The following is a 115,343-nucleotide window of genomic DNA, read 5'->3' as shown; positions in this document are numbered from 1 at the left end:
GGGGCTTATAATCCTGACATTCGATAAATAGGTAATCTGTGCTTATTAATTGCGGAACAAAGTGTTATCTTTGCATCCGCAATTAATTTTTTATAGGAAATGATACAAATAGGTGACGTAGTGGTCAGTTTTGATGTGCTGCGTGAAAAGTTTATATGCAATCTGGATGCCTGCAAGGGTGCTTGTTGTGTTGAGGGAGATGCCGGGGCTCCGGTGGAACTGGATGAAATAGAAAAGCTGGAAGAAGTACTGCCTGTGATTTGGGAAGAACTTGCTCCCGAGGCACGTGCCGTTATAGAGAAACAAGGGGTAGTGTATACTGATTGTGAGGGTGATCTGGTGACCTCCATTGTCAACAACAAGGATTGTGTTTTTACTTGTTATGATGAGAAAGGTTGTTGTTATTGCGCTATTGAAAAGGCATATCGGGACGGAAAGACAGATTTCTACAAGCCTGTTTCCTGTCATTTGTATCCGATCAGGGTAGGAAATTACGGAGTTTATAAGGCAGTGAATTATAACCGTTGGGATGTGTGTAAAGCCGCCGTATTGCTGGGGCGGAAAGAGAATCTGCCGGTATACAGGTTTCTGAAAGAACCGTTGATACGTAAGTTCGGTGAGGATTGGTATGCTGAGCTGGAATTGGTGGCAGAAGAGATGAAGAAACAGAATCTGTTGTAAAGATAGTACGGAACCATCTCACGGAGTGTCTTTTTCTATTTCGTGAGCTGAAAAGAAAAACGCCGGATAACAGGATTTTCCTGTCCATCCGGCGTTTCTTCGTTGTAAGATGTGAGGTTGGTTAATAAAAACGTGTTATTCAGTGACTAATCACTAATCGTAAATCATTAATCACTGTTTTTCTTACGCATCAATATTTGCATACGTTGCATTCTTTTCAATGAAATCGCGGCGTGGTCCAACGTCTTCACCCATCAGCATGGAAAAGATATAATCCACTTCGGCGGCATTTTCAATGCTTATCTGTTTCAACATACGGTTTTCAGGGTTCATGGTTGTACTCCACAACTGTTCCGGGTTCATTTCACCCAAACCTTTGTAGCGTTGTGTATGTACGGCATTTTCTGAACCACCACCATAAGTGTCGATAAATTTCTGGCGTTGTTGGTCTGTCCAGCAATATTCCTCCACTTTACCTTTTTTGCAGAGATAGAGGGGCGGAGTAGCGATATACAGGTATCCGTTGCGGATTACCTGCGGGAAGTAGCGGAAAAAGAGCGTCATGATCAGCGTGTCGATGTGAGAACCATCGACGTCGGCATCGGTCATGATAATCACTTTCTTATATCTCAACTTATCAATATTTGCTTCCTTGCTGTCTTCGCCATCCACACCGAAGCGGATGCCGAGAGCTTGGATGATATTGTTGACTTCATCACTCTCGAACGCTTTATGCCACATGGCCTTTTCCACATTCAGGATTTTACCGCGAAGCGGCAGAATAGCCTGGAATCTACGGTCGCGGCCTTGCTTGGCAGAACCACCTGCCGAGTCACCCTCGACCAGGAACAATTCGCATTCCTCAGGATCCTTGCTTGAACAGTCGGCCAACTTACCCGGCATACCACCACCGGACATCGGTGACTTACGTTGCACGGATTCACGCGCCTTACGTGCGGCAACACGTGCCTGTGCGGCCAGAATCACTTTGTCTACCACCATCTTGGCTTCCTTCGGATGCTCTTCCAGATAATAGTTCAGTGCTTCACCTACAGCTTGGTCTACGGCTCCCATAACTTCGCTGTTTCCGAGCTTCGTCTTGGTCTGGCCTTCAAACTGTGGTTCTGCCACTTTGATAGAGATTACAGCCGTCAGACCTTCACGGAAGTCATCGCCTGCGATTTCTACTTTAGCTTTTTCCAGCATCTTGTTGTCTTCGGCATATTTCTTCAGCGTACGGGTCAGTGCGCGGCGGAAACCTGCAAGGTGCGTACCACCTTCGATGGTATTGATATTGTTTACGTAAGAGTGGATATTTTCGTTATAAGACGTATTGTACATGATAGCCACTTCCACCGGTGTGCCTTGTTTCTCTGTGTTGATGTAGATTACATCATTTACCAGATGTTCGCGGGAAGAGTCGATATAGCGGACGAATTCCTTCAAACCTTCTTCCGAGTAGAAAACTTCCATCTTGGCGTTGTTTTCTTCATCTTTTACACGAAGGTCGGTCAGAGTGATCTTGATGCCTGCATTCAGATAGGCCAACTCGCGCATACGGGTAGCAAGGATCTCGTAGTTGTAAACGGTTTCCGTGAAGATCGTGTTATCCGGCCAGAATTGCTGACGTGTACCTGTAATATCGCTTGTTCCGATTTCCTTTACCGGATACAGCGGATGTCCGCATTCATATTCCTGCTGATAGATTTTTCCGTTACGGAAAACCTGCGTAGTCATGTGTGTGGACAGGGCGTTCACACAAGATACACCTACACCGTGCAAACCTCCGGATACTTTGTAAGATCCCTTATCGAACTTACCGCCGGCATGCAATACGGTCATGACAACTTCCAGGGCTGACTTCTTCTCTTTTTCGTGAAAATCAACCGGAATACCACGTCCGTTATCCTGTACAGTGATGGAATTATCTTCGTTGATGGTTACTTCAATGTGGTCGCAATAGCCGGCGAGCGCTTCGTCGATAGAGTTATCCACAACTTCATAAACCAGGTGGTGAAGTCCTTTCGTACTAATGTCACCAATATACATCGCGGGACGCTTTCTAACAGCTTCCAAACCTTCCAGAACCTGGATGTTCTCGGCTGAATAGCTCCCGTTATTGGAGTTAATCTGTTCTTCAGTCATAATCTAATTTCCTTATTCAAATAACAGAGCAAATATAGTGAAAATTCGTGAGATACGAAACTAAACTGAGTGATAAATTACATTCGTTTACAGCTTTTTAGCTTCTTGCGGAAGGTGTCAGGAACGGGGTGGGGCGATAGGTGCAGATGCAGAAAAAGTCGGACTAAAAAGTCCGACTTTCCTTGTATATCTTTTGTGTAATATTAATTAGCTTATCCTAGCTTATTAATGTAGAGAGCCAACTTTGACTTCAAGTTGTTAGCTTTGTTCTTATGGATTACATTGGTCTTAGCCAATTTGTCCAATATCTTAGTTACGCCCGGATACATTGCAGCAGCTTCTGCTTTGTCGGTTGTAGAACGAAGCTTTCTAACAGCGTTTCTCATGGTTTTGCCATAATATCTGTTGTGAAGTCTTCTAGTCTCTTCTTGTCTGATTCTTTTCAGTGATGATTTGTGATTTGCCATCTCGACTAATCTTTTTTAATTCGTTTATTTTTTTAATTGTAGCCCGTGGGGGAATCGAACCCCCCTTTCAAGAATGAAAATCTTGCGTCCTAACCGATAGACGAACGGGCCATCCTTTGGTGAGCATTTCTGCTCTTGCAGAGAGATTATCTCTCGTTTGCGGTTGCAAATGTAGGGACTATTTTTGAATTGGCAAAATAATCTCAAGAAAAAAATAAAGGGATTTGTAGCGTTTATTCTCTGATTCTGTGCTTATAGTCTGAATATCAGTAGAATAATATCTTTCATTTTTTTACTTCCCTACCTGCATTTTTTTATTTATCCTTGTTTTATTCCTGTTATTTCCGGCTTTTTTCGTAGTTTTGTTACCGGATTGAAACCAAAACTTGAAGCGCGGATGTTACAGAAAACGCTGGGGATTGTGCTGCATACCCTGAAATATAACGATACCTCTCTTATTGCGGACATCTATACGGAGACGGCCGGACGTGCTTCGTTCGTTGTAAAGATACCCCGTTCGCGGAAGGCTGCGGTGAAATCGGTGCTGTTTCAGCCACTCGCCTTGGTGGAGCTGGAGGCGGATTTCCGTTCGAACGCCAGTATGTATAAGATAACGGAGGCGAAGTCTTACTATCCGTTTTCTTCCATTCCCTACGATCCGTACAAATCTTCCATAGCGCTTTTCTTGGCGGAGTTCCTGTATCGTGCGGTGCGCGAAGAGGCTGAGAACCGTCCGTTGTTTGCTTATCTGCAACATTCTATTATCTGGCTGGACGAGTGTCGCGATAGTTTTGCCAATTTCCATCTGGTGTTCCTGATGCGCTTATCCCGTTTCCTGGGATTGTACCCTAATCTGGAGGATTATGAGAATGGTGATTACTTTGATCTGTTGAATGCCTGTTTCACTCCTTTGCGCCCACAGCTTCATTCATTTTATATACTTCCTGCGGAGGCTTCACGGCTGACGATGCTGATGCGCATGAATTATGAAACAATGCACCTCTTTGCCATGAACCGTGCTGAACGTACCCGCTGCCTTACAATAATGAATGAATATTATCGCCTTCACTTGCCTGACTTTCCCGTATTAAAGTCTCTTGAGGTGCTGAAGGAGCTCTTTGATATGGATTAATAAGTCCTTTGACGTAGAACAATAAACCCTTTCCTGTATATCTCACTGACCTTTGGTGCAAAAGATGCCATCTTTCGCTGTAAAAGATGCCATCTTTTGTAGCATAACATACCACCTTTTGATGTAAAAGATGCCATCTTTTGCATGAAATTAAATAGGGATGTGATAGAGATGTATGAGGGATATGAGGAAGAACTCCCGGACCGGATGCGTTGCATCAGCGGTGGAAAGTCGGATACTTGTTATTGAAACGGAAGCCGATACCCAGCATCAGATAGTTCGGATCACTGAAATTCTTCAGATTGTAGCCTACATGCAGGTAGGAGCTGCGGGTAAGTTCCGCTTTCAGCGTCAACACTTGGTAGATACCTTTGTGGTCGCCGCCACCATGCAGAACGTTGGCACCGATACCGACACCGACTGTGAAGTAGGGCATCACGTACTCCGCACGTCCTGAAATACCCAGGGCTAACTGCTTGTGAAGAGACGGCTTGTAGCACTCGTTTCCATTTCCGGGGATTGTATAAACATTGGAGCTGGCATCGTATACACCGTCCAGCGAAACACCGGTACGGAATTTATATCCGATGTTGTACATGGGGGCGAAGTTGAAACCAAGCACCGTATAAGCATCCGGTGAAGCGATCTGTCCGCTACCTACCCACACGCCTTTCCGTCTCCATGAGCCGAACAGGGTCAGGTCATAACTGACGTGGCGCGGAAATTTCGGTACAGGTGCATAGTACGTGGGTTTGGTAAGCGCATCTTCCGGTCTGTTGAAGTTATAGACGACGCCTACTTTCAATCCCATGGTGTTCAGGCCCGCATTGGGAAATTTGGTATTACCATTAGAGAAGTGGGTACCGGTTACTCCGGCAATCAGGTCGATCTGCCGTGAAACCATCCAGTTCAGTTGCACACCGGCATTGATATAGGCATTGGCTTTCGAGCCGATTACACTGTTGTGCGGGTTGTAGCGTTCGTCATAAGGTTTCCAGCCGAAGGACACACCGAAGTTCCATTCGTAATTGAGTGACAACCGTTGGGTGATACGCGCAATGCGTGCGCCTTGATAGACGTAAACGGCAATCGGGTTTCCCAGTTCTTCTTTGCTTCCGAGGTCGTAGTAGCCTACGCCTATACCTTGGTAGGCGCTGCCGTAAATCCGGTCGGCACATGTATTGGGCTTGAACTGGAATGAATATTTCAGGTGGGCGGAATAGCCCCATTCGAAAGGTTTCCATTGAGAATTGTCCCCCGCCAGGAATGAGCTGGTAGGGAATATATACCCCGGGCGGTATTCTACGCCCAGTCTGTGAATAAAACGTTTGGCGAAATATCCCGTATCCGGTTTATATCCCGGTACGCTGTCTTGTGTCCGGCTTTTGGCGTAAGCTATGTCAGACAAGAAAAGCATTGCCCCCGCAAGGACCATTAATTTCCACATCTTTATATTGCTTTTCATATGCTGTGCCAGAATTCTAGTTTTATTATTATGCGGGGATATTCCCTTGAAAATGCGTGGCAAATATAATGATAGTATTTGAAATAAAAATTATGATACTCAATAAAATGCGAAAAGAAGCCGTGTTTTCGGGCGATAGAAGTTAAATTACTTTCTTCTATCTTCCGGAAACACGGCTTATAACAGAAATGAGGCGGGAGTTTATCCCAGCAATTCTTTCACTTTGGCGGAGATGGCACGACCTTCGGCAAGTCCGGCAAGCTTCTTGGAAGCAACGCCCATTACTTTCCCCATATCTTTACCACTGGTAGCACCTGTTTCGGCAATGATTTCCTTCAGGGCAGCTTCCAGTTCTTCGGCGGACATCTGCTTCGGCAAGTAAACTTCAATCACCTTCACTTGTGCCAGTTCAGCATCTGCCAGGTCCTGACGACCCTGCTGGATGTATATTTCAGCGGCATCTTTGCCTTGTTTCATCAACTTCTGCATGATCTTTAATGCAGCGTCGTCGGTCAGAGTATCGTTGGCACCCGGAGCTGTCTTTGCTTCCAGGAATACTTTCTTGATGTTTCTTAATGTTTCGAGTGCCACTTTGTCTTTGGCCTTCATTGCGGTTTTAATGTCTTCGCTGACTCTTTCAAATAAATCCATAAGTTTACTCTATTTTTGTTTATTACGCTATAGTGTGTACTAATCTTTCATCCGCAGATTACGCGGATGAAAGATGTCTTAAGGCAGGTTTAGAAGGTAATCACTCCTCCCATATCTTCGCCGCCCTGTGCCTCTTCCGTAGCAAGCTGCCCTTCGGTAGCCGCTTTGGTTTTAATGGTGCTCAGGGTGCTCTTATCGCGCAGGTATGTCGGTGAACTTTCTACCATGCTGATAATATCGGCATTATCCAGATCCTCGGGGTTGAAGATATAGATATGTCGGCGTTTACGAATGTTCTTGCTGCCGATGCCGCTGGCACTTTCGCCATAAGCCTTGCGGATACGCTCTTTGTTCTTTTCTTTTTCTTCTTCGAGCTGAAGCTGGCGTTCTTCCTCTTCCTGGCTGCGCTTTTCGAGCACACTGTCCATACCGGGGACATCTTCCATGCCGAAACCGGTGGCGAGTACGGTAATCTTTACTTTACCTTCCAGTGTGTTGTCCATAGCCACACCCCAGATTACCTCTACGCCTTCGCGGAACTTGCTCATGAATTCGTGGATCTCGTTCATTTCCTCCATCATCAGTTCCGAACTTTCGCAGAAGGATACGTTCAGCATCACCTTCTTGGCATTGAAGATATCGTTGTTGTTCAGCAACGGAGAGTGCAGGGCATCGTCGATGGCTTTCGTCACACGGCTTTCACCTTCGCCGAAGCCGGTACTCATGATGGCAACGCCACCGTCTTTGAGGATGGTCTTTACATCTGCAAAGTCCAGGTTCACCGTTCCACGCATGGTGATGATTTCTGCAATACTCTTGGCGGCGATGGACAACGTATCATCTGCCTTGCCGAAAGCATTCATAAACGTAAGGTCGGAATATATTTCGCGCAGACGCTCATTGTTGATAACCAGTAGGGCATCTACATGCTGGGCGATACGTTCCACGCCATCCAGCGCCTGGATAATTTTCTTTTCACCTTCGAAGATAAAAGGTATGGTGACGATACCGACGGTGAGGATGTCCATCTCCTTGGCTATGCGGGCAATGACGGGAGCAGCTCCCGTACCTGTTCCGCCACCCATTCCGGCGGTGATAAATACCATTTTGGTACCGTCGTTCAGCAGCGATTTGATTTCTTCGCTACTCTCTTCGGCGGCTTCTCGGGCACGTTCGGGACGGTTTCCGGCACCCAGTCCCTCGGTAATAGAACGCCCCAGTTGCAGTTTTACGGGGACGGGAGACTCTTTCAACGCTTGGTTGTCCGTGTTACACAGAACGAACGTTACGTCGTGTATGCCTTCCCGGTACATGTGGTTCACGGCATTACCACCACCACCACCTACACCAATCACTTTAATGATCTTCGGTGAATCTGTCGGGAAATCGAATTGTACTATATCGTCCATGATAATGGGATTTATGATTTATAATTTATGATTTATACGTTATGAGATCATTTCAGATCGTCATCCGAGAAAATCTCATTGGAAATCTTGTTGAAAGTCTTTTCAAACCAGCTGGGACCTTCTTTCTTCTTTTTCTTTTTCTCTTCTTTTTCTTTACGTTCTTTCTCCTTGCGTTCCCGTTCGCGACGTTCTTTCTCTTCCTTCTCGCGCTGTGCTTTGGCGGCACGGGCGGCGGCTTCCTGTTCTTTCAGGGCTTCGTCGTCGCCAAACATATCGACGGGTTTCGGTGGAGTAACGGTGGAAGCGGCAGGTGCAGGCTTCACCTCTTGCAGGCAGCAGTTTTCGTTGCCGGCAGCAAGCAGGCCGAGCAGTGTATTCTGCATGCCGTCTTTCTTCAGTACATCGCTGAAGCCATGGATGGTGTTGTGTACAAACCGGGTGGTCTTTACCTTATCGACCTTGCTGCGTTTGCGGAATGCGTCTTCCATGTTTTTCAGGTTGGCGCCCCCACCGGTGAAGATGATGCCGGACAGCAATCTGTCTTCGTATCCGGAAAGTTGCAGTTGGTTCCATACATTGGCAAGGATTTCTTCGGCACGGGCGTCGATGATGTCGTTCAACACGTTCAACTCGATGCTACGACCGTCCTCCAGTGTGCAGACTGCCGGTGTTTCAGTCTCTTCTTCCTCGTAAAGCATATCTCCGTATTTCAGCTTTAGTTGCTCGGCTTCGGCCTCTTCCATTTGCAGGGCGGTAATGTCACGGGTGATATTGTTTCCACCCAGCGGCAGTACGCTAAGGAAGCGGAGAATGTTATTTTTATATACTGATACGGTAGTCGTATCTGCCCCGAAGTCTACCAAGGCACATCCCGAACGCATTTCGCTTTCCGTCAGCACGGCATTGGCCAGGGCTATCGGGGCGATGAGCAAGTCGGCAATTTCTACTTTGGCCTGCTCGAAGCTGTGCTCCAGATTCTTCTTGAGGGAAGCACGTGCCACGATATTCAGGAAGTTTCCTGTGATACGTTTGCCTGCCACACCCACCGGATCGGCCTGAAGATTGTTGTCTATCTTATATTCCTGCGGGGCTACATCCAGCACGCTCATGTCCATCAGGGGAACTTCGAGGTTTTCATCGCTGATTGCATCTACCAACTCTTGCGAAATAATCCCTTCCTCTTCCAGCACACGGCTTACCGCATTCTTTACCGTGCGCAATGACTGTCCGCCGATGCCTACATATACTTTGGCAATGGAGTTGTTCAACTGGCTTTCCAGCTTGTTGATGATGGAAGTCAGAGCCTGTGCGGTCTTATCAATGTTGTAGATGACTCCTTTGTGGATAAAAGAAGAGGCATCCTCACGCGCGTAGGCCAGCACTTGTATGTTTCCGTCGCTGTTCTTCTTGCCGGCGATACCGGAAATCTTGGAAGAACTCAACTCGATAGCGGCGATAAATTCTGTTGTTGCCATATCTTTTCTATTAATTACGTTTTCATTTACAATTTACAATTTACCATTTACAATTTACAATCGAGATTGCACCACTACCCTGCATAGCAAATTGTACATTGTAAATGGTAAATTGTACATTACTTCTCTCGTTTCGTACAGATAATCTGATTACTAAATTCAACGTTAATACGGGAATATTTGTTCCATCCTACCTGATTTAAACCTCTTTCATAGAAAGCTTTCACCCGTTCGAGCTTGCGCTCAAAGCCGTCCAGCTTACCGAGATAGATGATGTGGTCGCCCACACGGGGCACTAATTCCACATTCTTGTCCGACAGCACATGTATCTGTTCGATCTGTGCGTCCCAGAACTTATTATTCTGCAAAAATACACCAAACTTATATAAATCCCTCATGGCAAACGACTTTTCTACTCTTCCGGTCACTATGGCAAGGTGAGCAACGCATTTTGCGTCGGGTGGCATCACGGTGCCTTTGTTGTCCAGATAGTAGTTTTCACCGTTTGCACTCATCACTCGCAGGATGGGGATGCGCTGGCTGACTTCCACACAGAGTATTCCACTGGGAGTCTTATAGCACTCCACTTCGTCGATCAGCGGATGTTTGGCGAGTTCCCGTTCCAATGTTTTGCTACGAATGCGATCCATAGGTTTGCCAACGGGATAAATACCTTTCTTTTCCAGCATACCCGAAACTTCTTTCTTGGTGATGAAGCCGGCATAAACTGTATCTTTGATAACCAATTCCATGTCACGACACACCTGTCCGGCAGGCTTCCGGTTGAAAGCCGTGATAGCTACCACCAGATAGGCGATGACGAGCAGCAGGACGATAGACAATAGAATTCTTTTCAGCATGTATGATTTATCAATTATGATTTATGATTTCTCAACTGTCAGTTACTCTGCCAATTGTTTTGCAATGGCAGGGACGTAGTTATCTATGTCTCCTGCACCTAAAGTAATCAGAACCTCGATCTTTTTCTGCGATAGCAGGTTCAGAATGTCTTCTTTCCTGCACATACATTTTTCAATGCCCGGACGCAGGTTGTCATATATCAGCTGGCTGGTGACACCGGGAATCGGTTGTTCACGTGCCGGATAGATATCCACGAGGATCACTTCATCGAGCAGGGACAAGCTGTCGGCAAATTCCTTGTAGAAGTCACGGGTACGTGTGTAAAGGTGCGGCTGAAAGATAGCTGTTATTTTCTTGTCCTGATATAGATCGCGGATAGATTTTACGCTTTGTGCGATTTCGGCAGGATGATGGGCATAGTCGCTCAGAAATACCACTTTGTCATTCTTGATTTTGAAGTCGAAACGGCGGTCTACTCCGCGGAAACTTGCCATGCCGCGTTTGATTTCCTCATCCGTAGCACCGTTGAGGTGGGCGAGTGCCATGGCTGCCACACCATTCTCTATATTGATGCTGACGGGAACACCTAATTGGATATCATTGATACGTGTATCAGGTGCCACGAAGTCGATAAATATCTCACCGTTCCCGATGCGGATATTTTCAGCATGGAAATCACCTTCGGTGCGAGCATAGGTATAAACTTTTACGCCGGATTGTACATCAGGCTTCAAAGCAATGTCTTTGTGAATGATCAATGCGCCGCCCGGTTGAATCAGGGTTGTATAATGACGGAAGCTTTCCAGATAGGCTTCTTCCGTACCGTAGATGTCCAGATGATCGGGGTCAGTAGCTGTAATGACACTCATGTACGGTGATAACCAATGGAAAGAACGGTCGAACTCATCTGCTTCGATCACTGTGTACGGACTGGACTGAGACAGTAGCAGGTTAGTTCCATAATTCTTGGAGATGCCTCCGAGGAATGCGGTGCAGCCTACATGTGACTGATAAAGCAAATGTGCGGCCATTGTGCTGGTAGTGGTTTTACCATGCGTTCCGGCTACGCACAGACCTTTGCTGCTGTGGGTGATTGTTCCCAGAACCTGGGCGCGTTTTTGTATTTCGAAACCGTTATTGCGGAAGTACACTAACTCGGCATGATCTTGCGGAACGGCCGGGGTGTATACGACTAAAGTTGTTTCCTTGTCCTTGCAATCTTCGGGGATCAGGCTTACATTTTCTTCATAATGTATATGTGCACCTTCTGCGATAAGGTGTTCGGTCAGTTCGCTCGGAGTGCGGTCGTAACCAGCTACAAGTTTGCCCTTTGATAAGAAATAACGTATCAGGGCACTCATACCGATGCCGCCGGCACCGACGAAATATACGGATTTGATGTTTTCTATATTCATTTTCTTATATTTTAATACTATCTCAATTCTCCTCCTCCCAGGAGGAGGGGAATTGGGATACTGCTGTTTATTCATTGAGATACTATAGTTTGTTTATCAGTTTCAATACTTCTTTTGCAATTATAGTTGCTGAGTCCGGCAGCGCCAACTTGGCAATGTTCTCGCTCAACGTTTTTAGTTTTTGTGCATCGGCAACCGTTTCGAGTGCTACCGGAATAAGATGCTTCATAGCATCTGCATCCTTCACGTAAATGGCGGCTTCCTTATCTACGAGGGCCAGTGCATTTTTAGTCTGGTGATCTTCTGCCACATTGGGTGAAGGTACCAGAATAACCGGTTTATTCAGCAGGCAGAACTCAGAGATAGATCCTGCTCCTGCACGCGAAATGACCAGATCAGCAGCCGCATACGCGCTTGCCATATCTTTAATGAAATCCGTCACATAGAGGTTCGGGATAGCTGAGATGCGTGGATTACGTACCGCTTCTCCGGTGGTGGTAGTGATGGCATCTTTCACTTGCTGAATGTATATCTTCCCGGTCTGCCAGATGAACTGAATGTCACCGTATGCTTTGATTGTATCCAGTGCGGCAATCAGCGTCTGGTTTATAGTACGCGCTCCAAGACTGCCACCCAGTATCAATATTGTTTTCTTCTCCGGATTGAAACCGAAAGAGGTCACGGCAGCTTCGCGACTCTGCTTATTTGCTAACAGATTCTGTCGAACCGGATTTCCTGTCATAATAATCTTATCCGCAGGAAAGAACTTTTCCATTCCATCATACGCAACACAAATCTTGCAGGCTTTTTGTGCCAGCAGCTTGTTTGTTACGCCTGCATAAGAGTTCTGTTCCTGTATCAAAGTAGGCACTCCCATCATACCTGCTACTTTTAACGTAGGGCCACTGGCATAACCACCTACACCTACCGCTACCTGAGGATGAAACTCTTTCAGTATGCGGCGTGCCTTCAACTGGCTGCGGAGTAACTTTATAATCACTGCAAAGTTTTTCCATAAACGTTTACGGTCGAAGCCTGCCACGGGTAAACCGATGATTTTGTATCCTGCATCGGGCACACGTTGCATTTCCATCCGTCCTTCTGCACCTACAAAGAGGATTTCTGCATCGGGGCGTAGTTCCTTGATGGCATTGGCAATGGATACTGCGGGGAATATATGTCCCCCTGTACCTCCACCGCTTATGATAATGCGGGGAGCCTCTCCGTTATGACTTTTATTCATATCTTTCATACTTAATTTTATTGCAGGAGTTAAAGGAGTTGTCACTCCGTTGTCTCCTACTCGAATTCTGCATCACTGTTCAGCACCTTTGCTGTTGGTTCGGCCGCTGTTTGTATCTCGCTATTTCCTTCTTCAACTGCAGCTTCCACTTGCATCGGTATCTGTGCGTCATGTTCTTTAATCTCTTCCAATTTGGCAGTATAGCGACTCACACTCAATATCATGCCGATATAGGCGCAGTTGATAAGTGTGGAGGTACCACCTTTACTGATAAGCGGCAGCGGTTGCCCGGTGACCGGTGCCAATCCTACTGCTACCATCATGTTAAATACGGCTTGCGATACAAGCAACAGCGCAATTCCTATGATGAGGAAAGCCGGAAACGTTCGGTCGCACTTCTTCGCTATACGCCCGACTCGTATCAGCAGGCAGACGTAGAGGAATACGACGAAAGCCCCGCCTATCAATCCCAATTCTTCCACAATAATGGCAAAGATAAAGTCAGAGAATGCCTGGCTCAGGAAGTCGCGCTGTACTGAGTTACCCGGTCCTCTACCTACAACATTGCTTGTGGCTACAGCGATACGGGCGTGGGCTATCTGGGCATCTTTGTCAATATCGAATTTGGCGGCAGGCACTTCTGTGTCATCCGTGAATTTCTCTATACGGGCACGCCATGTGTCAAAACGGTGCAGGAACGGTAAATCGCTATTCTTGGTCAGTACTAGGAATGCTACACCTATGATTGCTACTCCTGCCAAAGCACCGGCCAATATCAACAGTTTCTTTATTGCCACCCGTCCGATGAACATCATCAGAAAAACCACTCCGAAAAGCAAAGCCGCCGTCGAAAGGTTCTCCGGTGCAATCAGCAGGCAGACAACACCTGTGATAATCATGATACGCTTGAAGGCTTTCGGACTGGCCCCGTCTTCATCCTGTCCCTTGGAGAGGATAAAGGCAGTGACGATGATCACGGCCATTTTTGCCACCTCCGAAGGCTGGAACTGGATACCCATGAAGGTCATCCAGCGTGCAGCACCGTTGATGCGTTCCATCATCATAACAAGACCCAGTAATACTACGGACAAAGGCAGCAGGAACACAGGGAACACCTGAAACCACTTATAAGGAATATTGTGCATAAACACCACTACTACAGCGCCCACCATCAGGATGATGCTGTGCTGTGTAATAGGCCCCCAGTGGTCACCGCTCTTGTACGTCAGTGTAGACGCGGCGCTGAACACTTCTACGATAGAAATGAGGCAAAGGAAAAGGAATATGATCCAGATTACCTTGTCACCTTTGAATATGCTTCTGAGTAAGTCCAATGCTTCGCAAATTAATAGTTAATAATTAAGGAATGAAAGCGCTCATATACGCTTGCTTTTCTCACGATGTGCGACCGTCTTTTTATCCCGGGCACGGTCATAATGCTCTTACGTATTCCTTGAACTGGTCTCCGCGATCTTCATAACTGTTGAAGAGGTCGAAGCTTGCACAACAAGGACTCAGCAATACCGTTTCGCCTTTTTTCGCTAAACGGAAAGCGGCATCTACGGCATCTTTCATACCGGTTTGCACATCGGCAACGGGCAATCCCATGCGATCGAAGAAATCGTGCAACTTTTCGTTATGCAATCCCAGGTAAACCAGGGCAGAGCATTTTTCGCGCACCAGGTCTTCAATTTCTGTATAGTCGTTGCCTTTATCTTTTCCGCCCAGTATCAGGACCGTTTTCGTTTTCATGCTCTGCAAAGCATACCAGCAGGAATTTACGTTGGTAGCTTTAGAGTCGTTGATAAACTCTACACCGCGCACAGTGGCTACTTTTTCAAGGCGGTGTTCTACACCTTTGAAGTCGGACAAAGCACGGCGAATATATTCTTTCTCTATTCCGGCAAGATTGGCAGAGATGCCTGCGGCGAGAGAATTGTATAAGTTGTGTGTGCCTTGTAAAGCCAATTTCTCCTGCTCCATGTTGAAGGCGATGGGTTCGTTGATTTCCACTTCACCGTCTTCTACGTAGGCTATGGCTCCATCTTTTTTCATTGCGGAGAATGGATAAAGGTGGGCGCATAACCCGTGTTTGTCCAGTTCGCGTTTGATGATGGGGTCGTCATTCCAGAAGATGAAGGCATCTTCCGGTGTCTGGTTTTGCGTGATACGGAACTTTGCGTCCACATAGTTCTGCATGCAGTGGTTGTAGCGGTCCAGGTGGTCGGGCGTAATATTCATCAGCACGGCAATGTTGGCGCGGAACTTATACATGTTATCCAACTGGAAAGAACTAAGCTCAATCACGTAGTAATCATGTTGATCCGTGGCCACCTGCAAAGCAAGACTCTTGCCAATGTTGCCTGCCAATCCTACATTCAGACCTGCACTCTTGAAAATGTGATAAATGAGTGAGGTGGTAGTGGTCTTACCGTTTGAACCGGTAATACATATCATTTTAGCATTGGTATAGCGCCCTGCAAACTCTATCTCAGAGATGATAGGCGTACCTTGCTTTTTCAGTTTCAATATAATCGGAGCATCATTGGGGATGCCGGGGCTTTTCACCACTTCTTCGGCATTTAAAATCAGCTCTTCTGTATGCTGTCCTTCTTCCCAGGAGATGTCGTACCTGTCCAGCATTTCTTTATATTTGCTTTTAATGGCGGACATGTCGGATACGAATGTGTCGAATCCCTTTACTTTGGCGAGTACGGCAGCACCTGCACCACTCTCTCCGGCTCCTAATACTACAATTCTACTCATGTTTTCTTTAGTTACGGGCTACCAGCTACGAGCTACAAGCAGTGGCTGGAGTTGGTAGTTGCTACAAGTTTGTTTCTTATTGGTTACCGGTAGCGAGCACTTGTAGCTTGTAGCTCGTCACTGGCAACTCTGTTATCTTATCTTTAATGTAATAATCGTTATCGCGGCCAGTACAATCGTCACAATCCAGAAACGAACCGTGATTTTTGACTCATGGAACAACTTGGTCGGCGTTGTAAACTTCACTGTACAGCCCGGTTCTATCAGGCTCATGGAGGTACGGAAGTGGTCGTGGATAGGTGTTCGTTTGAATAGCCTTTGTTTTACTCCTTTCCGTTTTCCGGCTTTGTAATAGAACCGTTGTAAAATGACGGATAGGTTTTCCAGCAGGAATACACCGCAAAGAATGGGTATCAGCAACTCTTTGTGTATGATGATGGCAAATACGGCGATAATACCGCCAATGGTTAAACTACCCGTATCACCCATGAATACCTGTGCCGGATACGCATTGTACCACAGAAAACCAATCAAGGCACCAATGAAGGCGCAGATGAAGATTACCAGTTCTTCCGATCCGGGAATATACATGATATTCAGATAACCGGCATATTCGATGTGGCTGGATACATAAGCTAAAATTCCCAGTGCCAAACCTATAATAGCCGAGTTCCCTGCCGCCATACCGTCCATTCCATCATTCAGATTGGCGCCATTGCTGACGGCTGTCACTACGAATATAGTGATAATCACAAACAGTACCCAACCTGCCGTTTGCGCATGTTTACCCATGAAACTTACGAAATCAGCATAATCCAGGTTATTGCTTTTAAAGAAGGGGATGGTAGTCTGCGTCGACTTAATGTCTTGTCCCGCATGAATAACTTCCACTTCCTGCCCGGGTTTCTGCACTTCAATGTTTTCGCGGATGACGGCTTGCGGACTCAGGTATAAAGTAAGTCCTACGATTAATCCCAAACCTACCTGTCCGATAATCTTGAACTTTCCGTGCAGGCCTTCTTTGTCTTTCTTGAAAATCTTGATATAATCATCGGCAAATCCTAATGACCCCAGCCATACCGTGGTAATCAGCATCAATATCATATAGATATTACTCAACTTACCCAGTAGCAGACACGGAATGAGAATTGCTACAATGATAATGACGCCCCCCATACTCGGTACACCTACCTTGTTCACCCCGAACGGATCGATGCTGGCATCACGTTGTGTTTCCGTAATCTGTTTCCGTTTCAGCAGGTTGATAAAACGATCTCCCCAGATGCTTGAAATGAGCAATGCAAGGATGATTGCCATCAAAGCCCGGAATGATGTATATCCAAACATACCCGCACCGGGAATGTCATACTTGTCTAACCATTGAAATAAATAATACAACATGTTCTTAGTGATTAGTGATTGGTGATAAGTGATTAGTGTCTTGCATGGTGATAATGCAGTTGCTAATCACTTATCACTAACCGTTAAAAACTTTATTTAGCTCTTCTTTATCATCGAAATGATGTTTCACTCCCTTAATCTCTTGATAGTTTTCATGGCCTTTTCCGGCAACGAGAATTACATCACCCGGCTGTGCCAGTAGGCAAGCGGTCTTGATGGCCTCGCGACGGTCGGCTATGCTGATGGTTTTCTGCATGTCCTCCTTGTCTAATCCGGCAAGCATATCGTTGATGATATCCTGGGGCTCTTCAAAACGCGGGTTGTCCGAGGTGATGATGACACGATCGCTGGCTTTGGCTGCTTCCTTGGCCATGATGGGGCGTTTGCCTTTATCGCGATTACCGCCTGCACCTACTACGGTGATCACCTTGCCTTTACCTTCAAGTACTCCGTGAATAGCGTTCAATACGTTGATGAGGGCATCCGGAGTGTGTGCATAATCTACAATGGCGGTGATGCCTTTGGGAGAACGTACCGCATCAAAGCGCCCGGCTACCGGCTGCAAAGTGCTGAGGGCAACCAATACATCTTCCTCTTTTTTGCCGAGCAGTACAGCTGCACCAAATACCGCCAACAGGTTTGAAGCATTAAAACGGCCGATGAAATGCACGGCTAGTTCGTGGTTATTGAAGTCGAGTAACATACCTTCGAAATGAGACTCCAATATCTTGCCTTTGAAATCGCTGAGGCTGCGCAATGAGTAGGTATATACCTTTGAACGCGTGTTTTGCGTCATTACAAGTCCGTTCTTATCATCCAGGTTGGTCAGACTGAAGGCGTTCTTCGGCATGTCGTCGAAGAATTTCTTCTTAGCTTTGAGATAATTCTCCACTGTCTTGTGATAGTCCAGATGGTCGCGCGTCAGGTTGGTGAAAATACCACCTGCAAAACGGAGCCCGCTGATACGTTTCTGGTCGATAGAGTGCGAACTCACTTCCATGAAGACATACTTGCACCCGGAGTCTGCCATCTGTCCTAATAACTGGTTCAGAGTGATGGGGTCGGGGGTCGTATGCTCAGTGGGTATGGGCTGATCGTCTATGTAGTTGCAAACAGTAGAAATCAGTCCTACCTTATAACCGAAATAACGGAATGTATTATATAATAAGGTGGCGATGGTCGTTTTCCCATTCGTTCCGGTTACGCCTACCAGTTCCATCTTGGAAGTAGGATCGTCGTAGAATGTAGTGGCTACTTTGCCTACAGCGTCTTCGCTGTCTTTCACCTGAATGTAGGTGATGTCCTCCTGTTTAGCTTCGGGTACATCTTCGCAGAGCACGGCGACAGCACCTTTCTCTATGGCTGCGGGAATATAAACATGTCCGTCAGTTTGGGTACCGCGCATAGCCATAAACAGATGTCCGGCTTGTACCAAGCGGGAGTCGATGTTTACCCCCGTTATCTCCGTCTCCGTACTTCCGATAATCTGTATCGGTTGTATTGCTTTCAGTAATTCACTTAATACCATACCTTATATATAATATATATTCTAAATTAATAAATCTTTCGTCCACACCTCTAATGAAGTGCTAACGTCACCGTCTGTCCTTTTACCACACGGTTGCCTCCCGGTATCGATTGATTTCTCACTTTTCCAATACCGTTTAGTCTAACTTTCAAACCTTTACTCTCCAATAGGTACACAGCATCCTTCGCTCCCATTCCAATAACACTGGGGACGAGATCCGGGTTGGCCCCGTCTTTACCTTGCAGAACAACTGCATTGGGAGCAGCTTGTGTATGTCCCCAAACCTCTTGTCCTTTCTTGGACGTGAATTGTTTCTGTACCGGTACTTTCAAACTATTCAGTACTTGGAAGGCTTCATTCATTTCTCCGGCTTTTACTGGTGGAATGACATTGCTTGTACTATCTATTGCACTGCGGATATCAAATCTCAGATTCTTTGCATATACTCTTTCTGCAATTTTTCCGAATACACTACCTGCCATCAGACCGCCTGATGCCGGAAGTCCCGGTTTCTGTATGGAAACGATACAGCTATACTTGGGAACATCAGCCGGGAAATAGCCACAAAAGCTTACCAGATAATTTACTCGTCCGTTTTTATAGCCTGCTGTACCTTGTGATACCTGTGCTGTACCCGTCTTGCCGGCTACGGAAAATTGTTTGCTTCCGGCCGGTTTGGCTAATCCTTGTGATACCACTTTTTCCAGAATATCACGTATCTGAGTCAATGTCCGGTCAGAGCATATCTTCGGGTTAATCACTTCCGTAGGATATTCTTCTATAACTTCACCGTCTTTTACCGCAGCCTTTACGAATTTGGGTCGTATCATTACACCATTGTTGGCAATGGCATTATAGAAAGTCAGAATATTGAGTGGCGGAACCTGTGTTTCGTATCCGATACTCATCCAGGGCAGGGTGGTTTTTGCGAAGTATCTTTCCTTCGGCCCTTTGATGTTGGGCTTCCCTTCACCGGAAATTTGTAGATGTAGCGGTTGGTCGATGCTCATGCGCTTTAAACCATCCACATATTTCTGCGGATTATCTTTGTAATGTTTATCAATGAGATAGGAGACACCTACATTGGATGAGACTTCCAGAATGCGTGTTACATTGATTTTTCCATATCCTCCGCGATGCCAGTTATGATCTCTCATTTTGCTGCCATACATCATCATAATACCATTCCCGGTGTCTACTTCTGTTTCCGGTGTGATCTTTCCATCTTCAAGGGCCACCATGATGGAAGCTGTCTTGAAAGTAGAGCCCGGTTCCATCATGTCACTGATGGCATTGTTGCGCATTTCGTAATAGTTGCCATCGTTGGCTTTCATCATGTTGACGATGGCTTTCACTTCACCGGTCTGTACTTCCATGAGTACTGCAACACCTACAGTGGCATTAATTTCTTTCAACTTGTCTACCAATGCTTTCTCGCAGATATCCTGCATGCCTACATCGAGGGTTGAGATAATATCACAACCATCTATGGGGGCTATATCTACAATATTCAGGTACTTGTTCATCACCTTCTGGCGATGAGTGATGCCATCGCGACCTTTTAATAAGGTGTCGAATGACAACTCGATACCATTTTTTGCACCTTGTGCAGTATCGGCATAAAGATCGCCTAATGTGCGGGCTGCCAATGATCCGAATGGTTTCTTACGTTGATTATAAACCTGCTCGTGGAAACCGCCTTTGTACTTGTTCAGATTGAATACAGGCAGACGTTTAGCTTCTTTATACTGGATATACGAGATACGTTTCGGATAAATCAGATAATTACGGCTACCCTTCTTACGCCCTTTTTGCAAGTGTGACTTAAATTCGGCGGCACTTTTATCGGGGAATATCTTATGCAGTCCTTCGCAAATTTCGTTCATGTGGTTCACCAGCATGGTATCTTTGGTTACACCACCTGCTTTAAAGTCCATATAGATGCGATATTCCGGCAAGGAACTTGCCATCAGTTTGCCATCGGATGAAAGAATATTACCACGATTAGGCTTTACCGTCACGTTCTCTTTTATGAAACGGTCGGCTACATCCTGCCAGTATTGTCGCTCTGCAAACATGATAATTGCGGCTTTTACGACAATAGCTATTCCCAGCAGCCCCATTACGAGGACTACAAAGAAGTAGCGGGTCATGATATTTTTCTTATTTACTGCCAAGTCTGTTTTCTGTTTAACGATTCTACTGGTTACTTAATTAAATACGGTGGATTGGTTGAGGTCTGTAAGTCACTCTCCTTGGTTGCAATGTATTCCTCAATGCGTGACTGGCGACTTTTTTCCATCAACTCCGAGCTACGGGTGAGGGCATCATATTTAATGTCAATCAGTTCTTTTTTCAGTTTATCAATCTCTATCATTTGTTGCTGACAAGCATAACGGTTGTGTATGTAAAACAGTATCAGCACCATTATCAGCACAAGCAATTTGGTCTGACGACGGAAGAAATCCGTTGCCAGAATATCACCACCAATGATGTTTTTCAGAGACGTGCGATTTTTAGCTCTCTTCGCTTTCTCTGTTTTCTCATTAATCTGTTTCTCTTCTACTTCACTCATTGCCTATCGCTAATTACTAATCACTTAACACTAACCACTATTCCTCCCCTTTTTTCTCCGCTATTCTCAGTTTTGCACTTCTCGATCTCGGGTTTCGTTCTATCTCCGTTTCGTCCGGTACAATCACCTTATTGTTTACCAGTCGGAAAGGCGTCTGTACATTTCCAAAAAAATCCTTTTCCATCTTGCCTTCCACGTTCCCGGTTTTCATCATATTCTTCACCATTCTGTCTTCCAGCGAGTGATACGTGATTACTACTAGGCGTCCGCCCGGTTTCAGCGCTTCGGTTGCTGCATATAACATCTCTTTCAGCGCTTCCATTTCCTGATTTACTTCGATACGCAATGCCTGGAAAACTTTTGCCAACTCTTTTTTCTCGCGTTCCCGACCGAAAAGTGGCTTGATGACTTCCAGAAACTCACCGATAGTTGTAATCTTTTGTCCGGCGCGTGCCTTTACGAGTACGGATGCCAATTTGCGGCTGTTTTTCAGTTCTCCGTACAGATAAAAGATATCTGCCAGGCGCTCTTCATCATAAGTATTGATAATGTCCGCCGCAGTGTCTCCTGCACGTTTGTTCATACGCATATCCAGTGCACCATCAAAACGGAATGAGAATCCCCGCTCGCTATCATCGAAGTGATGTGAGGACACACCCAGATCGGCAAGTATCGCATCTACTTCTTCTATATCATGGTAGCGCAGGAAGTTATGCAGGTAGCGGAAATTGCTGCGTACAAAAATAAAATGCGGATTATCCACGATATTCTGTTCGGCATCTTCGTCTTGGTCAAATCCCAGTAACCGTCCGCCGTCTCCCAATCGTGACAGTATTTCGCGTGAATGTCCTCCTCCACCGAAAGTGACGTCTACATACGTCCCATCCGGGCGGATATTCATTCCGTCCACACTCGGCTTCAACAACACCGGTACATGATATGTCAATTCTTCATTCATCACTAATAACTAATCACTTGTTACTCATCTTCTTCTTCCTCCCAATCATCCTCATCTCCCAAAATGTCCTGCAAAGCTTCGCTGAACTCTTCCGGACTTACGAATGGCTGTTCGGTTTTCTCTTTTGCCCAGATCTCTATTGTATTATCTACACCAATAAAACGTACATCGCTCTGTATGCCGGCCATTTGCAGGTAACGTTTGGGCAGAAGGATGCGTCCGTTCCCATCAGGAATCATGATTTCCGCATCGCTCACAAATTGCCGGAAAATGTCTTGGTGTTTTGCGTTCCATTTGTTCAATCGCCTCCTTAATTGGTTTTGCGTCTTGAACCAAACGCTTTCTGGATAGAGTACCAGGCAATCTTGGAATACGTCTTTGCGCAGCACGAGCCTTTCTTCGGAAGCGGATTGCAGTTGCCTCCGAAAACCGGCGGGGATAAATACACGTCCCTTAGCGTCGGTCTTCGCTTCTATATTGCCCAAAAAACGTATCATTGTTACCTTATTATAATAAGCGACGGTAAAAGTACACATTTCCCCACAATTCCCCACAAGATTTAACTAAAAACTTTCTGAGAAGTTTTCAACACCCTGTTCATTGTTTATTTCGTTGATAATGAACATAGTGCCGAAAGCCCTTTTGGGTGGGGAACTAACATGGTTTTATAGTCTCAGTTTTGTATCCGGACCATACTTGGGACATACTTGCTCCGTACCAACTCCGTATTTTCTCCGTGTAGAGGTACCTCTGAGTGGAGAATGTACGGAGCAAGTAGGGTGCAGATACGGTCCGGGTATGAAGCAGATGTAGCTTGTTTGTTATCTATCAGCTTATTTATCAGTAACTTCCTGCTGGGAGGAAGTGTAATAGCCCGTTGGCTTGTTCCCGAAGTCTTTGGGAAGTACTCCGAATTGTTTTTGGAAGCATTTGGCAAAATAGGAAGAGGAGTTAAATCCGACGATATAACATACCTCATTGATTTTGTACTCTTGCGATTGGATGAGCTGGGCTGCCATTTTCAGACGTTCCAGTTGAATGAATTCGTTAGGGGTAATTTGGGCAATGCCTTTTATTTTACGGTGCAGACTGGACCGGCTCATATTCATTTTCTTAGCCAGTATATCTACGTTGAATTCGGGTTCGGAGATATTACTTTTAATGACCTCAGTCAATTTCTCCAAAAAGGCTTCATCTGCTTTGGTCAATGCGATGGTTTGGGCATTGACAAAGGGAGATGAAGTAAAGGCCTGGCGCAATTTCTCCTGGTTACTTAGGAGGTTGGCAATACGTGCTAACAGGTACTCCGTAGAAAACGGTTTTTCGATATAGTCATCGGCTCCCAGTTCAATGCCTTCTATCTTGGATTGAATGGTAGCTTTGGCTGTCAATAGGATAATAGGAATATGACTGTATTCGATATTCGTTTTTAATGTATGGCATAGTTCAAATCCATTCATTTTCGGCATCATGACATCACTCACCACCAGGCTGATTGTATTCTCTGACAATATTTTCAGTGCTTCCTTGCCATTTGAGGCATTCATTACAGAATAGGCATCTCCCAGTTGAGAGCTAATGAAACTTTGCATTTCAGGATCATCTTCAACTACCAGTATGCATATATCTGTTTGGTGCTGGCGGATGGCGGTAGGGGTATTGACAGGTTTTTCTATTTCTGCTTTCTGCAATAGAATGGTTTTTTCCTGTTTGGTGGGAAGTTCGATGCAGAAACAGATGTCATTACTGTCTTTTAGATATAGTTTTCCTCTGTGCAGTTCCGTCAGTGAACGGGCTAATGGAAGTCCGATACCGGTTCCGGTTTTGGTTTGTCCGTTGGATACATTTTTGATCTGGACGAAAGGTTCGAATATTTTTTCTTTCATTTCCACAAGAATAGGTAACCCGTCGTTGCTGACTGTGATCGAGAAGAAATCACTTTGCTCATCTGTAGGTGCATGTAAGGATACATGAATGTATGACTTCGCATACTTCACGGCATTGTTGAATAAGTTGCTCAGTATTTTAGTCAGTGCTTCCTTATCAACGGCAGCATTGAAATTCTGTTCGGGCAGTTCAATCTTGAAAGTCAGATCATTTTGTTTTGCAGCAGGGTCGAAACGTATGTAGGTATCTTTTATGAGTTGAGATATGTCGCAAATCATGAAATTGAGTTGGAATCCTTGCGCTTCTGTTTTGCGGAAGTCAAGAAGTTGATTTGTCAAATCAAGCAGGCGCATGGTATTTCTCTCCATGATGCTTAAATTATCTTTGAGCGAGTGTGTATTTATTTCTTCTTTTTTCAGGATGTTTTCCAACGGTCCTTTTATTAGAGTCAGAGGAGTTCGTATCTCATGGGCAATGTTGGTGAAGAAATCTATCTTGGCATGATAAATCTCTTTCTCCTTTTCCGATTCCAGTACTTCTAATTGCCTTTTATGTTTATCAGTTATTTGTTTCCGGAACCGATAGAGAGTATAACTTGTAATGATGATGGCTAATATCACATAGATAATATAAGCCCAAACTGTTTTCCAGAAAGGGGGTGCAATATGTATTTGGATTTCTCTGTATTCGTCATTCCATTCCCCTTTGCCGTTTGCTGCTTTTACGCAGAATGTATATGTACCGGGCTTGAGATTGGTGTAAGTAGCTGTGGCGCTTTTTGATGTATAATACCATTCTTTATCGAATCCCTTCAATGTGTAACTTAGGCAGTTTTCTTCAGGAGATGCATATCCTAAGGCAGCAAAGCGGAATGAGAATGAATTTTGATTGTATTTCAACTCTATGTTTTGAGTATATGTCACACTTTGGGCTAAAGGAGAATCGGTGCTTCCAATGTCGGCACTTTTGTTGAAGAGCAGAAAGTCTGTGATTGCAACAGGCGGGAAGCCGGTATTCTCGGTGAATAGATCGGGTTTAAAAGCAATGAAGCCATTTATGCATCCGAAATAGATAGTTCCATCTTTACTTTTTATTCCGGAGCAATAGTTGAATTGATTGGTTAATAAACCGTTACTGTCAGTATAGATGGTTGATTTCTTCGTACTTAAGTCGAATCGTATCAGACCTTTGTTGGAAGTCAACCATAGAATATCATCCTTTTCCTCAATTATTTTGTAGATGACGTCATTGGCCAATCCTTGGGAAGAGTCATAAGAAATAAAGGTCTCCGTATCTTCGTTTAGTGAACAGAAGCCATGTCCCAATATGGAGAACCATAACCGTTGTTTGCTGTCTTCGTATATGCTTATCACTTTGTTATAGGGCAGGCCATGTGGATTGTCAGGGCTGGAGACATAGTTCTTCCAACTTTTATCTCTGGGGTTGTACTTGAATATTCCGGAATTATAAGTGGCGAACCAGATATTTCCTTTACTATCTTCCAATATACTGAAAATAAAAATGCCGTCCATCTTGTGAATGCGGGTAAAATTATCACTTTGGTAGTTGTATTGATTTAATCCGGTAGTTGTTCCTATATATAGTTCTCCTGATGAGGTGCGGTACATGGAATAGATATTATTATCATTCAATTCATTCTCTGCATCTCCCATAGTGTAATGTCTGGAGTGGTTAGTCCTTAAATCCAGTGCATATAGTCCTTTGGAATACGTTCCTATCCATAGAGTGTTATGGTCTAAACTTAAGGCATGTATATTATAGTGTAATCCGCTTAAATTGAGTGGAGTGAACTGTTTAGTCTTAGTATTGAATTTATTAAGTCCGCCATCTTCCGTACCAATCCATAAGTTACCTTCTTCATCCTCACAGAACTCGCGTACGACTTTGCCGCTAAGGCTGTTTTTACCTGTTATGGGGTAATACTTTTCGAATGTGGCGTATTGGTTCGGATAATAATCAATGCCACAAAAATAGTTTCCTATCCAGATGCCTCCTTCCTTATCTTTGCAGATGGAGTAAATGGCATTATCCGATAATGAATAGTCGTCACTGGGATCGTGAGTAAAATGCCTGCTTTCTTTCGTGTTTTTATCATAAGTATAGACCCCCCTTTCCGTTCCAATCCATAGTACATCCTTATTGATGGGATAGATGGTCCTGACAAAGATACTTTCAGTCTGAGGATCGGCTAACAGGTCTGTAACAGTCTGGTTGACGATATTTATACTCTTTAGTCCTCCTTTGGCGGAACCTGTATATAATGTGTTATGCTGCTCGGGAAGAATCTTGAAAATGTGATCAGTAGCAAAGAGGTTCTTTCCATCTTTAGTAGTGAATAATTGTAATGTTCTGAATGTATCATTTGTATAATAAAGACCTTTTCCTTTATAACCCAACCAAACCGTGTTCTGTTGATCGACACAAATGGAACTAAGAGCATGGGCATCGGGAACCGGGTAATGGAATAATGCTTGCTTATCATTGTCGAAGTAGAAGACGCCTTGTGATTCTACTATGAGCCATATGTTTTCGTGCGAGTCAGCAGTGATTTGTACAATGGGTTGGGTAATGCAAACACTGTCCTGGCTCTTCTTTTCGAGTTTGGAGAATGATTCCATGATGGGGTTATACAGATAAATGCCATTATCTGTCCCTATCCATAAGTTTCCATCTTTGTTCTCATGGAGGGAATTGATTGCATTATTGCCTAATGACTGGGGATTCTTATGGTCGTACTTGAATGTGCGGAAGTTAGAGCCGTCGTAACGGTTTAGTCCGTCCTTTGTGCCGAACCACATAAAACCACTCTTGTCTTGCTGTATACAAAGGACAGAGCTTTGAGACAATTTATTCTTTAGTCCTAAATGTTGGAAGTAGTATCTTTCAGCATTTACATGATTTGCAAACAAACTAACGAAAGTTAGCATCAGGAAAAAAAGCTTCTTATGCATAGTTTTATTGATAAGGTTGTTCACAAATGTAGATATTTAATTGTGAATGGCAAGAAGGGAATCAGGCATAAAAAGTATGGGATATTAACTTTGACCGGATAGTAATGTAAACTGGAAGAATATTTTTGTTTTTTTGTAGTTAATAGGCCTACATTTGCCCACAGAACCAACTTCTCATCGAAAATAACACCTATAAAATGATTCGTATTATGAAAAATGTTCTTGCTCTCTTTTATTGTTCTTTGGTCTTTTCCGGTGTTTGTGCGCAGGAAAACAAAACGAAAGCATCTCCTGAAAATGGAGATAAAATATCCTTGTTTTCATTGCAAGATGTCCGTTTGTTAGATAGCGATTTTAAGCATATTATGGACTTAAACCATGAGTACTTACTCTCCTTGGAACCGGATAAGTTACTTTCGTGGTTCCGGCGTGAGGCGGGACTGACTCCTAAGGCCCAGCCTTATCCGTTTGGGGAATCGGAATGGATGGGTGGCCATGGACCTCTGCCGGGGCATATCATGGGCTTTTATCTGTCTGGAATTTCTATGATGTATGATTCTACGGGAGATGCTGCCATACTGGAAAGATTGAATTATATATTAAAGGAACTGGCTATTTGCCAACAGGCGGGAGGCGATGGATATCTCTTACCGACTATCAATGGTAGAGCTGTCTTTGAGAACGTTGTACATGGTAATTTCGAAACTTCAAATCCCTTTATAAATACACCTCATGATAAGACATGGGAGCCGGTATATGTGATGAATAAAATCATGCTTGGGCTTTATCAGGTCTATATGCGTTGTAATTTACCACAGGCTAAGGATATTTTGGTGAAGATGGCTGATTGGTTTGGTTATTCCATTCTGGATAAGTTGTCGCATGAAGATATTCAAAAACTGCTGGTTTGTGAGCATGGCTCTATCAATGAGTCTTTTGTGGATGTGTATGAGATAACAGGAGAAAAGAGATATCTGAAATGGGCGCAGATGCTGAATGATGAAGATATGTGGGTACCGATGTCTGAAGGAAGGGATATTTTGCAGGGTTGGCATGCAAATACTCAGATTCCTAAGTTTACTGGTTTTGAGTCGGTTTATCGTTATGATGGAAATGAGAAGTTTACCAAGGCGGCCCGCTTCTTTTGGAAAACCGTAGTAGATAAACACACTTGGGTAATGGGAGGAAATAGTACAGGTGAACATTTCTTTGCTCCCGAAGAATTTGAACGGAGAATTGAACATAACGGTGGACCGGAATCCTGTAATTCTGTGAATATGTTGCGTCTGACGGAACGGTTGTTCTGTGATTATGGTGAGGTTGAAAAAGTAGATTATTATGAGAATGTACTGTTTAATCATATTCTCGCCAACTATGATCCGGATCAGGGAATGTGCGTTTATTATACTTCTATGAAGCCGGGCCACTATAAGGTGTATGGCACTCCGTATGATTCTTTCTGGTGCTGCACAGGTACAGGGTTTGAACAGACATCCAAGTTTGGACAGATGATCTATGCACATACGGATGAGGCTCTTTATGTCAATATGTTTATTCCTTCAGTGGTTTCATGGAAAGAGAATATTCAGGTTCGGCAGGAGACTTCATTCCCGGATGAAAGTTCTACTCATCTGACTATTTCGGGAGACTCTGAATTTGATCTGAAGGTACGCTGTCCTTATTGGGTGGGAACATCCTCACTAACTGTAATGATTAATGGTAAGCGTCAGAAAGTGAAAGCAGGAGCCGATGGCTATATTTCTATCAATAGACATTGGAAGGATGGAGACCGGGTGGATATTGATTTACCGATGAAAGTGGAGGTGGTTCCACTGAATCAGGCTAGCCATTATATAGCTTTGAAATATGGTCCTATCGTATTGGGTGTCCGGATTCCTGACGCTCAGTTACAAAAAGCAGATTTCAGATCAGCACGGAGCACAATCGCATCGAAAAATTATCCTGTAATCAAGGTACCGGCTTTCTTTGGTAATGTTCAGAAGATCGCATCTGCTATAACCCGTATGAAAGGGGATAAACTTGCATTTTTATGTACTGATAAAGTGGTTTCCCAACCCGTGGAACTGGTTCCGTTTAATACGATTCACTGGAGTCGGTATGCAGTTTATTTCCGTCATTATGATCGGAAAGACGATTATTTAAAGGCACATAAAGAAATGAATGAATTGGAGAACCAACAAAAGCAAGAAGAGGCTGAACTGCAGGCCAAGACTGTCGACCGGGTGATCGTGGCTAATCAAGAGTCGGAAAAGGCACACAAAATGGAGGCGGTATTTTCTTCTAACGGATACGACTGGAGAGATGCAAATAAGGGAGGCTATTTTATGTATGAATTGAAAGCCCTGCCCGGTGTGAAACAGTCTTTATGTTTACAGCTTTTTGGGAGTGATGGAGGAAACCGGGTATTTGATGTACTGATTGATGGGAAACCGATACAGACTCTTGATCTTTCTACTCCTAATCCAGACTGTTCTGGACTGTATAGACGCTATATCGAGATACCCGATAGTTGTATTGCTTCCAAAAATGCTGTGACGGTTAAATTCCAGGCTAAGAATGGAAGTACGGCAGGTGGTATTTTTGATGTACGGATTATAAAAAGAGATAATAACTAATAGTACTTTATTAAAACACAGTATGATGAATAGATTGATTTCTTCTTTCCTATTGATATTTGGACTCATTTTCTCCGTATGTTCTCAGGAGTGGAAACCTGCTAGAGTTGCAGTCATGACTACCTGGGGAGAAAAGATAGATCCTGCACATGTTTTGGAAGAATACCCTCGTCCGCAGATGCAGCGGAACGATTGGGTTAATCTGAATGGAATATGGGAGTTTACTCGTGGTACATATGGGGATACGTATAATGAGAAACGGGTCTTTGATAAAAGTATCCTGGTTCCTTTTCCTGTAGAGTCTGCTCTTTCGGGAATAATGGAAGTTGATGCGAAGAATGATGATAAGAATTACTGGTACAGAAGAACGTTTACTGTACCAAAGAATTATAAGGGAAAAGAATTACTGCTGCATTTGGGTGCTGTGGATTGGTTGTGCGAAGTTTATGTCAATGGGAAGAGTGTAGGTACACACGAAGGCGGATACGATGCCTTTTCCTTTAATATCACCCCCTACCTGCAAAAGACTGCCCAACAAGAACTGGTGATAAAGGTCTTTGATTCCCAGTGGGCTGGTGGCCAGCCTCATGGTAAGCAGTCGCTAAATCCGAATGGAATTTGGTATACTCCCGTAACAGGTATTTGGCAGACTGTGTGGTTGGAGCCTGTAGCAAAGACCCATTTGTCCGACTTCCTGATCGTACCTGATATTGACAATGAACAGATGAAAATCACGCTCATGCCTAATGCGTTATCGGATGACATGAGTGCTGTGATTCGTGTATTGGCTGATAAGAAGGAAGTTACTAAGATGAAAGTTTCCTCCTTTGGCGAAGAATTGCAAATACCGGTGAAGAATCCTCGCCTGTGGAGTCCTGAGTCCCCATTCTTATATGATGTTGAGATTGAATTGCAGAAGGACGGTAAAACTGTAGATATCGTGAAAAGTTATGCAGGTATGCGTAAAATCGCATTGGAGAGAAAAGACGGCAAACCATGTATTTATCTAAATAATAAGCCATTGTTCCAGTACGGTGTATTGGATCAGGGCTGGTGGCCTGATGGATTGTATACAGCTCCTTCGGATGAGGCATTGGAATATGATGTAAAGATGGTGAAAGAAATGGGATTTAACATGATACGTAAACATGTGAAAGTAGAGCCTGCACGCTGGTACTATCATTGTGATAAACTGGGAATGCTGGTTTGGCAGGATATTCCGAATGCGACTACTAATACACAAAGAAACGACTGGGTGGAAACCAACTTTGTACGTGAAGCCCATAATATCATGAACTGTTTGAAGAATACTCCTTCTATTATCACTTGGGTGGCGTTTAATGAAGGCTGGGGGCAATATGACCGGAAAGATATTGAAGATAAGCGTGAGGCTTATACACGTATGGCTGTCAGAAAAGTACAGGAAAAGAGTAACGGTCGCCTGGTGAATGCTGCCAGCGGTTGGTTTGATTATGAAATCGGAGATATGATTGATAAACATCACTATCCGCTACCGGCTGTCTATGATAATCCGGTGAATCAGCGGGCGGTGGTTTGTGGAGAATATGGTGGTATTAATTTGAAAATAGATAATCATATCTGGGCAGGAAGTGAAGTGAATTATACAACGGTGAATAGTGCGGAAGATCTTAAAAGACTGTTTATTGAGTATGCCGGCAAAGTGGAAGAACTAAAAAAACAGGAAGGATTGTGTGCTGCTGTTTATACCCAGATCACGGATGTGGAAAGTGAAATCAACGGATTAATCACATATGACAGAAAGGTGGTGAAATGGAGTCCGGATCAATTAATGGAGGTAAGAAAAGTTTTGGAGGCCATTAAGAACATAAAATAAGGTCGAATAACAGAATCGTTGCATTTTCAGATTGGATTTTATCCTGTAAAGTTTCTGTATTGCTGTATTTTTGCTGTCACAGAAATAATTTAAAAGATAACGATATGCTTAATAGAAAAAGAAAAATGAAGAACTTATTGCTTGGCTCTTTTTTAGCTACGGCTGTGCTTATGTCCTGTACGGAAAAGAATGCCTCGACAGAAGTGAATATTTTATCCCGTCCGTATACGGCCTCTGCTAATGTGAGCTATACGGGAAACAGATTACCACTGAAGCCTCTGCACTTTATTAAGCTGCCGGTAGGAAATATTAAACCGGAAGGCTGGTTGAAAAAGTACTTATTATTGCAGAAGGAAGGCCTGACAGGTAAACTGGGCGAGATCAGTGCATGGTTGGATAAGGAAGACAATGCATGGTTACTCTCCGGTGGCGATCATGGTTGGGAGGAAGTTCCTTACTGGTTGAAGGGATATGGCAATATGGCATATATTCTGAATGATTCTACAATGATAGCTGAAACTCAAACTTGGATTGAAGCGGCTATCCGAAGTCAGCAACCGGATGGATATTTTGGTCCGGTCAATGAACGAAGGGGGAACCGGGAACTTTGGGCAAATATGATCATGCTCTGGTGTCTGCAATCCTATTATGAATATTCCGGTGATGAGAGGGTTATCAGTCTTATGACTAACTATTTCAAATGGCAAATGACGGTACCTGATGAGAATTTCCTGAAGGATTATTGGGAAAACAGTCGTGGAGGAGATAATCTGTACAGTGTTTATTGGCTTTACAACCGGACGGGTGATAAATTCCTGCTGGAGCTTGCAGAGAAGATACACCGTAATACTGCCGACTGGACTAATGATTCGGCATTGCCTAACTGGCATAATGTAAATATCGCTCAATCTTTCCGTGAGCCGGCTACTTATTATATGCTTAGTGGTGATTCGGCAGATTTGAAAGCTTCTTATAGAGTACACCATCTGGTGCGCCGCATATTTGGGCAAGTACCGGGAGGTATGTTTGGAGCTGACGAGAATGCCCGTCTGGCTTATATAGATCCGCGACAGGGAACAGAAACCTGTGGCTTTGTAGAGCAGATGGCTTCGGATGAAATCATGCTTTGTATGACTGGTGATCCTTTCTGGGCAGAACATTGCGAGGATGTGGCATTTAATTCTTATCCGGCAGCAGTGATGCCTGATTTTAAGGCATTGAGATACATTACCTGTCCCAATCAGGTAGTGAGTGATTCTCAGAATCATAGGCCCGGTATCGATAATGGAGGCCCTTTCCTGGCAATGAATCCTTTCAGTAGTCGTTGCTGCCAGCATAATCATGCGCAGGGATGGCCTTATTATATTGAGAACCTGATGTATGCAACTCCCGATAATGGTTTGGCTGCCGTTATTTACGGTCCTTGTACCACGCAGGCCAAGGTGGGTGAAAACGGTACAGTCGTTACCCTGAAAGAAGAGACGAACTATCCTTTCGAGGAGTCTATACGTTTTGTCTTGCAAGCTTCTGAGAGTGTGGATTTCCCTTTGTATCTACGTATTCCTTCCTGGTGTAAGAGTGCCAAAGTACTTGTCAATGGGAATGTGGTGAATGCTGATATGGAGTCGGGTAAATACATCCGTTTGTGCAGAACATGGAGCGAAGGTGATGTGGTTACTTTACAATTGCCGATGGTATTATCCGTCAAGCGTTGGGAAACAAACCAGAATAGTGCGAGTGTGAATTATGGTCCGTTGACTTTCTCTCTGTTGATAGAAGAAGAATATAGGAAAGTGAACAGTGCGGAAACAGCCATCTGGGATTCCAAATGGCAGAAGGATGCGGACGTGAACGCATGGCCTACTTACGAGATTTATCCGCAGAGTGCATGGAATTATGCTTTGAAGCTGGACGATAAAACTTTGACACAGTGCCTGAAAGTAGAAAGAAAAGAATGGCCTTCTGATGATTATCCTTTTACCACTCAGAGTGTGCCCCTTATGATAAAGGCAAAAGGGCGGAAAGTACCTTCCTGGGGAATTGACAAGTATGGACTGTGCGGAGTATTGCCGGAAGAAGATGCTCCCAAAAGTGAAGTACTGGAAGAGATTACGCTTATACCGATGGGAGCCGCCCGTTTGCGTATTTCGGCTTTCCCCGTAACCCAATAAAATAAATGAGATAACATCGGGATACTATGAAGAACTGTAGATTGATATTGATTATAGGTATACTGGTTTTAGGGATAACAAAGTTGCCGGCATCGGAATATGAGAAGGTGCGTAAAGCGCCTCGCGTGCATGTTCCGGTGTGGCAAGCCTTTGCCCTGTCGGATGTGGAGTTGACTGACAGCTATTTCAAGAAAGCAATGGAGCTGAATAAAGAATACTTGCTTTCGCTGGAAGTAGACAGGCTGATTCCGCATGTACGCCGTGGTGTGGGGCTACAAGGAAAAGGCTCTAATTATGGAGGTTGGGAAACACATGGAGGATGTAGCTACGGACATTATATGTCGGCTTGTGCCATGATGTATGCTTCTACAGGCGAGAAAGCGTTCCTGGATAAACTCAATTATATGCTGAGCGAATTGCAGGAATGCCAGAATCAGACAAAAGACGGATGGTTCATTTCCGGTGCGGGAGCGAAGGAAGGATATCGGCAATTACTGCAAGGTAACGTTATCCTGAACCGGCCCGATGAGACCAGACAACCCTGGAATTATAACCAGAATGGCAATTCCTGGTATTGCATTCATAAGATTCTGGCAGGTTTGAAGGATGCCTATGTCTATGCAGGCTGCAAGCAGGCGAAAGATATCCTGCTTCCTTTGGCCGATTTCATTGCTGATATCGCTTTGAACAGTAACAGCGATTTATTTCAGAGTACACTGAGTGTGGAGCAAGGCGGAATGAATGAAGTGTTTGCCGATATCTATAGCATAACCGGAGATGATAAGTATTTGCAGACAGCCAAGAGGTTTAACCACATTAATGTGATATATCCGGTAGCCAATGGAGAAGATGTATTATTCGGCCGCCATGCCAATGATCAGATACCTAAATTTATGGGAGTAGCCCGGGAATATGAATTTTCCTCTAATGAAGTTTATTATAAAGCTGCCCGTAACTTCTGGGATATGATTATAAATAATCACACGTTGGCTATCGGAGGAAATAGTTGCTATGAACGTTTCGGCATACCGGGTGAGGAGAGTAAGCGCCTGGATTATACTTCGGCTGAGACTTGTAATACCTATAATATGCTGAAATTGTCCAGACAAATGTTTATGCTGGATGGAGATTTTAAATATCTGAATTACTATGAGCATGCTTTATATAATCATATATTAGCTTCTCAGGACCCGGATATGCCCGGATGTGTAACCTATTATACGTCTCTGTTGCCCGGTTCTTTCAAACAATACAGTACTCCGTTCGATTCTTTCTGGTGCTGTGTCGGTACAGGTATGGAAAATCATTCCAAGTATGCTGAGTCCATCTATTTTAAATCAGAACAGGATTTACTGGTCAATCTGTATATTCCCTCACGCCTAAATTGGAGAGAAAAGGGGATGGCGTTGACAATGAATACCCGTTTCCCGGAATCGGATACGATTTCTGTCAGTATAGATAAAAAAGGGGATTATACCGGTTCATTCCTGTTTCGTTATCCTGCCTGGGTAGATGGCGAAGCGGTGGTTCTGATCAATGGAAAAGAAGCGAAGACGGAAGCCCATAAAGGAAACTATATACGTCTGTTATCTCCGGTGCAGACAGGAGACATCATCACTTTGGTATTCGCCCGGAAGTTATATATCGACTATGCAAAGGATGAACCTCACTTTGGTTCTGTCATGTATGGCCCGTTGTTGCTGGCCGGTGGATTGGGTAAGGAGAATATGCCGGCAGACCGTGTTTCCGATAATCGGGCATGCCGTGAATCGGTACCTGCCGGAAATATCCCGATGCTGGTTGGCTCATTGGCTGACCTGGAGAGTTGGATTGTATGTTCTTCACAAAGTCCGCTGCACTTTACAGTTAAGAATGGGGGTAAGCAACAGGATGTGGAACTGATTCCTTATTTCCGGATGCATCATCAACGGCATACGGTCTACTGGAAAATATACAGTCCCGATGAATTTACCTATCGTACTCGTTCTCTGACGGATGAAGTGAAGATAGGAGACGAAAAAAATGAAAAGAAACATCTGCTCCGGGGAGAGAATGACTCCATCTACTGGCACGATTTCTTCTGGGCAAAGAACAGGCAATATCGTATGGCAGACGGCGGCTGGTTTTCTTACGTTCTGCATATAGATAAAAAAGAAACGAAGCCCTATAACCTGATTTGCCGTTTCTGGGGGGATGAATCGGAAGCCGGTCAATTTGATATCCTAGTAGATGATAACCTGCTATGTACGGTCCGTTTGGACAGAAGACTTTATTTGACTTATGTGGACGATGTATTCCCTATTCCGGTGGAATGGACACAAGGCAAAGATAAAGTGAAAGTGACATTCCGGGCCGGTAAGGATAAGCGGGCGGGCGGATTGTATGAATTGAAAATAACTTCTGATACGAATTATAGATAAATCATAAAATATAGAATAACCATGAAGAAAACACTGATCGTCCTTTTGGCTTCCTGTGCTCTCCTTTCCTGTGAGTCTATGCAGGAAAAGTCTGATTACTTTTATAAGGATGTGCCTTTTACCAATGTGCATTTCAATGATAACTTTTGGGCGCCACGTATCGAAACCATTCGTAGTGTAACCGTTCCTTTTGCTTTCCAGAAATGTGAAGATACGCATCGCATCGATAATTTTGCCGTAGCAGGCAAATTGATGGAGGGTGAGTTCAATTCACCTTATCCGTTTGATGATTCGGATGTCTATAAAATTATGGAAGGAGCTTCTTATCTGATGGCGGTCAAGCAGGATAAGGCGTTGGACGCTTATGTGGATAGTCTTATCACCCTGATTGCTGCCGCGCAGGAACCGGACGGATACTTGTATACAGTCCGTACAAGTGGCGGAAACCATCCGTGGATCGGTAAGGAAAGATGGGAGAATGAACGGGATAATAGTCATGAGCTCTATAATGTAGGACATATGTACGAAGCCGCGGTGGCTCATTATCTGGCAACAGGGAAACGTTCGTTCCTGGATATAGCGATAAAGAGTGCGAATCTGCTATGCGAGACTTTTGGACCGGAAGAAGGGAAAATCACGGTAGCACCCGGACATCAGGAAGTTGAAATCGGTTTGGTTAAACTCTACCGGGTAACGGGAGATAAACGTTATCTCGATCTGTCCCAGTTCTTCTTGGATGCACGTGGAAAGTATGATAAGTACGACCGTAGTAGTGAAGACCAGTTCCGCAACGGCGCTTACTGGCAGGATCATAAACCGGTGCTGGAACAGGATGAGGCGGTAGGCCATGCCGTGAGAGCTACTTACATGTACTCTGCAATGACAGATGTTGCCGCACTTAAGAACGAAGAACCTTATAAGAATGCTATAGATAAGCTTTGGGAAAATGTAGTTGGAAAGAAAATGTATATCACCGGTGGTATCGGTTCCACCCGTCACGGCGAAGCTTTCGGCAAGAACTATGAATTACCCAATAGTACCGCCTACTGTGAGACTTGCGCCGCTATAGCCAACTGTATGTGGAATCTGCGCATGTTTATGTTGCATGGAGATTCCAAATATATTGATGTTCTGGAGCGTTCCTTGTATAATGGTGTGCTGAGTGGCATCAGTCTGGATGGCAAGAAATTCTTTTATCCGAATGTGTTGACTTGTGATGAGAATGGTGCCGAACGTAGCGAATGGTTTGATTGCTCTTGCTGTCCTTCCAATTTATCCCGTTTCATTCCTTCAGTTCCCGGATATGTGTATGCGGTTTCTGCCAAAGGAATGTATGTCAACTTATACGGAGCCAATGAGGCCGAAGTTGTTTTAAACAGTGGAGAGCATATTAAGCTGACACAACAAACTGATTACCCTTGGGATGGTAAAGTCATACTGACATTGACACCCGAAAGCAAGAAGCACTTCGACGTAATGCTGCGTATTCCCGGATGGGTGAATGATCAGCCGGTTCCTTCTGATTTGTATAACTATACGGCAACCCATAAACCAGCGGTGGAGATAACCGTAAATGGACGCGCCAAAGAGTACAGAATGGAAAAAGGCTATGCTGTTCTGTCGGAAGATTGGAAACCGGGTGATGTCATTGAAATGAATTTACCCATGGAGGTACATACATGTAAGGCAAATGATCTGGTGGAAGCTGATGTCAATCATATAGCTGTGGAACGCGGCCCGATTGTTTATTGCGCTGAATTTGCCGATAATAAGAATGTAGTTCTTAACTATGTACTGAAACCGGAAACAGCTTTTGCGCCCGTTTTTGAAAATGCCATGTTCGGTGGAGTAAATGTATTGAAGGGCAAGGCTGAACGGATTGTTGCTGAGGATAACTTTAAAGTCATCAAGTCTGTAATTGATTCCCTTACTTTGATTCCTTATTATGCACGTTCCCATAGGGGAAATGGTGAGATGACCGTATGGTTTCCTTCGGATGAAACAATTCTGAAGAATCAACTGATAGAGCGTGGGCGTATGACGGATAAAGTTATTATCGGGCATACTGACTCGGAGGTAGCCCATAACCTGAAAGGTAAGAATACGCATACCGGAGGACCCAATACTTGGCGGGATGCATCGGATGGCGGTTGGTTCTCCTATACAATGAAGGTGGATGCGGAACGACCGATGGAATTGGTGTTGACTTATCTCAGTACGGATGGTGGTAACCGGGAGTTTGAGATTCTGGTAAATGACCGGAAGATTGGTGAGCAAAAACTGCGGGCGGAAACTTATAGTGCCTGGATTGACAGGGCTTATCCCATACCTGCTAATTTGACGAAAGGCAGAAAAAGTGTGACGGTGAAGATTCAGGCTTTGCCCGGAATGATTGCCGGAGGAGTATTCGGTTGCCGGACACAAAAACAAAAGGAATAGGAGAGTGTAGGAATGAAGTAGCAAAATGGCAAAATGATAATTTGGCTCTTTCAGAATCCTTTCGTCCGTCCCATTTATAAAGAAGTGAAAAGAAACGCAAGGATTTTGCGTTTCAAAGATTTGAAGAGATACTAAGACTGGGAATAATGTGATAAAATGCTATATAATTTCTAATATCTTGCACGTTTGGATTTGAATCTGTCTGAACTGTATTGAAAAGGAAAGTTTTCTTTGCTTCAAGTGCTTCCGCCAACCAGAACTTATTTGTTCTGGTTGGCGGAATGGTTATACCCTTTATGATACATGGCTACACCTAATGGGGTAAAAGGTTACACCTTTTGAGCAAAATGGTGTAGCCTTGGAAAAAGGATTATCTGTTTTATAGAAACAGATTGTGTGTTTTGACTGATTAGATTGTATGTTTGGGGTAAATAGACCGTTTGTTTTGGAGTAAATAGGCAGGTTCTTTCCCGCAAAATATGATTTCTTTTTTCCAGATAGCTCGTTTTATTCAAACCTTGAGTTCGTAGAATTTCAAGAAGCTGATAGTATAGAAAGGAAAATGCTTGTTTCTATTTCTATTTGATAGTTAGTATAGTGCCTCTTAAAACTGATATGATTGCATTTTCTGCCATATACAAATATGGCAATTACAATTCATAAGACAGCCTGCCCCCTTTGACAGTTCTGTGTTGAAAGAATCTTTGCAAAGCTTGCCAAGAACCTTTTGTACCCCCTATTAATGACAGGATTTTATTGTCTTTTGCCAAAATTATGATGTAAATCTTCTCTTCTAATCCCTACATTTGTGTTAATCAAACTGCGGATTTCTGGAAAATGAGACAGATTTGATACTATGAGTTCTTATAATACACTATTGTTATACTTATTAATTGATCTAATTTATGGAAAAGAAAAGAGTATTTGATGTTGGAATGCTCCCTGACAAATGGCATTCCTGCTGGGGGATTTGTTTGATTATGACATTGTTGTTTGTCAATTCACCCCTTGCTTTGTTTGCCGATGTTGCTGCTGTAGCTTCTACGACACAAGCTACAAAAACAATAAAGGGAACAGTGACAGGCGTCGACAAAGAACCCTTAATAGGTGTACTTATCACAGTGAAAGGAACTGCCCAGGGAGTGATTACCGGTGCTGACGGGCAGTACGAAATCACGAATGTTTCGAGCAATGCTATATTGGTATTCTCTTATATAGGATATCAGAAACAGGAAATCCAGTTGAAAAATCAGTCTGTATTGAATGTTGTGATGCAGGAATCCAATGAAATGTTGGATGAAGTTGTAGTAGTTGGTTATGGTACTCAGAAAAAAGTGACGGTAACGGGTGCTGTATCTGCTGTCAGTACCAAAGAACTAACTCAATCTCCTGTTGCCAATATATCTAATTCATTGGCAGGTAAGTTGACCGGTGTTACTGCTATTCAGTACTCTGGAGAACCGGGTTATGACGGTGCTACCATCTGGGTACGTGGTCAAGGAACCTATCAGACTGCTTCCAATCCGTTAGTTATTGTAGATGGCATTGAACGCGCTTTTGGTGATATCGACCCGAATGAAATAGAAAGTATTTCTATCCTGAAAGATGCTTCTTCCACAGCCGTATATGGAGTGCGTGGTGCGAATGGAGTTGTGATTGTTACTACGAAAAGAGGATCTGAGGGTAAGCCTCGCATTAATGTTAATGTGCAGCAAGCAGTGCTGAATCCTACCCGATTGCCGGAATATCTGGAATCATATGATGCTTTGCAACTTTACAGAGAAGGTCTGAAGAATGATGGTCTTAATTATGCAACATATACGGATGAGTATATTGAGAAGTTCCGTGATCGCAGTAACCCTACTTACCAGTATTTGTATCCTAATGTAAACTGGCAAGAAGAGTTGTTGCGGAAAGCCTCATTCAAAACTCAGGCCAATGTCAATGTATCGGGTGGTAGCGGTGCCGTTCGTTACTATATATCCGTATCCTATCTGAATCAAAGTGGAATGTACAAGCATACGGACTTGAATGATTACGATACTCAGGTACGTTCCGAACGCTATAATTTCCGTTCCAATCTGGATGTGGATTTCTCTAAGAGACTGAAGATGGAACTGAATCTTGGAGGAATTATCCAAGATAACAACTTCCCCGGTCAGGCGGCAGGAACTATCTTCAAAGCTATACAACAAACTCCTTCCTGGTGGTATCCTATGCTTAATCCGGATGGATCCATCGGTGAAATTGCAGGTAAAAATGCTAATCCGTATGCTCTTCTTACGCAGACCGGTTATGGGGCACACCATACCACAACGTTGAATGCTACGGTGGGATTATCTTGGGATATGTCGGGACTGGTGAAAGGTTTGACTGCCAAAGGACGTATAAGTTTTGATAATAGTAATTGGCGAAATGTGAACAGACATCGTTCTTATAAGTCTTATACATTCTCAATTGATGAAAATGAAACGGATCTATCCAAAGGAACTTATTCTTCCGTAGGAGATGGTAATACGACATTAGGTTATGATGTGATTGCCAATGGTTGGAGAACAGCCGTAGTAGAAGCCTCTTTGAATTATGACAGACAATTTGGACGGCATCAGGTAGGTTTACTGGCATTGTATAACCAACAACAAAATACACCGAGTGTGGGTGGAGGTACTCAGAATGCGGTGGCTGGTTTGCCTTATCGCCGACAAGGTCTGGTGGGGCGTGTTACATATAATTTGGACAAGAAGTATTATTTTGAATTTAATGCGGGATATAACGGTTCCGAGAACTTCCCGAAAGGTAAGCGTTTTGGTTTCTTCCCTGCCGTGTCCGGTAGCTGGTTAATTTCAGAAGAGAACTTTATAAAGAATAATGTATCCTGGCTCGATATGTTAAAGTTAAGGGCTTCTTTCGGTGAAGTGGGAAATGACCAGATTGGTGGTAGCCGCTTTATGTATATGACGACTTGGAACCCGAATATGTATGGTTATAACTTTGGTTATGTGCGCGATGGTTGGTATCTGGGAGGTGCCCAGGAAGCCACTACCGGAAATCCGAATGTAACGTGGGAACGTGCCCGGAAGATAGATGTCGGTTTGGATATAGCTTTGTTCAATAATCAGTTGCGTTTCACCGGTGACATCTTCTTCGAACACCGTACGAATATTCTCACTACTCCTTTGACTATTCCCGACCTCTCGGGTGTGGAGTCCCTTCCGCTTATCAATGCAGGTATTGTAGATAATAAAGGTTTTGAATTAGAATTGGAATATCGTAAGGCTTTCCGTAATGCCAGCATCTTTGCTGTAGCCAATTTCTCTTATGCACGCAATAAGATCATTGATATGACCGAACCTGACTATGTGGGCCGTGAGTGGCGTGAAAACGAAGGACGTCGGATTGGTGAGATGTGGGGACTGACAGCTATCGGTTTGTTTGAATCGGAAGAAGATATTGCTAACAGTCCGAAACAAATGTATGGTAATGTGCAGCCCGGTGATATCAAATATAAGGACTTGAATAATGACAATGTGATTGATGCGGAAGATGAGGGCTTTTTGGGACGTATCGATAAACCTGATAAGATATTCGGTCTTTCATTGGGCGGTAGTTATAAAGGCTTTGACCTGAGTGTACTGTTCCAGGGAGCTGCCGGAGCATATATCTGGTATTCCGGTGATCTGGTTTGGCCCTTTGCTCGCTTCTCCAATGTCCTTGCCGATGTGAAAGGTAATTACTGGTCGAAGGACAATATTCCGGCGCAGAATGCAAAGGTAGACTATCCTCGTATGACATCTGACTCTAATCCAAACAATTATCAGGCAAGTTCCTACTGGACGCGTTCCTCCGACTACCTCCGTCTGAAGAATCTTGAGATCGGTTATTCGTTGCCAGAAGCTGTTTGCAAACGGATGGGAATGGCAGGCTGCCGCTTCTATCTGACAGGAGAAAATCTGATCACTTGGGATAAGATTAAAGTCTTCGATCCGGAAATGCCTCATAACTCGGGTAACTACCCTCAACAGAAAATATATAATATCGGAGTAAACTTGACCTTTTAAAGAAATACAGATATGAAAAAGATAAAATTTATACTATTATTTATATGTTCTGTCATGCTGACAACGTCTTGTGACTATCTGGATATTGCACCGACAGAAGTTTCCTCTGAAGAAGAAATCTTCAGTGATATCAAAACTGCGGAACTGGCCTTGGGACGTATTTACTGGAGCTTATATTGGGACCATGGGAGCTTGAGGCGTGACGGATTCAAGAGTGAGCTGGGTGCTTGTACCGATGAGATGTATGATCATTGGGAAACTCCGGCTTCCAGACTGTTGTATAACAGCGGGGCATGGGGCGCTTCGAATAACCCGCTGGGTGAATGGAAGTTTATGTACAATTTCGTTCGTCGTGCCACTGTTTTCATTGACAATATAGATAAAGTAGAATTGAAAGCTACACAAATAGCATATTATTCGGATCGTGTGAAGCAGTATAAGGAGGAAGCCCGTTTCTTCAGAGCCTATTTCTTTTTCGATCTTTTCCGTCAGTACGGTGCTATTCCTTTGCCAAAGGAGTTGGTGGACATTTCTAATGTGGAGAATACGATGTTGCCGAGAGCTTCTGTGACTGAAGTAGTCGATTATATCTGTTCTGAATTGGATATTGCTGCAGCCGGATTGCCTGATTCCTATTCTACCCAAGAATTGGGACGAATTACTAAGGGGGCCTGTCTGGCACTGAAAGCCCGTACCTTGCTGTATATGGCAAGTCCTTTGTACAATGGTAACAAGATGTATGCTGACCAGATAAATCCTGATGGTACGCAGTTATTCCCTCAGGGATACGATAAAGAGTTATGGAAAAGAGCGGCGGAAGCAGCACAAGCTGTAATAGATTGGAGTGCTCGTGCAGGTATCATTCTTGAACAGCCCAATCCTTCCAATCCGGTGGATAATTATGCGAAACTCTTCTATGATAACACGCATTCCAAGGAAATCATTCTTCCGGGATTGCTGGGTACGGATATGACGATTGATCAGGAATGTACCTCCAATGCCGGTGATTACGGTGGTTATGGTAAGTTCTCTGTTTTGCAGGAGATGGTGGATGCATATGAAACCAAAGACGGTTATTTCCCTTTCAAGATGGATGACGATGGTTGTGTGATTTATGATGCAAATGGTAATCCTCAGATAAATCCGGAGTCCGGATATACGGAAACAGGTTTCTGGTCAGGTGAATTGCATGACGGAAAAACGATGAAACATGTTGAGAATATATCTAATATGTATAAGGATCGTGATCCGCGTTTTTATGCCTCCATATTATTCCAGGGAACTTATTGGAAGTCGGAATTTGTCAATCGTCCGCTATACTATGCTTATTGGCTGAATAATAGTGATGACTTCTTTGAGGGGAATAAGAAGCTGGTAGGAAAGAGTTGTGAAACAGGATATGGTATTCGTAAATGGATGGATCCTAATATTAATTTGAAAATGTCATGGCGTACAAGCCATCATTATCCATTGTTCCGTTTGGCTGAACAATATTTGAATTGTGCCGAAGCTTGGAATGAATACTTGGATAGACCGGATGACAAAGTATATAGTGCTATCAATGCAGTGAGAAACAGGGTAGGTATGCCTTCACTTCCCATCACTGAAGAGGATAAAACCCAGGTGGGAATGCGTAAGAGAATCAGAAACGAACGTCGGGTAGAGTTATTCTATGAGAACCATCGTTTCTATGATGTACGTCGCTGGATGATAGCTAAAAAGGTGGATGGTGCGAATGTTACGGGCATGAATTCACTTCCTGTTATACAAGAATTGGAAAAGGCTGCACAGCAATCAGGATTGAATCTGAATGTTCCTTCCGAGTCGAAGCAAGTGGGTTTATCCGTATTTTACAAACGCTCGAAACTGATGAAACGTGTATTTGAGGATAAGCATTACCTGTTCCCGATTCCACAGACTGAGATCGATAAGAATAAGAACCTGATTCAGAATCATGGTTGGTAAATTTTATACATAAAACAGAACGGATGAAATATATAACTTGTTTGCTGGTAGGTACTTTGCTAAGTGCCTACACAACTGCCGAAGCTGCAGATACTAAAATAGTGGTGAACCCTGTGCAACCCACACAACGGACTTTGTTTCCGCTTACGGACGTGAGACTTGGCGATAGTCAGTTTAAAGATATTCAGGAACTGGATCATGCTTATCTACTATCATTGGAGCCGGAACGTCTGTTATCCTGGTTCCGGCGGGAGGCAGGTCTTGCTCCTGATGCACCTGCTTATCCTTTCTGGGAGTCCGAAGATGTCTGGGGTGGTGGCCCTCTGGCCGGGCATATTATGGGCTTCTCGTTGTCTTCCATGTCAATGATGTATGAAGCTACGGGAGATGAGGCACTGAAGAGAAAGATTGAAAAGATGGTTCGCGGACTGAAAGAGTGTCAGGATGCCCAGGGAGATGGCTATCTGTTGGCAACTATCAACGGGCGACGCATCTTTGAAGAAGTAGTGAGTGGAAAGTTCACTACCAACAATCCGACAATCAACGGGGTATGGGAACCTGTATACATCATGAATAAAATCATGTTAGGGTTGTATAATGCCTATCTGAGTTGTGATCTCCCTCAAGCAAAAGATGTACTGGTGAAGATGGCTGACTGGTTTGGATATCAGGTTCTGGATAAACTGAGTTATGAACAGATTCAGGAGTTACTGGTATGTGAACATGGTTCTATCAATGAGTCGTATATCACTGTATACGAGATTACAGGCGATGAGAAGTATCTGAAATGGGCTAAACTTCTGAATGATGAAGACATGCTTATTCCCGCAGCCGAGGAACGGGATGTATTGAACGGTTGGCATGCCAATACGCAAATTCCCAAGTTCACGGGTTTCGAGAAGGTATACAACTATACCCAGGAAGATAAGTATACCCGGGCGGCACAGTTTTTCTGGGAAACTGTGGTAGACAAGCATACCTGGGTGATTGGTGGAAACAGTACGGGAGAGCACTTCTTCCCGGTAGATCAGTTTGAAAAGAGAGTGCCAAGTGACGGAGGACCGGAGTCTTGTAATTCCGTGAATATGATGAGGCTGACGGAAACCTTGTATCAGGATTACGGAAGAATGAAGATGGTGGATTATTACGAACGGGTATTGTATAATCATATCCTGGCTAATTATGATCCTCATGAAGGAATGTGTACTTACTATACTTCTATGCGTCCGGCACATTACCGGATATATGGAACCCAGCATCATAGTTTCTGGTGCTGTACCGGTACAGGTATGGAGGCTCCTGCAAAGTTTGGAAAGATGATATATGCGCATCAAGGTTCCGAGTTGTATGTCAACCTCTTTATGCCTTCCGAGCTGAACTGGAAAGATAAAGGTGTGAAACTGGTACAGAACACGGACTTCCCTGATAATAATAAGGTGGGTTTTGTAATCAATACGGCTGCTGGCGTTCATTTCACTTTGAATATCCGCAAGCCTCATTGGTCGATTGCGAAGAAGATGACCGTATGGGTGAATGGCAAGAAGATGCAGTTAGCTCCGAATACTGAAGGTTATGTACAGTTGGACCGCTCGTGGAGCAATGGAGACAAAGTAGAGGTGGAATTAACTCCCCAGGTTACAGTAGAATATCTGAAAGGCAGTGATAAATATGCTGCATTTCTCTATGGTCCCATAGTCCTGGCAGCAAAAGTCGACAATAATGGACTGGAAGAAGCCTATAGTTTCAGATTCCCGAAAAGAACGGTTGCCACTTTAGAAATTCCAATGCTGACAGCTCCTGCGTTAATAGGTTCTTTAGATAAAATAAAGAAAGCAGTTTCCAGAAAATCGGATAAGGAATTAGTGTTTGAATGTTCATCGGAGGTAGCTTCCACTACTTTTGAGTTGATTCCTTTCAATAGAATTCATTTCAACCGCTATGCCATCTATTTCCCGCTTTATAAACAGATGAAAGATTATCAGGCTGTTTATGAACAGGAAAAGAAGACTATTCAGGAAAATGAGATGTTGCAAGCGAATACGGTAGACCATGTACTGATTCAGTCGCCACTTTCGGAGAGCGATCATAAACTGGCGGGTGTGAATATGGATTGGGGTGAAGCATATGGTCGTTCATGGAGGCATGCTTCCAATGGCGGTTACTTTATGTACCAGATGGCGGTGTTGCCGGATGTACCTCAAAGTCTCTACATGCAGTTCATCAATACGGATGAAGGTGCAAGGGTATTTGATGTATTGGTAGATGGAAAGCAGATTGCTACAATAGATCGTTGCCAACCTAAAGACATTCCGGATTTATTCTATTATGAAGTAGTATCGCTTCCCAAAGAATTGCTTTCCGGAAAGAAAACCGTGACGGTGAAGTTACATGCAAAGAAAAATAATACGGTAGGAGGACTATTTGATATTCGGATAGTAAAGGTAGAATAATTTAAGGTAATCAGTCGTTTCTAAATTGGGATGGATGAGAATGTATCAACACGAATACATTCTCATCCTTATATTATACTCTTTCGTCTTGTTGAAGGTAAAAAAGAATGGGTGGTTAGACAAAATTGGATTAAAAAATAGTGATTATTGTGATACGTATCTTCTGTTTTGCCCTATTTTTGTATCGGATGTTGTAAACAGTTGTTGTTGCATCAAATCGTGTACACCTAAAATAATACTATCTTCATGAGAAAAATCATTCATTTAATTCTAATTGTTTTATTGTTAGTTCCCTGCAGCGCATTGCAGGCGTTTCACCAACCAGAGTTTTCCACTGCCGGTTTCTTCGAATTACCCAATTCCGGACGTGAAGTGTTTTCCATGAATCCGGCCTGGCGTTTTTATAAAGGAAGCGTTGCCGGTGCTGAGGCTATGAGTTTTGATGATACGGAATGGGCTGTAGTCTCCCTGCCTAATGGGATTGAATATCTGCCTACAGAAGCCAGCGGTTGTATCAATTACCAAGGTGAAGTTTGGTATCGTAAGCACTTCACTCCCGCAGATGCATTGAAAGGAAAGAAGTTATTCCTGCATTTTGAAGCCATCATGGGGAAGAGCAAGGTGTTTGTGAATGGCCGGTTGATAAAAGAGCATTTTGGTGGTTACTTGCCGGTGGTCGTAGATGTAACCGATGCCTTGAAATGGGGAGAGGATAATGTGATTGCCGTATGGGCGGACAATAGTGATGATCCGTCTTATCCTCCCGGAAAGGCACAGGATGTTCTTGATTTTACCTACTTCGGTGGTATCTACCGTGATTGCTGGCTGGTAGCTCATAATCCTGTCTTTATCACTGACCCTAACTTTGAGGACGAAGTCGCAGGTGGCGGTCTGTTTGTGGCTTATGATAAAGTATCGGATGCTTCGGCTGAAGTATTGTTGAAAGCTCATCTACGTAATGATAGCCGTAAAACTTTTACAGGAGTTGTGGAATATGAATTGCAGCAACCGGATGGTACTCAGGTGGCGTTCCTGAATGATAAAATACAGGTACATCCGGGTAAGGCTGTTACTTCAAAAGATAAAATCACGGTAAAGAATCCATTGTTGTGGAGTCCGGAGACTCCTACTTTATATAATCTGATTGTACGTATCCGCAATCACGAAGGAAAAGTGGTGGATGGTTACCGTCGCCGTATTGGTATCCGCAGTGTGGAATTTAAAGGTAAGGATGGTTTCTGGCTGAACGGCAGACCTTATAAAGAACCGTTGATCGGTGCCAATCGCCACCAGGACTTTGCTGTAGTAGGTAATGCAGTACCCAACAGCATTCACTGGCGTGACGCAAAGAAACTGCGGGATGCGGGAATGAAGGTGATCCGCAATGCCCATTGTCCGCAAGACCCGGCTTTCATGGATGCATGCGATGAACTCGGTTTGTTTGTAATAGTCAATACTCCGGGCTGGCAGTTCTGGAATGATGCCCCTGAATTTGCACGACGTGTATATAGTGATATACGTAATCTGGTACGCCGTGACCGTAATCATGCTTGTGTCTGGTTGTGGGAACCTATCCTGAATGAAACTTGGTATCCGGATGATTTTGCCAAGAAGACCCGTGAACTGGTCGATCAGGAATATCCTTACCCTTATTGTTATTCGGGTTGCGACAGCGGAGCGCGTGGCAAAGAATATTTCCCGGTACTTTTCACCCATCCGTCTTTTGATGGGAAGGCCTGGGGTGATCCGAATGCTGATCCTAAAATTACCTATTTTACCCGCGAGTGGGGTGACAATGTGGATGATTGGAGTTCGCATAACTCACCCAGTCGTGTAGCACGCAACTGGGGAGAGCAACCCATGCTCATCCAGGCCCGGCATTATGCCAATCCTACCTATACTTATACTTGCTATGATGCTCTTTATCGCACTCCCCGGCAACACGTGGGTGGATGTCTCTGGCACTCGTTCGATCATCAACGTGGTTACCATCCCGATCCGTTTTATGGTGGATTGATGGATGTATTCCGTCAGCCCAAGTATTCGTATTATATGTTCAAGGCACAGCGTTCGCCCGAGAAACAGGAACGCCTTTTCGAGACTGGCCCGATGGTTTATATAGCCCATGAAATGACTCCATTCTCAAGTAAGGATGTCACTGTTTATTCGAATTGCGAGGAAGTCCGGCTTACTTTCATGAGAGACGGGAAAGTGTCTACTTACAGCAAGCCACTGACAGAAGCCGGTATGCCTTCACCTGTTATCACTTTCCCGGATGTCTATGATTTTCAGATGGACAAAGCCATGTCCCGGAAGAAAAAACAAGAAGATGTACTTTTGCTGGCCGAAGGGCTGATAGATGGCAAAGTGGTTGCCACCCATGAGGTGCATCCGGCACGTCGTCCGGAGAAGCTACTGCTTTGGGTAGATAATGAAGGGGTTAACTTGAAAGCTGATGGCTCCGACTTTGTAACAGTGGTGGCTGCCGTTGCTGATAAAAATGGAAATATAAAGCGCTTGAATAATTATTATGTGAAGTTCCATGTAGAAGGCGAAGGACGCCTTCTGGGAGATGCTTCTATATTGGCAAATCCCGCACCTGTAAAGTGGGGCACTGCTCCGGTACTGATACAGTCGACCTTGAAACCGGGCAAGATAAAGGTGATAGCCAGTGTGTTGTTTGAAGGTTCGCAGATGCCCACCAGTGCTGTTTTGGAGTTGGAAAGTGTGCTGACAGAGCATCCATTACTATATTCAGAAAAAGAGGCGGTGCTTATTTCAAGCGCTTCTGCTACCGGGTTGGGAGGAACAACAGTAAAATCGGCTGCTGAGTTAGAACAGGAACGGTTGCAGAAAGAACAGAATATGCAGAAACTGAAAGAAGTGGAGCAACAACAGGAGGATTTCGGAGAGAAGAAATGAATGAACCGTCCCGGTAAAATAGAAAAAACAATGATATGAAATCTATAAAAGTAACTTTGGGGACAGGATTGTTGACCGCTATTTCTTTATACAGCAATGCGGCAAATAATTCATCCAAGCCTAATATCATTTTCATTCTCTGCGATGATATGGGCTATGGCGACTTGGGGTGTTACGGACAGAAATATATCCAAACGCCCAACCTCGACCGTATGGCGCAGGAAGGTATGTTGTTTACCCAAGCTTATGCCGGTAGTCCGGTTAGTGCACCTTCCCGTGCTTCTTTGATGACCGGGCAGCACACTGGGCATACTCATGTGCGTGGTAATAAAGAATATTGGAAAAATGTTCCTGCCGTGACATACGGCATCAATAAAGATTTCTCTGTCGTAGGGCAGGAACCGTATGATGAAGACCACATTATTCTGCCCGAAATCATGAAGAAGAACGGCTATACTACAGGAGTTTTCGGTAAATGGGCGGGCGGCTATGAAGGTTCCTGCTCCACACCGGATAAGCGGGGTGTAGATGAATTTTACGGTTATATATGTCAGTTTCAGGCACATTTGTACTATCCCAATTTCCTGAACAGATACAGTAAAGAGGAAGGAGATACTGGAGTCGTACGTATTGTAATGGAAGACAACATCAATTATCCCATGTTTGGTGATGATTACAAAAAGCGTTCGCAATATTCTGCCGATTTGATTCATCAGAAAGCCATGGAGTGGATTGATAAGCAGGATGGCAAACAACCTTTTTATGGCTTCTTCACTTATACGCTTCCACATGCGGAATTGGCACAGCCCAATGACTCCATTCTTAAAGGATACAAAAAGCAATTTTTCAGAGATAAAACCTGGGGAGGTTCCGAAGGTTCGCGTTATAATGCCGTGGAACATACCCATGCTGAGTTTGCCGGTATGATTACCCGTCTCGACAGTTATGTAGGCGAAGTCTTGAGGAAGCTGAAAGAGAAAGGTCTTGATGATAATACGATCGTTATCTTTAGCAGTGATAACGGCCCTCACGAAGAGGGTGGAGCGGATCCCGAATTTTTCGGACGGGATGGTAAGCTGCGTGGTCTGAAACGGCAATGCCATGAGGGTGGTATACGAATCCCCTTTATTGTGCGTTGGCCAGGGCGTGTATCAGCAGGCATGGTCAATGATCACCAATTGGCTTTCTACGATGTGATGCCTACATTTTGTGAGTTGATGGGGGATAAAGCATTTCCGAAGAAGTACATAAATAAGAAGATAAAGAATGACTGCTTCGACGGTATTTCTTTTGCTTCGACCTTGTTGGGGGATGATGGCAAGCAGCAAAAACATGATTTTCTTTATTGGGAGTTCCATGAAACAGATCAGATTGGTGTCCGCATGGGAGACTGGAAATTATTGGTAAAGAAAGGGACACCTTATCTGTATGATCTCTCAAATGATGTGCATGAAGATCATAATATTGCAGCTGCCCATCCTGATATTGTGAAGCAGATGAAAGAGATTATTAAGCGGGAACACAGAGATAGTGATATATTCCCTGTTACATTGCCTGAATAGCATCATTCTTGTGATATATCTCTGGGCAATACTTTGAACTTCTTTTTGAAGCAACTGCTAAAATATTTGGGATCATTATATCCTACAGTATAAGCCAAGTCGGAAATACGCATACTGGGGTTATCAGAAAGAATCTTATAAGCTGTTTGTAAGCGTATATCAGAAATGAAAACAGAGGGACCTTCATTCGACAGGCTCTTTAACTTTCTGTATAAAGTTGATTTGCTCACTCGCATAGCATCTGCAAATGCTTGTTGATCGAATTTGATGTCATCCAAGTGCTCATATACACAATTGATAGCTTGTTGTAAGAACTCCTTGTCCGCGGAGTCTATATTAGGCTTTTGCATTTCAAAAGCAATGATATTGGAATAATTTTTGAGTAGGTTTTCTTTGTTTTTAAGCAGGCTCTTTATCTTAACCAGTAGCAATGTCAGTTGAAACGGTTTGGTTATGTAATCGTCTGCCCCGGCTTCATATCCTTCAATGATATCTGACTCACTGCTTTTAGCCGTCAGCAGGATGATTGGAATATGTAGCCATTCATCTTGCTTCTTCATATAATGACAAAGTTCGATACCATTCATGACAGGCATCATCACATCCGATATGACTACTACGATATCTTTTGTTTTTTCTAATTGTTCAATGGCTTCTTTACCGTTGGTGGCTTTGATGATGTGGTATTCACGGGACAATGAATCGGCCATGACTTTTAATAAGTCTTCATTGTCTTCTACTAATAGCAGCTTTTTCTTATCAATTTTTTCTGTGATTTCTATGGTTTCTTCTTTGTTCAGAGAAGATATCACAGAGAGGGAATCTGATACCGTTTCGGGTAAGGGAAGAATACTTCTGTCTATTTCTTCTTCAGTAAACTCCTCTTCAATAATGGGCAGGGTGACACGAAATGTCGTTCCCTCATTGATCTGGCTTTCAACTTCAATTTTACCATGATGTAACACTGCAAGTTCTTTGGTTAAAGACAGACCTATTCCATGTCCTGTAGTATGATACTTGCGATAATCTCCTTCATAAAAGCGATTAAACAGTTTAGAAAGATTCTCTTTGGAGATCCCTTCTCCGTTGTCGCTAACAGATATAATAATTTCTCTTTTTGAAGAGCCATAAGACACATTGACGCGTATTGTTTTCCCTTCTCTGTTATATTTGAAAGCATTGGATAAAAGATTATAGAGAATCTTGTCGACTTTGTCAGGGTCGAAGTATCCGATGATTTCTTCTTGTTCGATTGACATGTCGAGTTGCATTTTCTTATTCCTGAGCAGAGGCAGAAAACTATCGACGCTTTTTCGGATGAAGGAAGCAATATTGCCTTGAGATACTTTAAGTTTCAGGTTGCCCGATTCTGCTTTTCTGAATTCCAGAATTTGTTGCAGCAATCGTTTTAAGCGATTGATATTATTGTCCATAATAGAATAATAATCGCTTATTTGAGGAGCGATACTTTTTATCTCATTCAATGTGACTGAAATAATAGTCAGCGGAGTAAGAAGCTCGTGCGTGATATTGGTAAAGAATTGTAGTTTGGCGCGGTTCAGTTCTTCTTGTTTCCTTTGCTCTACTTCTTTTATGCGGAGTGTATTTTTTAGTCTTATTCTTTTCCTGATAAAATGTATGGTATAGGCAATAACTGCTATTAAGAAGATAGCATAGGCTATATAAGCCCACATACTATTCCACCAGGGAGGGGTAATGATGATGGTTAATGCTTTTTCTACTTTACTCCATTTTCCATTCCCATTCGTCCCTTTTATATATAGCGTATAGGTTCCGCTTTCCAGATTGCTATAAGAGATAATGTTGCTTCTGTCAGTGGTGTATTGCCATGTATGGTCTAAACCATCCAATCTATAAGCATATTCATTTTTCTCCGGATTGTAAAAATTCAAAACAGATAGTTTACAGGTAAAATCATTTTGTTTGTAATTTAAGTGAAGGGTCTGAGCATATCCGGGTGCCAGATCAGACATTATGTTTAATTTATCTTTAGCTGGGAGGTCTTTCACTGATTTGTTTTGTACCTGTATATCAGTTATGAATATGTCTGGCTGTAACTCATCAGCCGTTAACTTTTCCGGATAAAAAGAATTGTATCCCTGGGGACCTCCAAAGAACATTTCTCCATCTTCTGCTTGGCATGCTGCTCCCCGTGCAAATTTATTGTCTTGTAAACCGTCTGAAGTGGTATAGAGACGGCATTTGCTTTCGGCAATAGAATCTTTCAGATTTAATTTAATTAATCCGACATTACTTCCCATCCATAGATTTTGTTGCTTGTCTTCCAGGATGCTGCATATCATGTCTCCCGGAATATTATATTGGGTATGGATTGAAATAAAAGAATCCAGATGAGGATCATATAAATTCAATCCTCCTCCATCTGTTCCTGCGAGGATATTTCCTTCTTTATTCACAAATATGCATTGTATTTCATTGGAATTTATTTTGTTATTATTGATAGAGTAAGAACTGAATGTGCAATTACTGAGGTCTTGAGTTGGATTTATGCGAAATATACCGCTATGATCTGTTCCTATCCAGATATTGTTGAGACTGTCTTGGGCGATGGAATATACGCTATGTGAGTATTGCCCTTGAGGAGAAAGTAAATTGTTGTAGTGATAGAATTTCCCTTCTTTCGTCAGGATACTTAATCCTGTGGTGGAGCCTAAATATACATTTTGCCGATTGTCCTCAAACATACAATATATAAAGTTTGGAAAATGAGGAATTTCAGGTGAACGCATATTTGATAGCGGCTTGCCACTCTCTTCAGGGTGATATATGTAGACCCCATTACCATAACTACCCAACCATAGTTCATCTTTGTGTCGAGGTTTTAAAAAGGAATAATAAGTATATTCTGATTGAAGTATGGAAGGATTAAATGCTTTTTCTCTTTTACTATTAGAGTTTGTGGTGCGGTCGTGAATAATGAAACTATGTTTCTCTAATCCAATCCACAGATCGTTTTTGTATACTGTCAGGCCTTGGATATTGCTACAGGCTGTTCCGACAGATGCATGGGAAAGTTGGTGAAGGTTGAATTGCAAATTTTGTGGTCGTACCCAGTAAACTCTTCCGCCAAGAAATCCTAGCCACATTGTTCCGGTTCGGTCTCTGAAAATACTAATAATTTCATTGTATGGCAACCCATTGGAAGGAATATTTGGTGTGTAGTTGAGAAAATCCTTTCCGTTAAAGCAACTTAAACCTTCCAGGGTTCCTATCCATAGGTTCCCGGTACTCGAATCTTCGGAGATGGAGTAAATTAAATTATGTATTAAACTATTGCTGTTGCCTTCTTCATGTGCGAACTTCTCAAAATAAGCTTTTTCCTGATCATATGGATGATGAAGCTTGTATAAGCCATATCCCCAAGTCCCGATCCAGATTTGTTCTTTGCTATCCTGGAATAGAAAGTAAGCGGAATTCAAAGGATTAATAGCAGGGTAGGATACTAAGCTGTCTGTAGCGGTAATATAGCGATATAGCCCATCACTCCAGGTTCCTATCCATATTTGGTTATTGGGGGCTTCTACAAGAGATTTCACATCCATGGATCTGACTTTGGTGAAACTTATAGATGTATTGGACTGCTCGGGATCATTGTTGCTTTTATATAGAGAACTACCGGTGCCTAACCAAATTGTATTATCTTTAGTTATCAGTATAGACTGGACTCGCTCGTTGTTCAGAGCCCCAAATTCTTTTTGAATCTTTCCGCTTTTCTTGTCAAGCATGTTTAAACCATAGCTGGTACCTATCCATAATCGGTGTTGGTAGTCTTCTTGTATGGCAAGAATGTCATTGCTGGATAAGGCTCCGGGAGTATAGAGGTTCGACTTGATGATTTCAAGTTCGTAACCATCGAAGCGGCATACCCCGTTGCGGGTTGCAAACCAGATAAAACCATCCCTGTCCTGATAGATCTGTTGAACATCGGTAGGGATATTAATATAAGGAGGGAGACTTTTGAATTCAATCTTATGTTCCTTTCCCTGTATGTTCTGGAAGGACGATATTAGCAGGGAGAGTATAAATAGCAAAGATACTTTCTGAATGTTTTCCATATATTCATAATATTGTGTGGTATTCGCAAAAATACCAAATTAAACTAAATATCATATATAAAAAATGAGTAATTATGCCGGTTTTTAAGGGTAGAAACAAATATAAAATAAACAGGTAGAAAAATCAGTCAATAAAGTCTAAGAGATCGTTCAATCGTTGCATAAAGTGTATGGTGAAGGAATTTTCGACTTGAATGAATGAATTCACGACAGTAGTCACTTATTTTTTATTCACTTTTGTGCTGTTGCAACAAATGTAAATAGTAACCTTTTTAATTTTAATTTAATAGTAAGAGTATGGGACATGAAAAGCATTTAGAAAAGATGAATCAGACTGTTACATTCTGGTTGGTCCGGAAACTAATAGTAGGATTATTATGTATTTGTTCGACTGCTGCTACTTTCGCCCAAACTGCAACAGTTTCGGGGGTGGTGAAAGATGATACAGGTGAGCCGGTGATTGGAGCAGGAGTCCTTGTTAAGGGAACTACATTAGGAACTATTACGGATATTGACGGGCATTTTTCTTTTCGGGCTGATGATTTGAATGGAGTGTTAGTGGTGTCTTTTGTAGGCATGGAAACTCAGGAAATCCCGATGAAAGGTAAAGGAACTTTTGATATTGTATTGAAATCTTCTAATACATTATTAGAGGAAGTTCAAGTAGTGGCCTATGGCGCTCAGAAGAAAGTAACTTTGACCGGTTCTATTAGTTCTGTGAATACAGATGAATTGTTGAAAGTACCTACGGCGAGTATTGGTAATATGTTGTCAGGTGTACTTTCGGGAGTTTCTTCCATACAGTCATCAGGACAGCCCGGTGGCGATGACCCGGATGTTTTTATTCGCGGTATCAGTACGTTGAACACAATGAATGCTAAGCCTCTATATCTGGTTGATGGGGTAGAGCGCAGTTTTTTCCAGATTGATCCTAATGAAGTGGAAAATATTACGATTTTGAAAGATGCTTCTTCAACGGCTGTATTCGGTGTACGTGGCGCTAATGGTGTAATCATTGTTACTACTAAACGAGGAAAAGAGGGTAAAGCTAAGATTAACGCTTCTTTTTCTTATGGTATCCAGACTCCGACGCGGATGCCGGAATTTGTGAATAGCTATGATTATGCCACATTTTTGAATGAAGCTTATACGAATGATGGCAAAGATCCCAAGTTTACTCCTGAAGCAGTAGAGGCTTTTCGTACACATTCTAATCCTATCATATATCCGGATACGGACTGGATGGAGCTGTTGTTTAAGTCGTCGGCGCCTCAGACTCAGGGAAATGTGAATATATCGGGAGGTACGGAAAGGGTTCGATACTTCATTTCGATGGGTATGCTGGATCAGAAAGGTTTCTTTAAAAACCATGATACCCGTTACGATGCTAACTTCAATTTCAACCGTTATAACTACCGTGCAAATCTGGATATTGATTTTACAAAAACAACACTTGTGGCTATCAATATGGGAGGTCGCGTGGAGAAAAGAAACTTTCCCCGTTCGGGTGATGATATAAATCAGTTGTTCCGCAGAATTTATTGGGCTACACCTTTCTCCGGTCCTGGCATTGTTGATGGGAAATGGATCAAGGGTAATAGCCAATATCTGCCGGTAGGATTGTCTGACGGTTTGGGGAATATTTATGGACGTGGCTACGGTTCTAAGACGACCAATGTTGTCAATCTGGACTTGGCTCTAACACAAAAACTGGATTTCATCACCAAAGGATTGCAGTTTAAGATAAAGGTAGCCTACAATAGCGGATATGATCACACCAAAGAGCGTGCTACTTCTATAGAGAGTTATCAGCCGTGGTATAGAAAAGATGTAACATGGATGGAGCATCCGGCAGGTTCCGATCCCAATGAAGTTGTGTATATTCAGGACGGTGAAGCCGGTCTGATCAGCTATGCCGAAAGTTTTGGTAAGTCGCGTGACTGGTATGCTGAGGCCAGTTTTGACTGGAAACGTGATTTTGATCTGCATCATCTTTCTGCATTGGCCCTTTATAACCAAAGCAAAACCTATTATCCTGACAGTGATTACCCCGGTATTCCAAGAGGGTATGTTGGTTTGGTAGGTCGTGTCACGTATGATTATGATAATAAATACCTGATTGAAGGCAATGTGGGTTATAATGGTTCTGAAAACTTTGCTCCAGGCAATCGTTATGGTTTCTTTCCGGCAGTTTCCGGGGGATGGGTACTTACTCAGGAAGAATTTCTGAAAGATAATCCAGTAGTTAATTTCTTGAAGATACGTGCTTCTTATGGTATTGTAGGTAATGATAGATACCATCCGTATGGAACCGGTTTTATGGATAGGTTCTTGTATTTGCCTAACAGTTACTTTATAGGAAGCGGTTATCAATTTGGTACGGGTACAAGTTGGTCTCCGGGTGCTTACGAAAAGAGCTTCGGTAACTCCGGATTGAGTTGGGAGAAATCTGCCAAGCAGAATTATGGTATTGACTTTTCTTTGTTTAATCAGAAGCTGAGTGGTAGTATCGATTACTTTTATGAAAAACGCACGGATATTTTGGCGAAGGCATCTACCGATCCGATTATTCATGCAATGAGCTTACCTGTTTTGAATTTGGGTATTGTTTCCAACAAAGGTGTTGAGTTGAACTTAAAATGGAATCATAAAATCAATAGTTTTCGTTATTGGACCAACTTGAATGTTTCTTATGCGAAGAACAAGATCGTTTATCAGGATGAAGTTCCTTCTGAATATACATATACTTTGAAAACAGGTCATCCTGTGGGGCAACCTTTTGGGTTAAAAGTCCGGGGATTCTACTACGAAGGTATGGAAGATGTGGCGGATCATAGCTATGTCCTGAAAGAAGGAGATGTAGTGTATGAGGATCTAAATCATGATGGTAAGATTGATGATAATGATAAAACGGCTATAGGATATCCCAGTTATCCATTACTGAACGCCGGTCTTACTTTAGGTTTTGAATATAAAGGTTTTGACTTCAGTATGCTGTGGGTAGGAGCTACAAAAACATCCCGTGTTCTGGAAGAAACTTTCCGTAAACCTCTTGGAGAAACTTACGACAGATCTCTGATGAGTCATCAATTTACTGATCGTTGGACTCCGGAAACGGCAGCTACGGCTAAATTGCCACGTGCCACGATTGACGGTGTGAAGAATAACTATCGGGATTCCGAGTTGTGGGTGAAGGATGCAAGTTACCTGCGTTTGAAGAACATTGAAATCGGTTATAACTTCCGCCTCCCGTTTATGCCAAAGATAGGGATGGAAAAGATGCGTGTATTTATGACCGGTTATAATCTGCTGACATTTGATAAGCTGAAAATATCAGATCCGGAATCTATGTCCAGTGGCGTACCGCAATATCCGGTAATGCGTGTGATTAATTTTGGTTTAAATGTAAGCTTCTAAAACTATGACTGACATGAAAAAGATATTTAATGGATTAATCCTTATATTATTCGCTGCACTGGTATCTTGTGCGGATGAATTCAAGGTAGGAGATGCTTTTCTGGAAAAGGCGCCGAGCGTGGATGTGGATAAAGATGTGGTGTTTAATGATGCTAATTATGCCCGTGCATTCTTATGGAACGCCTATACTTCACTTTATTATGGACGTCCTTTGAACTGGAGTGCGAAGGGAAATAGAATGAATATGGGGGCTGTGGATGCCTTGACAGATTGTTTCACCAGTGGTTTGAGTTGGGACGGCGTAAGTAGCCTGTACTATTCAGGTCAGTTCAATGCTACCTCTGATTATTCGGCTGCCGTTTATTCTTATTCTAACGGTGAGGAACAGTGGACCGGGATTCGTAAAGCCTGGTTATTTATTGAGAATATCGGTCAGACTCCTAATATTGACGATAGTGAGAAAGAACGTTTAAAAGGAGAGGCAAAAATGATTATCGCTTGCCATTATGCTGATATGTTCCGCAATTATGGAGGCCTTCCGTTAGTAACCAAGGCTTTCGATCCGAATGACGATTTTAAATTACCACGTGCTACCGCTCGTGAAACGATGAACTTTATAACAGATTTGTGTGACCAAGCCTATGCAGTATTGCCTTGGGCCTTACAATCCGGTGAACAAGAACAATGGGCCGGACGCTTTACAGCAGCTGCTGCCCTTGGTCTGAAGATTAGGATCTTGTTGTTTGGTGCAAGTCCTTTGTTCAATGATAGCGAACCTTATCATCCGGAAGCATCCTCTGCTCCGTCAGTTGCTGAACAGCATGTCTGGTTCGGTGGTAAAGATATGTCTTTGTGGGATGATGTGGTAGATGCCTGTGACCTGTTTATGACACGTAATCAGCAGGAAGGAAATCCTTGGGATTTAGTTCAGAATCCATCTAATCCCCGCCAGGCTTATCAGGATGCATATTATAGAAGGGCGAATGGTGAGCTGCTGATCGATACGCGTGCCCGTGCTACGGTTTCTTGGTACTGGGATGCGGATTGTTACTATTTGCAGTCTTACGGTTCGTATGGCGCAATGACCCCTACACTGGAGTATGTGAATCTCTTTCCATATGCAGATGGTACTCCATTCGATGCTTCTTTCTGGGATAGACAAAGTAAAGACCATTACATAGCAGAAGACCCGTTTGCGAACAGAGATCCCCGGTTGTACGAAAACTGCCTGGTGAATAATGCGGAATTCGGTATGGACCATGTGGCAGAGTTATGGATTGGTGGACGTGAGGGTCCTGCCAATGACCTTGCCAGTGATGGTGCGGCATTTACAGGCTTTGCCGTTTACAAATACATTTTGGATAAAGAACACATGGCGGGTAAACAAGACCAATGGCCCTATTTGCGTTTACCTGAAATCTATCTGAGCTATGCGGAAGCCCTGAATGAAGTGGGACGTACGAGCGATGCCTATCAGTACGTAAACTATGTACGCGCACGTGTCAGACTGCCGGGGTTGAAGTCGGGGCTTACTCAGGATGAGATGCGTAAAGAAATTCTGGACGAGCGTGCCAGAGAGTTTGGTGTTGAGGAAGTGCGCTACTATGATATGATCAGATGGAAACAGGCAAAAGACTTTCGTAAGATATTGCACGGAATCCGTATACGCCGTGGAGATAATAGTACTTATTCTTATGAGAAATTTTCTATTAAGAAGAGATTTATTCAGGATGGTGAGGATGGAACCATTTTCTTCACTCCGAAATGGTATTTGTCTCCCTTCCCATTTGTAGAGATGAACAAGGGATATTTAACTCAGAATCCCGGATGGTAATATGCTACTTGTAAATCACAATTAAAGAAGTAAAAGATTATGAGAAATATATATAAATTATCGTGTGCATTGATGTTCTCTTGTCTAAGCGCATATGCACAACAAGATAGCGCTATTGTTGCTAAAGGGGAAAGACTTCTGAATTTGGGCTATGGCGTAACGGTGAAGGCAAAAGAGTCTTCTGCTGCAATATCGGAAGTTACGGGAGAAGAGATCATGAAAAGTGCGGCGACCAATCCTCTGAACGCATTGTATGGTAAGGGATTGGGACTTACTGTATTGCAAAATGGAGGTACTGTATGGGAAAGTGTACCGACTACGATGATTCGCGGTTTGAATTCCACACGTGATAATTCTATTCTGGTGCTGATAGATGGCTTTGAAAGAGATTTGAGCATGATTACAAAAGAAGAAATAGAGAGCGTCCAGATATTAAAGGATGCGGCGGCTACGGCTTTATATGGTTTGCGTGGTGCTAATGGAGTCATGTTGGTTACGACCAAGACCGGTTCTAAGAAGAAGATTGATGTCAGTGTGAATTATGAACATCATTTTAATATGCTGAATCGCTTGCCGAAGTTTGCAGATGGTTATACCTATGCATTGGCAATGAATGAAGCGATGAAGAATGACGGTTTGAGTCCGATGTACGATCAGACACAATTGGATGGAATTAAGAATAATGATCCTCACTATGGTAATGTGAACTGGATGGATGAAGTTTTGAGCAAATCAGGTTCTACGGATAATGTTTTCGTAACATTGAGTGGTGGCGGAAAAATTGTCAGATACTTCTCTTCTGTGGATTATCTCTCCTACAAAGGTTTCATTAAGCCGGAGAATATTGTTGATGAGTATTCCTCCCAACTTAAGTATTCGAAGTTGAGCATAAGAACCAATGTAGATGTAGATCTGACTAAATCCACCTTGTTATCATTCAAGATGAGTGGTATGTTGTCCGAACATAACAGGCCGAACCCTTTGACCGGAGATCTGATGTCAATGCTGTATAATACTCCGGCGGCGGCTTTTCCCGTTAAGACTCCTTATGGTGACTGGGGTGGAAGCAACGTGTGGACCCGGAACCCGGTAGCTGAAGTAGCAGCCAAAGGATATGCGAGGAGTCATCAACGGCTTTTGTTTGCTGATATGGCCATCAGGCAAGACCTTGGTATGTTCTTAAAAGGACTTTCGGTTGATGCGCGTATTGCCTATGATAACTTTTGTGAGTATTGGGATAACTATGGTATGAACTATGCCTATGCAGTGCCTAATGTTTCCAATCCCTCATCTTCCGAAGATTATACATTGAAGGGAGAGAGTACTGCCGCTTCGTTCAGTTCTTCTTTAGGTAACCAGTGGAGCCGCTTTAACTTATGGGGAAGAGTAAATTATGCTAATACCTGGGACGACCATAAACTGAATGTGACTCTTGCGGCTTCAAGAGAGCAGACTATCTTGAACGGACAGCACAATACCCGTAACCGTATCAATATGCTGGGACATGTACATTATGTGTATGCTGATAAATACGTAGCCGACTTGGCCTTTTCGCGTGATGGCTCTAATTTACTGGCTCCTTCTCAGCGTTTCGGAAATTTTCCGGCTGTCTCGGCTGCCTGGATCGTTTCTAATGAAAACTTCCTGAAAGATGTTGCTTTCCTGGATCTTTTAAAGGTGCGCGCTTCCTGGGGGCTTACCGGTACGGATATTATGCCTGAGGCTTTGATGTGGAATCGTAAGTATGGTTGGGCTAATGGCTATATTCTGGGCGGTGAATACAATGGTGCCAGTGGATTGGGAGAAGGTAGATTGCCAACGACGGATATGCTGTATGAGAAAGTTGCTAAGGCAAATCTGGGTTTAGATATGTCTTTTGTAAAGTCAGTTGATTTAACAGTAGAACTGTTCAAGGAAAAGAGAACGGATATGCTGGTAACCCCTGGTGATATCTCTGCTGTGCTGGGCGCTACTAATGCCTATCAGAATATCGGAAAGGTAGAGAATAAAGGGATTGAAATCGGAGCGAATTATCATAAGGAATTAAAAGCTTTCCGTTTCAACGCAGGTGCTAATTTTACTTTCAACCGTAACAAGATCATAGAAATGGGTGAAGAATATGCCCCTTACGAATGGATGAAAGCTACGGGAAGACCTGTTGGACAGATTTTCGGTTATGAGGCAATCGGTTTCTTTAAGGATGAACAGGACATAGCCAACAGTCCGAAACAGAATATGTCCACGGTGAAGCCGGGAGATATCAAGTTCAAAGACTTGAACGGTGATAAAATTATTGATGAGTTCGACAAGAAAGCTATCGGTTATAGTAGCCAGATACCTGAGATCTATTACTCTGTTAATCTTGGAGTGGAATATAAAGGAATTGGTATCGATGCTTTGATACAGGGAACCGGGAACTATTCCGCTATTGCATCTACGGCAAGTTTGTTCCGTCCCTTGACGGGCAATACTTCTATCTCTGAATATTATTACAATAACCGTTGGACACCTGAGACACCGAACGCCAAGTTTCCGAGACTGTCACAAGGAACGAATGCCAATAACTTTAATGACAATACATTGTGGCTGACCAATAAATCTTTCTTGAAATTGCGTCATGCCGAGCTTTACTATAAGTTCTCTAAAAAGACATTGGCCTCAACACCTTTGCAATCGGCAAAGCTTTATGTCAGGGCTTCCGACTTCATTCTGTTCGATCACGTAGATGTGTGCGATCCTGAAGCAATGGGTATTTCTCATCCTATTCCGGCATCTATTCAGGTTGGTTTCTCAGTTGGTTTTTAATGTAACTAAAAAGATATAGATTATGAAAAAGCATATATTTTTAGCAGGAATTCTGGTGATGTTGCTCTCCTCATGCAGCGACTTTCTGGATTACAATGAGAATTCAGATTACGATCAGAATAAACTCTTCAATACCACTTGGTCCAATACAGACTTTGTGACCGGCATCTATGCCTATCTTCCGGGTGCCTTAAATGATGTAGACGGTGCTTTGCGTTCGGCAGCTTGTGATGAAGCGGAGTATGTATGGCCTACTTCAACTATTCACCGCTTTTATGACGGAAGCTGGAGTGCAATACGTACTGTAGATGATAAATGGGGGCATTACTATAAAGCCATCCGGGCTTGCAATGACTACTTGGAAAATGGTACGGGCAAGGACTGGAAAGAGTTTGAGTTTAAGAAAGACTATGCCAAGATGATGCGTAAATACCGAAATCTGGAATGGGAAGTTAAGGCTCTGCGTGCATATTACTATTTTGAGTTAGTAAAGCGCTATAACCGGATTCCGTTGATAACGAAAGTCCTGACAGAGGAAGAAGCAAACAATCAGGTTCCGGTTGATTACCAAACTATTGTTGATTTTATCGTGAGAGAGTGTGACGAGGTTACCGAGGATGGAAGGTTGCCGGCAGTCTACAATGCAGACTATGATAATGAAACCGGACGTGTATCTAAAATCTTTGCATTGGCATTGAAAGCGAGAACTTTATTATATGCTGCAAGCCCGTTGAATAATCCGGATGCCGAGACTAACCCTGCAAAATGGATAGAAACAGCTAAAGCTGCCAAGAAGATTATAGATGCCGCCGGAAGTTGGAATTTGTCTTTAGTGTCATTTGACAGACTGCTGGGTGCCGATAATTATAAAGAACCGGAAATGATTCTGATTAAAAGAATTGGTGATACCAACGAACTGGAGAAATTGAATTTCCCAATCGGCCTGGAGGGTGGAAAGAGTGGCAATTGTCCTACTCAGAATCTGGTTGATGCATACGATATGAAGGAAGGGCAGGAGATGAATGAATCGGAACCTTATGCCAACAGAGACCCCCGATTGGCATATACCGTACTCTATCATGGCGGGAAAACGGCTTATGGCAAACAAGTTGACGTACTTCCGAACGGCCTTAACGGCCTTCCGCAGGAAGGTGCAACCAAAACGGGATACTATCTGAGTAAGTTCGTGAATATCAGTGTAAGCCTGACTGCCAATAGCATTACTACAGCTAAGCATTCCATGCCTTTGTTCAGATATGCTGAGATACTGCTGATTTATGCGGAAGCTATGAATGAAGCTTATGGTCCGGAAGGGGTTACGGATGAGTTAAATCTTTCAGCCCGTGACGCGATCAACATGGTACGTGGCAGAAGTGGTTTGGGGATTGCTGCACTGACTTCTGAGGATGTATCTTCGAAAAAGGAGTTCCGCCAGGCTTTGCGTAAAGAAAGGATGGCTGAATTAGCTTTTGAGGATCATCGCTTCTGGGATATCCGCAGATGGAAGATAGGGGAGGAGACAACGAAAATCAAGCGTGTTTCTATCAGTAAGGCTGGTGACAAGTATTCTTTCGAATATAGTGTGACTGCGGATCGTATTTGGGATGACAAGATGTATTTCTATCCGATTCCACAGTCGGAGATCTATAAAAATCCCAAACTTGTTCAGAATCCCGGTTGGAAATAGTGGTATTCGAAGAGGCTTTTAGTATGGAGTGAATCAGGAGTAAGAGTCTCACTCAGTTTCAACAGGGAAGAACTTTAGTTTCACCAAGGAGAAACAAAGGTTTCATCATGAAGAAACTATAGTTCCACCTTGTTGAAACAAAAGTTTCTCCTTGTTGGAACAACGAAGCGTCTCAGTATGGGATTTGTATAAGTCGGGAAGTACAGTCAATGAACTAAGGTAAAAGGATGTGCCTCTTCGAATACTTCTTTTAAAGATAAGATAGGTAAAATAAATAAAAATAGAATTATGGTATACAAACGTGTAAGCTCAGCTTTATTCTTTTCCATCGTGTGGATGTTACTGGTCTGCCCGAAGGCGTACAGCCAAAGCAATTCTATGCGCGTAGCTCGTATCTTCTCAGATAATATGGTGCTTCAGCAGGGGATATATGCACCGGTCTGGGGGTGGGCCGATTCCGGAGCAACAGTCCGAATCAGCATGAGTGAAAAAGAGTATGAAACTGTTGCTGATGATACAGGTAAATGGTTGGTTAAGATGGAACCACTGCCGGCAGGAGGTCCTTATACATTGAGTGTGAGTTGCGGTGGACAGAAGGAGGTGTTCAAGAATGTAATGATTGGCGAGGTATGGCTGGCATCGGGGCAGTCGAATATGAATTACAGGGTTGGTGCTGTCTTGTCTGCCGATGAAGTGATTAAGGATGCCAATTATGCGGATATCCGTGAGTTCTGTACTCCCGAAGTTGTAAGCAGAACTCCTCATGCTGATTTGACGGGTGGAGAGTGGAAGGTATGTACCCCGGAGACGGTGAAGGGATTTTCGGCAGTAGCCTATTTCTTTGCACGTGCTCTGCATTTGGATAAGAAAGTACCGGTAGGGATCATTCATACCTCCTGGAGCGGTACTATCTGCGAAGCATGGATTAGTGCGGAAATGCTTTATACGATCCCCGCTTTTAAGAACCGGGTGATTGAAGAGATTTATAAGAGTGATGAAGATTGGGCAGCTCTCCACCAGTTGGGAGTTGAGAAGGATAGAGAGCGTGAGAAGATTGTTCAGACTACACAAGTGGGGCTGAAACAAGGTGCTCATAAACTTTCTTTTAATGACAAGGCATGGAAAGAGGAGGCTTATCCGGTATATCCTCCGCGTGTAGGTTTGGGCGGTTATCAACTGCTTTGGCTAAGAAAAGAAGTCACACTTTCGAAGGAGGCACTGGGTGAAGACTTGATTCTGCATTTAGGGAAAGTTATGACGGGAGACGTCACTTACTTCAACGGGGTGGAAGTAGGGCGTGAAAGATGGGATGGTGTGAGAAGTTACCGTGTTCCTGCCAAACTGCTCAGAAAGGGTAAGAATGTGATTGCCGTACGGCTGTTGTCCGAATGGGGAAATGGACGTTTGGGTGATGAGGCCAGTGATCCGTATTTACATTCTGCTGATAACCAGGTACGTATTTCTTTGAAAGGACAATGGAAGTACAATGGTGAGATAGAGCCGAAGCTTCCGGTGGGAAGGGGTTATTCCAATAATATCACTTGTATGTATAATACAAAGATTGCCCCTCTGCTGCCTTATGGTATTCGTGGTTTTCTGTGGTATCAGGGTGAAGGGAATTCCGGTCAGCCGGAGTTGTATAAACAGTTGCAACCAACTATGATTACCGATTGGCGCATACGTTTCGAACAAGGCTATCTTCCGTTCCTGCTTGTACAATTGCCTAATATCAGCGGAGGCAGTTGCCAGTATTTCCGGGAGGCGCAGGCAGAATCTTTGCAATTGCCTAATGTCGGGATGGCTGTTTCCATAGATGTAGGCGATCCTTATGATATCCATCCGAATAACAAGAAACCTGTAGGCGAGCGCCTTTATCTGCGTGCCAAAGAGATGGTTTACAAAGATAGTGTGGGTGTCTTCCAAGGTCCGGTTTATGATTCATTCCGGATAGAAGGAAACAAGATACGCTTGAAGTTTAAAAGTACGGGAAGCGGTCTGATGAGTAAAGACGGCAAAGATTTACGCACATTTGAAGTTGCGGGTGAGGATGGTAAGTATGTTCCGGCAAAGGCGGTTATCGAGGGTAATGATGTGCTGGTTTGGAGCGATGCAGTGAAGAAGCCTTTATCAGCGCGGCATGCGTGGGACTCCAATCCGGCAGTTAATCTCTATAATAAAGAGGGATTGCCCGCAACCTCTTTCAGAACCAATAAGGAATTATAAAAACGCTATATAGATGAAACGATTATTGTTACTACTCATAGTAGTAGGTGGTTTGATATTGGGGACTGATATGGATCTGAAAGCTCAATCAGCGGCTAAAGAAGAGATGAGAGTCGCTAAAGCCCCTTTGTTCAGAGATCCCATTCATGACGGGGCAGCAGATCCGATGGTGATATATAACGAACAGGAGAAGGCATGGTATATGTTCTACACCAACCGGCGGGCTAATATCCCTACGCAAGGAACCAATTGGTGTTATGGAACCAGGATCGGCGTGGCAGTCAGCACGGATCACGGAAAGAACTGGAATTATGTAGGTGCATTGGATCTTGAATTCGAGCGCGGAAGAAATACGTTTTGGGCTCCTCATGTAGTGTATGATAAAGGAGTATACCATTTGTTTGTCACCTATATCCGGGGAGTGCACGAGTCATGGTCGGGGATAGGCAAGATAGCTCATTATTCAAGTCGTAATTTGTGGAACTGGGACTTCTGCGGATTGATACCTTTGGCCGATGCAGACCCGTTACTGGATGCCACGGTTTATAAGAAACCGGATGGGAAATGGGGGATGTGGTATAAGAATTCGCGTATAGGCTATACGGTGGAAGCTGTGAGCGACGATTTGTATCATTGGACGAACGTACCGGGCATTACGATTGGTGATGTTCCTCACGAAGCGCCTTTTGTGTTCTATTATAAAGAATATTACTGGATGCTGATAGACCAGTGGAATGGCTTTGGAGTGTACCGCTCAAAGGATGCTGAGAAGTGGGAGAAGCAAAGCGTTATATTGGGAAGCAGAGGGGAGCGCAAAGATGACAATGTCCGTGCCAGTCATCCGGGAGTGGTAGTGACCGGAGATAAGGCGTATGTCTTTTATTTCACTCATCCGGGATGGGGGAAAGAGGGAGGCTGGGGCGACGAGACCGGAAAGTTGGATGAAGCCGGTGTGTTGCCTTATATCTATCGTCGTTCGTCGATACAAGTAGCTGAATTGAAGGTAGACAGAAACGGAATAATGGGAAGCGATAGAAATGCCCCTTTTGATTTCTACTTACCTGATGGGTTGAACTAAACTTGATTAAAAACAGAATATTGAAAGAATAACCATGAAAACATTCTTATTATCAATTGTAATAGTATTCACCTGCTCTGTATGGGCAGTAGGACAGAATAACAGAAAACTACTTCCCGAATTATTAAAAGAAGGTAGTATTGATACGTATGGACTTGAAAAAGTTTCCGGAGGCAAGACGTTGCATTGGACGGCAACCCGGCAAGGGGCGAGCGTGACTTTTTCTTCGGGAGAAACGGCCTGGGACTTCTCCCCTTTTGTACATTTAGTTTGTGAAGTCCAGAACCTGGCAGATCATGAGTTATTCGTGGAGTGCCATTTGGATGGCGATTATTGGAGTACAGGTGCGGGGTATGTACCTGCACGGAGTACGAAAAAGATTGAAACTCTGATTTTACGCAAAGAATATTCAAAGCAGCAATTGGAATTGTTTCCCAAAATGAATGGGTTACCCGGTGGTGCTACAAGATTGTGGTGTGGTTATCGTCCGGAATCTATCCATCGTTTTTCCTTGGACTTTCCCCGTATTCAGTCGGGAGATGAGGTCGTGGTGAAGAATGTGATGCTGACCATTCCTTATAAAGAATACTCAGGCAAGGAATATGAAGATTTACTTCCATTTGTGGATGAATTCGGGCAATATGTTCATAGTCGTTATCCTGGTAAGATATCTGGTGTCGGAGAAATAGTGAAAGCGGATAAAAGAGAGGAACAGGATATGAAAAATTATCCGGGCAATAAAAGCTGGGATATTTATGGGGGTTGGGCAAAGGGACCTCAATTGGCTGCTACCGGACATTTTCGCGTAGAGAAATATCAGGGTAAATGGTGGTTGGTTGACCCGCAGGGATATCTGTTTTGGTCGCATGGCATCACTTGCGTAGGTGGAGGAGACGAGACGAATGTCAAAGGGCGTGAGAAGTTTTATCGTCCCTTGAATCTCCCGGCTTCGGTGGATTCATCTTTGTTTGTTTCTGAGCGTAACGACAGGAAAGAGCTTTCTTATTGGAAACTGAATATGTATCGGAAATGGGGTGCTGATTATAAAACCAAAATGATTGATAAGGCAAACCGACGGTTAAAGAGTTGGAATATTAATACCATTGCAAACTGGTCTAATGAAGAAGTGATCCGTACAAGAAAGATTCCTTATACGGCAGTAATCCATACGCAATATGGGCATTTCATACAAGATCCGTTCTCACCGGAATTTCGGAAAGGTCTTGAACGGACCATTGCCGGCTCATCAGCTGCCAATGATGAATGGTGTATCGGATACTTTGTTGATAATGAACTGGGTTGGGGTAATAATACTTATCTGGCTACTTTGGCTTTACAAGGGAGATATCCTTATGCGAAGGAAGTGTTCAAGAATCGTTTGATTGAGAAATATGCATCCTTGGCTGAACTGAATACTATTTGGGGAAGTGAGTTCGCTACTTGGGAAGATTGGATGAAAAATGATTCAGTCTATGCCGGGGCTACAAATGATTTGATTGACTTCACAAGTCATATGGCGAATGCTTATTTTCGTTCTGTCAAAGAAGCATTAAAAGCAAAAGCGCCTCACAAACTGTATTTGGGTTGCCGGTTTAATTATGGAGACTTTGCCGGGAATGCCGTGCAACAATGGATTGTAGATATCGCAGCCAAATATTGTGATGTTGTAAGTTTCAACAGGTATACTTATTCGGCATATTCGCTTCGGCCTTCCAAGGATCGTGATTTTCCGATGATAATCGGTGAGTTCCATTTCGGAGGGTTGGATCGTGGTCTGCTGCATGGCGGGTTACGTTATGGAGGCAGTCAGGAGAACCGGGCTGACTTGTATAAACATTATGTGCAGGATGCCGTGATGAATCCTTATCTGGTTGGTACACACTGGTTCCAATACAATGACCAAGCTGTAACCGGGCGCGGAGATGGAGAGAACTATCAGATTGGTTTTATTAATGTATATGATGCTCCCAACTGGGAACTGATACGTGCTGCACGTTCGGTTGGTGAGACGATGTATGAACTTCGTAGTAAATAAAATATAATATCATGAAAATAGAGAAATACTTTTATGGCGTGTGTGCCTTGTGCTTATTACTGTCCTGCCAGCAAGCGGCAAAACAAGTAGATACTCCGGTTTTACCGACAAAACCTTTTGAAATGGGGGAGGTCGTTATAACTAAGGGACCTTTTAAACATGCGGAGGAAAAGGAGACTGCTTATCTGCTGGAATTGGAACCGGACCGTTTTCTTAGTGGATTCCGCTCAGAAGCCGGATTGGTTCCTAAAGCTCCTAAATATGAAGGATGGGAAAGTCTGGGAGTAGCCGGACAGACATTGGGGCATTATTTATCAGCTTGTGCCATGTACTATGCAACTTCGGGAGATGAACGTTTCCTGCAAAGATTAGAATACACTATTAATGAACTGGATAGTTGCCAACAGGCAAATGGTGATGGTTATCTGGCGGCTACACCGGATGGTAAAAGGATTTTTAAGGAGGTTTCGGCTGGAAAGATATATTCACAGGGATTCGACCTGAATGGAGGCTGGGTACCTCTGTATGTAATGCATAAAGTTCTGGCCGGACTGATTGATACTTATCAATACGCTCATAATGAGCGGGCATTGGCTGTTGCCGAAAAATTGGCCAATTGGATGTATGGTACCTTTCAGCATCTTACAGAAGAACAAATGCAGAAAGTGTTGGCATGTGAGTTTGGTGGCATGAATGAGGCATTGGCTAATTTATATGCTTGTACAAAGAATGAAAAGTTCCTGGCTTTGGCTCAACGGTTCGATAATCATAAAGCTATCATGGATTCCTTAGCGGTGGGAGTGGATGATTTGGAAGGAAAGCATGCTAATACGCAGGTACCTAAGATTATAGGAGCCGCACGCCTGTATGAATTGACTGGTAGTAAGCGTGATTCTGCGATTGCTTCTTTCTTTTGGCATACGGTGGTACAGAATCATTCTTATGTGAACGGAGGTAATAGTGATGGAGAACATTTTGGAACCCCCGGACAATTGAATGAACGCTTAAGCACTTCCAATACAGAAACGTGCAACACTTATAATATGCTGAAACTGACGCGGCATTTATTTTCCTGGCAGTCGCTTCCTGAGTATAGTGCTTATTATGAGAGAGCCGTGTTCAATCATATTCTGGCTTCTCAGAATCCGGATGATGGAATGTGTACTTACTATACGCCTTTGATTTCTGGTGGTAAGAAAGGTTATTTGTCTCCTTTTCAATCATTTTGCTGTTGCAGCGGATCCGGTATGGAAAATCACGTGAAGTATGGTGACTTTATTTATTCTGAAGGCAGTGATTCCAGCCTTTGGGTGAATCTGTTCATCCCTTCGCAATTGAATTGGACGGACCGGAAGATGATTGTTACCCAGGATACGGATATCCCTTCTTCTGATAAAACTGTGCTGACAGTTAAAACAGAAAAACCACAGTCTGTTATATTCCGTCTACGTTATCCGGAATGGGCAGAGTCCATGCGTATCAAAGTGAATGGAAGTTCTGTTTCATTTGAGGCTTCTAATAATAGCTATGTTTCTATTGAGCGGGAATGGAAAGATAATGATAAAATAGAAATTACCTTTAAAATAAAGTTTTATACCGTATCTATGCCTGATAATGAAAAACGGGTGGGTATTTTCTATGGACCGGTTTTGCTGGCTGGTGAGTTGGGAGCGGAGGAACCTGATATGGAAAAAGATATTCCGGTGTTAGTAACCAATAATCAGCCAGTGGACAAATGGTTGGAGAAGGTATCTGATAGCCCTTTGCGATTTAAGACAAAAGGGGTTGGAGAACCGAAAGATATGTCTTTAATTCCTTTCTATGGGATGCATCATCAACATTATATGGTCTACTGGGATTTGTTTACTACTGAAGAATGGAAGGATATGCAGGAAGCCTATAAAAATGAATTAAAGCGGTTGCAGGATCTGGATAAGATAACGGTTGACTACGTTACTTTAGGTGAAATGCAACCGGAGAGAGATCATAATTTCCGTGGGGAGGGTATTGGTAATGGTGTTTCGCACCGGAAAAAGTGGAGAGCGGCCTGGATTGGTGGTTGGTTTGAATTTGATATGAAGGTTTTGCCCGATGTTCCTCAAGATTTACATGTCACCTATTGGGGAGGCGAAACGGCTCATTTGGAATTTGATATTTATGTAGACGGTAAGGTACTGGCCAGGCAACATCTTTATCAGAATAAACCGAATCAGTTCTTTGAAGGAGTATATTCGTTGCCGGAGCATTTCTGGAAAGGTAAGGAAAAGATAACAATCCGTTTTAAAGGCGTACCGGGTAACTGGACAGGAGCAATCTATAATGCGCGTATAGCAAAACATGAGTAGGTATGAAAGTGAAAAGAACATTAAAGATGATAGTCGGCTGCCTGCTGATTACAAACCTGTGTTGGGCAGGAATCACCCAGGAAGGTGACACACTTCCTCCCGGAGTTGTAATACATAATGCACCGGCGATATCTCATGAATATATAGGATCACCCAGCATTGTTATCATGCCGGATGGTACTTATATTGCTTCACACGATTATTTTGGCAAAAAGCTTTCGGATACTTATATCTATAGGTCCGGGGATCGTGGTAATTCCTGGACTCCGATCGCCAAACTGGAATCTCTGACTTGGGCTACACTATTTAACCGTGGTAAAGAGTTGTATCTGATAGGTATATCACCTAAGGTTACAATGGGGTATGGAGATTTTGTAGTTCGTAGGTCATTGGACTTTGGGCGCTCCTGGACAGAACCTAAAGATGAAAAGTCCGGGCTTATCCGATGTGGCTTTTATCACTGTGCTCCGGTCCCGGTAGTTCGTCATAAAGGAAAATACTGGCGTGCTATGGAAAATATGGGACAAGAATGGGGCTGGGGACCTTTCTCCGCTTTGATGACTTCAATTTCCTGTGAAGCCGATTTGCTGGACGCCGGACAGTGGAATTTTAGTAACGAGATACGATATGATTCGTCGTGGAAAGAAGGAGCTACCGCATGGTTGGAAGGCAATGCGGTAGTAACCCGAGAGGGAGAAGTCAAAGATATCCTGCGTGTGGCCTATGGACCGGATGACGTGGCTGCAATGACTTCTGTTTCAGAGGATGGTAAGATTATGACTTTTAATCCGGAGAAAGATTTCATTAAACTTCCGGGAGCGGGCAAGAAGTTCACCATTCGCTATGATAAAAAAAGTAAGAAGTATTGGACGTTATCCAATTTTATATTGGAAAAAGACCGGCACAATATGGATGGTGGTGCTATACGTAACACACAGGTTTTGATGTGCTCGGATAATTTGACGGAGTGGTGTATCAAAGATACGGTGCTGACATGCGATCAACCGGAATTGTATGGCTTTCAATATGTCGACTGGCAATTTGATGGAAAAGACATTGTTTTTGTCTCCCGTACGGCTTGGAGAGATAAAACCGGAAATCCACCCCGGCAACATGATGCTAATTATATGACTTTTCATCGTATTCGGAACTTTCGTGCTTTCAGTAAGAAATAAGGAAATAATAATTAAAGAATAAAAGTATGATAAAGAATCTGTTTTGTTTTTTGATCTGTATATGGCAATGCTTGCATGTTCCGGCGCAATTCCCCGAAACCGATTTTCAGTTATCGGTTGAAAATCCTTTCTTCTCTGATAAGAAGTGGGGAGGTGCTGCTGATCCGGTGATGGTGTGGAACGAACATTATAAGGAATGGTTCGTATATTATACACAAAGGAGAGCCTACTATGACGGTCAGGGAGTAGAGTGGATGCATGGAAGTTCTATTGGTATAGCTTCTTCTAAAGATGGTAAAGAGTGGAAGTATAGGGGTACTTGTGTAGGAGATGAAAATTTAACCAATAAAAAACATACGCAGACTTGGTGGGCACCGGAAGTTATTGTACAGGATGGCTTAATGCATATGTTTGTTACTTTTGTTCCCGGGGTATACCAGGATTGGAATGCAAAGCGGTTTATCAAACATTTTACGAGTAAAGAGGGGATGAGATGGAAATATCAGTCAACTCTTTCATTATCCACGGAACATTGCATTGATGCGGGAGTATGTAAGGTGAGGGATAAGTGGTTATTATGGTACAAGGATGAGGCCAATGATAATCATACTTGGTTTGCAGAGAGTACCGATCTCTATCATTGGGACGTGGTTGGACCAGCTATTACAGACTGCGGACATGAAGCACCGTTTGTGTGGGAATATGATAATAAATATTGGATGATAGTGGATGCTTGGGATAAGGGGCTTCGTATTTACTCTTCGGAAAATGGTCGTGATACTTGGACATATTCTTCAACAATAATCGGTTCTCATCCTGCTATTTATTTAATAAACGGCAAATTTATTTTCTTGTGTCACGGGTCGGCTGGGAAAGCTCGTTTGAACAGTGATAGGGAAACGGCATTATACATAGGAGAATTATTGTATGAAAAAGGGCGTTTTATCCATTCGAATTAATTTCAATATGCCTGTTTATACTGAACCTATTCCTGATAATTCCATAAGATGACTACAAAATATAATTCTTGGAAAAACGTTAGGATGACTTGTGTTTTTCTTTATATTGAGTAGGTGAACACCCCATGTATTGCTTAAACACCGTACTGAAATAGCGGGAAGTTGAGAACCCTGTCTGGTCTGCAACTTCAACGATGCTGAGCGCGGTATGAGTAAGCAGCCAGGCACTCCGTTCTATTCGTAGTTTGGTGATATAATCATTGGCCCCCATCCCTGACAATGCTTTCAGCTTGTTGTAAAGGCCTGCACGGCTGATACCCAATTCCGTACAAAGGAACGGTATCCCCATTTGCTGGTTATCCAGATTTTCGGAGATCAGTTTATTCAGGCGATTGAGGAATTTCTCATCGGCCGAGCTGAATGTACTTTCCTGTGGCAGGGGGAGTGGTCCGGCTTCAGCATAACGTGTCCGTATCCGTTCGCGATTCTTCAGTTGGCTTTGGATAACGGTATAAAGTATGTCTACTTCGAAAGGCTTGGTCAGGTATGCATCCGCTCCGTTCTTGTAACCGAATAACTGACTTTCCTCATCATTGCGGGCTGTAAGCAGGATAACGGGGATATGGCTGATTTCCAAGTCCTCTTTGATATGCTTACATAATTCATAGCCATTCATGCGTGGCATCTGAATATCGCTGACTACAATTTCCGGTGAAGATTCACGGCAGATACGCAAGGCTTCTTCACCGTCATAAGCTATCCGGATTTCTTTGAACTTACTTTTAAGGGCGGAGAATAGATAATCTGTCAGATCTTTGTTATCATCCACGATAAGCAACGTACAGTTTTGGGTATCCTCTTTGTTTTGCATATCGCTTGGGATGCTTTCGACTTCCTGGGTGGGAGCCAGTAACTCATTCAAATAGGCTTGGGGTTGCAGAGTAACCTTTCCCGGTTGTATGTCTCGCGGCAGTTCGAACCAGAAGGTAGAACCGGACATATCTCCATGGTCATAGGCACCTATACTTCCGCCATGTTGCTCTGCAAGAATTTTAGAGTAGGAGAGGCCGATGCCTGTTCCGGGGCGGCTATTGTTGCCTTGATAGAAACGGATGAATAAGTTGTTTATATCCACATCTTTCAATCCGGGGCCTTCATCGGAAACAGAGATGCGTACACGGCTCTTATCGTCTGACAGGCTGGTAGAGACACGGATCAGACTGTTCTCAGGGCTGTACTTCAACGCATTGATCAGCAGATTTATTAATATAGTAGTACATTTCTCTTTATCAAAGCAAAGAGTATCTACTTCCGGTCCGGGACTATATAAGATGGAGATGTCTTTTAATTGGGCTTCCGGTCTGAAATCTGTTATGAGTTGTTCTATCCATGGAGTTAATTCCACAGTTCCTACATTCAGGGTACTTTGTCCTACCTCCATTTTGCGTACATCCAGCACCATATTCAGAAGGTTCTTCATGCGTCCGGACTGTTTGCTGATGCTTTGGATAACCGGATACTTGTCGTCTTCAGGCGATAATGATTCCAGCAATTGCTTTAATGGGGCGTGTATCAGGGTGAGTGGGGTGCGCAATTCATGATTGATATTGATAAGGAAACGTACTTTCTCTTCATAAACCTGTTGCTCATGTTCCTTCATGGCCCATTTCAATTTGTTTTCCTTGCGATGCAATAGGGAGAAGAATGCCAGTATCACTCCTGAAACTATCAATATGAAACAAATACTGATAAACCAGTTGGATTTGTACCACGGTGGTAAGACTACGAGTTCCAGAATCTGATAATCCTTAGTCCATCCGCCGGTACGAGTACTGCAGGAAGCCATCACTTGGTAAGTTCTTGCAGGCAGTCCGCTTAATGTCAGTTCCGGTTGATAGGAGTAAATCACTTGCCCTTCCATACCGAGTAAAGTATAACGATACATCGGTTTGCGGAAGATATCTTTGTCGTGGGCAATGATTTTAATAGTGATGGGCTTACTTTGTTCTTCTACTTTTAGTCTTCGTCCGGTGCTCATCAGGGCATTCATACGTTCTCCGCCTACCAAAACGTCTGCCAGTTCAAGAATTGGAGGGGTGTTTGGTTCGTTAGGGAGTTGCTTGTTGATACAAAGCAGTCCGTTGACACCTCCCATATAGATATCGCCTTGCGCGGAAAGTAAACGGGGCTTCTCCAGATACTCGTTCAGAATGATTCCATCTGACTCCCCGTAAAGAATGAACTCTCCTTCTTGAATTAGGTGAGCGAATAGTTTACTGTCTGCTCCTATCCATACACGTCCCCGCTGATCGCAAATTAGTGAATTAATTTCATTGATCAGACTATTGGGAATATTGATGCATTGCTTTTTTTCCATGGAATAATAACTAAGCCCATAATTGCTTCCTATCCAGAAAATCCCGTTTTCATCGGCAGATACAGAATTGAATATGGTATCACCTTTGCAACTGTATAAGGTTTCTAACCGATTCTTTCGGGAATCGATCCGGTAAATCCGTTTGAAATCATGCAGATAGGAGACGAAACCGTTCTGGCATATAGGCAGGAGCGTGCCGACGACATCTTGGGCAGGTTTGTCCAGAGGAATAGGTGTGAAGTCTTTCCGGGTTAGGTGGTAGCTATAAGGCATTTCGGATAGCAATAATATCGTTTCCGGTGTGTTCCGGAATACATTAACCGTTTTTCCCCGTTTGCATAAGAGGGTATTTATACTATCGTTGATGATAATAAGTGGTTGGTAGTTTTCAGTTTGTTTATCAAAAAAGAATAACCCTTTGCTGAATAAAGAAACCAGAAGATATCTCTGATCTACCCCTGTGATGGAAGATACTTTATCTCCCCAGGTAGAGAGTACATGGTGGAATTTCTTAGTGACAGGATCAAGGCGGTTGATTCCGCCACCATCTGTTCCAATCCATATGTCTTCTTTTTCATCCTGGTAGATGCTGAGTGTCGACTTTTCACTGAGTGCGTATTCAAATCCGGGCAATGCATCCGAATATATCTTCATTCCCGCTTCTTTGATGTGTATTAAGCCGGCACGCACACTGCCTGCCCACATATTATTATTGGAGTCAGTATATAAGTAAAGGATTGAATTCGCAGGTAGTGAGTATGGATCTCCGGGAACTCGCACAAGAACAGACATCGTATCATCCTTGGGGTTCAGAATATAGATACCGGACCCATCCGTACCCACCCATATCTGTCCGTCACGTTCGGCTAAAGAAAGTATGACATTGGTCTGCAATCGGGAGTTTGTGGTATCATAAGAGTGAAGAAGCTTACCGTTCCGGTCGTAGCACTTCACACCCTGATGGTAAGGAGCCACCCATATATTCCCGTTTTTGTCGATAAGAGTGGCTATCAGTTCGTTACTTTCGAAAGGTACGGGATGGGTCTGACCTGTCGGGAGATCAATGAGTAGTGCACGACTCCATCGGTTGGTGCACATCAGGGTATGATCGTCCCATTTCTGGAGGCTGGTAATATTATACTTATTATTAGTGAGGGCACACAGGAATCTGATTTGGTGATTGGCATAGTCATACTTATATAATTTGCCGCTTCCACCGAATAATACACCATCTTCCCAAGGACAAATGGAGGTAGCTATTACCGGATTATTATCCTCATCGCGTGCCTGCCGGAATTCATCTTCCTGATAATTGTAGTAGAAAAGCCCTTTGGGAGTAATGGCCCAAATGGTATTTTCTTTGTCTTCAATGATGTGAGTGATATTATCGTGGAGGTATTTCCTGAGTTCGTAGCCATCGAAGCGTCCGATACCTGATCTTGTTCCAATCCAGACATACCCTTTTTCATGGCTTACTACCAGACAGCGAACCGAAGAAGACAGGCCATTTTGGGTACTTATCTGTTGGAAAGCATATTGAGTATTTCCTGCCATCTTGTATGAAAAGGATAGTAGCAGGGATAATAGTAATGTGGTTAACAGGGTTTTTCTCATGGGTATTGTGGATAGGTTGGAGCAAAAATACTCTTTTGTTGCGAACCGCACAATACAATTTGCAGGAAATTACTTGGAAATAAGCTCCAAATTTGTCTACTTCGCCTCCAGTTTTGACTATTATTTGTTTTTGCTGTCCGGATAGTCAATTTTGGACCTTGAAATAGTGAATCTTGTACAGACGCTCCTTTACTATCGTTTTACATTTGCATCACAAATCAATGTTAACGATAGTTTATAACTAATTTAAATTTAATTCTATGAGACAGAAATTATTGAATGTATTTCTGGTATGCCTGCTCTGTTTGACATCTACTGCCGCTGCTTTGGCACAGCAAACGATTAAGGTGACAGGTAAAGTGATTGACAGCACCAATGAAGGTGTACCCGGTGTCAATGTACAAGTAAAAGGAGGGGCTTTAGGAACCATTACCGATGTAAATGGTAACTATAAGATCGATGTTCCCAACTCTAAATCCGTATTAGTATTTTCTTTTATCGGTTATGAAACGCAGGAACTCCCTGTGGGAAACAAGACCGTAATAAATGTATCATTGAAAGATGATACGCAAGTGTTGGATGAAGTAGTGGTAGTGGCCTACGGTACAGCGCGTAAAGGTGATGTAACCGGTGCGTTAACCAGCCTGCGTCCTGATCCGAACGATGCGGCTAAGGCTACTTCTCTTGATAACTTATTGTCCGGTAAAGTGGCAGGTCTGGTCGTTAACTCAACTTCTTCGGCTGTTGGTTCCGCTTCTTCGGTTACGATTCGTGGTGCCAGTTCACTCCGTGGTGACAACCAGCCGTTGTATGTTATTGATAATGTGCCGCAAGCTTCTACCGGTGAGTTTTCTTCTTCCGGTATCAGTGGCGATTTCCAGATCAATCAAGATCCGTTGTCATCTTTGAACCCTGGCGATATTGAAGATATTACCGTTTTGAAAGATGCTTCTTCAACCGCCATTTACGGTTCGCGTGGTGCCAATGGTGTAATTCTGATTACCACTAAGAAAGGTAAGGCTGGAAAAGCTAAAGTTAACGCTTCGGCTACGTTCACAATTGCCAATACTACGAATCTGTTGGATATGATTAACTTGGAAGAGTATGCTAATTATGCAAATAGCAGAATTCAGGATGGCCTTGTACCATTTCATCTTGTAGGTGACCAGGTAAGATATGTATTCAATGGTTCTTACGACAAATATGATGCTAATAATCCCGAAACTTACAACGTTGTAACCTACCGCAACTGGCAGAAGGAAATCTATACTTCGGCATTCTCACAGAATTATTCTCTATCTTTGAATGGTGGATCGGATAAGATTACCTATTATATATCTGCCAATTTCAAGGACATCAACGGTACGGTAAAGCAAACTTCTTTGAAACAGGGTGACTTACGTGCCAATCTGAGCGCGGAAGTATCAAAAGCTGTAAAGATTGACCTGTCTTTGAGTGGTGCTCTTCGTCAAAATGATATGATGGCGGGCGGTAATACATTGGGAGGAGCTACTGGTGCTATCTCACGTACGGCATTGGACTATGCTCCATTTGAAATGCCGGAAGGTGATCCCAGTTTTAATAATGAGAATAAGACAACTGTTTTCAGTTGGTTGAATGATTATGTAGACGTAACAGATGATAAAACTTTCAAAGCCAGTCTGGACCTGACCTGGAAGATTAACAAGTTCTTCCGTTATAACCTTCGTACCGGTGGTAACCTGAATATTAACGAGCGCAAGCGTTGGTACGGTCTGCAACTTTACCAAGGTATGAACAACCAAGGTTTGCTGGCATTGTCAGACTTGAATAAGAATAATGTTTCCGTTGAGAATATCTTGAATTACAGTACGAAGCTCAAGTCCTTTGCAACTTTGGATGCTACGGCCGGTGTTACTTACGAAGATTATAACTTCCTGAACAAAAATACTACCGCCAATCAATTCACTTTCTTTGAAATGCGTGAGAATGGTCTTCACATGGCAGGTAATGTAAACAATGCCCAGCCTATCCAGAAAGACTACCAGTTGGTTTCCTATCTGGGACGTGCTAATCTTTCCATTCTCGACAAGTACTTGATTACTGCTTCTTTCCGTGCTGACGGTTCCAGTAAATTTGCTAAAGGCAATCGTTGGGGATACTTCCCGTCTGCATCGTTGGCATGGCGTATGGAACAGGAAGAGTTTATGAAAAATATCTCTTGGTTGAGCCAGTTGAAGATTCGTGTGAGCTATGGTGTTACCGGTAATCAAAGTATTGATCCGTATTCTACCTTCTCTATGTATGGTTCTAACTCCAATCTTTATTATGCTGATGGTTCCGGTAATGCCCAGACAGCCTTTACGGTAACCAATCTGTCAAATAATAGCTTGAAATGGGAAAAGACAGCTTCATGGAATGCCGGTTTAGACTTCGGTTTGTTTAACTCACGCCTGAGTGGTACTCTCGATGTGTATCAGAAGAAGACTACTGACTTACTTATTTCCAGAACTCTGCCGGGTTCTGCCGGATTTGCTTCCACCTATTATAATCAGGGAGCAATGAAGAATAATGGTGTTGAACTCTCTCTGAATGCACAGATTATTGATAAGAAAGATTGGAAATGGAGCGTAAGCGGTAACATCGGTTTCAACAAGAGTGAGATTGCCGAGTTGGGACTTCTGCCATCTGACTTTGGTTTTCTAGGTGAGAAAGTAGGATATTATGGTAACTCGATAGGTGACCACTTCGGTGTAGGCCATGTCTTCCTGGAAGGTGAAGCTCCGGGCTTGTTCTTCGGATATGTTACACAGGGTATCGTACAGCCGGAAGATATAACAGAACAAGGTGTGAAATATACCAAAAAAGACGGTACAATTGGTTATTACCAGACATTCAACAAAGTAGCTCCGGTAGCCGGTGATATCAAATTTGTAGATAGCGATGGAGACGGTGATGTAAATGTAAACGACCGTGATGTTATCGGTGATCCGAATCCTGATTTTACCTACGGTTTCTCTACAAATATTTCCTGGAAAAACCTGAGTCTGTCGGCTTCGTTTGCCGGTGTACAAGGGAAAGATATTCTGAATACCAACAACCGCTATGTTAATACTCCGGGAACCAGATCTAATAATCTCACCCGTAAAGCTTATCAGAATATGTGGACAGAAAGTAATCATTCCAATCTGTATCCGAGTTCCACATTCGTTATACAGAACTATGTTATGGACCGTTATGTAGAAGATGCCAGTTATCTGCGTTGTGCCGACATTACTCTGAACTATATATTACCGAAAACATGGATGAGCAAGATTGGTTTCCAGAATGCTTCGGTTTATGCTTCCGTTAAGAACGCATTTATTATCACCAACTATAGTGGCTACGACCCTGATGTAAACTTTTTCGGTTTCGACGGTCTTCGTCCGGGTGTAGATATGGGGGCTTATCCGACTCCGCGTTCGTTTATATTCGGCTTAAACTTGACTTTCTAATATTAAAAACATGAAGAATATGAAAAGATATAAATATTATATACTGTCTTTGGCTGTACTGTGCAGCTTTTCAGCTTGTGACTCTTTACTGAATGAAGATCCCTTATACTCTCAGAACAGCAATATTGTTTTCCAGACCGAAGATAATGCAGAATTAGCTCTGTTAGGATGCTATGGTTATATGTCGGCCCCTAATGCCTACGGACAGATGTGGCAGGAAGCTCCTATTGTAGCTTCGGGTCTTGCATGGGCACAACGTCCTGAGGATTTGAACTCGTTGAATACATTGGCTGCCAATAGTTTGGTATCCTTGGCTTGGGGAGGTATGTACAAGGCGATAGCCGAAATCAATGCTTTCCTGGAAAGTATTGATAAGAGCGGGCTGAGTGCAGCAGTCAAGACTCAGAAGGGTGGCGAAGCTAAATTTTTGAGAGCACTGGCTTACTATAATTTGGTTTCCACTTTTGGTGATGTTCCTTTGAAAACGGTTGCTTCCTCTTCCGAAGGTATTTCTATTGCCCGTTCACCCCGTGAAGAGGTATTCTCACAAATCACACAGGACCTGGTGGATGCTTTGTCTATTTCTGAAAAATCAGCAGTGGGCCGTGCTAATTCCTGGGCTGTAAAAGCTTTCCTGGGTAAAGTATATTATAAGATGGCTGCTCTGGGTATAGATGCTGCCGCCAATTGGCAGAATGCAAAAAACATGTTTGATGCAGTATACACAAGTCATGTTTATTCGTTGGAACCTAAGTTTGCCAATTTATTTGGTGAATATGTGTCAACCTCCAAGGAGTCTATCTTCCAGATGAACTATTCAACAGGAAATGCGAACGGGTGCTACAATCGTGGCAGTAACCGCTTTGCTCCTCAGGCTTCTACTAGTGGCATCAATTGGAGTACGTATCGTGTAGCTAAGTTCGCTTATGATATGCATGAAGGTACTTACCCGGGAGATCCTCGTATTGATGTTAATTTCTTGACAAAGTGGAGAGCTCGCAATGGTAATAATCAAGCTAATCCGAAACCTCAGGTTGGTACTGCACTTTGTGCTAACGACTCTGTATGTACGTACCCTTACTGGAAAATCAAATATACTGATATGACAGTACCCGGATCGAACAATGTGAATATGGAGGTTATAGCCAAGATGCCTTATGCAGAATTTCCTAATCCGAAGAACCCGAGCCTTAGCGTTTGTGATAATTACGAGGCTACACACGGGGTATCTCCGTATAACTCTTCAGTAGCAAAAGCTGTAAATGACTTTGCAAAAACAGGTAATGCAGAAAAGTGGCCGTACTTTGGTAAGTTGTACGACCAGACACAAACTGGTACGATGGCCCACAAGAACTTAATGGTTTATCGTTACGCTGAAATGCTGTTACTGATGGCTGACGTTTACAATGAACTGGGTGATACTCCGAAAGCTATCAGCCTGGCCAATGAAGTACTGGCCCGTGCCCGTAAATCCGGAGCCGTTTCTTCTGCACAACCTGCAGACTGGTCGGCATCACTTACCAAAGAACAGGTTACGGAAAAATTGTATTTTGAACGTATCATCGAGCTTTGCGGCGAACCCAGCATTTACGATATGGTACGTATCCGCGGTACGGTATACTTCAAAAAGTTCCTGGAACTGAATACTACTCATGAACTGACCATATTGGGAGAAAAGAATTATACTTCAAGTGTAAACAATTTCGCAGATCGTCTCCTGAACAATGGTAGCCTGACGGATGACTTCCTGAAAAAGAATTTGCTTCTGCCGATTCCTACCAGTGAAATAGATGCTAATCCGGGCCTCACGAATAACGATAATAACTTTGGTTATTAATCATCCGGAATCTATAGAGTTTACAATAGGTTATTAGATTTTCCCGGATGCGGGGTGGGAGTTGTCTTCCACCCTCGCATTCCACATCCGGATTTTTAAATATTTAATTAGATTCGATTATGAACACGATACAATCAGGATTGCTTTTTTCTCTGACCGGTGTCGCTGCTGTGGCATCCATGACTTCATGTACTTCACAAAAGAAAGCTGAGGAACAAAAGCAATATAATATAGTATACATCATGACGGATGATCACACAGCCCAGATGATGAGCTGTTATGACCACCGCTACATGGAGACGCCGAACCTGGACCGCATTGCTGCCGATGGAGTACGTTTTACAAACAGCTTTGTGGCTAACTCTCTGAGTGGTCCCAGCCGTGCCTGTATGATTACGGGCAAGCACAGTTGTGCCAATAAATTCTATGATAACACAACTTGCGTATTCGATGCTTCGCAGCAAACTTTCCCAAAACTTTTGCAACAGGCTGGTTATCAGACTGCGTTGGTTGGTAAATGGCACCTGGAAAGTTTGCCTACGGGTTTTGATTACTGGGAGATTGTGCCCGGACAAGGTGATTACTATAATCCTGATTTTATCACTCAGGACAATGATACTATACAGAAACACGGTTATGTGACCAATATCATCACTGATGACGCTATCGACTGGATGGAAAATCAGCGGGATACAAATAAGCCGTTCTGTATTTTAATTCATCATAAAGCGATTCATCGTAACTGGTTGGCAGATACCTGCAACCTTGCACTTTATGAAGACAAGACCTTTCCGCTACCGGACAATTTTTTCGACGATTACGAAGGACGTCCTGCCGCTGCTGCACAGGAAATGAGCATTGTGAAAGATATGGATATGATCTATGACCTCAAAATGCTACATCCGGACAAAGAAACCCGGTTGAAGTCTCTTTATGAGAAATATATCGGCCGGATGGATGAGGGGCAGCGTGCAGCATGGGATAAGTTCTATGGTCCTATCATCGATGATTTCTATAAAAAGAATCCTAAGGGTAAAGAACTTGCCAACTGGAAGTTCCAGCGCTATATCCGCGACTACATGAAGACTGTGAAATCACTGGATGATAATGTAGGCCGTGTGCTCGATTACCTGAAAGAGAAAGGATTGCTGGATAATACATTAGTTGTTTATACTTCCGATCAAGGTTTCTATATGGGTGAGCACGGATGGTTCGACAAGCGTTTCATGTATGAAGAATCCATGCATACTCCGCTGATTATGCGTTTGCCGAAAGGTTTCGACCGTAAAGGAGACATCGGAGAGTTGGTACAGAACATTGACTATGCACCCACATTCCTGGAACTGGCCGGTGTGAAGGTGCCCGAAGATATTCAGGGACTTTCCCTGGTGCCATTACTGAAAGGCGAAAGACCTGAAAACTGGCGGAAATCCCTGTACTATCACTTCTATGAATATCCTGCTGAACACATGGTGAAGCGTCATTACGGGGTACGTACAGAACGTTACAAGCTGATTCATTTCTATAATGACATCGATGAATGGGAATTGTACGATTTACAGGCCGATCCGACCGAAATGCGTAATATCTATGGACAGCCGGGTACGGAAGATATTGTGAAGGAACTGAAAACCGAACTTACGGCATTGCAGGAACAATACAATGATCCGGTACGCTTTTCCCCAGAGAGAGATAAAGAATAATTCATATTATCAAACGCTATGACCTTATGAAATATATATATACAGTACTGCTTTGTCTGTTCCTGGCAGTAACAAACATTCAGGCTGATAACTTGACACAACCTTTTTCATTAGTTCCCTGCCCGGTGAGTTTAGTACCGGGCACGGGTAACTTCCACTTCTCCGCTAAGACGAGTTTCGCAGTAGAGAATGAAGGACAAGCTGAGCAAGTGCGCCAGTTCACCGAACTTCTTACCCGTGCGGGAGGTTTTACTCCCCGCATAAAGATAGATAGCCGGAAAGGTGATGTCTGTCTGGTGACGGACGCAACCTTAAAAAGTGAAGCTTACAAACTGGAGATAACGATTAAGAAGATAACCATCCGTGCCTCCGATCTGCAAGGTTTCTATTATGCCCTTCAAAGCATTCGTCAATTACTTCCCTCTGCGATTGAAAGTGAACAAGTGACGGAGAATGTCGATTGGACTGTTCCGGCACTGACTATCACCGACCAGCCCCGTTTCGGTTATCGGGGACTATTGGTAGATGTGGCACGTTTTTTCTCCCCCAAGGAAAACTTGTTGCGTATTATCGATTGTATGGCAATGCTGAAGTTGAACAAGTTACATCTGCATCTGGTAGATGACAATGGTTGGCGTATTGAGATCAAGAAATACCCCTTGCTCACAGAAATAGGATCATGCCGTGTAGACCGTCCGGGCAAGACATTCCCCGAACGCCGTAATCCCCGTCAGGGTGAACCTACTGTGGAAAAAGGATTCTATACGCAGGATGAAATCCGCGAGATCGTGCGCTATGCTCAGGAACGGCATATCGAAGTGATCCCGGAAATAGAAATGCCGGCACATAGTAATGCTGCATTGGCTGCTTACCCTTTGCTGTCCTGTCCGGTAGTGGATAAATTTATCGGTGTATTGCCCGGTTTAGGCGGGAATCATGCGGATGTTATCTTTTGTGCAGGAAATGACAGTGTATTTACTTTCCTGCAAGATATTCTGGATGAAGTACTCGAATTGTTTCCCTCAAAATATATCCATTTAGGTGGTGATGAGGCGAGAAAGACACATTGGGAAGAATGTCCGTTGTGCCAGACACGGATGAAAGCGGAGAGTTTGGAGAATACAGAAGAATTGCAAGGCTATTTCATGGCACGGGTGGCACGATATGTGCAGAATAAGGGACGTGAAGTGATAGGATGGGATGAACTGACGAATGCCAGAATCCCCGAAGGAAGCATTATCCTTGGATGGCAAGGTTACGGACAGGCTGCACTGAAAGCTGCTGAATTGGGTCACCGCTTTATCATGACTCCTGCCCGGATATTGTATCTCATCCGCTATCAAGGTCCCCAATGGTTCGAACCTATTACCTATTTTGGGAATAACACCCTGAAAGATGTCTATGACTATGAACCTGTGCAGAAAGACTGGACACCGCAGGCTGCATCTCTGCTAATGGGGGTTCAGGCGTGTATGTGGACAGAGTTCTGTAACTCTCCGGCAGATGTGGACTACCTGCTTTTCCCCCGCCTGTCGGCATTGGCGGAAGTTGCCTGGACGAAGCCTGCACGCAAGAACTGGGCTTCTTATCTGAAAGCTATGGACCACTTTAATGAACACTTGGCTGCAAAAGGAATTGTCTATGCCCGGTCCATGTATAATATACAACAGACTGTAACTCCCAAAGAGGGTCGTCTGCAAGTAGAACTGGATTGTATTCGCCCTGATGTACAGGTGCGTTATACAATGGATGGCAGTGTGCCGACTGCGCAATCACCCCTTTATACAAAACCGTTGATGCTTACAGAGGCCAAAACAATTAAGGCAGCAACCTTTGCCGGAAACGAGCAATTGGGACAAATGCTGGAGTTGCCTGTCATCTGGAATAAAGCGACGGCGAAGCCTGTAAAGAGTGCCGGTACAGGAGATCTTTATATGCTGACAAATGGGATACGGGGAAGTCAGAAATATACCGATCTGGAATGGTGCTCCTGGATGAAAAGCGATACGGTTACTTTTACCCTCGACCTGAAGAAACCGGAATTGGTGAATAAACTAACGTTAGGCTCTATTACGAATTATGGCATGGCAGTGCATAAACCTGCTGAAATAGAAGTTTGGATTTCAGGTGATGACAAGGAGTATCGCAAAGTAGGTGAGTGTAGCTACACAAAGAACGAAATCTTCCGTGAAGGTGTATTTAGAGAAGATATCCCGTTTGAAATAGGGACAGAGGCACGTTATGTTCGTGTAGTAGCCCGTGGAGCAGGAGACTGTCCTTTCACGCATGTACGTCCGGGACAGGAAGCGAGGATATACTTTGATGAGATAATAATAGAATAGAAAATTAGAAAAATGAGATATAGTACCATGAAAAAGACCCTGTTGAGCTTGTGTCTGACTTGCCTGCTTACCACCCCTGCTATAGCACAGACTGTACAGCCGGAATGGCAGAGCCAGTATGCTATCGGAAAAAACAAACTGGCACCACATACTTATATATGGCCTTATGCGAATGCTGATGCTGCGGGTGAAGGGAATTATGAGCAATCACCTTATTATATGAGTCTGAACGGTAAGTGGAAATTCCACTGGGTGAAGAATCCCGATCATCGTCCGAAAGACTTTTATAAACCTTCGTTCTATACGGGCGGATGGGCAGATATCGATGTACCCGGTAACTGGGAGCGTCAGGGATATGGTACGGCTATTTATGTGAACGAAACTTATGAATTTGATGATCCTTTGTTCAACTTCAAAAAGAATCCTCCGCTGGTACCTTATGCAGAGAACGAAGTAGGTTCTTATCGCCGTACGTTCACGGTTCCTGCTGACTGGAAAGACCGTCGCATCGTGATTTGCTGTGAAGGTGTGATCTCTTTCTATTATATTTGGGTGAACGGACATATGCTGGGTTATAACCAGGGTTCAAAGACTCCTGCCGAATGGGATATCACGGACTATGTACAGGCAGGAGAAAATATCGTGGCACTTGAAGTATATCGCTGGAGTGCAGGTTCCTATCTGGAGTGTCAGGATATGTGGCGGTTGAGTGGCATTGAACGGGATGTCTATCTTTACAGTACTCCACGCCAGTTTATAGCTGATTATAAAGTGACTTCTTCTTTGGATAAGAAAGAGTATAAGGAAGGATTTTTCGGCCTTGATGTAACAGTTGAAGGAAGTGCGACTGGTGTGTCTACTTTGGCATATAGTCTGGAAGATACTGCCGGAAAGACAATATTACAAAATGAAATACCGATCAAGAACCGTGGTTTGAGTAATTCTATTATCTTTGACGAACAGTCTCTTCCAGGTGTAAAACGTTGGAGTGCAGAACATCCGAATCTTTATACGTTAATATTGACGTTGAAAGATGATGCAGGACATATAACACACCTGACCGGTTGCAAAGTTGGTTTCCGTACTTCTGAAATCAAGGATGGCCGTTTTTGTATCAACGGGGTACCTATATTGATAAAAGGTGCTAACCGGCATGAACATTCACAGTTGGGACGTACTGTCAGCAAAGAACTGATGGAAGAAGACATTCGCTTGATGAAGCAACATAACCTGAATACTGTGCGCAACTCGCATTATCCGACACATCCGTACTGGTATCAACTCTGCGACCGTTACGGCCTTTATGTGATAGATGAAGCAAACGTCGAATCGCATGGTATGGGGTATGGCCCGGCTTCATTGGCAAAGGATAGCACTTGGCTGCCTGCACACATGGACCGTACGCAACGTATGTACGAACGTGCCAAGAACCATCCGGGGATCGTGATCTGGTCGTTGGGCAACGAAGCGGGTAACGGAATCAATTTTGAACGGACATATGATTGGATGAAGTCCGTTGAAACCACCCGCCCTATACAATACGAGCGTGCCGAACAGAATTATAATACGGATATCTACTGCCGTATGTACCGCAGTGTGGAAGAATTGCTGGCCTATGCCCGCCAGACAGAACCGAAAGTGTATCGCCCTTTCATCATGACTGAATATCTGCATGCTATGGGCAATAGCGGAGGCGGATTGAAAGAATACATGGATGTTTTCGAAACAGAACCTATAGTGCAGGGCGGTTGTATCTGGGATTGGGTAGATCAGTCTTTCCGTGAAATAGATGCCGATGGTCGTTGGTATTGGACTTACGGTGGTGATTATGGTCCGAAGAATGTACCCAGTTTCGGGAACTTTTGCTGCAATGGTCTGGTGAATGCTGTCCGCGAACCTCATCCGCATTTGCTGGAAGTGAAGAAAACATATCAATATATAAAGACTACATTGATTGATAAGAGCAACTTGACTTTAAGTATAAAGAATTGGTATGATTTTACGAATCTCAATGCTTATACCTTACACTGGCAGGTGGTAGGTGATCATGGGAAAGTGATTACTGATGGTACTCGTCGGGTAGATGCCGCTCCGCACGCCACCGTTGAAGTTACGCTGGGTGCTGTACGTTTACCTTCTGATGTTCGTGAAGCTTATCTGAACTTAAGTTGGACGTCTGTGGATGCTGCTCCGTTTATTAATACGGATTACGAGGTAGCCTATGACCAATTTGTTCTTTCGGGTAATAAGAACTACCAGGCTCCGGAAACTAAACTTTCGGGTAAGGTGGAAATGAATATAGATACGGCAACAGGGGCGCTTCACTCTTATATTTATAATGGGAAAGAATTACTGGTTTCCCCCGTTACATTGAGCCTCTATCGTCCGGTGACGGATAATGATAACCGTGAAAAAGTAGGAGGAGCCAAAGCTTGGAAGAAAGCTGGGTTGGATCAGTTAACACAGCGTGCCCTTACCGTGAAGACTTCTACCCGCAGTGGACGTGCCGCAGTGGAATTATTAAATGTCCGTGGTGAAAAAGTGGGAACCGCTTCTTTCATCTATACACTAAAGAAAAACGGCGAATTGGATATACAGACACACTTTGTGCCGGATACTACCGTTATCACTTCACTGGCGCGTGTAGGGCTTACTTTTGAAATGCCCGATGCTTACAATCAGGTGTCTTATCTGGGGCGTGGAGAGCATGAAACTTATATGGATCGTAATCAATCCGGTAAAATAGGTATTTATCACGCCGATGTGGAGCGTATGTTTCACTATTATGTTCGTCCGCAGGCAACGGGTAACCGTACGGATGTCCGTTGGATGCAACTTGCTGATGAGGCAGGTGAGGGGCTAGCATTCCGTTCCGATGCCTCGTTCCAGTTTAGTGTGATTCCTTTTACGGATGAGAATCTGGATGCGGCAACGCATATCAATCAATTACGGCGCGAAGGAGTGGTAACTGTTCATCTGGATGCCGCACAGGCAGGAGTCGGTACGGCTACCTGTGGTCCTGGAGTATTGCCGCAGTATCGTGTACCTGTGCAGGATTACACATTCCGGTTTACAATCCGTCCTTTGAAATAGATCGAAATCTATAACATAAGATAGCATGAAAAAACTGATTCTAACTACAGTTCTCAGTCTTACAATCCTTTCCGGATTGCAGGCACAAGAGACTTATTATGAAAAGCACGTTGCTTTTCCCGCTGGTGCTACAGTTGCGGAAAAGATAGAAATGGCTTCACGCCTTGTACCCACTCCCCAACAACTGGAGTGGCAGCGTATGGAACTGACCGCTTTCCTGCATTTCGGTGTAAATACTTTCACCGGACGAGAGTGGGGAGATGGTACTGAAGATCCTGCCATCTTTAATCCTACCTCGCTGGATTGCGAACAATGGGTGCGGACTCTTAAAGAATCCGGTTTCAAGATGGCCATCATCACTGCCAAACATCACGATGGCTTCTGTCTCTGGCCTACCAAAACGACCCGTCACTCCGTAGCCTCTTCTTCCTGGAAAGATGGAAAGGGAGACGTGGTACGTGAACTGCGGGATGCTTGCAAGAAGTATGGCATCAAGTTTGGAATTTACCTCTCCCCTTGGGATCGTAATGCCTCTTGCTATGGTGATTCTCCTGCCTACAATCAGTTCTTCATCGAGCAACTGACTGAATTACTCACCAATTACGGTGAAGTCCATGAAGTGTGGTTTGACGGTGCCAACGGTGAAGGTCCTAACGGTAAAAAACAAATCTATGACTGGGATGCCATATTGAGAACCATTCGTCGCCTGCAACCTAAAGCAGTTACTGCTATTATGGGTGATGACGTTCGTTGGGTAGGCAATGAAAAAGGTATCGGTCGTGAAACAGAATGGAGTGCTACAGCTCTGACTCCGGGTATCTATCCCCGTTCCGGCGAACAGAATAAAGAATTGGGTATCTTCGGCAAGGCAAAGGACTTAGGCGGACGTGATATAGTGGCTCGTGCTACCGAACTTTTCTGGTATCCTTCTGAGGTGGATGTTTCCATCCGTCCGGGTTGGTTTTATCATGCCGATCAGGACAAGCAAGTGAAGACTTTAAATCATCTGACGGATATTTATTTCAAGTCAGTAGGCTATAATTCCGTTCTTTTATTGAATATTCCGCCCGACCTTCGTGGGTTGATTAATGAAAATGATGTGCAGAGGCTGAAAGAATTTTCCAGTTATTTAAAGAAAACATTTGCCCGTAATTATGTGCTGAAAGGAAACGAGGCATGGCATGGAACTTCCGGTACAGTCCGCCAATATGATATACAGAAAGATGCGTTGGTGAATGCTTTCATGATTCAGGAAGATATCTCCAAAGGACAACGTATTGAAAGTTTCCTTGTAGAAGCGTATAAAGATGGTTCCTGGATTCATATGGCAGAAGGCACAACAGTAGGATATAAACGTCTTGTACGTTTCTCTGATACTCGTCCGGAGCGCATTCGTGTAACCATTCGCTCTGCCCGTGGTGTGGCTAATGTTACTACGGTCGGTCTTTTCTATGCAGAACCTCTTGCAGATAAGAATGAAGAAATACAACTCAGCGATGTACCTGTCGATGGATGGCAGGTGGTTGGTGGCAATGCAGATTCCCGTAAGGCTATTGATGGGGACCGGAAAACGGTTTGGCGTGCTTCCGCACTTACGCCATTGGTTGTTGATATGGGGGATAAAGTGGAAGTAAGTGGCTTTAGTTATGCTCCTTCCATAGGAGAGGATTTGACGGGAACTATCTATAAATATGCTTTCTATGTGAGCCTTGACGGACAGTCGTGGACTAAATGTGAGGCAAGTGGTGAATTCAGTAATATCATGCACAATCCTGTGCCTTACTTTGTACGGTTTGGCAAAACATATCCTGCCCGTTATTTCAAGCTGGAACCATTGTCGGAGATAAATAATAAAAATGTTGTAACGGTCGGTGAAGTCGGTATCCTGAAAAAGTAGTGTTATGAAGAATTCGATACTCTCTATAGCCGCTATGGCATTGCTTTCAGGTAATGCCATAGCTCAGCAAAAGCCTAATATTATTCTTTTTCTGGTGGATGACATGGGATGGCAAGATACTTCCTTACCGTTTTGGAATGATACCACCGAGCTGAATCATATTTATGAAACGCCTAATATGGAGCGTCTGGCAAAGAAAGGGGTCAGGTTTACGCACGCTTATGCATGCCCCATCAGTTCCCCTTCACGTGTCAGCTTATTTACGGGAGCAAACGCCGCCCAACATAAAGTAACGAACTGGACGTTGAAGAAAGATACACCGACCGACCGGAAAAATGAGATGCTGGATTTTGAGGCATGGAATTATAATGGTCTGTGTCCTGAACCCGGGTTGGAACATTCTTTTTATGCAAAGTGCCTGCCACAATTGCTTCGTGAAAACGGATATACTACCATGATGGTAGGTAAAGCTCATTTCGGTTCGATAGATACACCTGCTGCGAATCCATTGGCTATTGGCTTCGATTATAACATAGCCGGTCATGCAGCCGGTGCTATGGGCAGCTATCTGGGAGAAGAAGGATATGGTGCTTCCGGCAAGCCGGAATGGGCAGCGATATGGGCTGTGCCCGATTTGGAAAAGTATCATGGAACAGATACTTTTCTTACTGAGGCTTTGACGTTGGAGGCAAAAGGGCTTATGGATAAGGCTCTTGACCAGTCTAAACCTTTTTTCCTCTATATGAGTCATTATGCCGTGCATGCGCCTTTCGGGACAGATAAACGCTTCTATCAGAAGTATATGGATAAAGGGCTTCCGCATAAAGAGGCGCAGTATGCTGCCTTGGTGGAGGGCATGGACAAGAGCTTGGGAGATTTGATGGACTATGTAGACCGGAAAGGCATTGCAGATCATACAGTTATTATTTTCATGTCGGATAATGGTGGCTATACAATAGGCCGCGCGGATAAAAATGCTCCATTGAGTGAAGGAAAAGGTTCCTTGAAAGAAGGAGGAATTCGCGAACCGATGATCGTCTATTATCCGAATGTAACGTCCCCCTCAACTATGAATGATACACCAGTCATTATTGAAGATTTCTTTCCGACTCTGTTGGAGATAGCTGGAGTACATGATTATCAGACACCACAGCAGATTGACGGGCAGAGCTTTATGGCACAGGTGAAGGGACAGACTGGAGAAAAAGAACGTGCTTTATTTTTCCATTATCCGAATAATTGGGGTGAGAGAATACAAACGATTGGTGCTCCACAAAGTGCCGTTGTGAAAGGTGACTGGAAATTAATTCATTATTACGAAACCGGCAGCAGTTGTCTATACAACTTGAACGATGATATTTCCGAACAGCATGATTTGTCTGCATGTTATCCGGATAAAGTGAAGGAGCTGGCTAAAGTTTTGAGTGACTATCTGCGAGCTCAACATGCCACTATGCCTATTCTGAAAACTACCGGCAAGTTTGTTCCCTATCCCGATGGAGAAGACGTAGAGAGGGTATTGCCGAAAGATGATGAAACATTGGTGTATGACAATCCGGGGGATGCCCTGCACTTGAAGAAGGGCGATATGCATCCTAAAATGAAAGGATGGTCTTTTTATACAGCCCATGAGTTTAATGATAAAGATACGAAAAAGGGACTGCCGCTTGGCTTTGTAGAACATAGAGGCTTGCACATGTCACGTACGGCAAAGGTCGATAACCGGAAATGTTCAAAAGTAGAGGATGGAGTTTTGCGCATCTGGAGTGTAGAGGAGAAAGACTCGATAGATAACCGTTTCGGTAAGAAAGTGAAGTATTCTCACGGTTGTTATCGCACCTCACTTCCCGGTAATAAGGAGTTCTGGTGTAACTTTACTGAAAATATGCGTATTGAGATACGTTTCAAACGTACTCCTTATGTAGGTTTCAATGATGCCCTCTGGTTTATGGGAAACAATAACCGTCCCTGGCCGAAGAATGGTGAGATCGATCTTTTGGAGAATCCCAAGAAGACATTGAACGATTGTGCTCATTTCACGCTTCATTCCGAAAATCACTATGCCGGTGTCATAGGCGGTGGTGGTAGTGTCACTTCCTCCATCAATCTTGCCAATATGTCTCAATGGAATATCTATTGGCTGGAATGGTATCCCGACCGCATTGTAGGAGGTGTCAACGGACAAGTCTATTTTGAACACCACAAAGGGGCTGATGGCAATACTGACTGGCCTTGGAGTGATCCGCTGGGCTTCTTCCTGATTTTCAGTACGGGTATCTCGACGAACCCGAATGCTTGGCCTGGTGCTATCATTCCTTCCGAATGGAAAAAAGATGCTAAACCTGCCATGTACATCGACTGGATACGTGTTTATACGAATCGAGATTATAAAGGTGAAAATCCTCCTGCTCCGAAATATTATTAGTCAAATATCCACCTACACCGTACCCGAGTCATACTTGCTCCGTACAGAGGTACTTCTGACTGAAGAATGTACGGAGAAACTACGGTTCGGATATGGTTCGGGTATGGAGCGAGGGGATATAAAGAAAGGGCAGACTGGATATTGTTCCGGTCTGCCCATATTCTCTCTAACACAACTAAAAATTTATACTATATATCGGTTTTGCAGATTTTTTTTAAAATCTCCTAAACAAAATCCTTCAGTTCTTGTTGTAACTTCTGTCGGGTGAAGAAGATACGGCTTTTCACTGTTCCGAGTGGTAATCCCAGCTTCTCTGCAATTTCGCGGTATTTGAAACCGGATACATGCATGGAGAATGGAATTTTATATTCACGGGGTAATGCATTTACTATACGATGCATCTCTTTCAAGTCGTATGCGCTTTCCGTGCATTCAAAGCCGGATTCTTGCGGTAAGTTGAGATGATAGAGATTTTCTGTCTGATCTACGAAAGTCTGGTCGCGAACCACCTTGCGGTAGTTGTTGATAAAGATATTGCGCATGATGGTATACATCCATCCTTTGAAATTAGTATCAGGTGCATATTTATCTTCGTTATCTAACGCCTTTAGAGAGGTTTCCTGGAGTAGGTCATTTGCTTCTTCGTGGTCTGAGGTTAATTTGTATGCGAAGCGTAATAAATCGTCTTGTACCCCGATCAATTCTTTCTGGAATGTAATACTGTTGTTCATAATCATTTCTCCTTTTCAATAGTTATTGTTTTGCCTTTTGACTTTGCAATTTTACGAAAGTTATCTTATTCTGATAGACGGATTTCAGGCAATATTTGGGGGGAAAACTATCAATTGATAGTTTTTAGGTGGTGTTTTGATAGTTTTCGGGTGGTCGGAAAGTGCTCATGCAAGTAGTCTCTGACCTCTTCATGAACACTTTTTCATATCTGAACGTTATCGGTTTAGGTTGTATAGGGTAATAACTGTTTTTATCCTGCAACACAGATTATCTGAAGTCTTTCAGTTCCTGTTGCAACTTCTGGCGTGTAAAGAATATACGGCTCTTTACTGTTCCTAAGGGTAATCCCAGTTTTTCTGCAATCTCGCGGTATTTGAAACCGGATACATGCATAGAGAATGGAATCTTATATTCGCGTGGCAGTGCATTTACAACACGGTGCATCTCTTTCAAGTCATAGGCGCTTTCGGTACTTTGAAATCCGGACTCCTGAGGCAGATTGAGGTGATAAAGATTATCAGTCTGATCTACGAAGGTCTGGTCGCGAACCAGCTTCCGATAGTTGTTTATAAAGATATTGCGCATGATGGTGTACATCCATCCTTTGAAGTTAGTGTCGGGCATGTATTTATCTTCATTATCTAATGCCTTTAGAGAGGTTTCCTGGAGTAAGTCGTTAGCTTCTTCACGGTCGGAGGTTAGTTTATATGCAAAACGTAATAAATCGTCTTGTACTCCGAGCAAATCCTTTTGAAATGTAATACTGTTCATATCGTTCTCCTTTTTTATTATAATTATTCGTTTGTTTGACTTTTGATGTTGCAATTTTACGAAAGTTCCCTAACTCTGACGGACGCATTTTGAGCAATCTTTAGGGCAAAAACTATCAATTGATAGTTTTTGGGTGCCTTTTGTTTGTTTTTGGGTGCAGTTTTCACCAATTTTATTGCGTATAATTAAAAAGATGAGTTAATTTTGCGCAATCATTTCATCTTAAAAAGAATGGCTGACGACTCTTTATTTTTGATTGATATTGATAAAGTGCTCCGGGAAAAGGCTCCGAAGTACTATAAGTATATCCCCAAATTCGTGGTTTCTTATCTGAAAAGAATCGTTCATCAGGAAGAACTGAATGTTTTCCTGCGCGAGTCGAAGGATAAGGTAGGTGTAGACTTCTTAAAAGCCTGCCTGGAATTTCTGGATGCCAATATTGTAGTGAAGGGAGAAGAGAATCTACCGACTGAAGGATTGTATACCTTTGTCTCTAATCATCCGTTGGGAGGCCAGGATGGTGTGGCTTTGGGATATGTGTTGGGTAGTTTCTATAAAGGTAAGGTGAAGTATATGGTGAATGACCTGCTGATGAATCTGCAAGGATTAGCTCCTCTTTGTATACCTATTAATAAGACAGGAAAACAGGCAAAAGATTTTCCGAGAATGGTGGAAGCGGGCTTTGCATCGAATGATCAGTTGATTATGTTCCCTGCCGGATTGTGCTCCCGACGTCAGAATGGAGTGATCCGTGATCTGGATTGGAAGAAGACCTTTATCGTAAAGAGTGTGCAGGCACAACGCGACGTTGTCCCCATTCATTTTGAAGGCCGGAATTCGAACTTTTTTTATAATTTGGCTAACGTCTGCAAATTTTTGGGCATCAAAATTAACATAGCCATGCTCTACCTTGCCGACGAGATGTTAAAGAACCGTCATAAAACGTTTACTGTTACCATCGGGAAACCTATTTCCTGGCAGACTTTTGATAAATCAAAAACTCCTGCCGAGTGGGCGGCTTACGTAAAAGATATCGTTTATAAATTATAGAACTTAGTTTTAATAAGAGAACTACTAACAAAAAAATATGGAAGAGATTATTGAACCTATTAGTAAGGAACTTCTGAAAGCGGAACTGACCGAAGAGAAGCGTCTGCGTATGACGAATAAGAGCCATAATCAGATTTATATCATTACAGCTCAGGATTCTCCGAATATTATGAAAGAAATCGGGCGTTTACGCGAGATTGCTTTCCGTGCAGCAGGTGGAGGTACAGGACAACCGCTGGATATCGATGAATACGATATCATGGATAATCCCTACAAACAGCTGATTGTCTGGAACCCTGAAGCAGAAGAAATATTAGGTGGTTATCGTTATATCCTTGGTACGGACGTTCGGTTCGATGAACAGGGTGCCCCTATTCTGGCTACAGCCCACATGTTCAATTTCTCTGAAAAGTTCCTGAAAGAGTACCTTCCCACTACAATTGAGTTAGGACGTTCATTTGTTACGGTAGAGTATCAGTCCACCCGTGCCGGTAGCAAAGGCTTGTTTGCGCTGGATAACCTATGGGATGGTTTGGGTGCGTTAACGGTAGTTATGCCGAATGTGAAGTATTTTTTCGGTAAAGTGACTATGTATCCGAGCTATCATCGTCAGGGACGCGACATGATTCTTTATTTCTTGAAGAAGCACTTTGAGGATAAAGATAATCTGATTACTCCGATGAAACCGCTTGAAATGGAAGCTAAAGAGGCCGATTTGGCTGCTTTGTTTTGTAAGAAGACATTTAAGGAGGACTATAAGATACTGAATTGCGAGATACGTAAGTTAGGCTATAATATTCCGCCGTTGGTAAATGCTTATATGAGTTTGAGTCCGACGATGCGTATGTTCGGTACTGCCATTAACTATGGTTTTGGCGATGTGGAAGAAACGGGAATTCTGATTGCTGTGGATGAAATTCTGGCAGAAAAGCGTATCCGCCATATCCAGTCATTCATCGAGAATGAGCCGGAGGCTTGCAAACTTACCTCCGGAGCTAATAAAGTGTTCTTTCCGAGTAGATGATAATTGTGCCTGAAGCACAACTTATACTGCCGGCAAACTGTTTCCGTTGATCTTTCTATAGAGATCAAGTGCATAAACGTCTGTCATGCCGGAGATATAATCCAATACCGCCTGTATTCTTTCGTAGAGTACGGGCGCTTTTATATTGTATTGGCCGGATACCCGGTTGATGAGCAACTGTGAATAAGCTTTTTCCGGTGAGCAGACGGCATCGATCATCAGATCGAGCAAAGTACTGATGATGCGGAAACCGGCAAGTTCGATGTCCAGTACATCACGCGAGCGATAGATTTTCTTTAACGAAATATCTGCACTGTGCTTATAAGCACCGGCTGGCAATTCGGAAATATGCTTGATGAGGCTTCCTTCAAATTCCCCCTTTAATATCTTTTCCTCATTATTCAGAAAGGCCTGGGTACATTCTTGGATGAGCAGTCCTATGACGCAGGAACGCAGATAGGCAATCTGCTCATTGACATCGCTGACAAGCTTCAGTGTTTTGAGCATATGCATTTTACGTTCTTCAGGAAAATAGGAAAGAAGTAAATCTTGTGTTTCCTGTGTGGTAAGTATCTTCAGCTTGTGGGCATCTTCAATATCCATCATCTGATAGCAAATGTCATCTGCCGCCTCTACCAGGTAAACCAACGGATGACGGGCATATTTCAGTGGGGTTTCATTCAGCTTTTTCATACCCAGTTCTTCAGCTATCCGGTGGAAACTATCTTCCTCCGTGGTGAAGAAGCCGAACTTTGATTTCTTACCAGCTAAACTCGATGAAAAGGGGTATTTTACGATGCTGGCCAGGGTGGAATAGGTTAATACGAATCCTCCTTTGCGTCTTCCTTCAAACTGATGGGTAAGCAATCTGAAAGCATTGGCATTTCCTTCGAAGTGTATCAGGTCCTCCCACTGCTCTGCGGACAGTTGTCCTTTTAGAGGCATACCTTTTCCTTCGGAGAAGAAAGTGGAGATGGCTCGTTCTCCGGAGTGACCGAAGGGAGGATTCCCCAAGTCGTGTGCCAGGCAGGCTGCCGATACGATAGACCCAATTTCGGGTAAATACGAATCTTTCAATTCAGGCTGACGGGTAAGAATGGCTTTAGCGACATCATTTCCCAATGAACGGCCTACGCAGGAAACTTCCAGACTATGCGTTAGGCGGTTGTGTACGAAGATACTACCCGGCAAGGGAAAAACTTGTGTTTTGTTCTGTAAGCGGCGGAAGGGGGCGGAGAAGACGAGACGGTCATAATCCCGCTGAAATTCCGAACGGTTTTCGTGACGCTCCTGGTGAAACTCTTCAAGCCCGAAGCGTTTGGCAGATATGAGGGTGTTCCAATTCATGGCGATAATTACGAATTATGAATTACGAATTATGAATTACAAATTATAAATGGCAAAAAAAGAGGGGACATTTGCCCTTTGTTATTATTTAACTGCAAATGTATCACTATTTTGCTTTAAAAGCTGTATTTTCGCCCAATTAAAAAAGAAGAACTGCTATTAAATACTGAAATAGCGGCAGTTCGTAATTTATAATTCGTAATTTGTAATTAATGTCATGAACGTACAAATCATTAATAAATCGAAACATCCGCTTCCGGCTTATGCCACCGAATTGTCCGCAGGAATGGATATCCGTGCTAATCTTTCAGAACCTATTTCTTTAGCTCCAATGCAGCGTTGCCTGGTGCCTACAGGATTATATATTGCCCTGCCACCGGGGTTTGAGGCACAAGTGCGCCCTCGCAGTGGTCTTGCTATCAAGAAAGGTATCACGGTGCTGAATTCTCCGGGAACGATTGATGCCGATTATCGTGGAGAGGTTTGTATTATCCTTGTAAATCTTTCATCGGAGACTTTTGTGATAGAAGACGGAGAACGCATTGCGCAGATGGTAATAGCACGCCACGAACAAGCTACATGGCAGGAAGTGGAAGTGCTGGATGATACGGAGCGTGGTGCAGGCGGCTTCGGTCATACAGGAAAGAGTTGAGGAATTAAAAATCAAAGAATTTAAAAACTAAAAGGGGCTGAGTTCTACTAACTGACTGAATGAAAATGAAATTTAAAATAGTATCTCTTTTCGTATTGTGCGCGATACTTATATCGTGTGGTACTTCCCGTCAGGGAGGAAAAAAACAGCGGAAAGGAACCAAGGCGCAGGTTGTGCTTACGCCCGAGCAACAGCGTAAATACGATTACTTCTTCCTGGAAGCTTCCCGCTTGAAGATGAAAGACGATTATAGTGCTGCCTTTGACTTATTGCAGCATTGTCTGACCATTAATCCGAATGCTTCATCGGCTTTGTACGAGATTTCGCAGTACTATATGTACCTTAAACAAGTTCCGCAAGGACAGGCAGCATTGGAAAAGGCTGTGGAAAATGATCCGGATAATTATTGGTATAGCCAGGGATTGGCCAGCTTATATCAGCAACAGAATGAGATGCAGAAAGCCACGAATCTGCTGGAAAACATGGCAACTCGTTTCTCGGATAGGATGGATCCTCTGTACAGCTTGTTGGATATATACAACCGTCTGGAAGAGTACGATAATGTGATTACCACCTTGAATCGTTTGGAAGAAAAGATGGGAAAGAACGAGCAACTCAGTATGGAGAAATTTCGTATCTATTTACAGAAGAAGGATAATCAGAGCGCTTTCCGTGAGATAGAGAGTCTGGTGGAAGAGTATCCGATGGATATGCGATATCAGGTGATACTGGGTGATGTTTATATGCAGAACGACAAGAAGGACGAAGCCTATAACATATACAAGAAAGTGCTTGCCACCGAACCGGATAATGCCATGGCGATGTATTCATTGGCCTCTTATTACGAACAAACCGGACAGAAAGAACTCTACGAGCAACAACTGGATACCCTTTTACTGAATAAGAAAGTGCCTTCTGATACAAAGTTGAACGTGATGCGTCAGTTTGTGGTTGAAAATGAACGGGCAGGTAGAGACAGTACCCGCGTGATCAATCTTTTTGACCGTATTATGGAACAAGATCAGGATGATGCACAGATGCCGATGCTTTATGCCCAATATCTTCTTGCCAAGAAAATGAATAAAGAGACCATGCCCGTACTGGAACGAGTGCTGGACATTGATCCGACGAATACGGCTGCCCGTATGACACTTCTCGGTGAAGCAATACGGAAAGAAGATTATAAAGAAGTAATCCGTCTTTGCGAGGCCGGTATCGAGTCTAATCCCGATATGCTGGAGTTCTATTTCTATCTTTCCATAGCCTATAATCAGGCTGACCGCACTGACGATGCACTTGCCATTTGCAAGAAAGGATTGGAAAATATCCCGGAAAAGAGTGATAAAGAATTCGTTTCTAACTTTTATGCCATCATGGGCGATTTCTATCACACAAAGAAAATGAATACGGAAGCCTATGCGGCTTATGATTCTGCATTGGTTTACAATTCGGCAAATCTGGGAGCATTGAATAATTATGCCTATTATCTCTCGCTGGAACGTCGTGATCTGGACAAAGCGGAGGAAATGAGTTATAAAACGGTGAAATCCGAACCGAAGAACCCCACTTATCTGGATACCTACGCCTGGATTCTGTTTGAGAAAGGCAACTATGCCGAAGCCCGCCTCTACATAGACGATGCAATAAAGAATGATAAAGACCAAAGTGATACCATTCTTGAACATGGGGGTGATATCTATTATATGACCGGTGATGTGGATGGTGCTTTGAAGTATTGGAAGCAAGCTCAGGAAGTGGGTAGTGAGTCCAAGACATTGAAAAAGAAGATCGAGAAAAAGAAATATATACCCGAATGAGAACGTTACACAGCAAATACAGAACGGTAGGCAGTATTCGTATGCTGCCTCTCATGCTTCTCCTGACCCTGGTAGTAGGTCTTTCCGGTTGTAAGACTTCCCGGAAAGTGACTTCTTCGTTGGGAGAACCGCGCTTTTTATCTTCTAAAGTACAGTTGACCATTCCTAACAAGGGAGGCACAATTACAGTGAACGGTACCATGAAGCTTGTAAGCGGTGAACGTATGCAGCTTTCCCTTCTGATGCCTATCCTCCGCAGTGAAGTGGCACGATTGGAGATTACTCCCGACGATGTGTTGGTAGTGGACCGCATGGGAAAACGTTATGTACAGGCTACCCGTAAGGAATTGAAAGACGTTTTGCCCAAGAAGGCCGACTTTGCCCATTTGGAGAAGATGCTTTTTGAGGCTGCCAAACCCGGTGGCAAAGCTTCTTTGACAGGTAAGGAGTTGGGGATTCCTTCTTTGGAGAAAGGAAAAATCGTTCTCACCGACTTTTCGGACAAAGAGATATCGCTGACTCCGACTCAGGTGTCTTCCAGATATACTAAGGTTGAATGGACTGAACTTTTAGAGATGCTGGCTAAGTTATGAGACAGTTTCTTTGTATTTTCATAAGTTGTTTTTGTCTGGCTCTGCCACTTTGTGCCCAATCCAACAAGATGATTAAGGAGTTGGAAAGTAAACGGGGCGCTTTGCAAAAGCAGATAGCCGAGTCGGAAACACTTCTGAATACTACAAAGAAAGATGTCGGTAGCCAGTTGAATGGTCTTGCCGCCCTTACCGGGCAGATTGAGGAACGAAAACGGTATATCCTCGCCATTAATAATGATATGGAGACTATAGATCGTGAACTTTCCAAACTGGAACGTCAGTTAGTCCGCCTCGAAAATGATCTGAAGGATAAGAAGAAGAAATATGAGTCTTCAGTTCAATATCTGTATAAGAACCGTTCCGTCCAAGACAAACTTTTGTTTATTCTTTCCGCCAAAACATTATCGCAAACTTATCGCCGTTTGCGCTATGTGCGTGAGTATGCCGACTATCAGCGCCTGCAAGGCGAAGAGATTCTGAAGAAACAAGAGCAGGTCAATCAAAAGAAGACAGAACTTCAACAGGTAAAGAAAGCCAAAGCCAGTTTGCTGAAAGAGCGTGAAGTGGAAAAAGAAAAGTTGGAAAACCAGGAGAAGGAGAAGAAAACCTTAGTTGCCAATTTACAGAAGAAGCAGCGTGGGCTGCAAAATGAGTTGAACAAGAAGCGTAGGGAAGCCGACCAGCTGAATGCGCGTATTGATCGCCTGATAGCCGAAGAAATTGAGAAAGCCCGTAAACGTGCTGCGGAAGAGGCGCGTAAAGAAGCGGCTGCCCGCAAAAAGGCTGCTGCAAAAGAAACGAAACCGGCTGCAACTTCTTCTTCCGAAGCAGCCATCGCCAAGAAAGCGGCACCTCTCGAAACCTATACGATGGATAAGGCAGACCGGGAATTGTCCGGTAGCTTTGTCAACAACCGTGGTAAATTGCCAATACCTATTACCGGACCGTATATCATCACCAGCCGCTACGGTCAGTATTCCGTAGAGGGGCTTCGCAATGTGAAACTGGATAATAAAGGGATAGACATTCAAGGTAAGCCCGGTGCACAGGCGCGTGCTATCTTCGACGGAAAGGTAGCTGCTGTTTTCCAACTGAACGGACTTTTCAATATTCTTATCCGCCATGGAAACTATATTTCCGTTTATTGTAACCTGGCTTCTGCTTCAGTGAAGACGGGGGATACTGTTACTACCCGGCAAGCCCTCGGACAAGTATTTTCGGATGGTGCGGACAATGGACGTACGGTGCTTCACTTCCAGTTGCGCAAAGAAAAGGAGAAACTGAATCCGGAACCGTGGTTGAACCGCTGAGTCAAGTCTTCTTTGTGCTGTATTATCGTGCCGTTCTGCGCTTTCATCTCTTTCATCGTCTATAGGCCCTTGTGTGTAAGGCGTTTATACTGAAATGTCTGGTCGTGGACGGCTTTCAGTGCTTTCAGCCTGTTAGCAAGCGCAAGGTATACTCGTAAGATTACGCCTTTCCTTTTTATTTCTTCCTATTGAAACAAAAGTGCCTTGCCTATGGAACAAAAGTTTCTCGGTTAAGAAACAAACGTTTCTTAGGCAAGAAACTTTTGTGCCACAGTAAGGAAACAAATGTTCCTCTAAAGTGAAACTTACGCTTCTTCGTAATGGAACAATATCTGATTAAGGTACTCTTAATCTGCCTTCCCGGTATGCTTGCTCAAAGTAAGTCGTTTCTATTGCTTAATAAGATGAGCCATTGTTTGCTTCCCGTTTTCTCCTGTCAGACGTACAAGATAGTATCCTTTATTTAATTTGCTGACATTGAAAGAACGGTTTGCGGGAGTCTGCTCGTCTACTATGATTCCATTCATTGCAATAATCTGCACTTTGACAATTCCGGATAATAAAATCCGAACATCCTCTTGGGCAATTGTAGGGGCAATAGCGATTTGCCGGTTTTCTTCCGGTATCGTTTCTATGGAAGTAATTTCTACAGGCTTGTTTATATACAGTCTGAACTCTCCGGCAGGCAAAGAGAAGGGACCTCCTGTTTCGGATTTACCGGTCATGAAATCATACCAGTCTTCTCCGTTATTCAAATTTGGGATACATATATTAGTGGCAATACCGAAGTTGCCTACTAAAACAAAGTGAAGATCCGGATGTGTTATTTCAATACGTCGGATAGGCCAGTCTGTCTCATCCACATTTCCTACGAATTCTCCGTCGGATATCACATGGGCATACTGTTCTCTGAAATTTAGTAATTTGCAATAAGTCTCAAATAAATTCTTTCGTTCCGGAACCTCCAGGAACTCCCAATGAGGAGGTTTCGTTTCACCTTCATAGCTGGAACTAAGTTCGTCCGTACCTTCTTTTGACTGAATAGAGATGTCGTACCCCATTTCGCCAAATTCCCACATCATCTTGGGACCGGGCATCATAAATAAAAAGGCTGCGGCAGTTCCACATCTTTTCATACGTACCTCTAATTCCGTTCGAATTTCTCCAATTCCATTCACTGAAGCATTGTATGCAACACGCTCTTCGTCATGGCTCTCCATATAAGTTACCCGGTTGTTTTTACTCCATCCTTTAGATGAAGCCATGGCTCCCTTAAACGAACTACCTTTCTGAACTCCATTGATCGCATTGCTGAAAGGAGAATTTTGCTTTCCCCATAGCATCAGATCGTGTTCGGCAAGTTCTTTTTCTTCTTGATCGCCAGCTAAATGCTCGTAAATGAGGTAAGCGTCACTTTTTCGCTTCCGTATTTCATCCGATAATCTCTTTATAATGCGGATCCGATCCGGATCGTATGCAGAACCATCTCCCGGAGTATTGGTAAAACCTTTGGAGAAATCGAAACGGAAACCATCCAGTTTATACTCTTTTAGCCAGAAAGCGCAAATGCTGTCTAAAAGAATCTGCGTTTCTTTACTCTCATGGTTGAAATCGGCTCCCCATGAATATTTAGTATTGGGAGAAACCATATTGAACCAGGGATTATCTGCTGCCGGCTGTGCTTTGGTATTTCCCGGAGGATCAGCATACAGTCTGACTAAGGAACAAGTACCATATGCATGATCCAATACAATGTCCATGATCACTGCTATTCCACGTTTGTGGCACTCGTCTATAAATTTCTTATAATCCTCTTCTGTTCCATACACTTTTTCTGTTGCAAAGAAGAAGGTGGAGTGATATCCCCAATTGGTTATTCCGTCTATCTTGCAGAAAGGCATTAATTCGATTGCATTGATTCCCAATGATTTCAGATAATCCAGTTTCTCAAGGGCCAGTTTCAGATTTCCTTTATATTCACCGTTGCGTGTGAAATCGCGAAGCAGGAGTTCGTAAATTGTCAGTCGGTCTTGGCGTACGCCTTTAAAATCAGTCACTTCCCATGGATATTCCGGTTTTGCCGTTTGCCACACAGATACAATATCAGCTTTACATTTTTCCGGAAATTCCATGAGGTTAGGATATGCGATGGGAGATATTCCTTTGTCGAACTTCCTTTCGAGTATCTTATTGGCATAAGGGTCTGCGATATCCAAAAGACCATCGACCAGGTAATAAAAAGCATATTCTTTCCCGGGAATGAGATGATTCAGAGTAATCCAGAAGTAGTCACCGTCTCTTTTCATCCGATAATCCTCTTTCACTTCCCAGTTGCTCAGTTCGCTCATTAAATACGCAAATTGCTTTCCCGGAGCGAACAGTACTAAAGTGAGGCTTTCGTCATTGTGGTAGTTAATACCTCTTTGTACTCCTTCCGGGCGCGGACTATCTTCTCCCGGAGCTATTGTATGGGACAACAGTAATTTAATATTCGATTTTTTATCACCGGTAGCCCTTCCGTCCATGGTGCCATCCGTATTACGCAACACAAACTCGATACTCAGCAACTGTTCGTCTGCTTTAAACTCGTAAGGTGGTTCCATCTGAGTGTTTTGCATAAAGAACTCTTTGACGGACGGGGTGATTTTAAGCTGCCAGAGGTTATCTCCGACTTTCTGGAGTTTAACAGCATCAATATTACATTTGTCGGGTGTTGTCTTATCCGGCCATAAAGCAATTCTGGATTTCCATTCAGTACCACTCGGACTTTCGGAAGTGATAACTCCCATATGTGAATAAATCGGTCCTTCAAAATCGACTAAAGAAGCTTTCTGAAAGGAACACTTGGTCAGATCAAAAGTCACAGTAACTTCATCGTCACCTGTTGGCTTAGATGGTGTACAATCTACAATCTGTGCTTTTAGAGATAAAGTGCACAGAAGTGTGATAAACAATATATAAGTTCTCATAAGGATAATTTTTAATTGTTTCAATGTCAGTATTATAAAAGAATGGGCTGTATCGGAAATATACGATACAGCCCGATTCTAATCACTCAATTAACCTGAAAACTACTCATCAGCACTGGGTACCAGTTCATACCGGAAAGGATATTCCTGCAAATACACATTGAAGTCATAATATCCTTCTGCTGCAAGAAATGGAATATTCTTTGTGCCGGATATGATACCCGATTGATTACCCTTTTCCACCTTATTGTCGGTAGCTCCCATATTGGCAGCATTTGCCCAGGTTTTGCCCACTGCATTCGCTCTGAATTTGAATTCAAACTTAGAGGTATTGGGTACACCACTTCCGTCTGTCTGATATTCCGGAACATACACATGCTTGGCAGTCCATACTTTTCCTTCCGGATCGTATGTCAGAACAGCTCCTGTTCCTTCTTCAGGATTTTGAGCTGACATGGAATTTGCCCATTGAGGATAACTCATATTACGCTGTCCGCACACGAAAAACTCTTTATAGAATTTGTAAAGTGTCATGGTCTTTGCGTTCTCCGTGATTTTAACTACCATTTTATAAAATCCCGGTCCATCGAGTATTTCCTCTTTATTGGAACCCGGTGCAAAAGAACCCGGAGCAATAACGTTTCCTCCTGCCTGCAGAGCAAGGCTTGTACCCGGAGTGAATGAAGCCGGTGCTCCCCATTCAACTTCCGGTGCCAGTTCTTCAACCAATTTTATACCTTGGTCTAATTTGGGTAAATATACATATCCTTCATACTCTCCATTCCAGCCGGGAGAATATAATACTTCTGCATTATTTGTTGTAAAGTCGGTATAATCACCTATTACATAAAGTAAGTCGGGATCACTGGAAAACGTAGTCACATTGAATTCGGATATGGAGGATGTCAATGATGCATAGGCTGTGCTGATGGTGGCTTCAACGCGCATTACAATGTCTGTAGGTCGGCGTTTGATGGCTCCGGCCGACAATAAGGCGGCATTCAGATCCTTTACTTTCACCGTATATTTGTTTTCATTGGTAATTGCAAACGTTGTGTATGTCAGATCATTTACATCTACTCCTTCCTTTTTTACAGCCAGCTGAATGGCGTAGGAAATAATAGCATCGTAGCCAAATTGGGCAGGGGTCCACTCAATGACGGCCAAGTCTGTCTCGGCAGCATTCTTATCCAGAACAAACACATCGTCAAAGGTCTGTTTCCAGGAACTGGCAACAAAATTATCAGGGTCCAGTATTAGTTTCTCATCTTGTGCGCAAGACGCCAGGCAAAGAAGAGAAATTATGCTAACTATTGAATAAACTAACTTTTTCATATTTAATCTTCTTAAAGAGGTTATTGATTGGAAACGGCATTGTCATAGCCCGGATTCTGAGTCAGATTAGGATTGGCACCTATATCTGAAGCGGGTATAGGGAACAGTTCTCTATATTTGGGAACGGCAGAACCGGGGAAAGTTCCATTCTTGAATTCCCATGTATAATCATTCCCGGAATATTTACCAAAGCGGATCAGATCTGTGCGGCGGAATGCTTCCCAATAAAGCTCGCGGGAACGCTCACCGAAAATATAATCGAGAGTGAAAGAGCTCAGATCTTCGGCCTGTATTTTTGCGCGATGCCTCAGTTCGTTGAGCTTTTCCAGAGCCAATGCATCCGTACATGTTCCTCCGGATTTTCTCACCGCAGCTTCAGCGTAGTTCAGATAGGCTTCGGCAAGGCGCATCAAGGGATAGTCCAGACTTGGATATTCAGTCAAAGAAATCACATTCCCATTTTCATCCGTATATGAGGGCGGTATGCCTTCACGTGTCAGGTTGGTCCATTTATAGGAAGGCCAGCCATAAATGAAGGTGCTCGAACCGGCATTTTTGGACATAGGCAAATGGCAAGTCGGGGTAAAGAAAATAGCCCGGTTATCCAAGGTGTTTACATACTTTCCCAATGATCCGTTTCCGTCATCAACCACCTCATCCATTGTTCCGAGGAAATCATCAATTCCCGGGTAGAAGTGACGGACGAAAGTCAATGTAGCGCGAGAACCTTTGAAACTCTTTGAGATACCACTCGTTTGGGTAAAGTTAGGATCGTTGGGACCTCGTGAACCTGCTACCAGGAATTGTGTTGCATAAGACTGAGTCCAGCGTCCGTCAAAGTTGATCGTGAAAATCATTTCTTTACGTGCATCTGTATTTTCACCGTTGTCAGCCATGAAAAGTTCTGCATAGTTGGGACATAAATCATATCCTGCACTGATCACGTTGCGGGCATATTTCATGCACTCATCATATTTAGGTGTCTGAATATACACTTCTGCATTCAAATATAAGCGTGACAGCAACATCCAGACAGCTGCCTTGTCGGCACGCCCATACTCATTCTGTCTTGGTTCCGTCATATGCGGATCGTCTGATAATTCCAGAAGTTCGCTCTCAATGAAACTGTAGAGTTCGGCACGTGAACGTTGTGGAGGCAAATAAGTACCGATTGGATCGTTTTCTGTAATGAAAGGAGTATTCCCAAACATATCCATAGCGTGATAATACATCAAAGCACGGAGAAAACGGGTTTCGGAACGATAATACTGTATGTTAGCTCTGAGAGCATCATCTACTCCACGGTCATTCAAACGCTCGTCTGTGGTTTGTTTCAGATAATCATTGCACATGGTAATAGTGAACAAGAGACGATAATAGAGACCTGAAATTATCGGATTGTTCAAGGTGCTGTATGTATTGTAAGAGAGTTCGGGACATCCCGGGTCGGACTGAGTGAATGTCACCTCGTCTGTAGTGAACTCCTGCATGTACCAGAATGTACGTAAGAATGGAGAGGTTCCGGCATCCACATCAGCAATTTCCGCACTGGCTGGTCCGCTTTGTCCGGAGAGGCCAAGTGCTGCATATAATTTGGCTAATCCCTGCATGTAACTTTCAGGGGTAGAATACGCTTTATCTGCCGTATACAACTTAGGATCAAGCGGGGTAGTGTTCAGGTCATCGAAGCAAGACGCAAATAGAATCGTCATTGCCGGGAACAGTATTGATAGTAAAATATATTTTAGTTTCATAACAGATCATTTTTTAGTAGTTAAGATTCAAACCTAATACAAAGATACGAGGGCGTGGCCATGCATTATTGTCAATACCACTACTTACCTCCGGATCTAATCCAGAGTATTTTGTGATAACAAATGGATTTTGGGCAGTGAATGAGACACGTCCTCCAAGTTTACTATTAAATAGTTTTTTGAAAGAATAGCCCAGGGTGATATTATCCACCTTCAGGAAAGATGCATTTTCCAGGAATAAATCACTCTTTGCCTGAGTGACGGTAATGGGATTGCGGAACTTTGAAGTTTTCACAACAAATTCAGGTATATTGCGTACTGTTTGGCCGTTGCTGAATGTATAGTCGGCTGAACAGCGTGCGGAATTGTAATCGTTGAATACCCAGTTCCCAATACTTCCATGTGCATTAAAACCGAAGTCCCAATTCTTATAACGGAATAACATATTGAATCCGAAGAATACATCCGGGCGCGATTTGTGTTTAAGTACGAGGTCTTTGTCATCGATGATGCCATCCTTATTCTGGTCGATAAATGCATCTTGAACCGGATTACCATATTCGTCGTATACCTGTTCATATACATAGAATGTATTAGGAGCATACCCTACACTATGTATCTGGATGTTATTACCCGTTCCCATGCTGATACCTCCGGTGGGCACTCCCACGTAGTCCGGATTGAAGATGGCGGTCAGTTTCGTAATTTTCGATTTGCTCCAGGTAGCGTTTACACCGATATCCCAAGAAAAGTCTTTTGTAACAATAGGAGTGGCATTGATGTTGATTTCAACACCCTTATTCTCCAAATTACCGATATTGGCGGTCATCTTATTCGTAAAATTAGAACCGGCGGGAATGGGAATGGAGTTTAATAGATCGGAGGTCTCTTTGTAGAACAAGTCGACACTCCCCGATAAACGGTTATTAAAGAATCCCCAATCCAATGCCACATTCCAGGTGGCGGTAGACTCCCACTTGATGTTTTCATTATAAGCTTCCGGTTTCAATATCTGATAGAATTTATCTCCGATCTGATATTGTGAAGTAGAAGTGATGGTTGACAAATTATAGGTTGCAATGTAAGGATAGTAATCTGAACCAATATTTTGCTGTCCCGTCACACCATAACTGGCGCGTAGCTTTAAGTTACTCAGCTTATCGAATTTCTTGAAAAAAGCTTCATCGGACATTCTCCACGCTAAAGCTACAGAAGGGAAGAGGCCCCAACGGTTAGAAGGAGAGAAACGGGAAGTTCCGTCATCACGCAATGTGAAAGTAATCAGATACTTGTCCATAAATGTATAATTCAAACGTCCAAAAAGTGAAATCAAATAATATTCTTTAGGAGCTGCACTTTCCGAAATAAATACCGATTCATAATTTTCTAACGGATTGGAGTAGGTCTGACTCTGGTCATCTCTTTTAAAATGTTGCCATGAATAACCGGCCATGACATCAATCTTACTGCGAATTGCCTTTATATCTTTTACGTAATTCAAATAGAAATCCAAGAGATAATTCTCACGGGTCGATTTAGAATCGGTATACCTTCCTTGTCCCGGAGGTAAGATGGCATCTGTATACGAACTGTACGATCCGGGATAATTACCTTTATCACCATCATTTTTCGTGTAATCATATCCCAAGTTCAGGTTGGCACGTAATTCCGGTAAAAAATGAAAGGAATAATCAAGCTGCATATTACCGAAAGAACGGAATACTTGGGTCTCATCCCAGTAACCACTGAGTCGTGATACAGGATTCTCCGAGCCATTACGATTGATAGAACCATCCGGATTCAGCCATTGAAAATAACCGTTATATTTATTGTAATCAATCGAGCCGTCGGCATTATAAAAGTGTACCGGCTTTGTAGGATCAAATGCTGCGGCAGCGTTGATGGCTCCGGTAGATACATATTTATTCTTATTCTCTGTAGCTTTTAGATTGATACTCACACTTAAATGCTTATCGAAGAATTTAGGAGTAAATGTGACTGCCTGGGTAAAGCGCTGGAAATTGGAACCTTTCAAGGTACCATTCTGATCAGTATATCCGAGAGATACGCGGAAAGGATATTTATCACCTCCTCCGGATATTCCTATATTCTGGTCGGTAGACAGACCTATCCGGTAGATTTCCTTTTGCCAGTCTGTATTATAATATCCTATTGTACCATCCGGATAGGTATAATTGATGGCTTTGTGAACTGCTGCCCCGGATAACGTGTTTTCCGGATAATACTCGTCAATATAGGCACGGAACTCATCGGCATCAAGGACCGGTACTTTACCCGAATTTACGTTGGCGCTGTATGTGCTGCTGTATTCCACTTTCAGTGCCTTGCTTCCTCCTTTTTTCGTAGTGATGATAATGACCCCATTAGAAGCTCTGGAACCATAGATGGCTGTTGCGGAAGCATCTTTTAAAACACTGAATGATTCTATATCCTCGGGATTTAATGCTCCCAGTACGTTCGACATACCCACTCCGGCATCATCAGATGTAGTAACTCCGTCAATCACTATCAAAGGAGAATTGCTGGCAGATAGAGAGGAGCCGTTACGGATGCGGATGGTGGTACCGGACCCCGGTTGCCCATCGCCCGGAACAATCAGCAAACCCGGCACTTTTCCTGTCAGCATATCCTGAGGAGTGGTGATTGCACCTTTGTTCATGTTTCCGGCTTTCAGGGTTGCCACTGCTCCGGTTGCATCTTTTTTAGTCACTTGACCATAACCGATGACTACTACTTCTTCCAAGGATTGAGCGTCTTCGGACATTTTTACGTTGAGCACCGAACCCGTATCGACAGACAGAGTCTGTGTCTGGAATCCAATATAAGAAAAAGACAGTTTTGCGCCGGCAGATACCTGTATTGAATATTTTCCGTTTACATCGGTTATGACACCCGTTTGTGTACCAACCGCTTGTACATTCACACCAATCAAAGGATCTCCATTGTCATCACGGACAACACCTGTCACTATTTTCTGACCGGTATGTTGTCCTCCAACTTGTGCTGTCTGTTTTGCCCTCGGTTGTTTTGTATTATTTTGCTGACCAAACAGCATCACTGCCGACAGGCAGAAAAGGACTGTAAACAGGCTACGAATTAAAATGATTTTTTTTACTTTTCATAGGTTGTGTCTCCATAAAATTAAAAATTAACATCGATATCATTTAAGAGCACTGATGGTAAGTACTCCTGTTTTATTGCTATTCGGGAGGGTGATTTCCACCATTCCGGTATGATAAGACTTACTTTTAACCGGTCTGCCATTGAATTGTACTTCATACGTATGATCCGGATTCATACATACAATCATACAACGCTCATGAGGCAGTGTAGAATCGTCAAAAGAAATCTTGGCGCGATACTGAGAATAATCTGTATTAAAATGATTCTCGGCAATCCATATTTCAAAGCCGGTTGACACCTTGCCGGGCTTATAATAAGCAGCAAACCAATTTAGTATAGGAGAAGAAAGGCCGGAAAATTGATGCCATCCAGCTCCTCTTCCTGAGGAAATTATAAAGTGTTCGAAAGTGTAATAACTTTCCTGGCACTCTTGTTCCCATTTGTCTAAGGCGGTTTGTGCTATCTGATAGGCTTGTTCACCTTTTCCTATGTCTAAAAGAGCTTTCCATATAACCCATTGATGGGGAAACCAGACTGCTCCGTTCCAATATCCGTCTGCCTGATAATAAGGGGCCGATTGATCGACAGTTGAAAGACCGGAAGATGTCCACAATTCTTTCGGTGAAAACAAATGTCCCACCAACCTGTCTACTTGCTCAGGTGTACAAATACCTGCTGCCAGCGGGGTTACTCCGTCTAATCCCTTATTGAAGTTGGACTGATCCTTGTATCGGAAAATTGCTTTGGCATCTCCGGATGCATCATGAGTCACATATCCGAAATAACCACTCTCTTCATCCCAGGCGTAGGTTTGCAGTGCTTTAGAAAGATTCTTGATAATCCGGTCGTAGCTCTTTATATCCTCTTTCAATCCCATCTCTTTAGCAGCCAAACGCAAAATTTTGGCGGCACGAAGATAA

Annotated in this window: 63 protein-coding genes and 1 tRNA gene (1 of these 64 only partly in view); 35 read left to right on the top strand and 29 right to left on the bottom strand. The window is 43.4% G+C overall.

Going from position 1 to position 115,343, the window contains the following annotated elements; genetic code table 11:
• The first annotated feature begins 99 nt into the window (after positions 1-99).
• Positions 100-681 carry a DUF3109 family protein gene (locus tag K429_RS0108465; protein ID WP_007210876.1) on the top strand — a complete coding sequence of 194 codons (582 nt, stop codon included), beginning with the start codon at positions 100-102 and terminating at the stop codon, positions 679-681.
• 183 nt (positions 682-864) lie between these two features.
• Here K429_RS0108465 and gyrB read toward each other — a convergent pair whose 3' ends face one another.
• The 3 genes from gyrB to K429_RS0108450 form a co-directional block, all read right to left on the bottom strand.
• A complete protein-coding gene (gyrB, locus tag K429_RS0108460; protein WP_007210875.1) occupies positions 865-2,826 on the bottom strand; it encodes a DNA topoisomerase (ATP-hydrolyzing) subunit B in 1,962 nt (653 codons plus the stop codon).
• A gap of 212 nt (positions 2,827-3,038) precedes the next feature.
• Positions 3,039-3,293, bottom strand: coding sequence for a 30S ribosomal protein S20 (gene rpsT / locus K429_RS0108455; RefSeq protein WP_007210874.1), 255 nt, complete (start codon positions 3,291-3,293; stop codon positions 3,039-3,041).
• A 39-nt stretch (positions 3,294-3,332) separates the two neighbouring features.
• Positions 3,333-3,404, bottom strand: a tRNA-Glu gene (locus K429_RS0108450).
• A gap of 286 nt (positions 3,405-3,690) precedes the next feature.
• On the opposite strand from K429_RS0108450, the gene recO reads away from it, so the two are divergent.
• Positions 3,691-4,425 (top strand): DNA repair protein RecO, encoded by a 735-nt coding sequence (recO, locus tag K429_RS0108445; protein WP_026366621.1) that lies wholly within the window; start codon positions 3,691-3,693, stop codon positions 4,423-4,425.
• 217 nt (positions 4,426-4,642) lie between these two features.
• On the opposite strand, the gene K429_RS0108440 is transcribed toward recO, so the two are convergent.
• The 16 genes from K429_RS0108440 to K429_RS0108365 all read right to left on the bottom strand — a co-directional run bounded on the left by K429_RS0108440 (position 4,643) and on the right by K429_RS0108365 (position 27,031).
• Positions 4,643-5,890, bottom strand: coding sequence for an acyloxyacyl hydrolase (locus tag K429_RS0108440; protein ID WP_022208440.1), 1,248 nt, complete (start codon positions 5,888-5,890; stop codon positions 4,643-4,645).
• A gap of 201 nt (positions 5,891-6,091) precedes the next feature.
• Entirely contained in the window at positions 6,092-6,541 is a 450-nt protein-coding gene (locus K429_RS0108435) for a GatB/YqeY domain-containing protein (RefSeq protein WP_007210871.1), read from the bottom strand.
• A gap of 89 nt (positions 6,542-6,630) precedes the next feature.
• The gene (ftsZ, locus tag K429_RS0108430; protein ID WP_007210870.1) at positions 6,631-7,950 is read right to left on the bottom strand and encodes a cell division protein FtsZ; all 1,320 of its coding nucleotides are present in this window, start codon (positions 7,948-7,950) and stop codon (positions 6,631-6,633) included.
• A 47-nt stretch (positions 7,951-7,997) separates the two neighbouring features.
• Positions 7,998-9,425, bottom strand: a complete 1,428-nt coding sequence (gene ftsA / locus K429_RS0108425) for a cell division protein FtsA (protein WP_026366620.1) — start codon at positions 9,423-9,425, stop codon at positions 7,998-8,000.
• A gap of 119 nt (positions 9,426-9,544) precedes the next feature.
• Entirely contained in the window at positions 9,545-10,285 is a 741-nt protein-coding gene (locus K429_RS0108420) for a cell division protein FtsQ/DivIB (protein ID WP_026366619.1), read from the bottom strand.
• A 42-nt stretch (positions 10,286-10,327) separates the two neighbouring features.
• On the bottom strand, positions 10,328-11,701 hold the full coding sequence (murC, locus tag K429_RS0108415; RefSeq protein ID WP_026366618.1) for a UDP-N-acetylmuramate--L-alanine ligase: 1,374 nt from the start codon (positions 11,699-11,701) through the stop codon (positions 10,328-10,330).
• Between the two features lie 82 nt (positions 11,702-11,783).
• Positions 11,784-12,953 carry an undecaprenyldiphospho-muramoylpentapeptide beta-N-acetylglucosaminyltransferase gene (murG, locus tag K429_RS0108410; RefSeq protein ID WP_369796075.1) on the bottom strand — a complete coding sequence of 390 codons (1,170 nt, stop codon included), beginning with the start codon at positions 12,951-12,953 and terminating at the stop codon, positions 11,784-11,786.
• A 47-nt stretch (positions 12,954-13,000) separates the two neighbouring features.
• The gene (locus K429_RS0108405; RefSeq protein ID WP_007216895.1) at positions 13,001-14,278 is read right to left on the bottom strand and encodes an FtsW/RodA/SpoVE family cell cycle protein; all 1,278 of its coding nucleotides are present in this window, start codon (positions 14,276-14,278) and stop codon (positions 13,001-13,003) included.
• Between the two features lie 97 nt (positions 14,279-14,375).
• The gene (gene murD, locus K429_RS0108400; protein WP_026366617.1) at positions 14,376-15,710 is read right to left on the bottom strand and encodes a UDP-N-acetylmuramoyl-L-alanine--D-glutamate ligase; all 1,335 of its coding nucleotides are present in this window, start codon (positions 15,708-15,710) and stop codon (positions 14,376-14,378) included.
• Between the two features lie 132 nt (positions 15,711-15,842).
• A complete protein-coding gene (mraY, locus tag K429_RS0108395; protein WP_007210863.1) occupies positions 15,843-17,111 on the bottom strand; it encodes a phospho-N-acetylmuramoyl-pentapeptide-transferase in 1,269 nt (422 codons plus the stop codon).
• Between the two features lie 76 nt (positions 17,112-17,187).
• Entirely contained in the window at positions 17,188-18,639 is a 1,452-nt protein-coding gene (locus K429_RS0108390) for a UDP-N-acetylmuramoyl-L-alanyl-D-glutamate--2,6-diaminopimelate ligase (protein WP_026366616.1), read from the bottom strand.
• A 50-nt stretch (positions 18,640-18,689) separates the two neighbouring features.
• The gene (locus tag K429_RS0108385; protein WP_026366615.1) at positions 18,690-20,792 is read right to left on the bottom strand and encodes a penicillin-binding protein; all 2,103 of its coding nucleotides are present in this window, start codon (positions 20,790-20,792) and stop codon (positions 18,690-18,692) included.
• 53 nt (positions 20,793-20,845) lie between these two features.
• Entirely contained in the window at positions 20,846-21,214 is a 369-nt protein-coding gene (locus K429_RS0108380; RefSeq protein WP_026366614.1) for an FtsL-like putative cell division protein, read from the bottom strand.
• A gap of 37 nt (positions 21,215-21,251) precedes the next feature.
• Positions 21,252-22,175 (bottom strand): 16S rRNA (cytosine(1402)-N(4))-methyltransferase RsmH, encoded by a 924-nt coding sequence (gene rsmH / locus K429_RS0108375; RefSeq protein WP_174518102.1) that lies wholly within the window; start codon positions 22,173-22,175, stop codon positions 21,252-21,254.
• Positions 22,176-22,192: 17 nt separating this feature from the next.
• On the bottom strand, positions 22,193-22,669 hold the full coding sequence (gene mraZ, locus K429_RS0108370; RefSeq protein WP_007216900.1) for a division/cell wall cluster transcriptional repressor MraZ: 477 nt from the start codon (positions 22,667-22,669) through the stop codon (positions 22,193-22,195).
• A gap of 336 nt (positions 22,670-23,005) precedes the next feature.
• A complete protein-coding gene (locus tag K429_RS0108365) occupies positions 23,006-27,031 on the bottom strand; it encodes a hybrid sensor histidine kinase/response regulator transcription factor (protein ID WP_026366613.1) in 4,026 nt (1,341 codons plus the stop codon).
• Positions 27,032-27,240: 209 nt separating this feature from the next.
• Here K429_RS0108365 and K429_RS0108355 point away from each other — a divergent pair, with 209 nt between their 5' ends.
• The 10 genes from K429_RS0108355 (at position 27,241) to K429_RS0108310 (ending at position 51,509) form a co-directional block, all read left to right on the top strand.
• A complete protein-coding gene (locus tag K429_RS0108355; protein ID WP_026366612.1) occupies positions 27,241-29,667 on the top strand; it encodes a glycoside hydrolase family 127 protein in 2,427 nt (808 codons plus the stop codon).
• A 22-nt stretch (positions 29,668-29,689) separates the two neighbouring features.
• Positions 29,690-31,522, top strand: a complete 1,833-nt coding sequence (locus K429_RS0108350; protein ID WP_026366611.1) for a glycoside hydrolase family 2 protein — start codon at positions 29,690-29,692, stop codon at positions 31,520-31,522.
• A 125-nt stretch (positions 31,523-31,647) separates the two neighbouring features.
• The gene (locus tag K429_RS0108345) at positions 31,648-33,693 is read left to right on the top strand and encodes a beta-L-arabinofuranosidase domain-containing protein (protein ID WP_195425886.1); all 2,046 of its coding nucleotides are present in this window, start codon (positions 31,648-31,650) and stop codon (positions 33,691-33,693) included.
• Positions 33,694-33,719: 26 nt separating this feature from the next.
• On the top strand, positions 33,720-36,113 hold the full coding sequence (locus tag K429_RS0108340) for a beta-L-arabinofuranosidase domain-containing protein (RefSeq protein WP_026366609.1): 2,394 nt from the start codon (positions 33,720-33,722) through the stop codon (positions 36,111-36,113).
• Between the two features lie 21 nt (positions 36,114-36,134).
• Complete coding sequence (locus K429_RS0108335) at positions 36,135-38,552, top strand: glycoside hydrolase family 127 protein (RefSeq protein ID WP_026366608.1); 2,418 nt, start codon at positions 36,135-36,137, stop codon at positions 38,550-38,552.
• Positions 38,553-39,457: 905 nt separating this feature from the next.
• Complete coding sequence (locus K429_RS0108330) at positions 39,458-42,610, top strand: TonB-dependent receptor (RefSeq protein WP_026366607.1); 3,153 nt, start codon at positions 39,458-39,460, stop codon at positions 42,608-42,610.
• A 12-nt stretch (positions 42,611-42,622) separates the two neighbouring features.
• Entirely contained in the window at positions 42,623-44,575 is a 1,953-nt protein-coding gene (locus tag K429_RS0108325; protein WP_022208454.1) for a RagB/SusD family nutrient uptake outer membrane protein, read from the top strand.
• Positions 44,576-44,598: 23 nt separating this feature from the next.
• Positions 44,599-47,025, top strand: coding sequence for a glycoside hydrolase family 127 protein (locus K429_RS0108320; protein WP_026366605.1), 2,427 nt, complete (start codon positions 44,599-44,601; stop codon positions 47,023-47,025).
• 246 nt (positions 47,026-47,271) lie between these two features.
• Positions 47,272-49,947, top strand: coding sequence for a glycoside hydrolase family 2 TIM barrel-domain containing protein (locus K429_RS0108315; RefSeq protein WP_026366604.1), 2,676 nt, complete (start codon positions 47,272-47,274; stop codon positions 49,945-49,947).
• Positions 49,948-49,982: 35 nt separating this feature from the next.
• The gene (locus tag K429_RS0108310) at positions 49,983-51,509 is read left to right on the top strand and encodes an arylsulfatase (protein WP_026366603.1); all 1,527 of its coding nucleotides are present in this window, start codon (positions 49,983-49,985) and stop codon (positions 51,507-51,509) included.
• A 2-nt stretch (positions 51,510-51,511) separates the two neighbouring features.
• Here K429_RS0108310 and K429_RS0108305 read toward each other — a convergent pair whose 3' ends face one another.
• The gene (locus tag K429_RS0108305; protein ID WP_026366602.1) at positions 51,512-55,606 is read right to left on the bottom strand and encodes a hybrid sensor histidine kinase/response regulator transcription factor; all 4,095 of its coding nucleotides are present in this window, start codon (positions 55,604-55,606) and stop codon (positions 51,512-51,514) included.
• 297 nt (positions 55,607-55,903) lie between these two features.
• Here K429_RS0108305 and K429_RS0108300 point away from each other — a divergent pair, with 297 nt between their 5' ends.
• The 10 genes from K429_RS0108300 (at position 55,904) to K429_RS0108255 (ending at position 75,164) form a co-directional block, all read left to right on the top strand.
• A complete protein-coding gene (locus K429_RS0108300; RefSeq protein ID WP_022208460.1) occupies positions 55,904-59,023 on the top strand; it encodes a TonB-dependent receptor in 3,120 nt (1,039 codons plus the stop codon).
• A 13-nt stretch (positions 59,024-59,036) separates the two neighbouring features.
• Entirely contained in the window at positions 59,037-60,857 is a 1,821-nt protein-coding gene (locus K429_RS0108295) for a RagB/SusD family nutrient uptake outer membrane protein (protein ID WP_026366601.1), read from the top strand.
• Between the two features lie 39 nt (positions 60,858-60,896).
• Positions 60,897-63,662 (top strand): SusC/RagA family TonB-linked outer membrane protein, encoded by a 2,766-nt coding sequence (locus K429_RS0108290; RefSeq protein ID WP_026366600.1) that lies wholly within the window; start codon positions 60,897-60,899, stop codon positions 63,660-63,662.
• Between the two features lie 22 nt (positions 63,663-63,684).
• Complete coding sequence (locus tag K429_RS0108285) at positions 63,685-65,349, top strand: RagB/SusD family nutrient uptake outer membrane protein (RefSeq protein ID WP_026366599.1); 1,665 nt, start codon at positions 63,685-63,687, stop codon at positions 65,347-65,349.
• Between the two features lie 288 nt (positions 65,350-65,637).
• On the top strand, positions 65,638-67,572 hold the full coding sequence (locus K429_RS0108280; RefSeq protein WP_007216911.1) for a sialate O-acetylesterase: 1,935 nt from the start codon (positions 65,638-65,640) through the stop codon (positions 67,570-67,572).
• Positions 67,573-67,585: 13 nt separating this feature from the next.
• A complete protein-coding gene (locus tag K429_RS0108275; protein WP_026366598.1) occupies positions 67,586-68,650 on the top strand; it encodes a glycosyl hydrolase in 1,065 nt (354 codons plus the stop codon).
• A gap of 34 nt (positions 68,651-68,684) precedes the next feature.
• The gene (locus K429_RS0108270; protein WP_022208465.1) at positions 68,685-70,685 is read left to right on the top strand and encodes a hypothetical protein; all 2,001 of its coding nucleotides are present in this window, start codon (positions 68,685-68,687) and stop codon (positions 70,683-70,685) included.
• An 11-nt stretch (positions 70,686-70,696) separates the two neighbouring features.
• Positions 70,697-73,030 carry a glycoside hydrolase family 127 protein gene (locus K429_RS0108265; RefSeq protein WP_026366597.1) on the top strand — a complete coding sequence of 778 codons (2,334 nt, stop codon included), beginning with the start codon at positions 70,697-70,699 and terminating at the stop codon, positions 73,028-73,030.
• A gap of 2 nt (positions 73,031-73,032) precedes the next feature.
• On the top strand, positions 73,033-74,205 hold the full coding sequence (locus K429_RS0108260; RefSeq protein ID WP_026366596.1) for a hypothetical protein: 1,173 nt from the start codon (positions 73,033-73,035) through the stop codon (positions 74,203-74,205).
• 26 nt (positions 74,206-74,231) lie between these two features.
• Positions 74,232-75,164 (top strand): family 43 glycosylhydrolase, encoded by a 933-nt coding sequence (locus K429_RS0108255; protein WP_007210837.1) that lies wholly within the window; start codon positions 74,232-74,234, stop codon positions 75,162-75,164.
• A gap of 79 nt (positions 75,165-75,243) precedes the next feature.
• Here K429_RS0108255 and K429_RS0108250 read toward each other — a convergent pair whose 3' ends face one another.
• Entirely contained in the window at positions 75,244-79,155 is a 3,912-nt protein-coding gene (locus K429_RS0108250; protein WP_026366595.1) for a two-component regulator propeller domain-containing protein, read from the bottom strand.
• Between the two features lie 260 nt (positions 79,156-79,415).
• Between K429_RS0108250 and K429_RS0108240 the strand changes: the two genes are divergently transcribed.
• The 7 genes from K429_RS0108240 to K429_RS0108210 all read left to right on the top strand — a co-directional run bounded on the left by K429_RS0108240 (position 79,416) and on the right by K429_RS0108210 (position 95,925).
• Complete coding sequence (locus K429_RS0108240; protein WP_026366594.1) at positions 79,416-82,628, top strand: TonB-dependent receptor; 3,213 nt, start codon at positions 79,416-79,418, stop codon at positions 82,626-82,628.
• Between the two features lie 19 nt (positions 82,629-82,647).
• Complete coding sequence (locus K429_RS0108235) at positions 82,648-84,465, top strand: RagB/SusD family nutrient uptake outer membrane protein (protein WP_026366593.1); 1,818 nt, start codon at positions 82,648-82,650, stop codon at positions 84,463-84,465.
• Between the two features lie 119 nt (positions 84,466-84,584).
• Positions 84,585-86,168: a sulfatase gene (locus K429_RS0108230; protein ID WP_026366592.1), complete on the top strand. Its 1,584-nt coding sequence runs from the start codon at positions 84,585-84,587 to the stop codon at positions 86,166-86,168.
• Positions 86,169-86,194: 26 nt separating this feature from the next.
• Positions 86,195-88,510, top strand: a complete 2,316-nt coding sequence (locus K429_RS0108225) for a glycoside hydrolase family 20 protein (protein ID WP_026366591.1) — start codon at positions 86,195-86,197, stop codon at positions 88,508-88,510.
• A gap of 27 nt (positions 88,511-88,537) precedes the next feature.
• Positions 88,538-91,603, top strand: a complete 3,066-nt coding sequence (locus K429_RS0108220) for a glycoside hydrolase family 2 TIM barrel-domain containing protein (protein ID WP_026366590.1) — start codon at positions 88,538-88,540, stop codon at positions 91,601-91,603.
• A gap of 25 nt (positions 91,604-91,628) precedes the next feature.
• Positions 91,629-93,500 (top strand): alpha-L-fucosidase, encoded by a 1,872-nt coding sequence (locus K429_RS0108215; protein WP_026366589.1) that lies wholly within the window; start codon positions 91,629-91,631, stop codon positions 93,498-93,500.
• A gap of 4 nt (positions 93,501-93,504) precedes the next feature.
• The gene (locus tag K429_RS0108210) at positions 93,505-95,925 is read left to right on the top strand and encodes a sulfatase-like hydrolase/transferase (RefSeq protein WP_026366588.1); all 2,421 of its coding nucleotides are present in this window, start codon (positions 93,505-93,507) and stop codon (positions 95,923-95,925) included.
• A gap of 224 nt (positions 95,926-96,149) precedes the next feature.
• On the opposite strand, the gene K429_RS0108205 is transcribed toward K429_RS0108210, so the two are convergent.
• Both K429_RS0108205 and K429_RS0108200 read right to left on the bottom strand, forming a co-directional pair.
• Positions 96,150-96,656 carry an RNA polymerase sigma factor gene (locus K429_RS0108205; RefSeq protein ID WP_022208469.1) on the bottom strand — a complete coding sequence of 169 codons (507 nt, stop codon included), beginning with the start codon at positions 96,654-96,656 and terminating at the stop codon, positions 96,150-96,152.
• A 268-nt stretch (positions 96,657-96,924) separates the two neighbouring features.
• The gene (locus K429_RS0108200; protein WP_007216924.1) at positions 96,925-97,428 is read right to left on the bottom strand and encodes an RNA polymerase sigma factor; all 504 of its coding nucleotides are present in this window, start codon (positions 97,426-97,428) and stop codon (positions 96,925-96,927) included.
• Positions 97,429-97,659: 231 nt separating this feature from the next.
• On the opposite strand from K429_RS0108200, the gene K429_RS0108195 reads away from it, so the two are divergent.
• Positions 97,660-98,478, top strand: coding sequence for a 1-acyl-sn-glycerol-3-phosphate acyltransferase (locus K429_RS0108195; RefSeq protein ID WP_007210816.1), 819 nt, complete (start codon positions 97,660-97,662; stop codon positions 98,476-98,478).
• Positions 98,479-98,515: 37 nt separating this feature from the next.
• Complete coding sequence (locus K429_RS0108190; RefSeq protein WP_007210815.1) at positions 98,516-99,502, top strand: GNAT family N-acetyltransferase; 987 nt, start codon at positions 98,516-98,518, stop codon at positions 99,500-99,502.
• Positions 99,503-99,523: 21 nt separating this feature from the next.
• On the opposite strand, the gene K429_RS0108185 is transcribed toward K429_RS0108190, so the two are convergent.
• On the bottom strand, positions 99,524-100,849 hold the full coding sequence (locus K429_RS0108185; RefSeq protein WP_026366587.1) for a deoxyguanosinetriphosphate triphosphohydrolase: 1,326 nt from the start codon (positions 100,847-100,849) through the stop codon (positions 99,524-99,526).
• Between the two features lie 217 nt (positions 100,850-101,066).
• Here K429_RS0108185 and dut point away from each other — a divergent pair, with 217 nt between their 5' ends.
• The 4 genes from dut (at position 101,067) to K429_RS0108165 (ending at position 105,221) form a co-directional block, all read left to right on the top strand.
• Positions 101,067-101,501 carry a dUTP diphosphatase gene (gene dut, locus K429_RS0108180; RefSeq protein ID WP_007210811.1) on the top strand — a complete coding sequence of 145 codons (435 nt, stop codon included), beginning with the start codon at positions 101,067-101,069 and terminating at the stop codon, positions 101,499-101,501.
• Between the two features lie 65 nt (positions 101,502-101,566).
• Entirely contained in the window at positions 101,567-103,318 is a 1,752-nt protein-coding gene (locus K429_RS0108175; protein ID WP_081750900.1) for a tetratricopeptide repeat protein, read from the top strand.
• Entirely contained in the window at positions 103,315-103,911 is a 597-nt protein-coding gene (locus K429_RS0108170) for a DUF4292 domain-containing protein (protein ID WP_026366585.1), read from the top strand. The genes K429_RS0108175 and K429_RS0108170 overlap by 4 nt, the downstream gene beginning before the upstream one ends.
• On the top strand, positions 103,908-105,221 hold the full coding sequence (locus K429_RS0108165; RefSeq protein ID WP_022208473.1) for a murein hydrolase activator EnvC: 1,314 nt from the start codon (positions 103,908-103,910) through the stop codon (positions 105,219-105,221). The genes K429_RS0108170 and K429_RS0108165 overlap by 4 nt, the downstream gene beginning before the upstream one ends.
• A gap of 389 nt (positions 105,222-105,610) precedes the next feature.
• Here K429_RS0108165 and K429_RS28545 read toward each other — a convergent pair whose 3' ends face one another.
• The 5 genes from K429_RS28545 to K429_RS0108140 form a co-directional block, all read right to left on the bottom strand.
• Complete coding sequence (locus tag K429_RS28545) at positions 105,611-108,190, bottom strand: alpha-amylase family glycosyl hydrolase (protein ID WP_026366584.1); 2,580 nt, start codon at positions 108,188-108,190, stop codon at positions 105,611-105,613.
• 102 nt (positions 108,191-108,292) lie between these two features.
• The gene (locus tag K429_RS0108155) at positions 108,293-109,525 is read right to left on the bottom strand and encodes a SusE domain-containing protein (RefSeq protein WP_026366583.1); all 1,233 of its coding nucleotides are present in this window, start codon (positions 109,523-109,525) and stop codon (positions 108,293-108,295) included.
• 20 nt (positions 109,526-109,545) lie between these two features.
• Positions 109,546-111,279: a RagB/SusD family nutrient uptake outer membrane protein gene (locus K429_RS0108150; RefSeq protein WP_007210805.1), complete on the bottom strand. Its 1,734-nt coding sequence runs from the start codon at positions 111,277-111,279 to the stop codon at positions 109,546-109,548.
• Between the two features lie 13 nt (positions 111,280-111,292).
• A complete protein-coding gene (locus K429_RS0108145) occupies positions 111,293-114,355 on the bottom strand; it encodes a TonB-dependent receptor (RefSeq protein ID WP_026366582.1) in 3,063 nt (1,020 codons plus the stop codon).
• Between the two features lie 105 nt (positions 114,356-114,460).
• Positions 114,461-115,343 carry the 3' end of a trehalase family glycosidase gene (locus tag K429_RS0108140; protein WP_026366581.1) on the bottom strand. The gene runs 1,871 nt beyond the window's last position, so the window shows 883 of its 2,754 coding nt (coding positions 1,872-2,754); its start codon lies beyond the right edge, outside the window; the stop codon is at positions 114,461-114,463.

The sequence above is a fragment of the Bacteroides sp. 14(A) genome (assembly GCF_000526555.1).
Lineage (GTDB): Bacteria > Bacteroidota > Bacteroidia > Bacteroidales > Bacteroidaceae > Bacteroides > Bacteroides cellulosilyticus.
Note: the sequence above shows the minus strand (reverse complement) of the source record. Positions and strands in the feature narration are given on the sequence as shown.

Bases quoted from the DNA above. Each gene is read 5' to 3' on its own strand.
- K429_RS0108465 (WP_007210876.1), top strand. From the start codon at position 100: ATGATACAAATAGGTGACGTAGTGGTCAGTTTTGATGTGCTGCGTGAA.
- gyrB (WP_007210875.1), bottom strand. From the start codon at position 2,826: ATGACTGAAGAACAGATTAACTCCAATAACGGGAGCTATTCAGCCGAG.
- rpsT (WP_007210874.1), bottom strand. From the start codon at position 3,293: ATGGCAAATCACAAATCATCACTGAAAAGAATCAGACAAGAAGAGACT.
- recO (WP_026366621.1), top strand. From the start codon at position 3,691: ATGTTACAGAAAACGCTGGGGATTGTGCTGCATACCCTGAAATATAAC.
- K429_RS0108440 (WP_022208440.1), bottom strand. From the start codon at position 5,890: ATGAAAAGCAATATAAAGATGTGGAAATTAATGGTCCTTGCGGGGGCA.
- K429_RS0108435 (WP_007210871.1), bottom strand. From the start codon at position 6,541: ATGGATTTATTTGAAAGAGTCAGCGAAGACATTAAAACCGCAATGAAG.
- ftsZ (WP_007210870.1), bottom strand. From the start codon at position 7,950: ATGGACGATATAGTACAATTCGATTTCCCGACAGATTCACCGAAGATC.
- ftsA (WP_026366620.1), bottom strand. From the start codon at position 9,425: ATGGCAACAACAGAATTTATCGCCGCTATCGAGTTGAGTTCTTCCAAG.
- K429_RS0108420 (WP_026366619.1), bottom strand. From the start codon at position 10,285: ATGCTGAAAAGAATTCTATTGTCTATCGTCCTGCTGCTCGTCATCGCC.
- murC (WP_026366618.1), bottom strand. From the start codon at position 11,701: ATGAATATAGAAAACATCAAATCCGTATATTTCGTCGGTGCCGGCGGC.
- murG (WP_369796075.1), bottom strand. From the start codon at position 12,953: ATGAAAGATATGAATAAAAGTCATAACGGAGAGGCTCCCCGCATTATC.
- murD (WP_026366617.1), bottom strand. From the start codon at position 15,710: ATGAGTAGAATTGTAGTATTAGGAGCCGGAGAGAGTGGTGCAGGTGCT.
- mraY (WP_007210863.1), bottom strand. From the start codon at position 17,111: ATGTTGTATTATTTATTTCAATGGTTAGACAAGTATGACATTCCCGGT.
- K429_RS0108390 (WP_026366616.1), bottom strand. From the start codon at position 18,639: ATGGTATTAAGTGAATTACTGAAAGCAATACAACCGATACAGATTATC.
- K429_RS0108385 (WP_026366615.1), bottom strand. From the start codon at position 20,792: ATGACCCGCTACTTCTTTGTAGTCCTCGTAATGGGGCTGCTGGGAATA.
- K429_RS0108380 (WP_026366614.1), bottom strand. From the start codon at position 21,214: ATGAGTGAAGTAGAAGAGAAACAGATTAATGAGAAAACAGAGAAAGCG.
- mraZ (WP_007216900.1), bottom strand. From the start codon at position 22,669: ATGATACGTTTTTTGGGCAATATAGAAGCGAAGACCGACGCTAAGGGA.
- K429_RS0108365 (WP_026366613.1), bottom strand. From the start codon at position 27,031: ATGCATAAGAAGCTTTTTTTCCTGATGCTAACTTTCGTTAGTTTGTTT.
- K429_RS0108355 (WP_026366612.1), top strand. From the start codon at position 27,241: ATGAAAAATGTTCTTGCTCTCTTTTATTGTTCTTTGGTCTTTTCCGGT.
- K429_RS0108350 (WP_026366611.1), top strand. From the start codon at position 29,690: ATGATGAATAGATTGATTTCTTCTTTCCTATTGATATTTGGACTCATT.
- K429_RS0108345 (WP_195425886.1), top strand. From the start codon at position 31,648: ATGAAGAACTTATTGCTTGGCTCTTTTTTAGCTACGGCTGTGCTTATG.
- K429_RS0108340 (WP_026366609.1), top strand. From the start codon at position 33,720: ATGAAGAACTGTAGATTGATATTGATTATAGGTATACTGGTTTTAGGG.
- K429_RS0108335 (WP_026366608.1), top strand. From the start codon at position 36,135: ATGAAGAAAACACTGATCGTCCTTTTGGCTTCCTGTGCTCTCCTTTCC.
- K429_RS0108330 (WP_026366607.1), top strand. From the start codon at position 39,458: ATGGAAAAGAAAAGAGTATTTGATGTTGGAATGCTCCCTGACAAATGG.
- K429_RS0108325 (WP_022208454.1), top strand. From the start codon at position 42,623: ATGAAAAAGATAAAATTTATACTATTATTTATATGTTCTGTCATGCTG.
- K429_RS0108320 (WP_026366605.1), top strand. From the start codon at position 44,599: ATGAAATATATAACTTGTTTGCTGGTAGGTACTTTGCTAAGTGCCTAC.
- K429_RS0108315 (WP_026366604.1), top strand. From the start codon at position 47,272: ATGAGAAAAATCATTCATTTAATTCTAATTGTTTTATTGTTAGTTCCC.
- K429_RS0108310 (WP_026366603.1), top strand. From the start codon at position 49,983: ATGAAATCTATAAAAGTAACTTTGGGGACAGGATTGTTGACCGCTATT.
- K429_RS0108305 (WP_026366602.1), bottom strand. From the start codon at position 55,606: ATGGAAAACATTCAGAAAGTATCTTTGCTATTTATACTCTCCCTGCTA.
- K429_RS0108300 (WP_022208460.1), top strand. From the start codon at position 55,904: ATGGGACATGAAAAGCATTTAGAAAAGATGAATCAGACTGTTACATTC.
- K429_RS0108295 (WP_026366601.1), top strand. From the start codon at position 59,037: ATGAAAAAGATATTTAATGGATTAATCCTTATATTATTCGCTGCACTG.
- K429_RS0108290 (WP_026366600.1), top strand. From the start codon at position 60,897: ATGAGAAATATATATAAATTATCGTGTGCATTGATGTTCTCTTGTCTA.
- K429_RS0108285 (WP_026366599.1), top strand. From the start codon at position 63,685: ATGAAAAAGCATATATTTTTAGCAGGAATTCTGGTGATGTTGCTCTCC.
- K429_RS0108280 (WP_007216911.1), top strand. From the start codon at position 65,638: ATGGTATACAAACGTGTAAGCTCAGCTTTATTCTTTTCCATCGTGTGG.
- K429_RS0108275 (WP_026366598.1), top strand. From the start codon at position 67,586: ATGAAACGATTATTGTTACTACTCATAGTAGTAGGTGGTTTGATATTG.
- K429_RS0108270 (WP_022208465.1), top strand. From the start codon at position 68,685: ATGAAAACATTCTTATTATCAATTGTAATAGTATTCACCTGCTCTGTA.
- K429_RS0108265 (WP_026366597.1), top strand. From the start codon at position 70,697: ATGAAAATAGAGAAATACTTTTATGGCGTGTGTGCCTTGTGCTTATTA.
- K429_RS0108260 (WP_026366596.1), top strand. From the start codon at position 73,033: ATGAAAGTGAAAAGAACATTAAAGATGATAGTCGGCTGCCTGCTGATT.
- K429_RS0108255 (WP_007210837.1), top strand. From the start codon at position 74,232: ATGATAAAGAATCTGTTTTGTTTTTTGATCTGTATATGGCAATGCTTG.
- K429_RS0108250 (WP_026366595.1), bottom strand. From the start codon at position 79,155: ATGAGAAAAACCCTGTTAACCACATTACTATTATCCCTGCTACTATCC.
- K429_RS0108240 (WP_026366594.1), top strand. From the start codon at position 79,416: ATGAGACAGAAATTATTGAATGTATTTCTGGTATGCCTGCTCTGTTTG.
- K429_RS0108235 (WP_026366593.1), top strand. From the start codon at position 82,648: ATGAAAAGATATAAATATTATATACTGTCTTTGGCTGTACTGTGCAGC.
- K429_RS0108230 (WP_026366592.1), top strand. From the start codon at position 84,585: ATGAACACGATACAATCAGGATTGCTTTTTTCTCTGACCGGTGTCGCT.
- K429_RS0108225 (WP_026366591.1), top strand. From the start codon at position 86,195: ATGAAATATATATATACAGTACTGCTTTGTCTGTTCCTGGCAGTAACA.
- K429_RS0108220 (WP_026366590.1), top strand. From the start codon at position 88,538: ATGAAAAAGACCCTGTTGAGCTTGTGTCTGACTTGCCTGCTTACCACC.
- K429_RS0108215 (WP_026366589.1), top strand. From the start codon at position 91,629: ATGAAAAAACTGATTCTAACTACAGTTCTCAGTCTTACAATCCTTTCC.
- K429_RS0108210 (WP_026366588.1), top strand. From the start codon at position 93,505: ATGAAGAATTCGATACTCTCTATAGCCGCTATGGCATTGCTTTCAGGT.
- K429_RS0108205 (WP_022208469.1), bottom strand. From the start codon at position 96,656: ATGAACAACAGTATTACATTCCAGAAAGAATTGATCGGGGTACAAGAC.
- K429_RS0108200 (WP_007216924.1), bottom strand. From the start codon at position 97,428: ATGAACAGTATTACATTTCAAAAGGATTTGCTCGGAGTACAAGACGAT.
- K429_RS0108195 (WP_007210816.1), top strand. From the start codon at position 97,660: ATGGCTGACGACTCTTTATTTTTGATTGATATTGATAAAGTGCTCCGG.
- K429_RS0108190 (WP_007210815.1), top strand. From the start codon at position 98,516: ATGGAAGAGATTATTGAACCTATTAGTAAGGAACTTCTGAAAGCGGAA.
- K429_RS0108185 (WP_026366587.1), bottom strand. From the start codon at position 100,849: ATGAATTGGAACACCCTCATATCTGCCAAACGCTTCGGGCTTGAAGAG.
- dut (WP_007210811.1), top strand. From the start codon at position 101,067: ATGAACGTACAAATCATTAATAAATCGAAACATCCGCTTCCGGCTTAT.
- K429_RS0108175 (WP_081750900.1), top strand. From the start codon at position 101,567: ATGAAATTTAAAATAGTATCTCTTTTCGTATTGTGCGCGATACTTATA.
- K429_RS0108170 (WP_026366585.1), top strand. From the start codon at position 103,315: ATGAGAACGTTACACAGCAAATACAGAACGGTAGGCAGTATTCGTATG.
- K429_RS0108165 (WP_022208473.1), top strand. From the start codon at position 103,908: ATGAGACAGTTTCTTTGTATTTTCATAAGTTGTTTTTGTCTGGCTCTG.
- K429_RS28545 (WP_026366584.1), bottom strand. From the start codon at position 108,190: ATGAGAACTTATATATTGTTTATCACACTTCTGTGCACTTTATCTCTA.
- K429_RS0108155 (WP_026366583.1), bottom strand. From the start codon at position 109,525: ATGAAAAAGTTAGTTTATTCAATAGTTAGCATAATTTCTCTTCTTTGC.
- K429_RS0108150 (WP_007210805.1), bottom strand. From the start codon at position 111,279: ATGAAACTAAAATATATTTTACTATCAATACTGTTCCCGGCAATGACG.
- K429_RS0108145 (WP_026366582.1), bottom strand. From the start codon at position 114,355: ATGCTGTTTGGTCAGCAAAATAATACAAAACAACCGAGGGCAAAACAG.